Below are 112,390 nucleotides of genomic sequence, written 5' to 3'. Positions count from 1 at the left end.
CAGCAGGGTGCTGGAGCTCACGCCCCAGACCCTCAGCAGTCAGGTGGCCGCTCTGGAAGAGGAGGTCGGCGGGCTGCTGTTTCGGCGAGAGGGGCGAGGCCTGCGCCTGACCGATCTGGGGCTGCGGGTTCAGTCCCATGCCGATGAGATATTTACCGCGGCAGAGGCGCTGGAACAGGCGCTGCAGGTGCCCCATGAATCACGACCGCTGCGTCTTGCCGTGGGGATTTCCGCCTCCATCCATAAATTGATCGCGTGGCGACTGCTGGAGCCGGCGCTGGGGTTGCAGCGCGAGCTGAATCTGGCCTGTGAAACCGGTCGTACCGAGTATCTTCTGGCTGATCTGCGGCGGCGGGATCTGGATGTCATTCTTACTGACAACCCTCCGCTGTTGGCGCCGGATTCCGGGTTCAGTCTGCATGATCTGGGGTGCTCCCCCATGATGCTGTTTGCGGCGCCCGAACTGGCAAGCAGGCTGCGGCATGGCTTTCCGCAAAGCCTGCAGGGACAGCCTTTCCTGGTCAATGCGGTTGACGCACCCTACGTCAGTGAGCTGATGCAGTGGTTCAATGATCAAAACATACGGGTTTCAGTTCGGGCTCAGGTCGATGACAGTGCTCTGATCAAGGTCTTTGGTCATCACGGCATGGGGGTGTTTGCAGCCCCAGCGGTGATCAAGGATGAGGTGTGCCGACAGTATGAGGTGGAGTCGCTGGCTGAAATCAACAGCGTGCAGGATCGTCTGTTTGCCATCACACGGGGCAGTCGCATTTTTCATCCGGCCGTTGAAGCGATCTGCGCCGGTGGTGTGAAAGTTCATCAGATAAAAGCTGATGAAAGAGACGAATAAATCTGCTTTTTTCTTGTTCAAAGCTTGGCCAATATGAGTGCGTAAGCAATCAGAAGAGGGCCACGGCCATGAAAGCAATTCACAAATACCGTCTGGATGCGTCCGATTCATTGACCACACTGCGCCTGCGTGAAGGTTTCCGTATTGTACGCTTCGAGTATCTGGTGGCTGAAAAAGGCTTGTTCCTCTGGGCCGAGGAGCCACTGAGAGCCGATATTCCTTATGTGGATGCGAGCTTCAAGGTTGCCATGACCGGCAGGCCAGTCGCGATGCATTATGAATACATGGATACAGCGCTGGATCCCTTCGGGCCTGAAGCCTATCACCTGTTCCGGGTGGAAGAGAGTGCAGCGCCTCAGTCACCCCATACTCCGCCGCATCTGCGCAACGTAGCGGCCTGACCCGGCTGCCCATTGACTCCCCCCTGGGCCGGATGGCAGTAGCTATCCGGCCTTTTTTCGTTCAGTATGTTTTCAGACACGCTCAACCGGACAGGAGTCAGGCATGGGTTACAAAGACAACGATGTAAGGTTAATGGATTTTCTTAACCAGCTGATCAAGTGGTCTGTTCGGCTGTTGGCCATTTTGATGGTTTTCGTGATCATCATGGGCGTTGTTGACGTGGGCTGGACGCTGTATGAAAAACTGCTGGCCGCTCCCAAATATATCCTCACCATCTCCGACATGCTGGCCACCTTTGGTGCCTTCATGGCGGTATTGATCGCCATCGAAATCTTCATCAATATCACGATCTATCTGCGTGACAATGTTATCCATGTCAAAATCGTCATTGCGACCGCATTGATGGCCATTGCCCGAAAGGTGATTATTCTGGATCTTGAGACCACCCCGGCAGAATACCTGTGGGGCATGGCCCTGATCGTCGTTGCCATGAGTGTGGCCTATTGGGTTGTGCAGCGATATGGCAGTGAAGAAGGCGGGCACTGAGTCACTGTGCTGCGGCCTGTTGAAGGAACAGATGTGGAAAAGACCATACTTGTCACCGGTTGTTCAACCGGTATTGGACGCCACTGTGCGTTGCGCCTGAAAGAAACGGGCTGGCGGGTGCTGGCGACGGTGCGCAAGCCTGAAGACGTACGGACTCTTCAGGCACAGGGGCTGGAAAGCTTTGTGCTGGATCTGGACTCATCCGAATCCGTACAAGCCGGTTTTGAGCAGGCCATGTCACTCACCGGCGGCCGTCTGGATGCGCTGTTCAATAACGGGGCCTACGGTCAACCCGGTGCGGTTGAAGACCTGAGCCGTGACGTGTTGCGGGCCCAGTTTGAAACCAACCTGTTTGGCTGGATCGAACTGACAAACCTTGTCATTCCCGTCATGCGTCGGCAGCAGAGGGGGCGAATCGTGATGAATTCGTCGGTTCTGGGGCTGGTCGCGATGAAGTACCGTGGCGCCTATAATGCCTCCAAATTTGCCCTTGAAGGGATCACCGATACCTACCGTCAGGAGCTTCACGGCAGTGGTATTTGTGTGTCATTGATTGAGCCTGGCCCGATCACCAGTGCCTTTCGTCAAAACGCGCTGATAGCCTTCACGCGTAACATTGATGCCACACACAGTGTGCATGCTGAAACCTACAGTGGTGTGCTGAGCCGGCTGGAGGCGGGTGAAGAGGAGGGCTCGGCCTTTACTCTTCCGCCGGAAGCCGTGTTCAAGGCGCTGCAGTCCGCACTGACTGCCCGATGCCCCAGGGCACGCTACTACGTAACCTTTCCGACCTACCTGCTGGGGTACCTCCGGCGATTGTTACCGGCCCGTTGGCTGGATGCCGTGCTGCGCCGTGCAGCCGAGAAGGAAAACGGTACATGAAGAGTACCCGATCAAGGATTCCCAAAGCGTCCTGTCGTCATTACACTCTGCCCCCCTGATCATAACTACGGACATTGCGTGTCATGCTGTATCGCATTTCATCCGCCTATTATCGTACCCAAACGGCCAGACATCTGCTCTGGATGGTGGGTCTGGTTGCAGCGGTGTTGGCCAGTATCTATTACCTGTTTCAGGCCACGGCAGTTGCAGATTTCATACTGCCGGTACTGGGTATAGCGGCCTGCTCGGCCTACTTCATCAAGCTGTTTCAGCATGTACGGCAGGGGCGCTCAGCCTATCCGGAAATCGAACTGGATAATCAGGCAAAAACCCTGACCCTGGTTCAGGGTGATAACCGAATTCAGGTCGATATCAGTCATATTCTCGACCTGCGCCTTAAATACCGCAGTTACCACCTCGAACAGATCCAGATGACGACTCAGGAGGGAGAGGTGCTGCGGCTGGAAGGCTATGATGAATTGGAAGACCTGGGCGCCGAGCTTGAGTTGCTGACACCCAGCCATAACGTCAAGCGTTCAAAGATCCGTATCCGCTGATTGAGATTGTGAGTTCAGCGGTAAATGGCCCGTTTTCACCAGTATCACGGTTTCCTGCTCAACCCATGGGAAATGCTCGCTTAAATGAGGGCTGCGCAGCCAGGTGCCGGCGGGATATACACCATGCTCGTCACGAAACTCGCCTGACAGCACGAGAATTTCTTCTCCGCCAAAATGACGATGCGGCTGAAAACGCTCGCTGGCGGGCCAGCGTACCAGCGCCGTATGTTCGGTTTCAAAGCTGTGCAGCGGCATCACTTCAAGTCCACCTTGTCCCGGTACCCATGGAGCTGTTCGAGTGTCGATCCGCAGCTCGGTCTGATCCTTCTGATCAAACTGGTTAAGCTTCACAAACAGGGTACATCCTTCCTTGCTGAAGGGCGCGTGTTGACTACCGGGTGGATTTCGGATGTAACTGCCGGCCGGGTAGTCCCCACTCTCGTCTGAAAACACACCCTCCAGTACCAGAATTTCTTCACCCAGCGGGTGAGGGTGGCTTGCAAACGCGGAGCCGGGCAGATACTGCACAATACTGGTGGTGTGGCCGGACTCTTTGGCTTCCCGTTCCAGGGGCTTGCGCAACACCCCCGCCGCAGGGCTGGTGATCCAATCCATGTTGGCTGTTTCAATCACAACGCGCTGACTGAAGTCCATGTTGAGCATTGTCGGTATCATCATTGTTCCTGCAGGAAGGTTTTCTGGTTGATCATAAGCCTGTGCATTGTAGTACGTTGGCTGTCGCATAACAGTTTGACCTTTAACCGGCCCGGGCGGAGGGCATCGACTTTACAGTGGCCGGGGAGTGGTGTAGTTTGCTTTATTAATTAGATTATTCGCATGTAAAAGAAATATATTCTTGAATTGCATAAAAAAGGTGATATCCATGAAAGCAGGCAAACTTACCGCATTGATACTGGGAGCCAGTCTGATGGCTCCGCTGGTGGCTCAGGCTGACGGCCATCAGGTCGAAAAGGCTCTGATTCTGGTCAACAGTGGATCATTGCAGACTCAGGGCATGGCGATGGTGTTGGGCAACGCCATGCAGGAGCAGGGGACTCAGGTTGATGTACTGCTGTGTGACAAGGCAGGGGACCTGGCCTTGAGCGAAACCGCCAATGAACCGCTCAAGCCGCGTGACGTGACCCCTGAACAGCTGCTGATGAAGCTGCAGAAAGGTGGCGCTAATGTAAACGTGTGTGCGCTGTATCTGCCCAACAGCAGTCATGACAAGACAGCCCTGCGTGAAGGTGTTGGGGTGGCGACACCGCCTGCCATTGCGAAACAGATGACGTCTGAAGAAACGCGTGTATTCAGCTTCTAAGGAGAACGGCTTTATGAAAAAACTGCTGACACCGTTGCTGCTCAGTGCAGCACTGGCGCTTCCGCTGAGCACCGCGCACGCCAATGATGACATTGGGATAACCCCTGAAGCCACCTATGAGCTGGTGCAGGAAAAGCGTGATCAGGTACTGTTCATCGATGTGCGTGATCCGGTTGAGATCATGTTCATCGGTTTTACCGATGAGGTGGATCTGAACATTCCCTACCTGATGGTGGACCGTAGCCAGTGGGATGCGCAGAAAAATCGCTTCCGCCTGTATCAGAACCCTGACTTTGCCGCTCAGGTAGAGCAGGCACTGATGCAGCGTGGTCTGGACAGGAATGCGACCGTGATCACCATGTGCCGTTCCGGCAGTGAGCGTGGCCTGCCCAGTGCCGAATTTCTGCGCGAGAATGGCTTTCCCAATGCAACCTACGTCATAAATGGCTTCCAGGGTGACAGCCTCAAGAGCGGAGACAAGACAGGGCTCCGTATCCAGAATGGCTGGCAGAACTCCGGCTTGCCCTGGGGCAGCAAGCCAAATCCCGACAAGATCTACCGTATCGACCGCTGATACACTCGCTGCGGGGCCTTTGTGTCCCGCGTTGCGCCTGTCGGCTTTTCGGCAGGCGTGCTATTCTCGCCGCCTCGTTTTTTCGCCCGAGGTGCATGTTGTTTCTGTCAGGTTACCTGTTGATCGGGATGGCATTTGCCGCTGTCCTGAACGCATTCTTTTCGTTTCTGCCCGGCTATCTTATTGGTGTTCCTGTCTGGATCTCGGCCCTGCTGCTCTGGCCGCGACTCAAGTCGGCGCAGCGCAAGCAAACCACTGTTCTGTTGCTGATCGGAGCCCCTCTGCTTCTGTTTGGTACGGTCTACGGCGGTGATCCGCAGTACCTGCTCAAGGCGCTTGAAGCTAACTATCTGGTGTTGGCCATGCTGGTCGGAGTCAGCTTTCTGCGCCTTGTCGCCATGCAGGGGGTGCACAGTGATGAGCAGCTGCCACGTGGCCGAACGGCGCTGTGGCAGACCCTTCTGGGGGCACACCTGATCGGTTCGGTGATCAATATTTCATCGGTACTGATTGTGGGTGATCGACTGTCTGCTCGTCAGCCACTGCAACCGGTTCAGGCACTGGTGTTGCTGCGCAGTTTCAGTATCTGTGCCTTCTGGTCACCGTTCTTTGCGGCCATGGGGCTGACGCTGGTGAGTGCTCCCGGGGCGGAACTGAAAACCCTGGTGCTGTTTGGGGTGCCGGTCGCGCTGGCAGGCCTGCTGTTCAGCATGTGGGAAGTGGCGCGAGCACCCGCTGTTGAGCAGGCGCGCGGCTATCCCATGCACCTGAAGGCGCTGTGGATGCCACTGGTGCTGGCCGTTCTGGTAGTTATCAGCCACGAAATCTGGCCTGCGATCAGTGTGCTGACGCTGGTGACACTGATCTCCATCCTGTTTGCCGTCAGTTGGCTGCTGTTGCGACAAGGGGGGCAGGGTAAGAGGCGCCTGGTAAACCATGTTCATGAAGGCTTGCCGGGTCTGGCCGCAGAGGTGATGCTGTTTCTGGCCGCTGCGGTGCTCGCGGCCGGTGTGGCGTCCAGTTTGAACGCGTTTGATCTGGCGCTTGCGCCGGAGCACTATGGTGCTCAGGAAGCCTGTATCACACTGTTGGTGCTCATATTGCTCGCCTTTGCCGGCATGCACCCGGTGACCAGTGTCGTACTGGTGGGCAGCATTCTCGCACCGAGCGTGAGTGACCCGAACCTGCTCGGGCTGACCATGCTGATGGGGTGGGCGCTGGGTGTGGGACTGTCCCCTCTGTCGGGAGTTCAGCTCAGTCTGCGGGCGCGTTATTCCATACCGGCGGCTCAACTGATGCGACTGAATCGAGTCTATGCTCCGGTGATGCTGCTGGTGTGCTGGGCCATGTTGTGGCTGTTCACGACACTGTAGTACCGGGTTTTGCTTCAGCTGAAGCACAGACCGTGTCAAAATGGATACATTAAATGTTTCAAACAATGATATGACTCGGGCCTGCTGCCTTTGAAGACTTTCCTGATTCATCCCAGCCATGCATCAGAACTGAGACCGGTTTTCAGCCTGCTGGTGCTGATGCTGTTGTTGATCTTCAATGCACTGTTGTTACCGGCACCGGATGCAAGTCGCGGGCTGGCCAATTATCTGCCCCTGCATATTACGCTTGAAATGCTGGCCATTGCGGTTGCAGCCATGGTGTTTGCCGTTGGCTGGAGTACCCAGAAATATAACGGCAATGGCAATGTGGCCTGGCTGGCCTGCATGTTTCTGGCGGTGGCGATACTCGACTTCAGTCATACGCTGTCCTATCCAGGGATGCCGGATTTTGTGACCCCGGGTGACCCGGAAAAGGCGATCAATTTCTGGCTTGCGGCCAGATCTTTTGCAGCAGTGGGGCTACTCGGGGCGGCTGTCATGCGCTGGCAATCCCCCCTGTATCAGCACCGTCGGGCCCTTCTGGCCGCTGTTCTGCTGCTGGTCGCGCTTCTGCATTACCTGTTTCTGTTTCAGCCTGAACGACTGCCGCGCACCTTTGTGGCGCCGGATGGGCTGACGGCTTTCAAGATCGGCTTCGAGTACCTGCTGATCGCCACCTATCTGCTGGCTGCACTGCTGTTTCTGTTGAAACTCTCCAAACCACGCCAGTTCAACGCTACCAGTCTGTTTGCGGTAGCGGCACTGATGGCGATGAGCGAGTTTTTCTTTACGCTCTATGCCAACGTCACCGATAGCTTCAACCTGCTGGGTCATGTCTACAAGATTCTGGCCTATGGCTTCCTGTATCGAGCACTTTTTGTTGAAACCGTTGAGTTGCCCTGGCGTAAGCTGAGTGAATCCGAGCGGCAGTTGAATGCGACCATGGATGCGTTGCCGGATTTGCTGTTTGAGCTTGATGAGGCGGGTAATTACCTTGATGTGCATGCCAGTGAGTCCAATAAGCTGGTGGCACCGGCGACGGATCTGCTGCACAGGAACATCCGTGATGTGATGTCGGCCGAGGCCGTTGACGCCTGTTTGAGTGCCATGCGTGAGGCGCGTGAAAAGGGGATTTCCAGAGGCCAGCGCATCATGCTGGAGGTGCCTCAGGGGCGACGTTACTTTGAGCTGTCGGTTTCCTGCCGTCAGGCTCAGGCAGGTGAACCTCTACGCTATCTGGTGTTGTCGCGAGACGAGACTGAAACAGTGCTGCAACAGTTGGCACTTGAGCATGAGGCCAGACTGAATGAAGGGCTGCTGACCCTGTCGCGGGAAGCTTCGCTGCGGGACGAAAACGGTTTTTTACAGTACGGGGCCGAGCGCGCAGAGTATTTGACCCTGAGTCAAAGGGCCTGCATCTATCTTGTCAACGCCGATCAACAACGAGTTGAGCGGGTTGGCTGCATCCCGAATCAGGCGGAGCCTCTGCCTCAAGTGTTGCTTGATCTGGTGATCAGCCGTCAGCAGCCACTCATGTTGAATGATGCGGCGGCAGCCAAAGGGGTCATGGACGGTACCGAAACCTGCACGCGCATGATCAGCCTGCCGGTGGTCGAGTCGGGGCGAGTGCGCATGCTGGTCAATGTGGGCAACAAGGAAACCGAATACAGCGAGCGTGACCTGAACACGTTGCAGATACTGGCTGATTCGCTCTGGCAGCTGGTGCGGCGGCAGCGCCAGGACCGTGCCATTGAGACCCTGTCTTCTGCACTTGCCCAGAGTCCCAACTCGGTTGTTATCACTGATTTGAATGGCGATATCGAATACGTCAATGAAGCTTTTGTACGCTCCAGCGGTTATCAGCCCGAGGATGTGATCGGCCATAATCCCAGCTTGATCAAGTCAGGGAAAACGCCCGATGAGGTGTACTCCCGCATGTGGGCACAGTTGAAGCGAGGACAGACATGGCAGGGGGAGTTGATCAACCGGCGCAAGGATGGCACCGAGTATTACGAGCGGGTGCTCATCTACCCCGTGCGTGATGCCGAGGGGCACGTGGTGAACTATATCTCTCACAAGGAGGATATCAGTACCCAAAAGGCAGCTGATGCACGCATCATGCAGCTGTCCAATTACGACCAGCTTACCCAGCTGCCTAACCGAACACTGTTGGAAGAGCGCTTCAACCATGCGCTGGATATCGTGCGCCGCCACCATGAGCCGCTGACGTTGATCTGGCTTGATCTGGATAATTTCAAGGCGGTCAATGATGTGATGGGTCATGCGGCCGGGGATCAACTGCTGCGCGAGGTGGCCGACCGTATCCGGGCACGGCTGCAGGATCAGGACACTCTGTCGCGCCAGTCCGGTGACAGCTTTATCATCGTGCTGCCCAGTGCCGGTCAGGACAGTGCAGCCCTCAAGGCAGCTGAGCTGCTGCAGGCACTGGAGCCTGTCATGCAGCTGAATGATCAGGAGCTGAGTGTGGGGGCTTCATTGGGCTTGGCGCTCTACCCCAACGATGGTGAAACGCTGGACGCCTTGCTGATGTGTGCCGAAGCGGCCATGTATCAGGTAAAACAGCAGGGGCGCAATAACTTCCGCTTCTATGCACCGGAAATGCAGGCCCATACCAGCCGCTCACTGGCACTGAGCAATGCACTCAAACATTCGTTGCCCAGAGGCGAGCTGCACCTGGTGTATCAGCCGCAGTACAGCTTTCAGCGCAAGGCGATGGTAGCGGCGGAGGTGCTGTTACGCTGGGACAGTCCTGAATGGGGCAGTGTATCGCCGGCGGAGTTTATCCCCATGGCTGAGCGCAGTGGCCTGATCATCCCGGTGGGTGAATGGGTGGTAAGGGAGGCCGCCAGTCAGCTGGCAAAATGGCAGCAGCAGGGGCTGGCAGGCCTGACGCTGGCGATCAATCTGTCGGCGGTACAGTTTAATCAGCCGGATCTGGTTCGCAGACTGTCTGAAATTGTGAGGGAAGAGGGTATACAGCCCGGTGCAATTGAGCTTGAGCTGACCGAAGCCGCTGCCCTGCAGGACCCGGAGGCTGCCAGTGGAACCATGCAGCAACTGCGTCAGGCGGGTTTTCACCTGTCAATTGACGACTTTGGCACCGGCTATTCATCAATGAGCTACCTTAAGCGCTTTTCGGTCGACAAGCTCAAGATTGATCAATCCTTCGTGAGGGAGCTGGAGCAGAGCCATGACGATCTGGCCATTGTCACCGCGATCAGCCAAATGGCGCACAGTCTCGGGATGATCACCATTGCCGAAGGGGTGGAAACCCGTACACAGGCAAAACTGCTCAAACAGCAAGGGTGTGACGAAATTCAGGGGTACCTTTACAGCCGCCCCTTGAGTGCAGAACAGTTTCTTGAGTTTGCCCACCGGCCGGATAAAGGGTTCTAAAGTACAGCTTTCAGCTGATGTTCTCTTTGCTAGTCTCGAAACCGCAATGGTCCAGACAGGAAGGGATATGAAGCAGAGAAACATCTCCGCTGTTTCAAGACGCACGCTGCTGGCGGGTCTGATGTTGAGCCCGCTGCTGCTGGGCGGGTGTCAGCATATGCTGCCAGGTCGCCCTTCCGAGGGCCGAGTGGTGATCATCGGTGGCGGTTTTGGTGGTGCCACGGCGGCGCGTTTGCTCAGGCAGCAGGCACCGCAGCTGGATGTCACTCTGGTTGAACGTGCCAACCGTTTTTATACCTGTCCCTTTTCCAATCTTGTACTGGCCGGCCTGCTGCCGCTGCAGGCCATTGCACAGGATTATGCCACCTTGATACGGGCCGGGGTGCGGCATCAGCGCCAGCAGGCGCTGGATATTGATCCGATTCGTAAACAGGTCATTCTGGCCGATGGGACCCGAATTGAATATGACCGCCTGATTGTCTCGCCCGGTATTGATCTGCGCTGGGATGCGATAGAGGGTTACGATGCAGCAGCCGCCGAGCAGGTGCCCCATGCCTGGAAGGCGGGGCCGCAAACGCTGCTGTTGCGGCGTCAGCTCGAAGCGATGCCGGATGGTGGCAGCGTCATCATTTCGGTGCCGGCCAACCCCTACCGTTGTCCGCCGGGTCCTTATGAACGTGCCAGCCTGATCGCGCACTATCTCAGCCGCCACAAACCCCGCTCAAAGGTGTTGATACTGGACAGCAAGGACCGCTTCTCCAAGCAGGCCCTGTTCACGTCGGCGTGGAAAGACCTCTATGGTGACCGGGTCGAATGGATCGGGTTGTCCGATGACGGTAAAGTGGTGCGGGTAGACCCGACGCGACGGGAGGTGGAAACCGATTTTTCCAGCCGTCATCGCGCCGCTGTGCTCAATGTGATTCCACCGCAGCAAGCCGGTCGCATTGCGGTAACGGCCGGACTGACCGATGCCAGTGGCTGGGTACCGGTTGATCCGCATACATTTGAGTCCCGCCATGCCGCGGGTGTCCATGTGATTGGGGATGCCTGTATTGCGGCCCCCATGCCCAAGTCCGGCTTTGCTGCCGGCATGCAGGCACGCGCGGCAGTGGCGGCCATCATCGGCGAGCTGACAGGGCAGGACGTTGCCGCGCCGCAACTGTCCAATATCTGTTACAGCTTGATAAAGCCGGAATACGCCATCTCGGTGGCGGGTCAGTATGAAGCGAATCAGGGGGCTCTGGTGCTCAGACCCGGTACCGATCATCTGAGCCCACTGGAAGCTTCCCCTCGGTTGCGTCAGTCAGAAGCTCGCTCGGCCGAGAGCTGGTATCGTGCGGCAACGGCTGAAATCTGGGGGCACTGACCGGATGCGCAGCTGGATACTGTTGATTGTGCTGTTTGCCAACCTGGCCACGGGAAGTGAGTCGGTCCCACCGCATGGGCTCAGGGTGCAGTTGCCCGCCGTCATTGAGGATGGTGCTCAGGTGCCGTTGCGGATCGCATTTGATGAGCGGCTTGACCCCGGTGAATACCTGAAAACGATACAGGTACAGGCACCCCTTAACCCTGAGCCGGATGTGATCAGTTTTGAATTCCTGCAGGCTGTAACCCCGATCAGGCTGGCGACCCGGATACGGTTGAGCGAGTCACAGCCGGTCACCATCCGTGCGCAGAGCAGTACAGGGCGGCAGTGGCAGACAGAGGTCCAGGTCCGGGTTGCGCTGAGTGGCTGTCTGACGGGGCCGGCCCCGTCAGACAAGGGAATGACGATGCACACCCCCCGTGTTGCCATACCGGGCGCAGGCCAAGCGGGGGAGGTCAGGGCTCAGGTTCGCCACCCGATGGAGAACGGTTTCCGCAACGGGGTGCGTAATCATGCAATCGCACCGAACAGAGTGCAGACGCTGAGCATTTCCCGAGCCTCATCACCGCTGGTGATGGTGCAATTCCACGCCGGAACGGCCGCCAATCCCTATGTCAGTATCTGGTTGAACAATAGTCATGATCTGACGTTCAGCTGGCAGGATCTGCAGGGGCGGGAATTGCACCGCTGATCACCATAAAAACCCTTTCTTTTCTGTGTGTTAGCCTAAGGCCCGATTGTGGCTCCGTTGAGCGCTCCCTAGAATCCACGCCTTTTGGATTGACTGCGAGTGCCTATGACTGACGAAAATCGTGCCAGCTATAGTGTCCGGCGCAAGCCCCGGGCAGATTTTGCCACCCGTGCCGATTACCTGGAACATGAACTTCAGGTGATGGCGCCCAAACGCTGGCGCCCCAACCTTCCGTTTCGCGACTATCGCTTCGAGTTCGAGGACTGGGTGCCGGCCATGGCGGCGACGATCGGCAAGATCGTTATGGTTGCTGCCATTGTTGCCGCATTTGCCGCTCCGCTTGGGTTGTCCAGTGAGTTTGTCATTGAGAATGTTCGGTTTGAGATGCTGATCGCCGCCGTGCTGTTTGTGGTGCTGATCTCAGGCTTTCTCAATCCGACCAGTAACCTGGCCGGTACTCACGGCCCCCTGATTCCCCTTATTCCACTGATTGTGGCCTCCGGTGGTCATCCCATGGCACTCGGGATCATGGTGGGGGTGTTGGGGTTCATTCTGGGGATTACCAAAGGCGGCAGTCTGCTTGCCAAGCTGACCAGCAATGGTGTCTGTGGTGGGTTGCTGCTCTACCTGGGTTTCATCGGCATCACGGCCCAGATCGGCAAACTGTTCAGCTGGGCCGAGAGTTTCGATATGGCCCATATCGCTTTTGTCGTGGTGATCTGCACCATCATCATGTATGCGTGGCTGGAGCATATTCAGATGCGCTGGCTGGCCATTCCACTGGGGTCAGGGCTCGCGGCCCTGCTGGCGTTTGCACTTGGGGCGCCCTTCGAGTTCACCACCGAGCCCGGCATTCCCAACCTGAATCCGGCCTACTGGTGGGGTGAAGACACCGGCTGGCAGCTGGGCTTGCCAGGTATTGAGCATTTCATAGCGGTGGCCCCCTTTGCTGTATTGGCCGTGGCGATGTGGTCGCCGGACTTTCTGGGGCACCGTGTGTTCCAGCAGCTCAACTATCCGCCCCGGACAGAAAAAGTGCTGATGAACATCGATGACACCATGGTTTCGGCCTCGGCGCGTCAGGCGGTTGGCAGCGTTCTGGGTGGTGGCAACATTGCCTCATCCTGGGGGACCTATATCGTACCGGCCGCCATCGCCAAACGTCCAATCGCCGGTGGTGCCATTCTGACCGGTTTGCTCTGTGTGGTGGCCGCCCTCTGGGGTTACCCGATGGACCTGGCCATCTGGCCACCGGTGCTGAGTGTGGCGCTGATGGTCGGTGTGTTTCTGCCGCTGCTGGAAGCCGGCATGCAGATGACCCGCGAAGGCAAGACCACCCAGTCTGCGGCGGTGGTCATCTTTTCCTCTGCACTGGTCAACCCGGTGTTTGGCTGGTCCCTGACGGTGCTGCTGGACAATCTTGGCCTGATCGGTTGCAAGGATCGTGGCCGCAGCCTGGGCCATACCGGACGCTGGATCATTCCGGGCATCACGTTTGCGATCTTGTGTACGGTGATGGCCGGTATCGGCATGTTTCCGGGCCTTCCGGCCCTGCTTGAAACCTTCCGCGTACTGGATTGATCCAAGGGGCTGCGCGGCCTTCCTTGTTCTGTGTTAGGCTGAACCTAACCGCTTGATTCGTGGTCAGTTCAGACATTGATGCTAACAAGCAGGAGGCCCCATGTCCCGACTCCCGACGCTAGTACTGCGGTGGCTACTGTTGTCGCTGGTCTGGTGGTCATTGACCGATGGTGATGCGTCCGGCCTTGTGTTCGGTGCCGCTGCTGGTCTGCTGGTCGCCTGGATCTCGCTGGTGCTGTTTCCCCCGTCGCTTCATGTCATCCGTTTGCGGGCACTGCCCGGGTTTGTGCTGTTTTTCCTGAGCCGTTCACTGCTTGCTGCAATCGATGTCTCTCGACGTCTGCTTTCACCCTCTCTGCCGGTGACCCCCGGCTATCTGCGTGCCGAGCTGTCCCTTCCCGAGGGGGTTCCGCGCTGGCTGCTGGCCAATACCCTGTCACTGTTGCCGGGCACCCTGAGCGTCACCCTGCAGGGTGACGAAATTGAACTGCACTGCCTGGACCTCACTCAGCCCGTCAGGCAGGATTTTGAGTACACGCAAGTCCGGGTTGCAGCACTGTTTGGGGTTACGCCAGACCAGCGGGAGGTGGGCGGATGACACTGGTATTGCACCTTGTGGCCCTTTTTTTGCTGCTGACGCTGATGCTGGGTTTTGTCCGCATCTGGCGCGGACCAACGGCAGCCGACCGTATGCTGGCCTCGCAGCTTTTTGGCACCACCGGTGTTGCACTGCTGTTGGTGCTGGCCGAGGCACAGCAGATGCCGTCCCTGAGGGATGTGGCGCTGATCCTGGCGGTATTGGCCGTGTTCTCGGTTGCCGCTTTTGTGACGCGTGTTGTGCGGATCGAAAGTACCCGATCGGATCGACATGCCGTCAAGGGGAATGGAGATGATTGAGTGGCTGTTGCCTGTCGTGCAGGTGCTGCTGTTGGTCAGCGGCTGTATTTTCTTTGCTTTGGGAACGCTGGGGCTGTTTCGGTTCAACGATACCCTGTGCCGTATTCATGCCTTGACCAAGATCGACAACCTGGGACTGGGATTGATCACTCTGGCTCTGCTGACAATGGCGCCATCATTGGCCAGTGGTTTGAAAATCCTGCTGATCTGGTGGGTTGCGCTTGCGGCCAGTGCGACCTCTGCTCACCTGGTGGCACGGGCCGTGCGCATGCATGAACGCCCGCTGCAGCAACGGGAGCGGTGTGATGATTGAATGGCTGCTGGACCTGCTGCTGGCGTTGGCACTGGTATTGACCGCCGCCGCGGCACTGCTGTCGCGTGACCTGTTCCGGGCAGTGGTCGTGTTTATCGCCTTTGGTCTGTTGATGGCAGTTTGCTGGGTACGACTGCAGGCACCGGATCTTGCACTGGCTGAAGCGGCCATCGGTGCCGGTCTCACCGGCGTACTGCTGCTGGATGCGGTGAGCCATTTCCGGCGTGGCAATGGCCATGGTACGGACAGCCCGTCCGAGGAGGAAACTTGATGCGCTCACCCACTGCACGTGTGTCGATCCTGTTGCTGGTCATTATGCTGACGGCACTGCTGGGTCAGTCTGTCTGGCAATTGGCAGAGTTTGAAACCGGTTCCGAGCTGCCACGGTTGCTGAGGAGTAACCTCTCTGCCAGCGGGGTGGAGCATCCGGTGACAGCCGTACTGCTGAATTTTCGCAGCTACGATACCCTGCTGGAAATTGCAGTGCTGGTGATAGCGGCAATGGTCGGCACTTCCATGGCGCGTACCCGGTCGCTGGAAGATCCGGAATTGCGCACGGCGGATACGCTGCTCAGAGCACTGCTGCGCTGGCTGGTACCGCTGATGCTGTTACTGGCCGCCTACCTGCTTTGGGCCGGAGCGGACCGACCGGGCGGGGCATTTCAGGCGGGTGCGATGCTGGCGGCAACCGGGGTGCTGATGCGACTGACTGGCATGCCGCTCGATTTTTTGCGTCCGGGGCTATTGCTTCGGATCGGGCTGGTACTTGGTTTTGCTCTTTTTCTGTTGGTGGGGCTGGCCAGCGCCATCGCGGGTGAGGCATTTCTGGCCTACCCGCCGGGCCTCAGCAAGGCACTGATTCTGTCAATTGAAGCCGTATTGACACTGTCGATCGGCATGATTCTGCTGGCACTGTTCGTCTCGGCTCCGGCGAATAACGCCAGTGAGCCGGAGGAGGGCGAGCAATGAGTACGCCCTTGCTGTACGCCCTGACAGGTGTCCTGCTTTGGGGGATCGGCCTGCTGGGATTGGTCTGTCTGCGTCACCTGTTGCGCAAGCTGTTGGCACTGAACCTGATCGGCTCAGCCACCTTTCTGATTCTGGTGGGGTTGGCACAGCATCATAACGGGCCTGACCCTGTGCCTCAGGCCTTGGTGCTGACCGGTATTGTCGTGTCGATAGCGGCCACAGCGCTTGGGGTGGTGCTGATACGGCGCTATTTTCATCTGACCGGTTGCACTGAGCTGGGTGTTTCAGGGGGGCAGGAGCCTGCGACAGGCGACGTTAAAGACTCGGTGGAGGACACTACTCCATGAGTAACTGGCTGATGGCAGGGCTGCTGTTTACACCGCTGGCACTGGCAACCGCTTCGCTGCTGCTGGATTTCAGGCAGGGGCGTGCTCTGGCCTGGCTGGGTATGGTGTTACAGCTGCTGGTGTCGATCGGGCTCTGGAGTCTGGTGAAGCAGGAGGGAGGCTTCTACTACAGCCTGGCCGGCTGGGAGGCCCCCCTCGGGATTGAACTGCGCGTGGATGGACTGGCTGTGACCTTCCTGCTGTTGACCACGCTGGTGGCCAGTGGCTGCGGTATTCATGCCGGTCTCTATCTGAATCCTGACAAGCCCTGGCAGCGCTATTTCTGGCCGCTGTACTGGTTTCTGTGGGCCGGTCTGAATACGGTTTGGATCGGCGGTGACCTGTTCAACCTCTATGTCGGGCTGGAATTGATCAGTCTGGCAGCGGTTGGACTGGTAGCATTGGGTGGGCAAGCACAGGCGCTGCGAGCAGCACTGCGCTATTTGCTGGCGGCATTGCTGGGTTCCATGGCCTATTTGCTGGGTGTAGCACTGGTATATGGCCAGTTCGGTACGCTTTCGCTGGCCGAAGTGGCGCAGCAGGTCAGACTAATGGATCAGGCCGAGCTGATGCGGCCCGCTCTGGTGCTGATGCTGGTGGGGCTGGCACTCAAGACGGCGCTGTTCCCCCTGCACGGCTGGTTGCCACCGGCGCACGGCATTGCCAAATCGCCAGTCAGTGCGCTGTTATCAGCGCTGGTAGTCAAAGCATCATTCTATATTGCAGCACGGATCTGGCTGGAAGCGGGCGGGGCTGTCGCTACCCAGTGGATGGCTCAACTGCTCGGGGCGCTGGGGGCCGCGGCGGTTGTCTGGGGGAGTTGGCTCGCCTGGCGTCAGCCGCGGTTGAAACAGGTAGTGGCCTATTCATCGGTTGCCCAGATCGGCTATCTGTTCCTGCTGTTTCCTCTGACGTTCGGGGTTGATGCATCCACATCGCTGCAGGCACAGCAGGGCATTACCTTGCAGGTTATCAGTCATGCTCTGGCCAAGTCGGCCATGTTTCTGGCGGCAGGTAACCTGATTCTGGCGGTGGGCAGCAATCGTGTGGATGCGCTGGCAGGTGTCAGCCACTTTCTGCCGTTTTCGCTGTTTTCATTTGGTCTGGCGGGCGTTTCCCTGATGGGACTGCCGCCTTCGGGCGGCTTTGCGGCCAAATGGATGCTGCTGCAGGCCAGCATGGCTTCTGGTCAGTGGTGGTGGATATTGGTGCTGGTAGTGGGAGGGCTACTGTCGGCGGCCTATGTATTTCGCATCTATCGCGCATCGTTTCTGGAGCGGGATGAAAAGGATCACTTCTACCACCCTGATCGCCGCCTTGAAGTGGTTGCGATGCTGCTGGCCGTGGCCTCCCTGGGGCTGGGCCTGGCGGGCAGTCAGGTGTTGTCGGTGATGGCGCTGCCGTTTGAGGAGGTGCAATGACCCAACAGGTTCTGATCCCGATACTAGCGCTGCTCAGTTCCATGCTGGCAGCGGTGATCATCTTTGCCCTGCCGGAGCAACGCCACCGTCTGCGTACCGGTATCAACCTGCTGGCCGCCCTGATCAAGGTGCTGCTGGTAGGGGTGATGACCTGGGGGGTGATTCACCAGCTGGAGTATGGTTTCAGTTATGAAATCCTGCCCGGCGTCAGCTTCGAGCTGCAGGCCGATGCGCTTGCAATGATGTTTGCAGGTCTGTCAGCGGTCCTCTGGCTGCTGACTACCATTTATGCGGTGGGCTACCTCGAAAATTCGCCGAACCGCAGCCGTTTTTTCGGGTTCTTCAGCTTGTGTGTCGCCAGTACCATGGGGATTGCACTGGCGGGCAACCTTTTCACTTTTTTCCTGTTTTACGAAATGCTGACGCTGTCCACTTACCCGCTGGTAGTCCACCGTGGGACGGAGAAAGCGTTACAGGCAGGACGCAATTACATCATCTACACCCTCAGTGGTGGCGCCGCGTTGCTGCTGGGCATGATCTGGCTGCAGGGGCTGGCAGGTGATCTCTCGTTTCAGGAAACCGGTCAGCTGGGTAATGTTGATGCAGAACTTCACCTGCAGCTGACCCTGATTTTCATGCTGCTGGTGGCGGGGCTTGGCGTAAAAACGGCACTTTTCCCGTTACACGGCTGGCTGCCACAGGCGATGGTGGCACCGGCGCCGGTCAGTGCTTTGCTGCATGCGGTAGCGGTTGTGAAAGCCGGGGCGTTTGGCATCGTACGAGTAGTCTACGATCTCTACGGTATTGAGTTTGCTCAGCTGCTTGGAGTGCTTCAACCGCTGGGCTGGCTGGCAGCGTTCACGATTGTTTACGGCTCGGTAAAAGCGCTGTCACAGACCGATCTGAAGAAGCGGCTGGCCTTTTCCACCATCAGTCAGGTGTCCTACATCGTGCTGGGCACTGCGGTGTTCGGCCCGGTAGGAACGGTGGGTGGACTGGTCCATCTGCTGCATCAGGGCATCATGAAGATCACACTGTTTTTCTGTGCCGGTAACTATGCCGAAACACTTGGCATCCACAAGGTGCATGAGCTGAATGGAACCGGAAGGCGCATGCCGCTGACCTCGACCGCTTTCACACTGGCCGCTCTGGGCATGATCGGCGTGCCCCCATTGGCGGGCTTTGTCACCAAATGGACGTTGGGAACAGGTGCTCTCAATGTGCAAATGGAATGGATCATCGCAGTGTTACTGCTCAGCAGTCTGCTTAATGCCGCCTACTTTTTGCCGGTGATCCACCGCCTCTGGTTTCAGCCGGAATATGACTGGTCAGAGCAGCGACGCTGGGGCCGTCTGGAAACGCACGCCTGGCTGCTTTGGCCACCCTTGATCACGGCGAGTCTGACGCTCCTGGCGGGTCTGTTTGCAGCGCTGCCGTTCAGTCCATTGAGCTGGGCCGAACTGATTGCCGTGCGGGAGTACCTGCCATGACCTTCTGGATTCTGAGTGCTGTTGTATTGCCGCTGTGCGCGTTGCTGTTGGTACCGAGCCGAGCAACACAGCCACTGCTGTGGCGCTTGCTTCCCTTGTTGCCACTGCCTGCGCTGGGGCTGGCACTGATGGGGCCCGGAAATTGGCAACTGGAACTGCCCGGGCTGCTGCTGGGGGCCCGCTGGCAACTTGATGAGCTGCGCCAGCCATTTCTTTTATTGACGGCATTACTGTGGAGCTTTGCGGGACTGTTTGCATCCGGCTATATAACGGCGCGGCGAACCAGTTTTGCCCTGTACTGGGGGCTGACCCTCAGCGGTAACCTGGGGTTGGTACTGGCAGGGGATCTGGTCAGTTTCTATACCTTTTTTGCGCTGATGACTTTTGCCGGCTATGGGCTGGTTGTACATGAGCGCAAGCCTGATGCCTTCAGGGCAGGACGGCTATACCTGATCATGGCGGTGTTCGGTGAGATGGCGCTGCTGGCAGGGTTGATTCTGGCGGCCGGTGCCGCTGACAGCCTGCTGCTGGCCGACCTGCCCGGCGCGATCGCGGCATCAGCCGATGCTGTGCTGATCATGGTGCTGCTGTTGTGTGGCTTTGGTGTAAAGGCCGGGCTTCCACTGTTACACATGTGGCTGCCACTGGCTCACCCCGTTGCGCCGACGCCGGCCAGTGCCGTGCTCAGCGGTGCCATGATCAAGGCGGGCTTGCTGGGATGGCTGCTGACCCTGCCGCTGGGGCTGGCGAGCTATGAGCTTCCGGGTACCGTACTGGCACTGACCGGTGTAGTGGCATCGCTCGGTGCTGCCCTGATCGGTGTCTGTCAGCAGCAGGCCAAAGCGGTTCTGGCCTATTCAAGCATCAGCCAGATGGGGTTGATGACGCTGATGCTGGGTATTGCGCTGGCTGAGCCCGAGCGTGCCCATTGGTTGCTGCCGCTGATCGGCCTGTACGCACTGCATCATGGCCTGGCCAAAGGGGCGATGTTTCTGTCGGTGGGCATATCATCGCCATGTGGTTCTGTACCGCGAGGGCTGTATTGGCTGCTGCTGGCACTGCCGGGGCTGTCACTGGCGGGTTTGCCCTTTACCAGTGGAGCCCATGCCAAGCTGGCCATGAAGCAGGCGCTGGCACCAGAAGGGTTGTCCCTGTGGCTGGCGCCCTGGCTGAGTACCTTGCTCAGTGCCGGCGCCGTTGCAACAATGGTGCTGGTGTTGAGGTTCCTCTGGCTGCAATGGCAGCACACAAACAAGGATGGAACTGATCCGCGCAGGGCAGTGGGCTGGCTGCTGACGCTGGTGACCAGCCTGGTACTGTTCCCCTGGCTTGCCCCCGGTCTGCCGCCGGCAATCGAGTCAGCGCCGGTCGACCAATTCAATGCATTGCCCGCACTGTTATGGCCGATGCTGTTGGCTGTTCTGTTGGCAGGAGGCGTGCTGAAAGCTGGCACGAAGGCGCCAGTACTGCCACCGGGCGATCTGGTGGTGATACTGGAGGCGTGGGTGCAGAAATTGCCCACCCACCCGGGCAGGGCTCGAAGTCGCTCCTATACTGAAAACAAAAGCCGCCTGCCGAGGGGAGTAGCGGGTATTGGGTCCAGATTGCAGCAACATGAACCGTGGCTGCAAACACAGATAGCCTGGTTGTTTGTGTTAATCCTGACGGGGCTCATGCTGGGATGAAAGATCGTCTCGATGGATGTCGCAACTGTCGCATTTTATTCGATTGTCTATAAAATAGGTTCCATTGCCATGATGGCTAATAATTGCTGGCGGCAACACCATCCACACCGCCGTGCGAGGTAACCCCGTTTATGACAGAACAGGATCTGCATACTTTGCCCTCTGAATTTGACCGTAAAACCATTTTGATAGTGGATGATGCGCCGGAAAATCTTATGCTGCTTGGTGAATTGCTGCAGGCGGAATACCGGGTCCGCGCCGCCAATTCGGGTGCACGTGCACTGCAGGTCTTGGCCAGTGATCCTCGCCCCGATCTGGTATTACTGGATGTGATGATGCCGGAGATGGATGGTTATGAAGTCATTCGGCGGTTGAAACAACAGGAGCAAACCCGCGATATTCCGGTGATATTCATTACGGCCATGACAGCCGCCGCTGACGAAGAGCGAGGCCTTGCTCTGGGAGCGTTGGATTACATCACCAAACCGTTCAGCCCTGCAATCGTACAGGCACGGGTTCGGGCTCAGCTGGAGCTTAAAACTGCACGTGACCGGCTGGCCGACCAGAACCAGTGGCTTGAACATGAAGTTGAGCGGCGTGTGGCGGAGAATCAGCGTATCCGTGATCTGAGTGTTAAGGCTCTGGCCTGCCTGGCTGAAGTACGAGACAAGGAGACCGGGCTGCATATTGCACGTACCCAGTCCTACGTTGAAATTCTGGCGTTTGAGCTTCGCCATCATCCGCGCTTTGCCGCGGCGCTCGCCGATGGCCGACTGGAGGAGATTATCCGAGCAGCCCCCCTGCATGACATCGGCAAGATTGGCATTCCTGATGCCATTCTGCTTAAGCCCGCCTCTCTGACTGACGAAGAGTTTGAGGTGATGAAAACCCACTCCGCCATAGGAGGGGCCGCGATTAAAAGTGCTATCGAACAGGTATTGTTGGCTGCTGGCGAAGAGGATACGGATGGTGCCTTCAGTTTTCTCAATGTGGCCAGCGAAATTGCCTACTATCACCATGAAAAGTGGGATGGCACCGGCTACCCGGTGGGGCTCGAAGGTGATGCAATACCGGTATCGGCCCGCCTGATGGCGCTGGCGGATGTGTTTGACGCGCTTAGTTGCAGTCGTGTGTACAAGAAACCCTACAGCCTGGATGAAACCGTAAGGATCATACTGGAAGGGCGCGGAACCCACTTTGACCCGGATGTGGTTGATGCCTTCACGGCTTGTCGTGAGCAGTTTATCGCCGTAGCGAAAGACATGGCTGACAATGAAGCCAGATGGATTGAATAGAGCTCTCGTTCAGCACCAATAGAGGAGTGTGGTGATGGCATCTGCAGGGAAGTGGCGACTATTGCTGCTGTTCTTTTCTCCCGCTGTATTGATTGCACTGTTGATTGGCATGATCAACCTTGGCGCTTTCTATCAGCTTCAGGCTGCCTATCATGAAGATGATAAAAGTCGCATTCAGCAATTACAGGAAGCTTCTACGCTTACCGACTTCAACCAGCGGCTGGCACAGGTTCAGTTGCAAATGGAACAACTTCTCGCCAGACATGCCACCACCGCGCTTAGTCGTTCAGAACTGGAGCAGGTGGGCCGAGAGATCGGTGTCAGGCTGACAGCACTGGACTGGGAATTCGGCAACCGTTTTACCAGCAGCGGTGTTACCTCAGAAATTTATCAGGCACTGGATGCGGCCGAGGCTCATCGGCAGGTGATGCTGCAGGCGGTGGAAACGGCGACTACTGACCCTCAGCAGGCAAAAGTCTACATTGAAGCAGCAACGGCCAAGCAGCAGCTTCTCAGTCAGGCCAGCAACACCATTGTTGAAAGGGTGGTCAATGAGCTGCTCACTACCTGGCAACGACATAACCGGGAGTTTGAAACCCATACCCGCAACACTATCCTCATGGGCGCTTTCACCGTTGCAGTGCTGTTAGTGCTGTGGCTGTTCCTGATCGGCTGGCTCAGTCGTAATCTGTTGCAGCTGACCGGAGCCCTGCAGCAGCTGGCACAGCCTGATCCTCAATCGGAGCCGGAGCGGCTGACGGCCGTTGAGAAAATTGCTTCGAGCCCCGCAAACCTGATGCATGGCATGGCCAATTCAGTGCTGGCTTTTCGGGATACAGTCAAGGCGCGTCAGGAGGCAGAGCATGAGCTGCGCAAGCTGTCACTGGTGGTGGAGCAGAATCCCAACGCAGTACTGATAACTGATCTGGGCTGTCGTATCGAGTATGTCAACGATGCCTTTGTCGAGATGACAGGCTATGAGCGAGACTGGGTGATTGGCCGCAATCCACGGCTGCTGCGCTCAGGCAAGACACCCCATTCCACGTATCAGTCAATGTGGCAGCAACTGCTCAAAGGCCAGAACTGGCAGGGTGAATTCATTAACCGACGACGTGACGGCAGGGAGCTGATTGAGCGCGCGATCATCATGCCACTGCATCAGCCATCCGGTGAGATTACTCACTATGTCGCCATCAAGCATGACATTACCAAACACAAGCAGATGCAGGAGGAGCTGGACCGCTACCACAGTCATCTGGAACAGCTGGTGTCGGAACGCACTCGCGAGCTGCAACGCGCCAAGGTTGCGGCAGAAGTGGCCAATCGCAGCAAAAGCGAGTTTCTGGCCAATATCAGTCATGAATTGCTGACACCGATGAATACCATTATTGGCTTGACGCACCTTGTCAGTCGCTCCACTGAAGTGCCCCAGCAGCTGGAAAAACTGGAAAAAGTGGACAGTACCGCGCGGCACCTGCTGAGCATGATCAATAATTTGCTGGATCTTTCTCGAGTGGAAACGGGGCAGCTGGAATTGGAGCGGCAAGACTTTGATCTCGAAGAGCTGGTTCAACGGGTGATGAGTCGAATACAGCCACAGGCCGATGACGCAGGACTGGGCATGATGGCCGATATTGGTCAGGTTCCTCACAACCTGCATGGAAACAGTATCCGGCTGGAGCAGGTGCTGTTTAACCTGGTGGCCAACGCGGTCAAGTTCACCGAGCAGGGGGAGGTCAGGATTAGCGTTGAAACGGTGGCTCGGGATGCGGAAAAACTGAGAGTGCGATTCAAGGTGATCGATACCGGAATCGGTATCGATAATGTACAGAAGGGGCGTCTGTTTCAGGCCTTCGAGCAGGTGGATAGCTCCACTACGCGGCGTTACGGTGGCAGCGGGCTCGGGCTGGCGGTCAGTAAACGTATGGTGCAGTTGATGGAAGGGGATATCGGAGTGGAAAGTCAGCCTGGGGAAGGCAGTACCTTCTGGTTCGAGCTGCCAATGAGCTTGGCGAAACCGGTAGCTGCACGGCCTGAGGACAATCACTGATGACACTGCGGTTGCGGAATAAATGGCTCGGCCTTGCAGTGCTTGTAACGATGGCATTTGTTCTCATTACTCTCTCGGCCACCAACCGTGCCTCTGATCTTCCACCGCTCAAGGTGGTGGTGATGGCCGACTTTCCACCCCTGATCTATACCGGCAGCGGAGGCGTGATTCGCGGCATGATTCCGGAGCGCTGGGCACTTTGGCAGCAGAAAACCGGCCGTCGAGTAGAGGTGACCGGGATGGAGTGGTCAGATGCGTTGGCAGAATTCAGAGCCGGTCGGTTCGATGTTATTGATGCGATTACACTGACCCCGGAACGGGAACAGGAACTCCTGTTTTCAGCCCCCTGGATCACACTGGACGTCATGCTGTATTACCACGAAAGCATGCGTGGTATCAGCGACCTTGAGTCTGCACGCGGCTTTATGGTTGGTGCGGTCAAGGGCGATGCCTGTGTCGATTTCCTGCAGCGACAGGGAATCGATAATCTGGCTCTTTTCCCGGATTATCCGGAGTTGGTTGGTGCCGCTGTTCGGGGCGGTGTCAGCGTCTTTTGCGGGCATCAGCTACTGATAAACTATTATCTGGGCCTGCGTGGTCAGGCTGACCGCTATCGTCATACGGCCCCCCTGTATTCAGCGCCCGGTCACTGGGCCGTGTTGAAACACAGGCCTGCCCTGCTTGAAGAGGTGGAGCAGGGTTTTGGTTTGATCAGTGCAGCAGAAGACAAGGCATTGCATGACAAGTGGCTGGGCAAGCCGCTGTTTGAACCTGCCACACCGGCCTGGGTCGGCTGGCTGCTGTACAGCGCACTCGGACTGTTTTTGCTGCTGGTGATTGTTCTCGTGTGGCTGCGGATGCTACGCCGCCTGGTGGGGCAGCGTACGCATGCACTGGCTGAAAGTGAAGAACGCTTTCGGATGTTGTTCGAGAATACGCGGCAGCCGATTGCCCTGATCGAGAACGGTTACTTTATAGCAGCCAACCGAGCTACCCTGGATATGCTGAAAATGCAGCGCTTTGCCGAGCTTGAAGGGCAGACACCGCTGGATATTTCGCCGGAAATACAGCCCGGTGGCGAGCGCTCAGCCGTGGCGATTCTGTCGCTGTTGGGCAAGGCGGCAGCTGAGGGCAGTGTGCGTGCCGAGTGGCAGCATACCAAGGCCGATGGCGAGCAGTTTATCGCCGAGGTCATGCTTACAACCATACGGCGTGATGAGCGCGAAATACTGCATGTGGTGTGGAATGATGTTACCGCTCGCAAACAGGCCGAGCATGAACTGCAACAGTACCGTACCCATCTTGAAGAACTGGTGGATGCGCGTACGCAGGAATTGAGCCGCTTGGCGCAAGAGTTGCGCGATGCCAGCAGCGAACAGCAGGCTCTGTTTGATGCAGCCATGGCCGGCATCGTATTTGTACGTGACCGAAAGGTCCTCAGTTGCAACCGCTACCTTGAGCAGATGTTCGGCTATGAGCCTGGCGAGCTGCTTGGGCAAACGACCCGTGCCTGGTACCCGGATGAGTACACCTTTTTTGAAGTGGGCGAGCATGTAATCGAGGCCCATGCCCAACAGGGGTTCTTCAGTGAAGAGCGCCAGCTGGTCCGAAAGGATGGCAGCCGGTTCTGGGCCCGGATGCAGGCTCAGGCAATTGACCCCAATGATCTGGGCAAAGGGGTTGCTGGCATGGTCATTGACATCACCGCCGAGCGTGAGGCGATGTCGCAGATGGAGCATGCCCGGGCGCTGGCTGAAGAAGCCGCTCGGACCAAGGCGGATTTTCTGGCCAACATGAGCCATGAAATCAGAACCCCCATGAATGCGATCATGGGGATGACTCATCTGGTGTTGCAGACCGAGCTGAATGAACGCCAGCGTGACTACCTGCAGAAAATCCAGCGCTCAAGCAAACATCTGCTTGGCATTATCAATGACGTACTGGACTTCTCCAAGATGGAGGCGGGCAAGCTGTCGCTGGAGCAGGTCGAATTCAGCCTTCAAGCCCTGTTGGGCGAGCTGTCTGACTCTCTGCTGGCCAAAACAGAGGAGAAAGGCCTGAAGCTCAAGGTACAGGTTGACGAAAGCCTGCCTGATCGACTGCTTGGAGACCCTCTTAGACTGCAACAGATACTGCTGAATTTCGGCAATAATGCAGTCAAGTTTACCGAGCGTGGTGAAATATCGATCAGGGTTGTGCCTGTTGAAAACAGCAGTGGCAGGCTGTGCCTCAAGTTCAGCGTTGAGGATACCGGCATAGGACTGAGTCAGACACAACAGCTCAAGCTGTTTCGCAGTTTTGAACAGGCGGACGGCTCGACGACACGCAAGTATGGCGGCAGTGGTCTTGGGCTCGCCATCTCACGTCGTCTCGCCGAGATGATGGGTGGCAAGGTGGGTGTTGTCAGCCATGAGGGTGTTGGTTCTACCTTCTGGTTCGTGGTTGAGCTTGAGGCCGCCTCGGTACAGCCCGAAATTAAAGCCTCAGGACGTGCCGAAACGCGTAAAACCAGAGCTGATGCTCGGCATCATGTGCGTGAACTAAAGCAGCAATTAGAGGGCGCAAGGGTCTTGCTGGTGGAAGATAACGATCTGAATCAGGAAGTTGCCGTGGCGCTGCTGGAGCAGGTTGGCATAAAGGTGGATATTGCCGCAAATGGAGCAGAAGCACTGGAGGCTCTGGCACGGAAAGAGTACGACCTGATTTTAATGGATATGCAGATGCCGGTGATGGATGGTCTCACCGCAACTCGCAGGCTACGTAAGCAGGAGCAGTTCAGGGAGTTACCGATTCTGGCCATGACAGCCAGTGTATTGCCGGGAGACCGTGCGGCCTGTATGGAGGCCGGAATGAACGACTATCTGTCCAAGCCGATTGAGCCCGATCAACTGTGGCGTTGCCTGCAACGCTGGATCACCTCGGCTGATCAGAACAGCGGCATCAACAGGGTGCCAGATGACACAGTGCAGGTAGATGAAACAGTGTTGCCGGATATTGACGGCCTGGATACGGTGACCGGACTTACGCTGGCTCTGGATGACATGGATTTGTATCGTCGCCTGCTGCAAAGCTTTGTCAATGGGCACCGGGGCTTTAATGATCAACTCGGAACGGCCCTGCAGCAGGATGAAGCGGAACAGGCGATACGTCTGGTACACACCCTCAAGGGCAGTGCCGGTCAAGTGGGGGCCTCTACATTGGCGGCGCTGGCGCAGGACTATGAACAGCAGCTCAGGCAGGCGTACGAATCAAAAACCGCGCTGCCGGGCTTGAATCCGGCTCTGGCGGATGGTCTGCAGGTGTTGCTGGACCAGCTGACGGAGTTCTTTACCCCTGCCATTGCAAAACAGGCCGCAGCGGTAACATCTGACGGTGCATGGTCGGAATCCGACACCGCACTGTTCCTGCAGTTGAATACACTGCTGTCGACCGATGATTTCAGAGCGGGTCGTCTACTGGCAGATGAAGCTGACTGTTTTCGCCGACTGCTGGGCAAATATTATCCTGGGGTCGTAAAAGCGGCAGAAAGCTTTGATTTCGCGCGGGCGGCAGCATTGATGCAGGTGGCTGCCGGGAGTAAGTGATTTGCTTGCGCTCAAGTGTCACAAGTGTCATATTTATGGCATCTGTCAAAGCATGCTGTTACGTGTCGTGACACCGCGCAGCGAGGTTGAAAATGAAAACACTCACCACTGGTGATATTGCAAAAATGTGTGACGTTAATCTGCGAACCGTGATTCGCTGGATTGACCGTGGAGCATTGAAAGGATTCAAACTCCCCGGACGTGGCAACAACCGTGTCAGGGTTGAGGATTTTGTCTCATTCCTGCAGGAACACGACATGCCGCTTCCGGCGGAACTGGCCGGTGAAAACAATCGACGTGTTTTGATCATTGATGATGAAGCCGCAGTGGCCCGTTCCATCGCCCGAATCCTCAGATCTGCAGGTTACGAGACTGAGGCCGCGATGGATGGCTTTCAGGGAGGCAGCATGCTGGTCAAGTTTCAGCCGGCGCTGGTGACACTGGATCTGCGTATGCCGGGCATCAGTGGCTATGATGTACTTAAATTCATTCGTTCAACGCCTGAAACCGCTCATATTAAGGTGGTGGTGCTGTCGGCACTGGACCAGCAGGCGCTGCAGCGTGCACTGGACGAAGGTGCGGATGCGGTGCTGTCCAAACCCTTTGATAATCAGGCACTGACTGATGTGGTTGAACGCCTGCTGCCGGTTGCCACCACCGAACTGGCTTGAGTTTCAACTGCCTCTACAGGGAGAGGGGTCGCGCATGAATGCACCCGTGATCGTATTTGTCGACAACAGCTCAAGTGTGCTGAATGCCCTCAAGCGGATGCTGCGTTTAAGTCATCGTGACTGGGAGATGCATTTTTTCAGTGATCCCGTTCAGGCACTGGAGCAGTTGGCTGATCTGTTACCTTGGGTTATCGTCGCCGATCGCTGTTTGCAGGAGATGGACGGCATCGACTTCCTGCAACAGGCAGCGGCTGTTTCACCTCAGTCGGTCCGTGTGTTGTTCAGCGGCGATGCTAAGGTTGAGAGTGCGCTCAAGGCAACGGCTGCGGCTCATATGGTGATGCGAAAGCCCTTTGAGCGAGAGGTAATCGATGACCTGCTGACGCGCGCGCGGGTACTGCATCAGTTGCCCCTGAGCGAAGAGGCACGGGCGAGTCTTGGGTTGCTCGATGACATGCCGGTATTACCCGGTATCTACCAGCAAATTACCCAGGCGCTTGAAAAAGACGAACCTGATGTGGCTGAAGTGGCGGGACTGATCCGGCATGACCAGGTGTTGCTCAGCCGTGTTTTGCAGCTGGTCAACTCACCCTTTTTCGGTTTCACAACCCGCACCCATGACGTCGATGTGGCAGTCATGCGTCTGGGGCTGCAGACCATCCACAACCTGGTGCTGATTATTGAACTCTACCAGCCGGGTCAGGGCTCAAACGGTGATACCGGCAGTCGACTGATGCGCGAAGCTCTTTTGCTGGCCGAGCAGGTTGGTGTTCTGTGTGATGGCAGAGGTGTCAGCAAGGCTGGGCGCAATCTGGCGGTTATCAGTGCACTGCTTCATAACATTGGTCAACTTGTACATGTTGGTGGCGCGCGCGAGTACCCGCTTGTGGGCGCCTATCTGCTGGAGCTGTGGGGGTTTGAATCGGAGGTGATTGAAGCGGTTCAGCACCAGCTGGATGATGACTTGCCCGATGACTGTGATGTGGCGGTGGAGTTGCTGAATACAGCGCTCAAAATGCAACATGGTCACTCGGCAGTCTCACAGGAAGACGATGCCTGATGAGCAGCTCTGAACGGCAGCGTGATCAAAACGTATTTCGGGTACTCTGGAGTACCTACATCCGCAATGCTCTTATTCCGATCATCTTCATCGAACTGGCACTGATCGCCGCCTATCTCGCTACTAACTACATTATCCGTGAAGAAAACATCGCGACGATGCAGCGCAGTGCACAGGAGTCATTGCTGGAGACCGCCAAAATCGAGTCGGATGTGATCAGCAGCCAGCTGAACGGTGTTGCTGAAATGGCTGATCTGTTCGCGGCCCTGATCGGTCAGGCTTACGATATTCCACACGATGCCTCTGAAGAGGAGAAGTCTCGCTATACCCTCAGTGACAACGGTGTCTGGCATACACGGGCCGATACGCAAGGTGCGGCCATGTTCTACTCCTCCATTACTCAGGTGGGCGAGGCTGAAAAGCGCAAGGCCTGGCAGCTGGTACAGATCGATCCATTGATGAAGCAGCTTGTTAAAAGCAGCTCGCTGGTCACTCAGGCCTACATGAATACACACGATTCCATGAACCGCATCTACCCGCCGTTCGACGTGCTGGAGCAGTATCCGTTTGATCTCGATGTGCGTGACTACAACTTCTACTACGAAGCCGACGCCGAGCATAACCCCGAGCGCAAGGTGGCGTGGACCGATGTTTACATCGATCCCGCCGGACAGGGCTGGATGGCATCGGCCATTGCACCGGTCTATCGTCGCAATACCGATTTTCTTGAAGGCGTTGCCGGGCTCGATATCCGTGTTTCAGAAATCATCCGTCAGGTATTGGCGTTAAACCTGCCGTGGGACAGCTATGCCCTGCTGGTGGACAGCAGCGGCACCATTCTGGCGATGCCTGAGGCGGCTGAGCATGACTGGCAGCTGCAGGAGCTGACCGAACATGACTACGCCACGGCGATCAAACAGGACACCTTCAAGCCTGAAGCCTTTAACCTGTTCAAGCGACAAGACAGCCAGCTGCTGGCCGAGGGGATCAACGGTGCCAATGATGGCGTGGTCGCACTGGATCTGGCGGGGGAGCCCAAGCTGGCGGCCTGGTCACTGATCCCGGGTGCCGACTGGCATCTGCTGGTCGTGGCCGATCAGGCTCGGCTGTATGCCGAGGCCAACGCACTCAAGGCAAGGGTTGATCAGATCGCCATCGGCATGATTGTGGGTCTGCTCGCCTTCTATCTGCTCTTCATGCTGTACCTGTACCGCAAATCCCTGCAGGTCAGCCTGCGGCTGTCACAGCCGATGCGAGGCCTGAGGCGGATGATTCGTGCCATAGGGGATGGCCGTTACCGGCCTGAACCGGTTGCCACTGATATTACCGAACTGAGTTCGGTATCGGATGGTCTGCTTGAAATGGGCAAAACCCTTGAACAAAGTCGGTCGGAGCTGGACGAAGCGAACCGCCGGCTGGCTCGACTGAACCAGGTGCTGGAGGCCAGAGTCGAAGAGCGTACGCGCGAGTTGCGGAAAACCAATGTGGACCTGCAACATGAGCGTGAAGAACTGAATCGACTGATCACTGAGCTCAAGACGACTCAGGCGCAGCTGGTCCAGTCCGAAAAAATGGCATCAGTCGGTGTGCTGGCGACCGGAGTGGCTCACGAGATCAACAACCCACTGGCGTTTGTCAGTGCCAATGTCACCATTTTGAATGACTATGTGCCATCGCTCATGCGTTTGTATGAACGGGCTGCAGAGTTGGTATCAGAGCCCGATACCCGACACCTGAATGATGTTGAACAGCAGGAACATTACGCTGAGATAACGGACAGTATCAGCGACCTGCTGGCGGATTCCATCGAAGGTGTGCGGCGTATTCGACACATCACTGAAAGCCTGCTGGAATTCTCGCACTCAGGTGACACCGCCTGGCAGGATTGTGACCTGAACCACTGTATTGAAACCACATTGGTCATTTGTCGCCACGAATACAAATACAAGGCGCAGATTGAAACGGATCTGGACACCGAGCTGCCGCTGATTCAGGCGGTGCCGGCCCAGCTGAATCAGGTGATTATGGCGCTGATCGTAAATGCGGCTCAGGCGATCCAGAACGAAGGTGTGATTCGCATCACAACCCGTCAGTCCGATGGTGATGTCATTCTGGAAGTCTGCGATACCGGCTCGGGCATCACGCCGGAAAACCTGAGCCATATCTTTGAACCCTTCTTTACCACCAAGCAGCCGGGTGAAGGCACCGGACTTGGGCTGGCAGTTGCCTACGGCATCATCAACGCCCATCAAGGGCGGATAGAGGTTGAGAGTACGCCGGGTGAGGGCAGTTGCTTCAGTGTGGTGTTACCACTTCGGGACTGATACCGATTGAAATGGCATCCGAGAGTCTTTCAAGCCCGCACCCCTTCTGCAGATAACCATTGGCACCGCCGGCGAGACACTCGGCAACCACATGGTCTCGATCACGCCCGGTCATGATCAGAATGGGCGTATTGGGCAACCGGGCGCGGATGCGCGCTACACATTCAACACCAGCACCGTCAGGAAGATTCAGGTCCAGCATTACCAGATTCGGCTCAAATCCGTGCGCCATGAGCTGAATGCTGTCTTCAAGGGTTGGGGCCAGGCAGGTCTCAACCTGATCACCCAGCAGTTGCTGCAGCTGTAATTGAGCCAGCTGCGCACAGTCGCTGTCATCATCAATAATTAAAATTCTGTTCATGGCCTTATGCAAATAAAAGGCAGCGTATAGAACCAAGTCATGGTTTTACCCGTACACCAGTAAGCACATTTAACCTGGTTCCTCCGAGCCTGCGATGTATCAGGTCTTCCCAGGAGTAAATAATGTTCAACAGCACATCACGAATCGCTCAGAAGTCGCTGCAGCAAACCACCATAGCGGTCATTACCATTGATGACCAGAATCGGGTTATTTTTTACAACGATGCAGCCGAGCAACTCTGGGGGCACCCGCGTAACAGCGTTATCGGTCAGAATGTAAAAATGCTGGTGCCGCGGCAACATCAGAACAACCACGACCGCTATGTGAATCGTCACCGCAACGAGGGAGATGACCGCATCGTCGGCTCGGCCGTTGAGCTGGAGATTGAGCGCAAGGATGGCACCAATACCTGGATCAATATTACCCTCTCTCAGGTCAGTGTTGGCAAGCGCAAGTTCTACACGGCCTTTGCCCGCGACTGCTCACGTGAGCGGGAAGAGCGCTCGGCCACCGAACAGGTACTGGCGCAGGCCAATGATGCGGTTGTGACCATCAACGACAAGAACGAGATCATCTTCTGCAATCAGGCGGCCATCGACCTCTGGGGATATGCCCGTGATGAACTGCTGGGGCAGAACGTGCGCATGCTGGTCAGCCCGGAGCATCGCGGTAACCATGACAGCTATGTCAATCGCAATCGAGAGACCGGTGTTAACCGCATTATTGGCAAGCCGATCGAGCTGCCGGTGCACTGCAAGGATGGCCGTCAGAAGTGGGGACTTTTCACTCTGGCGCGAGTTGTTACGGGTGGCCGTGTACTGTTTACCGCGTTTGTGAAGGATGTGACCGATGATGTTAAACGGCGCGATGAGATCGCCATGTTGTCGCTGGTCGCCAATGAAACCAGTAACGCTGTTGTGATTACGGATGCCAAAGGCGGAATCGAATACGTCAACCGTGGCTTTACCCGTATGACTGGCTATGAGCTGGAGCAGGTCAGGGGACGCGTGCCGGGCAGTTTCCTGCAGGGGCCTGATACCAATCCTGAAACGGTTGCTCACATTCGTGACAGGCTTTCTCATGCAGAGCCCTTTTACGAAGAGATTCTGAACTACGACAGCCGTGGCAAGCCTTACTGGATTGCGATGTCGATCAACCCGGTGATGGGTGAGAACGGACGCATCAGCAAGTTCGTGTCGGTTCAGGCTGATATCACCAAAACCAAGCAGGAGGCCAAGGACTCGATGGAACGCCTGGCATTGATGGACGAAGCGCTGATGGTGGTTGAGTGGAGTCCGGACGGTAAACCGGTTCACTTCAATGAGCTGTTTTGCCAGCGTGCCGGTGGTCGTGAGGATGCCATGCGTGCCTGTAACAGCATCTGGTCACAGATTGGCAACCGGCGTCAGCAGCAAACCGACGCCGGCCAGATCAAGATGATCGTCGGTTTTGACGATCACCAGGGCGTAGCCCGCTCGTTTGATGCTCGCCTCTGTGAACTGAAGGATTTTGAAGGTCGGGTGACTCGCTATGTCATGTTCGGGGTCGACATTACGGACCGTCAGGCCGCGGTTAAAGAGACCAATCAGGCGATGGAGGAGCTGCTGTCTGTCGGTGAAGAGATCGGCAACATCATCGGCAGTATTTCCGGTGTGGCTGACCAGACCAACCTGCTGGCACTGAATGCGGCCATCGAAGCGGCACGGGCGGGTGAAGCCGGCAGAGGCTTTGCCGTGGTGGCATCCGAGGTGCGCAACCTGGCCGGGCGTTCATCCGAGGCGGCTGATCAGGTAGGCAAGCTGGTCGCGGCTACCCGTGACCGGATTGATCAGCTCGCCAGCTCCCTGGACAAGATTGCTGACTAACCTCAGGGAGGGAAACGAGTGTTTTAAATACTCTTTATTCCTTCATGAAAGCTCATTAAGCTGTCATTCAACTAAGACAAGTTTAAGGCTACCTTGATGTCAGGCTCCCAGCGAAAACCAAACACAATTGCACTGGTCGGAATCGGTGCGTCCGCTGGCGGTCTGGAGTCACTCACACGTCTGGTGTCCGAGATGTCGCCGAAGGCGCATCTGAGCTTTGTTATTCTGCAACACCTGTCTCCGTCTCATCGCAGCATGATGGCGGAAATTCTGGGGCGTGAGACCACGCTTGAAGTGATCGACCTTGAAGATGCCACCGAGCCGCAGGCCGGTGTTGTCTATGTGGTACCCTCCAGCTACAACGCCAGCATACTCAACGGCCGCTTGCACCTTCATCCAGCCGAGCCTGAGAGGGTGCCCAAACCCTCGATCAATGAATTCTTCATCTCTCTGGCGGCTGAAAAGGGGGAATCGGCCGTTGGCATCGTACTATCGGGTACCGGCTCTGATGGCACTGCCGGACTGAGGGCCATTCAGGCAGCCGGCGGTATTACCATTGCTCAAACACCGGACTCGGCGAAATATCCGGGCATGCCTGAGTCAGCCATTGAAGCCGGTGTTGCCGATTTCGTCATGACCCCGGAGCAGATCGCGGAGCGTCTTCCCCGGCTGGTGCCGGAGCGCAGTGAAGAACCCGTGGCCGAATCAGCCGTCAGTCAGTTACTGACACTGCTGAAGCAGCGCTGTCAGGTTGATTTTTCCGGCTATAAGGCGGGTACCCTGGCACGGCGCATCCGCAGAAGAGTGGTGGCAACAGGCCATCAGGAGACCCGCGAGTATCTGCAGTGGGTGGAGGCTCATCCGGAGGAGCTGGAGCTGCTCTCCCGCGATATTCTGATTTCGGTGACCTCCTTCTTTCGCGACAAGGAAGCCTTTGCTGCCCTGAAGGAGAAGATCGGGGCGATCTGTGATGCGCGGCAGAATGACGAGGAGATCCGTGTCTGGGTGGCCGGTTGCGCCAGCGGGGAAGAGGCTTACTCCATCGCCATCGTGTTTGCACAGGTGCTGGGTGAGCGGGTGATATCTCAGCCGCTGCAGATTTTTGCGACCGATATTGACGAAGATGCGCTGAACACGGCAAGGCGTGGCCTTTATCCGGCCGCTGCTCTGGCATCGCTCTCGCCTGAGGTGCTGCAGACGTTCTTTCGCCCGGCGCACAAGCATTATGAGGTCAGTAAACGACTGCGCGACATGATTGTGTTTGCCCGCCATAACCTGGTGGATGACCCGCCCTTCTTGCGCCTCGACCTGATTACGTGCCGCAATGTACTGATTTATTTCGATAATTCGCTGCAGTCACGGGTGCTGCAGCGCTTTCACTTTGCCTTGCGTGACCCCGGTTTCCTGTTTTTGGGCCGGTCAGAAAGCGTGGCGCAGGCAGAGCAGCTGTTCAGTCCGGAAAACCGTCGTGAGCGCTTGTTTCGCAAGCAGGGAGCCAGTATTCCCATGCCGGTGCTGGCAACTCGACCAAAGGTGCAACCACCGCCCGGACGTCAGCGCAATGACCACCTGCAACTGCTTTTGGATGCTTTAACCCGCCACCTTAACGCCACGCTTGCACTATGCGACAGTCATGGACGTATTCTGCACACCGCAGGTGATGTCGAGCTGTTTTTCCGGTTCCCCTCCGGCAGTACTGAAACCACCATTTCCGATGTTGTAGTCGAGCCTTTTCGAGGTGAGGTGATGGCGCTGTTGCATCGCTTCGGCAAAAACCGACAGCTGCAGCAGGGAAGACCACGCGCCTTTGCTGAGCGCCAATGCCAGGTCAGTGTGATTGCCGTAACACCGCACCAGGAAAGTGCCTGTGTGGTGATGATCAGTGATGTACTCATTGGGCGGCAGCCAGAGGTTCTGAAAAATGTTTCCGAACTGTTGCCCCAGGCCGAAATGGCTGAGGAGCTGAGCGCCACGCGAGAGCACCTGCAGGCGCTGATTGAAGAGCTGGCGACAGCCAACGAGGAGATGCAGTCGCTCAATGAAGAGGCGCAAGCCTCGAATGAAGAACTGCAGGCGACCAACGAGGAGCTCGAGGCCGCCAATGAAGAGCTTCAGGCGACCAATGAAGAACTGGTCAGCCTGAATGAAGAGATGAACGTCAAAACCAGCGAGCTGAGTCAGCTCAACAGTGAGTACACGCATCTGTACGACTCACTGGACTTCCCCATTCTGGTGTTTGACAACGATGGCTGTCTGCGACGCTTTAATGCCCCGGCAGGGCGGCGTTTCAACCTGCGTCCCACCGCTGTCATGCAGCATATCGACCGCATCCGCCTGCCCGAATTTCTGCAGCCGGTCCGAGAGCTGATGCAGTATGTCATCAGCCATGGTGACCGTGAAGAAAAGCTGCTGACTGCAGAAGGGCGGTCGTTGCAGCTCACGGTTACGCCGGGGCTGGATACACAGGACCGAATCCAGTCGCTGGTCGTAACGCTGGTGGATATTACCGAGATTGCCAAAACGCAGTCGGCACTCAAGGAGTCTCAGGCTCAGCTGAACACCCTGATGGAAAACAGCACCGTGCTGATGGCGATGAAAGACCTGTCAGGACGGTATCAGTTTGCCAATCGGCGCTTCCTTGAAGCCTTTGCACTTGATCCCGACGGTTATCAGGGCAAGAGCGATTTCGAACTGTTTCCGGAGCTGTTTGCCGGCAGTGTCTGGACCTGTGACCTGGAAACGATGCGCAGCGGGAAAATCGCCGAAGCGGAGCATATCTGGGAGTTTGGTGGGCGCAGGCGGGTATTCCGCACGGTGCATCAGGTGTTGCGCAACAGTGCGGGGCACCCCGGCGTCATCATCACCGAGTCCGAGGACGTAACGGCTCGCCAGCATGCCGAAAACCAGTTGCGCATAGCGGCCCGGGTATTCGAGCAGTCTGGTGAGGCCATTGTCGTGACGGACGAGAGTGGCATGATTCAATCGCTGAACGAGGCGTTTACCCGCATAACCGGCTACGAGCCTGAAGATGCCCTCGGGCGGTCGGTGGGTCGACTGCTGAAGTCAGGACGCCACAGCAAGGACTTCTACGAGCAGATGTGGTCAAACCTCAACCGGCAAGGTTATTGGCAGGGCGAGATCTGGAACCAGCGCAAGAACGGGCAGGTTTTTCCTGAATGGCTCACCATTAACCGGGTGTCCAACGAGGCCGGTGAAACCGAATACTTCGTTGCGGTTTTTTCGGATATTACCAATCTCAAGGACTCGCAGCGCAAGGTCGAATTCCTCGCGACCCACGATACGCTGACCAACCTGCCAAATCGAAACCTGTTTCAGGACCGGCTTGAATACTCGATCGCTCAGTCCCGCCGGCACCAGAGCAGCCTCGCGCTGCTGTTCCTTGATCTGGACAACTTCAAGGCGGTCAACGATACCCTGGGGCATCATGCCGGGGACGAACTGCTGATCGAGGCGGCGGATCGTCTGCGGGCGGTCATTCGTGATGTGGATACCGTTGCTCGACTGGGTGGTGATGAGTTCACCGTCATTCTGACCGAATGCAGCGTGGAAGATGCCGAGTTTATTGCCATCCGTATTCTCAACGAAATGAGCCGCAGTTTCATGGTGCAGGAGCGCAAGGTGTTTGTGTCGGCCAGTATTGGCGCGGCGTTTTATCCGGAGGATGCTGAAGACAGCGCAGGCTTGCTCAAGGCCGCGGATACTGCCATGTACCGGGCCAAGGAAAGTGGTCGAAATCGCCTGCAGCTGTTCAAGCCTGAGCACCGTGTCCACCTGCTGCAGCAGGCTGCAATCGAGAGCGCTCTGCATGAAGCGCTGCTGCATGAAGAGCTGTATCTGGTCTATCAACCCAAATTTGATGCCCGAGAGCCAGCGCGCGTGGTGGGGGCTGAGGCCCTGCTGCGCTGGGAAGACAAAACCCTGGGGCCGGTCAGTCCGGCGGACTTCATCCCTGTGGCCGAAAAAAGCGGCTTGATACTGGAAGTGGGACGGCTGGTTGAGCGTCTGCTGGTACGTCAGTTGGCGCAGTGGCGGCTGGATGGTATCGCCTGCCCACCGGTGGCGATGAATGTCAGTGCACAAAGTTTTCGTGAGCAGGATTTTGCCAAGCGGCTGCATTTCCTGCTGGAGAGCAGCGGTCTGAGCACGCGTGACATTCAGGTAGAAATTACCGAAAGCTCTCTGATCACCTCCGGCACGGAAGAAACTTCTGATCTCTACCACCTCAGAGAGCAGGGTATAGAGCTGTCGATTGATGACTTCGGCACCGGCTATTCGTCATTGAGCTATCTGAAACGTCTGCCCCTGGCTGAACTGAAAATTGACAAGAGCTTCGTGGATGGGCTCGGTACAGACGAAAACGATGAAGCAATCGCCAGAGCCATTCTGGGTATGGCCAAGGCACTTGGGCTCAGGACTGTCGCCGAAGGGGTTGAAACTGAGCAGCAGCTGGCGTGGCTGCAGCGTGAGGGGTGCAACTACATTCAGGGCTACCTGCTGTCCAGGCCGTTACTGCCAGAAGCGTTTATCGAAGTGTTGCTGAAGTCTGAAACGGCAGCCGATGAGAGGGAGGTGTGAACCATGGAGCAAAGCAACCGAGGTTTTCTGGCTGATTGTGAAAAAGAGCAGTTGCACGCCAGTGGTGCCATACAGTGCTCCGGTGCGTTGCTGGTGTTGAATGCGGCCCTGGAACCAACCCACTGGTCAGCCAACTTCAAACACCTGACGGGGATGGCGCCGGCGGATATGCAAAGGCTGTTGCAGCGGGAAAAACAGATCCCCGCCATCAGGAGCCTGTCTGAAACACCCGGCAGCCGACTGTATGTTGAGGCGGCTATTGAACCTGAAGCGGGGCTGTTGGATCTGGTGATCAGCCGTGGTGAAGATCACCGGGTCATGCTTGAGTTCCTGCCGGCAGACACATCGCGGTTCACACCCGCCTGGATAACCCCTCCCGAAATGAAATCCATTGTCGATACGGAGCAGCTGCAGCAGCTGCGCAGGGATTTGACCGCCTGGGTGGCCGAGGTAACCGGTTTTGAGCGGGTGATGTACTACCAGTTTCTTGAAGGTGGTGATGGCGAGGTGGTCGCGGAAACCTGTGATGAACGTTGTCACGGCAGCTACCTTGGACTGCGTTTTCCCGCCAGTGATATCCCGCAAATAGCCCGCAGCATTTATCTTCAAAACCCATGGCGTGTGATCTCGGACGCAGCAGCCGAATCCGTACCGCTGCAGGGTGAGGGCCGTACAAACCTGACCTGGTGTGATCTGCGCAGTGTGTCGCCGGTCCATGCGGTCTACATGCAGAATATGGGCGACAGGGCGTCCTTCTCCCTGCCCGTCACCACGGGGCAGGAGCTGGAGGCGTTGATCGCCTGTCACAGCTCTTTGCCCGGAGCCCTGCCCCTCGCACGGCTGAAAGCCGTTCATGAAGCGGTGCGCAGCTACAACATGCTGCTGCGTGATTTCAGGTCACGTACCCGTGTGCGCCTCGTGGATGAGATTACGCGGACAATCCGGCGTGAGCTGGAGCATCAGGCCGGCGATGCCGAAGCATGGCAGTATCTGAGCCATTGGCTGTTGCGCGAGTTTGAAGCCGACGCGCTGGTGTGGTGCCAGAATGGTCAGGTTACAGCCGCAGGCGTGGCCGTTGAACAGGAGCTGATCAGGCAGCTCGATGAGTGGTTCAGCAGGCACTGCCAGGAGCTGGTATTCATCGAAGATCACTTGAGGAACACGCTTTCTGCCGATGTGTTGACCTCGATTGCCGGGGCTGCAGGTTTGAGGTTTCGACGTAAGGGAGAGACTGCCGCTTCCCGGCTTTACCTGCTGCGATCAGAGCAGGTGGAAGATGTTTCATGGGGAGGCAATCCAGACAAGCCAGTGGAGCACCATGACGGTGTACTGGGCATAGCGCCGCGGCGCTCGTTTGCCAAATGGGTGGAAAAAAGGCTGGGATACAGTCGTGCCTGGGGTGGTACGACCCGCCTGAAACTGTTGCGTCTGAGAGATGAACTGCAGCGATTTGAAGGCGCGCTGCCCTGTGATGCTGCAATCGAAACAGATGCCGAATGAAGATCAGGCAGACGCCGCTACACACATTTTTTTAAGGTTTTCGAGCTTTTCCAGGAACTGAAAGGAGGTGTGTTCAGCCAACGGGGTATCATGAGTTATTCGGGTCTCAAGCCATGACTCACACGCCTGTGCTGCATTGTGGAGGTCATGACACTGATAACAGGCAGCAGCGCCTGAAAGCTTATGTAGCTCGCGGTGCAGCAGTTCCATGTTGTGTGCCTGAAAGGCATCGCCGTGATCGATACAGGAAGCCGTCAGCTCATTGATGCGTTCCAGCCGGTTGGGTAGTCCACTTAGAAAGGCTTGCTGCAGCTGTGCAAAATTGTCGAGCATCAATCTCTCCGGAATTGCCATAGGCTGCTCGTTGTATCCAATATGCCCCTGGTGCTAGTGTGGTAAAGAGATGAAACAACACATAACGTACAGTAGTCGAACAATGCTCAGGGTTGCAATCGTAGAAGATGATATGGATCAGGCCCGCCTGTTTGCACTTTGGCTGAGCCGGCAGGGCTATGACGTTACGTTATTTGTCACCGGTGATCTGCTGATCGAAGCCCGTATTCTAGGACGCCAGCATTTTGACCTGGTATTGATGGACTGGATGCTGCCTGGCCGAAACGGCCTTGAAACCATGCATGCGATCACCAACAGCAGTGATATTCCCGTAATTTTTCTGACAGGTAAAAAACGGGATCAGGATCTTGCCCAGGCGCTGAATGCTGGTGCCGATGACTTTATCACCAAACCCGTGAGTGAAACGGTGCTTCTGGCACGGGTGCAGGCCGTACTGCGCCGCTACGATAAGGCACTTAACCCTGTTTCCAGCCTGATTATCAGCACATTTGATAACGTGCTGTGTTTTGGTGAGCAGAAGCAGAACCTGACCGGCAGCGAGGCCAAGCTCATGCAACTGTTTATTCAGAATGAAGGGACGCTGCTTAACCGGGAAGATCTTGCCGATAGCCTTTGGGGTGATGCCTCCAGAGCGGACGATGGCAGGGCGCTGGACCTTATTATCAGCCGGTTGCGAAAAAAACTGCAGGCGCTGGAACCAACGCCTGCCAGAATATCCAGCCGTTACGGTCAGGGCTATGTGTTTGAGAAAGTGGCTGAATGACGTACGCGCAGGATTCAGCCGGCCGGTCTTCCAACTCTTATGCTTCACAAGGTTTCAACCCGTACCCGCAGTGGGCGCTGCTGATTGGCGGGCTGCTGCTGATCGGGTTGATTCTGCTGTTCCATTTTTACACCACCCATACCCGCATCTGGGCCAATGAGCAACAACGCCTGAGCGATCAGGCCGAAGCCATGCGGCACAATATCGAGTATCAGCTCACCGCTGTTCATAACGTATTGATGGATATGCGCGAGAATTTGGCACCCCAGGTTTTGAGCGTTAAGTCAGGTATCGGGGTGCAACATGTTTCGACTCAGAACCTGGTGGCCAAGCTGAGCATCATGCCGGGTGTCAGAACCCTGGGCATTGTCGACCGTGATGGAGTGATGGTTGCCAGCAGCCGAGCAGCCATTATTGGCGAAAATTACAGTGATCGCGACTATTACCAGGCGCCTCGTGCCCATCAAGGCGTGGATGTGATCTAGTGGGGTAATTGTCCCTGGAAGGGTAAGCGGGATATTCCGATTAATTATGGGAGATTATGGGCCGCAGGCTAGAGGCAACGGGGGCTTTGGAGGGTCTGAGGATTTTCAGTGACATGTTAGCGAGTGGATCGATTTAGCGCAACGCTAACGCCAGTGATCAGATGTAGCGCGTTTATTGGCATAATATAAGCGTAAAGTGCGCCCCACCAATTGAAATGCGATTCTTGGGCATCCTGCCCGTTAGACGTCCTTCCCGATCCAAACAACCCGCCCAATCACTTCCAGGTCGTCCGCCTCGCTCGGTTCGACGAGCTGCTCCTTATACTCTTTGTTATCGCTGAGCAGCAGGATGCCTTTGTTCCAGAGCGTCTGCACACGTTTCACAATCAGGTGATGATCCGTACGAATCACATAGATAGAGCCGTCTGTCAGTTCACGCTGGCTGGTGTCGATCATCAGCGTGTTGTTATCGCTGATCGTCGGCTCCATGGAGTCGCCCTTGGCAAATACCAGAACCAGGTCCTTTTCGTTTAGGCCCCGGAACCGCAGCCACTTGCGGCGGAATGCCAGCTTCCTGGATGGTTTCTCATTCCCTGGTAAATAACCCACACCCGCCGCCACTTGGATGCTGTAGCCAGGGATCAAGGCAAACTCTTGGCTCAGTTCATATGCATCACCATCAGAACTAAGGCGCTCGATAAGTGACGCGACGAAGTCCTGATCCTCAGGCATTGCAAAGGCTACAGTGCGTATCAACTCTTGGTCGAATGAATTCAGCCCATTACTATTTGCAGCCCTTTGTGCAACTAATCCCGCGTTCCTGACCCGCTCCCCAACCTCCTGGAAGCGCGCTTCATTACGTTCTGCAGCTTCATTGTCACCTGTGCGTTCCAGATAGATGTCTTCTCGCTGCTTCTCTGTATCACTCAGGGCATTCAAACGCATGGTGCCTTGACCATCAGCAACCCACGCCAAACTAACGCCCACAGGTCGACACAGATTAGAGATCACTACGAAGCCTGGTTGGCTCTCTCCGCGCATGTAGCGTGAAAGCATGTCTGTTGAAACCCCTGCAGCCTCTGCTGCAGATTTTCTTGATCCGTACAGGTTCACCACTGTCTTGATGCGGGTTGCAAGTTCTTCCTGAGAACTTGCAACAGAGTTTACTCTTTCATTCATATCTCTAACCGCGCAAATAGTCTTTTTAGAACAACGGCTTAAAGAGCATATGCGGCAAATGGCCGATAATATGAACTTTAAACTAGAACAAACTCTTGAAATGTGAAGAATATCTGAGCTATATTGCTCTCACGGATGGCGCAGATATGCACCTCAGAAAGACTTCACATATCAGGAGCAAAAAAATGAGCAACAACAATGCTGCCCATAAGAAGCATGACTGGCACCCGGCTGACATCCGGGCTGCCATCATCAAAAAAGGCACAACTATGGCTGAGCTTGCCCGCCACCATGGTTATGCCAGCGCTACACCCTTCTCTAATGCGATGAAGACATCTTATCCAAAGATCGAGCGCATTATTGCAGATTTTCTCGGTTTGCGCCCAGAGGATATCTGGCCCTCGCGCTATGAGAAGAAGAAGGTGGACTTCAGAACTCCTCCTGTCAAACGGACCCGCGCTGCCTGACTTCATATCGTGCCTCCTTTTTTATTTCAGCCTAGAGCTGAGGTGAAGAAACAAACAGAGGCAGAGACAGTATTTGTTTGGAAGAAGGTATGAATGTTATGGCACAGAACCGTAGGCGAAATTGGAAACAGTTGCAGGCAACCAGCATGACTCATGCGATGGAGCTGTGTGTCCATCATGCCCAGCATGTGCTGAATCGCTCAGTAGAGCAGCTCGCCGAACTGATGGGAGAGGCCAGCCACAACACCTTGTACAAGTGGTTGGCGACCGGACGCATGCCTGCAGTTCAGATTCGTGCGTTTGAGCATGCATGTGGAATCAACTACGTAACGCGTTATTTGGCCCACAGTGACGAACACCTGCTGGTGAGAATGCCACTGGGGCGAAAGCCGGAGCACCGTGAACTCAATGAGCTGAACGTCGCTGCGAATACAGCCATCAATGAGCTGTTTAAGTTCTATGAAGGCGAGGTGGAAGCTGGACAGACCATTTCAGCCCTGACGGCTTTGATTGAAGACCTCGCACATCAGCGCGGTAACGTTGAAAAATTCCGTCAGCCGGAGCTTCTGGGAGGTGATGCATGAAGATGTACTTCACCCTCAGAGGGCTTGCTGTAGCCAAGCTGCCTGGCTTGCCAACAACAGTTCAGGGCTTGAGCAAGTTGGCCAAGCGTGAGAACTGGGAAGCTCAACAGCGGATGGGGCAGGGCGGCGGCTATGAATACCACATCAGCAACCTGCCCTATGAAGCGCGCAAGGCGTTAGAGGCTCAGATTGCAGGCGAGATGTTAACGCGTATCTGCGAGTCGCCACGCCAGCTGGCACCTGTGACCGCAACGCTATCGAACGTACCGATGACGCACCGCCAGCGTGCTGCTGCTGATGCCCGCGCCACCATCATCAACGCCATCAATGAGATGTGCAGCCAAGGTGTTACCCAAACGGCCGCGCTCACGACTCTTTTGACACAGGCCGAAACCGGCCAGCTGCAGGCGTTGAACCCAGTGCTGGACAAAGCCCTGCAGATGGCAAAGGACAGCCGTGGCCGCAGCAACGGCACACCATACCCCAGCGTTCGCAGCCTTAAGCGCTACCTGGGCAAGGATGTGAAAGAGCTGGCGCCCAAGAAGCGGGAAAAGGACATGGCACCACCGCCCTGGGCCAATGACTTCCTGATGTGCTGGCAACGGCCTGAAAAGCCGTCGGTACAGCATGCCTATCGTGAGTTCCTATCGAAATGGGATAGCGAAGAGGACGCACCCAGCATTCATGCAGTGCGCCGTTTCATCGGCAAGATGGGGCGGGTTGCCCAACAGCACGGTCGTATGGGTGCCCGAGAGCTGAAGAACGTCATGCCCTTTGTCCGCCGTGACTTCAGTCAGCTACTGCCGGGGGACATTTACAGCGCAGACGGTCACACCTTCGATGCCGAGGTGCAGCACCCCCTGCATGGCCGTCCTTTCCGGCCAGAGGTCACCACCTGGATCGATATCGCAACCCGCAAGGCTGTGGGCGTATCGGTCGCGCTGGCCGAGAGCGGCATAGCGGTACTGGATGCCTTGATCGACTCCTGCGGCAAAGCGGTACCGGCGGTGATCTATGTCGATAACGGCTCCGGTTACTGCAACGCCATGCTGAAGGATGAAGCAGTCGGCGTGATGGCACGTCTGGGTAGCACCATGACCCACTCGCTGCCCTACAACTCGCAGGCTCGCGGTGCGATTGAACGCATCCACCAGACGTTGTGGGTCGACGGCGCCAAGAGTCTGGCCGGTTACATGGGAGCCGACATGGACCGGGAAGCCCGCCACCAGCAGTTCAAACTGAGTCGCCAAGCCATGAAAGGTGGTCGTCAGACCCTGATGCCTTGGGAAGACTTCATGGACTGGGTACACGCTCGCATGGACTGGTACAACGACCGGCCCCATTCCAGCCTGCCGAAGCTGACGGATGCCAGCGGCAAACGCCGTCATGCCTCACCGAACGAAGTGTGGCAGCAGCACCTGGATAACGGGTGGGTACCGATGACACTGACCGGCGATGAAGCGGCTCAGATCTTCCGCCCGCGCGTGATCCGCAAGGCGCTGCGTGGCGAGATTCGAGTGTTCAACAACATCTATTTCAGCCAAGAGCTGACCGAGTGGCACGGCGAAGACGTGGCTGTGGCCTACGACCTCAACAACGCCGAACACATCTGGGTATTCGATCTGGAACATGACCGCCTGATCTGCCGTGCCGAGTGGAACGCCAACCGCACCGATTACATGCCGATGAGCGTTATCGAGCAGGCCCGAGAGAAACGCTACGAAGGCCGACTGCAACGTATCGAGAGCAAACGACAGGAGATCGAAGAGGAGCGCCGTGGCCGTCCGCTGCTGGAGCATGACGAGAGCATCAGCCTGGGCGCTTTGGGCAGCATAAACGGAGAGCTGATCCAGCATCAGCTGAAGAAGCGTGCCCAGCCAGAGCTTGTCAGTGCTGAGCCCTTGAGCCGATTTGAAGCCATGAGCCCAACAGAGCGATATGCCCTTCACTCTGCTTATGCACAGGGTAAACGGGAGATCCCCGCAGGTGATCAGCGCTGGTTCAAAACCTACGCCAAAACGGCTGAATACCGCTCATTTAAACGTCGAGAAGAAGAACTTGAGGAGTGGGGACCAGCGGCTGCAATCCGCTGACCCCCGATATCACGAGGAGTGACTGAGAAATGATGAATGACAACACCCAACCCGTCAACGGCGTTGCCGACACCGCAAACCTTGGTTTGTGTGATATCGCCCTGGAGCGGGCACTGGATCGCACCGGTAGCCTGCCTGGCATGGTCTGCATGTTTGGCCCCAGCGGCTTTGGCAAGTCGGTGGCTGCTACCCATGTGGCCTGCCGCCGCCGGGCCTACTACGTCCAGGCCAAGAGTGTGTGGACCAAGAAGCACACGCTGACGGCCATCCTGCATGAAATGGGGATGCAGCCGGCGAAGACCATCCCGGAGATGCTGGACCAAGCAGCGGCTGAGCTGGCCGTTAGCGGTCGCCCCCTGATCGTCGATGAGATGGACCACCTGGTGGAAAAGAACCTGGTCGAGTTGATCCGTGACCTCTACGAGACCAGCCAGGCCGCGATCCTGCTGATTGGCGAGGAACAGCTGCCCAACAAACTGAAAAAGTGGGAGCGCTTCCACGGTCGCATATTGAGCTGGGTACCGGCGCAACCGGTCACGCTGGAGGATGCGCGCAAACTATCCCCCTTGTACGCCCCTGAAATGGAACTGGCGGATGACCTGTTGCAGCACCTGGTGGAGATCTCGGGCGGAAGTGTTCGCCGAGTAGCCGTCAATTTGGAATTGATCCATGACACGGCAGGTCAGGCCGGAGTCGACTACTTCGATCGACACTCCTGGGGACGTCGTGAGCTGTATACCGGTGAAGCGCCGAAGCGGAGGCTCGCATGACAGCAGCGCAGCAGAAAACACACCGAAAGCCTGTGCAAATGGAGCTCGTAGGCGGCAAACCTGCCCGTCAACGAGTTTGGGAACAGATCCGGCTGCACCGTGAGCGGTTCCAGATCTACACCATTGCGCGACGAGCCGAAGCGGAGGATGAAACCGTGAAGACTTACCTCCAGTGCCTTGAGAAAGGCGGCTATGTGGTCAAGTTGACCGCCGAGAAGTTCGAATTTGCTGATTATCAGCTGGTCCGTGACACCGGCATAGAGGCGCCAAGGCTGACCCGCGATGGGCAACCTGTCACCCAAGGTATGGGGCAAGAGTCCATGTGGCGCTGCCTGCGCATGTTAGGAGCGATGGATGCTCGACAGCTGGCTATGCACGCATCCAGCTCTGGCTTTGAAGTCAAAGAGACTACCGCCCGCCGTTACGTTAAAGCACTGAAGCGAGCTGGTTACCTGCAAGTGGTACAGCCCTGTAACCGCCACCGGGGCAAGTTGGAAGTTATTCAACTCATTCCCCACATGAACAGCGGCCCACGCCCACCCCAGATCCAACGGGTGGGGGTGGTGTACGACCCCAACTGGAACAAAGTCATGCACGCTGATGAACCGGAGGAAATGCTGTGAATACCGTCGATATCAGCGCCTGGGGCGATAACCCGCCCGAGTTTATCCGAGTGCTGGCCAACCTGGTGAAAGAATCAGGCAGTAATGCTGCTGCAGCGCGTCGCCTGGGGATTAACCGGGCGAGCGTCAGCACCTTGTTGGCCAACAAGTACCCGGCCAGCACCGACAAAATGGCGCAGGCCATTATGGCCTGGTCCTCGCTGGTTGAGTGTCCGGTGTTGGGTGCCATTACCGGCGATCAGTGCCAAACAGAGCGCAACAAACCTTTTGTCGGCAGCAATCAGATGCGGATTCGTCTGTTTCGCGCCTGCCGCAGCTGCCCCCGTAACCCTGAATGTGGGAAGTCCCGTCATGGATAAGAACCTGCAAAACCAAACCGTTAGCGAGCACATGGCCAAAGCCAGCCTTGCCATGCGCACCCTGCAGGCACTGGGCCTGACCGTTTTGAACATCAGCGGGATCGGCGAACGCCCCCGCATCCAGATTATCCCCGGAGCAGGCTGCAACCAGCTGCATCCGGGCTACCGCCGCCGGCTGGTCAACGATGGCCGCCGCTATACCGAACGCGTGGCAGACGTATCCGGCTGCCTGGTGACATGGGAGGAACGCACGTGAGTTACCACATCATCAATCTGGCCCAGACCCGCATGCAACAGCAGCTGGTGTTTTGGGGCGTAGGCAGCGAGCCGGACACCACCGACCCGCGCCGGGCCCTGATCGTGAACGAGGAGTACCTCAACCGCAACCTGGAACGCTACGACAACGGCCGCACCACCCGCGCCATATTAACCCGCGTTGTTGAGAACCATACCGGCGACTGGCGCGAGCTGGTTGGCTGGCCGGTACCGGAACACGAATTGGAACAGACAGGAGATGCCGCATGAACCATGCCGTACAGCAACACATTCCCGAGGGTTGCATGAAGGATAGTAAGGGCCGTTGGGTGCCAGTTGAGACCATCAGCGATATCGATATGGTGCGCCATGAACTGGTGAATGAAATCGCCCGCAAAGCGCAGGAACTGCAGCAGGCCATGCGTGACTTCAAGATGAACACCCTGGGCGATGTGGAAGCCTTTATCGACCTGTCTGCCGAGAAGTATGGCGTCCAGATCGGGGGCAAGAAGGGCAACGTTACTCTGGTCAGCTTTGATGGCCGCTACAAGCTGCAGCGTGCCATTCAAGAAAGCATCAGCTTTGACGAGCGCCTGCAGGCCGCCAAGGCCCTGATCGATCAGTGCATTCACCGTTGGGCCCAGGGCAGTGCCGCTGAAATCCGTGCGCTGGTGGAACATGCCTTTCAGGTCGACAAGGAAGGCAACATCAGCACCGGCCGTGTGCTGGGTCTGCGCCGCCTGTCGATCGACGATGAGCAATGGAATCAGGCCATGACCGCCATTGCCGACAGCATCCAGATTACCGGCAGCCAGACCTACATCCGCCTGTATGAGCGTGTGGGTCAGTCTGACCAGTGGCGCGCTATCCCACTGGATCTGGCCAAGCTCTGAGGTGCCGCCATGAAAATGACCACGACTGAACAGTTAGCCCGGCAGGTGTCGTTCTTGGCCCAACTGACAGAGCAACAGGCCAACTCGGCCATTCAAGCCATGGGCAGCAGCATCCTGGTTGAAATACGCCAGGGGCGTGCTGTCGAGCTGCAAGGCTTCGGCCTGTTCGACATGGCACCGCGTAAGGATGGCAGCAACGGCATCCGGTTTCGTCAACACAACAACGTGCGGGAGGCACTGAACCCATGAACATTCAACTGCCAGTGACTGAAAGCGAAGTCCATGAACTGCTTGCCTGGAGTGAAGAGCATGTGGACGGCGGCACCACCGACCACGAAAGCGGTACCTACGAAGAAGGTGTTTGCGACGCCATCCGCTGGATGATGGGCCTGATTCACTCACGACCAGACGAGGTGTGATATGGCAATTACAAAAGAACAGTGGAGCGCAATCGAACAGGAGATGAAGGGCTCCATGGGGCGGGTAGTGCTGAAACTTGAAGGCCGACAGCTCAGCCTGGAAAAGCGCTTAATTACTGAGAACCAGCTCGCCATCTTGGTGTATATCGATGGCACGATCAATCCTGGTTGGGGCTGGGAAGGCAGCGATCATTTTGAGCCGTTTGTTAAGCGTGTGTGGCGTCAGAGCACCAGGTCTGTGTACAAGCCCAGCGAGCAGGCACGCATCATCAAAAACTTGGGTAAGCGCTTGGTGAAGAAGACCTTTCCAGACATGGACAAAAAGCTGCATTTCTGGATGCCCTACTTCAAGACGTCTGCATCCATGCGCCGAGTCCTGCAGAAAAACAAGGAGATAGAGCTGGTCAGTATCGGCTACGTAGCTGAAACAGCATAAGCGAAACCTGCTGGGCCTATCGGCTTCAGCAGGTCTACCGGGCGTGGTTGCCCGGTACTGATGAGCAGCCAACAAGGAGAAACCTAATGCGCAAATCTGACCAGGTAGACGCCATGACCCAGGCTATGAAAATCGAATACGACCGAGCTGTCAGCAAAGCCGATGTAAACGCCTTTCTGGATGCCTTTGCACAGGTGTGCCGCAAGAGCTTGGCCGAGAATGGCGAATTCATCTTCCACGGCGTGGGCAAGTTCAGTGTGAGCGATCGCAAGGCCCGTGAAGGCCGCAACCCCGCAACGGGGGAGCCTATGACAATTGCTGCCCACAAGGGCCTGCGATTCTCAGCATCCAAGGTACTGAAAGACAGCCTGAACCCTAAGCAGTAAGCGAAACCTGTCCGTTCACACGGGCAGGTCTACCCAGCGTGGTGGCTGGGTACTGATGAGCAGCCATAAACCGGAGACACCATGAAAAAGCACGATAACCGCAAAGCCGCTCTGGCCCAGATCCACATCGCCAAAAAGCAGCTGGGTCTGGACGATGATCTCTACCGCCAGATGCTGGTCGATGTGACCGGCAAGCGCAGCTGTTCAGATATGGCGATCGGTGAGCTTTACCAGGTTATCCATGCACTGGAAAAGGCGGGCTTCAAGCGCCGTGGTAAACATTCTTGTCAGATTGGTAAACATTCTGCTCGTTTTGGTAAAGATGATGCGGCAAGTGGTAAGCCTGAAGGGGCGCAGTCCTCTACTCGAAACAGCTACTACAGCCCCAAATCACAGGGCCAGATTATCGACGTCATGCGCGCCATCTGGATCGAAATGCACAAGGCCGGCATCGTGCGCGATGGCTCCGAGCTGGCTCTGACCCACTGGGCCAAGCGAGCCAGCTCCCGCCGTAATGGCGGCATCGGCGTCGACTCTCTGGAATGGCTGGAGCGTGATCACAAACTGGCCGGCCAGGTGCTGGAAGATCTCAAGCAATGGAACAAGCGCATCCAGCGCGAGTGGCGGGCTGAAGACTTTGCGCTGATTCGATCCCTGCAGGAAGGCCGCAATGTAGCTGATCTGGTCCGCCAGCTGTTGGCGGAGCACCGCATCATGTGGTGGCCCGAATTTGAAGAGCGGCTACAGATCGAGAACCACGCAGACTACTGCACCAACCGTGAGGAGCTGAACCGTGGCGACTGAACAACAGCAAGATCTGCTGGGCGATGACAGCTACAGCGAAGAACTGCTGGACCACCTCGAAAGCGTACCGGCTGAGGTGCGCGAGAAGTGGCCCAAGGATCTGGCTGCGCTGTGTGATATCTACGACAGCGAGCTGAAGCGGCTGGGCATTACTGACGAAGACGCTCACCGGATAGCCCTGTCGCTGCTGCTGGCACAGGCCAACTATGGTGGCGGTCGTATGTACTACATGCCCAAAGGTGATCGGTTGAAGCAAGCCGTTAGAGACCGTCAGATCTACCGTGAGTTTAACGGTCGCAACCATGATGAACTGGGCAAACGCTACGGACTGACAGTGCAACGTATTTACGAAATCGTGAAGCGGCAGGGGGAGATTGAACGTGCACGGGTACAACCGAGCTTGTTTTGCTAGGATCAAGAGTCAATGGACCTTAATCGATCACAATGAGGTGTAAGCGATGAGTAAAAAACTATGCGCCGAATGTGGGGCTGCTAACTCCCCGATGGCAACTCGATGTTCTGGATGCGGGGCACTGCTTGTGAATAAAGTCCAAGCTGCCAAGTCTGCTACAGATGAGAGTGTGCAGAAAAACAGCCCGGAAAATATTCCTCAGTCACAGATGGTTATCAATGGCGCACTGAAATTTACTTTTGTTTTTGGTGCCATTTTGCTGGCATATCTGGCTTACAAAGGCGCACCTACTTGGCTCTGGATTGGAGCGATTTTCGGCATTCTCGCAGGGGGCGGCGCAATAATCAGTCAATCTATGCAGGATGAAGCGAACCGGAAAATTGTGGATGGAGACAAATAACCCGCGCAATTGTATAAAACAGTTTAATCCCAGCCCCCAACCCATCCCCGGCATTCTGTAGGCACAACACCCAAGCCACAGAATCCGGGGATTTTTTATGTCCACACTTCGCGCACCACGCCTTACCTCATTTGCCGTCATCACCCTGATCCTCACAGCTGCGATCGCCTTGCTGGCACCGCACCTGGTGAGTGTCACCCTCTACAAGCTGTCGCTGGTCACACTGGCCGCCGTGCTGGGGTACTGGATTGATCGAACGGTATACCACTACCTGCGCCCGCATGAGTTGCTGCAGCAGTCAGATCTGGCTCGGCATCAAGGCGATCGAGTCACAGCCGATGACTGTTCCGCTAATGCCTCAGTCGCCACTATCCGCCGCGCCATTATCATGGCCGCCGTCATCATTGCGATCTCGCTGGGAGCCTGAGATGGGACGCGTCCTGATCCTGCGCTTGTCGCTGATGATGGTGGGGCTTTGGGCTGCAGCGGTGCACGCCACACCACTGCCTCATGCCGCCAGCCAATACCGCCAGGAACTCACCCGGCAGGCGCGTCAGGTGTGGGGGCTGGATGCACCACTGGCGGTGATGGCCGCACAGGTACATCAGGAAAGCTACTGGAACCCCCGCGCCATCAGCCCGGTGGGGGCGCAAGGACTGGCGCAGTTCATGCCTGCCACCGCCGAGTGGATGCCGGATATCGACCGCAGCCTCAGCAACCCACAGCCGTTTAACCCGCGTTGGGCCTTTCGCGCACTGGCGCGTTATGACCACTGGCTGCACAGCCGCCTGAGCGCCCACACCGACTGCGACCGCTGGGCCATGACACTGGCCGCCTATAACGGCGGGTTGGGCTGGGTGCTGCGCGACAAGACACTGGCGGCAGAGAACGGCCACAGCCGTTGGCTCTGGTGGGGGCATACCGAGCGCTTCAATGCCGGCCGTTCCGCAGCCAACTTCCGCGAGAACCGCCACTACCCCCAACGCATCCTGCTGGAGCTGGCCCCGCGTTACGCCGCTGCTGGCTGGGGAGAGGAAGTGTGCCGTGAACTTTAACTTGCCTACAGCGGCTGCCTGGTACCTGACGGCAGCCGTGGTTTCAGCGGGTGTTGGTTACTGGTCTGGCTGGCAGCGCGGCCAGGCATGGGAAGAGGCGATCTGCACCCAAGCCGCCGCCGAACTGCTTGCCGATCAGGAACAGCAGCTGCGCACCGAGTACGAACGCCAGCTGGCGGAAGCTGATGACGCTGTGCGCAGCCTGCGTGCCGAGAAGGCCAGCATTACCCAGCGTGCCTCTGAACTTGAGCAGGAGATCGACCGTGTTACCTCACACTACCGTGAACAGCCCCAAGCGCCTGCGCAGCCTCTGCCTGATTGCCGTTTCACTCATGGCTTTGTCGGGCTGTACAACGCCGCCATCACCCCAACCGTGCAAGTGCCCCGATCTGATCCTGCCACCGGAACTGATGGAAAAGCCGGCACCACCGGCACTGCTGACCCCCTTGGGCTCAGCCCGATCCGACAGCCCGACATCCTCCACCACATCACCGGATACGGCGCCCGCTGTCAGGCCATAGAAGCTCAGCTCAGCAGCCTGATTGATTACCTGCAGGCGACACAAGGAACGCGACATGACTGATATCTACGACCGCGCCCAGGCGCGTGAGCTGCAAAACCAGCAGGAGGCCGAAGCCCGCTACCGGGCGGGCCTGCGCCCCGAGCCAGAGCAACAGGTGGTGGCGGGGGTGGTGATCTGCATCGACTGCGACGAGCCGGTACAGCCTGCGCGTCTGAAGGCCAAGCCTAACGCCGCCCGCTGTATCAGTTGCCAGCAGATCCACGAGCGCAGGGGGCGGCATGGCTGATTACGACGCAATGAAGTTCTGGCTCGACGTGATCCAGTGGATCTTCACCATCGGCGTGATGATCTTCGTCTGGATCGACCGCGGCCGCAGCGACAACCGCAACCTGATCAAGCAGATGGCCGACCGTCAGGAGATGCTGGAACGCCGTTTGATCACCGCAGAAGAACACCTGCGCCACAGCCCGACCCACGACGATATTGCCCAGCTGCGCAGCCAGTTCGCCGGGCTGGACAGCAAGCTCGACCGCGTTACCAACACCGTGGACCGGGTTCACGATTACCTGATGAACAACAAGGGGGCCTGAGATGGCATTCGCACAATTTGAACAGGAAGACCGCCGCCTGGTGATCCTGCGCCTGCTGGCCGAGGACTCCGACTACCGCGCCAACTCCTCCATCCTGCAGCGCGGCATTGAACTCTACGGACACAACGTCAGCCGTGACCGCCTGCATACCGACCTTGTCTGGCTGGCCGAACAGGATCTGGTGAAAGTGGAGGAAATGAACTCCGTGCTGGTGGTAACCCTGACCCAACGCGGGCTGGATGTGGCCAACGGCCGTGCCCAAGTACCCGGCGTGAAACGACCGGGGCCGGGGGCTTGATATGGCACTTAAACCCTTAACGGCCGCCCAGAAGAAAGTGATCGCTGCGTTTGCCCGCTGGTTTGTATACGGCGACATAGAGGCAAACATTGAGGGGATGAAGGGCTTTCAGAAATACATGCGGAAGAAAGACCCCGAAAGCGCCCAAGCAGACCGCGAATTCCAGAAGGCTGTTCAGCGTATTCGTGAGGAGTACATGCAATCGATGGAGAAAGAAGATGGCGCGTAAATCCTCAATAGACCTGCTACCCGCCGAGATCCGCGACGCCCTGCATGAGCTGCTGCGTGATCCGACCGTTAACCAGCTGGAAGCCACCCAGAAGGTCAACGCCTTGCTGGAAGCGGAAGCGCACGAGATCCGCCTGAGCAAAAGCGCAGTCAACCGCTATAGCCAGCGCATGGACGCCATCGGCGAGAAGATGCGCCAGTCGCGCCAGATCGCTGATATGTGGATCGGCAAACTGGGCAACCAGCCCCAGGGGCAGGTGGGCAAGCTGCTCAACGAATTCACCCGCACCATGGCATTTGAAACCGCTCTGCAGATGTCGGAAGACGCCGAACCGCCGCACCCGAAGCTGCTGAAGGAGCTGTCCCTGGCGATCAAGCACCTGGAAGAGGCAGCCAGCACCAACGAGAAACGCGAACGCGAGATCCGTCGCCAGATGGCCGAAGAGGCCGCCACCGCCGTGGACGAAGCCGCCAAACAGCAGGGCCTGACCGCCGACAGCGTGGCGCAGATCAAGGCACAGATACTGGGGATTGCGTGATGACTTACTTTTATCACGCTGTTGGCGCAGGTCTGATGTGGTGTGTGTTGACCAGTACCTTTGCAGGCCATTACCCGTTCGCGGTTGCGGCCTTGTTTAATGCCGTATGGTGCGCTTGGGAAATGAGAGGGGCGTGATGGCTACCTACCAGGTCGAGAAAATCAATAATGGTCTCATCGTTACAACAGATGATGGCAAAACCTACTACCCGACATTTGATGTGATGATGGATGCTTTTACGCGGGAGCTGAAAGAGCGGTACGAAGAGACCAAGCGCCATGAGTGGGATGGACACTTCAGTGTAACGGTTGATGCTGAGGGGCTGGTATGAACCTCCAACAATCCGCCATCGCTGAAGCCGTAGCCGCAGGCCTTGCTGACATCCAGCAGTTCAGCGCCGATGAAGTGCTGCTGGGCTACCAAAAGCGCTGGATCGCCGACGACTCCCCGCTCAAAATCGGTCAAAAAAGCCGTCGAACAGGGCTTACTTGGGCGGAAGCGGCCGATGCTTGCCTCTGTGCCAGTACCACTAAAAGGGATGGCGGCACCAACCACTTCTATGTGGGCAGCAACAAGGAGATGGCGCGGGAGTTCATCGAAGCCGTGGCTATGTGGGCCAAGGCTTTCGACCGTGCCGCAGGCGAGATCCAGGAAGAAGTGCTGGAGGATGACGACAAGGACATATTAACTTTTGTTGTCTATTTCGCTTCCGGCTTCAAGGTGCAGGCACTCAGCTCCAACCCCAGCAACCTGCGTGGTATGCAGGGCAACGTCACCATCGACGAAGCCGCCTTCCAAGACCGCTTGGCCGAAGTGCTCAAGGCCGCACTGGCCCTTACCATGTGGGGCGCCAAGGTGCGCCTGATCAGCACCCATAACGGCATCGACAACCTGTTTAACCAGCTAATTCAGGACAGCCTTGCGGGCCGCAAGCGTTATAGCGTCCACACCATAACGCTGGATGATGCCTGTGCCGAAGGCCTGTACCGCCGCATATGCCAAATAACCCGCAAGGAGTGGACGCAAGCCGCTGAGGACGAGTGGAAAGCGGGCCTGCTGAAAGACACCGCCACCGAAGAGGACGCGCTGGAGGAGTACTACTGCGTACCCAAGCAGGGCGGCGGGGCGTACCTGTCCCGAGCGTTGATTGAGGCACGTATGGTGGATGTCCCTGTCATCCGATTTGAAGGCAGTGCTGCTTTCAACGCCTGGCCGGAGCATCTGCGTGCAGCCGAGATGAACGACTGGTGCCATCGTGAGTTGCTGCCGTTGCTGGAGCTGTTGGACCCGACCCTGGAGCACTGCTTCGGTGAAGACTTTGGGCGTACCGCCGACCTCACCGTTATCACACCGATGGCTATCACCCAGCAGCTCAGGCGAGTCGTTCCCTTCTTGGTCGAACTGCGCAATGTACCGTTCAAGCAGCAGGAGCAGGTGCTCTTCTACGTGGTGGATCGCTTACCGCGTCTCAGTGCCGGCAAGCTGGATGCCCGAGGCAATGGCCAATATCTGGCCGAGCAGGCGGTGGACAGGTATGGCGCAGGCCGGATCGAAGCGGTGATGCTTTCCCAGAGCTGGTATCTGGAGAATATGCCCCGCTTCAAAGCGGCGTTTGAAGATGACGGTATCGCTATCCCCCGAGACAAGGATGTGGCCTCAGATCTGGGTGCCCTGCAGGTGATCAAGGGCGTTCCCAAATTACCTGATACCAAAACCGGCAACAGCAAGGACCGCCATGGCGATGCCGCTATCGCGCTCTGTTTGGCACATGCCGCCAGCCTTTCCGATACCACCGTGATCGACTTTATTCCTGTACCCCGTGGCGGCACTGCCCGCATCGACGATGACGACGACTACTCAACTGACTTTGGAGGTGGTGCATGGTAAATGTCCGCACTCTGGTGCGCCGCCTGTTCCGCGCCGACACCCAAGCCCTGGACGAACAGCAAACCGATGATGACGGTGCTGGGCGTGGTGCCATTGGCCAATTAAAGCGCGAATTTGCTGACCATCCCAGCAAGGGGCTGACCCCCGCCAAGTTGTACGAGATCCTCGAAGCGGCTGAACAGGGTGACATCAAGGCCCAGCACGAGCTGTTCGATGACATGGAAGAGAAAGACGCCCAGATCGGTGCCGACTTGGGCAAGCGTCGTCAGCTGGCTGCCGAGCGTGAATGGCAGATTGTCCCGCCAGACAACGCGACCTCAGAAGAGCGCAAGGCGACAGACCATGCCATTGAAGTGTTCAGTGGGCTGGAGGTGGAAGACCTGATCCTTGATTTGGGCGAAGGCATCGGCCATGGCTGGAGCAACCTGTCACTGCCCTGGTCCCGTGATGGGTCTCTGCGCTACATCGAGCAGCCCGAATTGTGCCCGCACAGTTGGTTCCGCTTGCACCCTGATGACCAAAACCAGCTCACCCTGCGCGATCACAGTGCGACAGGTACCGAGCTGTGGCCACTGGGCTGGGTGCAACACCGGCATCGTGCCAAGGGTGGTTATGTGGCCCGCATGGGCCTGCACCGTATGCTGGTTTGGCCCTACCTGTTCCAGAACTATGCCTTGGGTGATCTGGCCCAGCTGCTGGAGATATACGGTCTGCCCGCCCGGGTGGGTAAGTTCCCTAAGAATGCCTCTCCCAAAGAGAAAGCCACGCTGCTGCGTGCCGTGGTCAGCATGGGCAAGGATGCGGCCGGCATCATTCCCGATGGTATGAGTATCGAATTCATGGAGGCTGCGGGTAAGGGCGCCAGTGCCGATATCTACAAAATCATGATGGACTGGTGTGAGCGTGCCAAGGCCAAGGCGATCCTGGGAGGCACCCTCACCAGCGGTACCGGCGAGGGCACTAACACCAACGCCTTGGGTAACGTACATGAGCGCGGCCAGCTCAGCCTGATCCGCTCGGATGCGCGTCAGTACGCCAGCACTATTCGCCGCGACATCCTCTGGCCGATGGCCGCCATGAACTTCGGTATCGAGAAGGTGCAACGTGCGCCCCGGTTCTATTTGGATACCGGTGAGACAGAAGACCTGAAGTACCTGTCGGAGACTTTGCCCACCTTCGTGGATATGGGGGCCCGAATCCCCGCTTGGTGGTTCCACGAAAAGAGCGGCATCCCCAAAGCGGGCAAAGATGAAGAGGTGTTGCGTCCCAAGACGGCACCGGCACCAGTTGGCGTTACACGGCAACCAGCGATGCCTGTAGCTGCACTTGCAGCCCCAACAGATTCTACTGTCGATGTAGTCAACCAGTACGTTGACCAGCTGCAGCAGGCAACTGAGCAGCCGATGACGGATATGATTGATCAGATCCGCTACCTGGTCGATACGGCCGATAGTCTTGATGCCATTCAGCAGGGCCTGCTGGCGCTGGATCTGAACGCTGATCAGCTGGCCTCTGCGATGACAGAAGCCCTGCAAGCCGCCGCTTTAGCGGGCCGATATGAGCTGCTGCAGGAGGCCGAGTAAATGGCCCGCTATGGTAGCCTCCCGTTCAAGGAGGCCATCGACTACTTCAACCAGAAGGCCCCTCTACCTACGACCGGCTGGCGAGATGTCTATGGGGCCCAGCATGATCATGCCTTCATGGTGGCCGGTGCCAATAAAGTCGCTATCGTGGAAGGCTTTTCCAGCGCACTGCAGGCAGCGATCGCCAACGGTGAAACCCTGGCCGACTTCCGCAAACGCTTTGACGAGATCGTTACCAAGCATGGCTGGGACTATAAGGGTAGCCGTGGTTGGCGCAGTCGTCTGATATACGAAACCAATATCCGCCAGGCTTATAACGCCGGGCGTGAAGCGCAGATGGCTGACCCTCAGTTCCAGGAGCGCTTTCCCTATATGGAGTATCGTCACTCCGGTGCCGAGAACTACCGACCACAACACAAGGCTTGGGACCGCATGGTGCTGCTGGCCAATGACCCTTGGTGGAAAGTGCATAGTCCCAGCAATGGCTATGGCTGCAAGTGCAAGAAATTCCCACGTTCTCGCCGCTGGATGCAGCGTAACGGTCGTACAGAGCCAGATGTCGCGCCGCCGGATGAATACCGCGATTTTATCGATGAGCGCACAGGTGAGGTCAAACAGATCCCAGTGGGTATTGATCCGGGTTTTGAGCACCGTCCCGGCCAAAGCTGGTTGCGTAGCCTGACTCATCGACAACAGACCGGGCAAACGCCTCAGGTTGAACCTATTCCGATAGGCCCGGTGGCCAAGCCCGACCTGCCAGCGCCAACACCCGTCAATGCTACGGCTGTGCTGGAAGATGGATTGCCGGATGAACAGTATGTTCAAGCCTTCCTAGATGAGTTCGGAGGCGAGCAGGTATTTAAGGATGTAACTGGCGAGCCGATCGCGATCAACGACTATCTGTTTCGTGATGCCGATGGCAGCTTCAAGGTGAGCAAGGACAAGATCCGTCACCGCTATATGCGATTGCTGGCCCGGGGCTTGATTCAACCAGACGAAGTTTGGGCGCTGCTGGAACCAGACTTCAAAACCCTGGGTAAGTACCGCGTTAAACGGCGTTATATCAAACGCTGGGTGCTGGACGAAAACGGTCAGGAGGTGCATGGCTATAGTGCATTTGAATATGGGCAAGGCACTTGGACTGGCAGCACTGTATTCACGCCACACCGCAAGCGGGGTAAAGAACGCATCCCAGAGAAAATCAAATACCTGGAAGACCAACGAGAAGGCGTGCTGTTGTATCGAAGGGGAGAAGGGTAAGTGGTGTGCAGCACAGTCGCTCCGCCACCTGCACCACCGACCAGGTCATTGGATAGCCCTCGGAGGCCTTCCCCGGTCTGGTTACACACCACCATCTAACTATAGGGCATTAGCATGGCCGGAGCCAATATCCAGATTGACTACGAAGACGAACAGGTCCTGGACGTACTGGGGCGGCTGATCGATGTCACCGAAAATACCGAGCCGGTGATGATGGAAATTGCCGAATACCTGCATGAGCGAACCCGCGACCACTTCGACAGCGAAACTGCCCCCGATGGTACGCCCTGGGCACCATTGGCCGAGAGTACAAAAAAACGCAAGGCCGCTCAGGGTGTTCCGGTCGATAAGATCCTGCATGGCCAAAGCCTGCACCTGCGCGACACCATCTTTCCGTTCTGGTCCAAAAATGAAGCCGGTGTCAGTACAGGCCCAGGCACAGAGGCTTACGCTGCTGCGCAACAGTTCGGCACCGAAGGTTTGAACATTCAGGTTCCGGCACATCAGAGGCTCATGACGCAGGTGTTTGGCAACGAGCTGCCATTCCCTATATGGGTCAACGTTGGAACCTATAGTTTTCAGGGGACATTGGTAGCCAGACCGTATTTTGGGTTTGGTGTGGAGGACAAGACGGAGATTCTGGATATTTTGGAGGATGAAATCCTTGGGGTGCGATAAGTCGCTAAGGACGTCTACAAGGCGAATTAATTTCTCTCGCCGAACTCTGCCTTGCTGAGCTGTTCGCTGGTTCTAACGTGCTTCTAACGCCAAGCAGGGCACAGTTGTGGAGGTCGGCAGCTTTAAGGGTATTGACGCCATGCTTGCTGTGCCAACAGTATGGGATTTCCAATCGCACAATAGGGAGCATGTTATGCGACTCGTACCCGAGCCAATAGGCTATGACAATATCAATGGTTTTGAAGGAACTGATCTTTTTCAACGCGAAGGCTTTGGTATCGCGTTAGCAAACCTTGTAACTCTAACAGATGGGCCGTTGGTAGTTTCGCTGGAGGCCCCGTGGGGTGAGGGGAAGACAACGTTTATTCACCAGTGGCGGCACCACGTGGAGAAAAAGAAAGGGGTTCGCTGCATTTATTTTGATGCTTTTCGATCAGACTTTCACTCTGATGCTTTCATGACACTGGCTACCGAGCTGTACAGATTTGCTGCGGAAGTGCTGCCTGATGACCACTCCGATGTTGAAGAATTCAAAGAAGGTGCGATAAAGCTCTTCAAAATTCTTTCAAAGTCCGTGGTGAAGACTGCTTTACAGTTGGTACCAATGGGGGAATTGGCAAATGAAACTGCGAGTACTCTTGTCGGCGAAGTTAAGAATCAGCTGAGCGAAGCCGTGGATGGCTTGTATGATGAAGCCTTTGCTGAGCAAGCTAAGCTGGATGATGTGTTGGTTCAGTTCCAGGATGTATTGTCTGCAGTAGTTGAAAATATTTATGAAAAAGGTGACCACCAAGAGGAGGCTTCAGAAAAGCCGTTGGTTTTTATAATTGATGAGCTTGACCGGTGCAGGCCTGACTTCGCGTTACAGTTGTTGGAAAAGATTAAGCATGTTTTTTCAGTGCCAAAGGTTGCGTTTGTGCTTGTAAACAACCCAGAGCAACTGCAAGAGTCTGTCAGGGCGACATATGGCAATGGAATTGATGCTAATAGATATCTCCATAAGTTCTATACCCTTTCGATGATGTTGCCTATCAATAAAAAGTATTCATATGATCAACCCAGTGATATAGAAAAGTATGTGAAACACCTATTTAATGGCTTAGGTGAAACTGTTCCGAATAGACATGAATATATGGAAGCAGTGTCGGCAATTTGCACGCATAAGAAGCAAGGTTTGCGCGAAGTTGAAAGGATTGTTGGATACGTCATCGCATATCAGCTTATGAAGCCTGAATCAGGACGAAAGGTGGAAAATATCGCCATGATTCAGTCTTTTGTATGTTGTGTGAAAGTGCTAGATCCAGAGTTGTTTATGAAAATGCTGAATGGGCTTGCGACGCTTGAAGATGTACAGAAATTTTTTAACACATCAAATCTACCCGGTGATGCGTCTATCATTGATTTCCTGTACGGACTGATTTCATGGCTGTACACCGACCAACCTGATGATCTAACAGCTTCAGAAAGAGAAGTGTATGACAGCTATGATCGGTCGATGTGGAGTCAGTTGACAAGCATGAATCGTGATAGGTCTATTTTTCGATCCAGAGTTATTACCCCATTGGGGTATTTGCAGTAGCAAGAGGTAATGCCTCATTGCATAAAACCCTTTAATCCCAAGCCCTCCTGACATGCCGCCATCATGGCGGCATGACTACTTCAAACCCCACACAGATTGCAGCACTCTCAAGCCACCCCGGCGCGGTTCATGTCGCAGCCTGTGCGCTGCGAGTTGCCTTGACCGATGATCTCACCCGACTGATTCCGGCTGGGCGCTTTGAGGCACCCAGGGGTGCGCTGTCTGGTGCAGGGCCTTGGTTCCTTTCCGAGTCCAATGCACGCGCCATTATGGCCGGAGCATCTGCACGCAGTACTGATATCGTCATTGACTATGAGCACCAGACCCTGCTGGCAGAGCAGAACGGCAAGCCCGCCCCTGCATCAGGCTGGATAGACCCACGTAGTCTTGAGTGGCGCGATGATGGTTTGTATGGCCGCGTGCGCTGGACCGCCGCTGCCAAAAAGTCCATTACGCCGGGGCCGGATGGAGAGCCCCCGGAATATCTCTACCTGTCCCCCGTTTTTCCCTATGACGCAGAGACCGGCGAAGTGCTGGACCTGCTGCATGTCGCACTGACGAACACCCCCGCCATTGATACCGCTGTAGCCACTCTGGCAGCGGCGCGTATGGCGGCTGCCCGTTCCGCAACCACAACCGCTAAGCCTGAGGATACCGACGTGAAGCGAGAAGACTTGATTCAGATGCTGGGCCTTGAGCCCGTTACCACCGATAAGCAGATCGAACAGGCCCTGGCTGCGCTGAAAGCCGGTGCCGCTCAGACAAATAAGCTGCGCGAAACCCTGCAGCTGGCTGATGACGCCGATCCGGTGGCCGCTGTTGCCGCACTCAAGGCCGGTACCAAGCCGGACATGAGTCAGTACGTACCCCGCGCCGTGTTCGATGAAACCAACCAGCAGCTGGCAGCCCTGAAGGCCGGCAGCGAGACCGCCGAGCTGGACACCTTGATCGAGACCGGTCTGCAGGATGGTCGGATCGCAGGCAAAGCTACCGCCGATTGGCTGCGCACCCAGGGACTTGCGGCCTGCCGGGCGCACATGAAGGACGCCCCGGCGCTGCCAGCCTTCCAGGAGCAACAGAAGGGCCGCGTGGACACCGAAAAGGACAAGGGGCAGGGCAAGGATGGTCTTTCCGCTGAAGAGCTGGCGGTCTGCAAGTCCATGGGCCTGACACCGGAAGCCTATCGCAAGGCCAACCCGGTCGAATAACCGCCGAGTAACCGTCAGGCATCGCCTGTTTCTAACGTCAAATCAGGAGCGCAGATATGACCGCTGCTACCCAGAACCGTAACACCCCGAGCCGCTTAGGTGTTTGCCGCGCACTCGCGGTGGCTGCATCCACCATGTGCTACGCCGGCACCATCGCTGTGATGAACGCTAGCGGTTATGTCGAACCTGCCAGCACAGCCACCGGTCTGGTCGCCTTGGGCGTCTTTACCAGTCAGGTGGACAACGCCGCCGGTGCCAACGGTGACCAGGTCGCTGAGTTTGAGCGCGGCTACTTCCGCTTCGCCAACTCTGCAGGCGCCGATGAAATCACTGCAACCGATATCGGTTCCCTTTGCTACCTGGTTGATGACCAGACCGTGGCCCTGACCGATGGCACATCCACCCGCTCAATCGCCGGCATCATCGACGATGTTGATGATCTGGGCGTCTGGGTGCTGATCGATCCGACCAGTGGCGCGAACCTCTAAACGCGTCTTAACCGATTAACGCTACAGGAGCGACCAACATGGATATGACACCCGCCAACCTGCAGGCCCTCTTCAAGGCCTATAACACCAACTTCCAGCAGGGTTTCAACTCGCTGGGTGAACAAGGTGCGCTGTACGAAATGTTCTGTACCGTTGTGCCATCGACTACTGCCGTTGAAGTCTACCCCTGGCTCAAATCCCTGCCGCGCATGCGTGAGTGGCTCGGTGATCGTGTCATCAACTCCCTGGAAGGTGCTGACTTCAGCATCAAGAACCGCAAGTTCGAGCTGACCGAAGGCATCGAGCGCGACGCCATTGAAGACGACACCTATGGCCTGTATGGCCCGGTCTTCGATGAGTTCGGTCGTCTCAGCCGTGAGCACCCGAACGAGTTGGCGGTCGAAGCGCTGGAGAAAAACCCCATGTGCTTCGATGGGCAACCGTTCTTTGATGCCGACCATCCGGTACTGGATAAGAAAGGCGAAGTGATCTCGGTAACCAACGACATGGGCGGCACTGGCCCGGCCTGGTACGTCATGGATCTGAGCCGCGCCATCAAGCCGATGGTGTTCCAGCGCCGCCGTGACTACACATTCCGCGCTATCACGAACCTGAACGACAGCGAAGTGTTCATGAAGGACAAGTTCCTGTTCGGTACCGATGCGCGTGTCAACGCTGGCTCCGGCCTCTGGATGCTGGCTGTTCGCTCCAAGCAGGCGCTGACACCCGAGAACTACAAAGCTGCTCGTGAGGCCCTGCAGGCCATGAAAGGCGATTACGAACGTCCGCTGGCGGTGCGCCACACCCACACCATGGTGCCAAGTACGTTGGAAGGGGCTGCCCTCAAGATCCTGAAAAACCAGCTGGCCAGTGGTGGCGAAAGTAACGAGTGGATGGACACCTCCAAGCTGATCATGAACCCCTGGTTGGCAACTGCCTGATAAAAGCCGGTAGCGCTGCTGCCCAATGAGTAGGAGCGGGTTGTCTCTACAGCCCGCTACCTGACAAAGCGAGAGGATATATGAAATGCCGATTCGTATTAGTTCTGCAATCAATGGTTTCCGACGCGCTGGCGTTGCTCACCCGAGTAAGCCGACCGTGTATCCAGACGGCTTTTTCTCTGACGACCAGATCAAACAGCTCAAGGCGGAACCACGCCTGGCGGTTGAGTTTGGCGACTTTGAAACAGCCGATCCGGCAGGTGCGGGTATTGATCAGGAAGGGGCCCTGGAGCCGGAGTATGTTTCTAGCGATGTAGAACCTGGTGAAGGCGAAAACTTGCTACAGCCTTTGCTGGACATCATTGCCAAATTGGACCCGAACGATCCGGGGTTGTGGAACCAGGACCGCAGTCCCAAGGCTGCTAACTTCCCGAAAGGTACCTCTGCTGAGGATCGTGCCAATGCTTGGGAAATGTTCTTGGCACAGGCAGGCGAGGCCTAACTCATGCCTTACATCACCCTAACTGACCTGACCCAGCGCTTTGGCGAGGACGAGATCCTGTCGCTGACCGATACCGGTAGCGGTGAGATTGGCACCGAGCTGATTGATCGTTCGATCGAAGACGCCTGCGGTGAGATCAATGGCTACGTTGCAGCGGGTGGCTACGCCGTGCCGCTGACCCCGGTGCCCAGCATTATCAAGGCATATGCCTGCGATATTGCCCGCTACCGGCTGTACGACGAATCCGCCCTGGAGCAAGTCAGCAAGCGTTACGACGATGCGATCAAGTTCCTGCGTGCGGTAGCCAAGGGTGATGTATTACTGGGCATCAGTACGACCAGCCCCGGTACAGCTGAGACCGCCGGCAGTGTGCAGTTCATCACTGGTGGGCGGGCAATGCCAGGGGGAGGCTTCTAATGCTGACGCTCACCGATGACTATCTGGCCGCCGAGCGCGAGTTGATTCAACTGCTTGAGCAGGTGGAAGGAATCCGCAAGGCATACAGCAGCACCGATCTTGCCGAGATGAAAGAGCGCAGCCAGATCACCCCGGCGGTGCATGTGATCTACCGGGGCGACCGGATACCGCTGCAGGCCCAAGGCGGAGCCGTTGGCCACGTTACCCAAAACTGGGCAGTGGTGCTGGCCATCAACCTACGCCAAAAGGAACAGGCTGGGGTGCTGCTGGCCCGTCTGGTCAAAACCCTATCAGGTGTTGTGACACCGTTAGGACCCCTCAATCGCGTTAACGCGCCACAGCCCAGCTTTCGGCCCGGCTTTGGCTACTACCCACTGGCATTTGAAATCAAATTCCGAACCCAAGGAGCACGATAATGAGCGGATTACTGCTTGCCGGCGATGTATACATCGATCGTTTGACTGATACCGGCGTATCCACCGGGCTGATTGGCCCGATCAACGTTACTCGGTTGGCCCTGAACAGCCCCTCTGAAAAGGTGCAGCGTCCCTCCAAGCGAAAAGCCACCTATGGCCAGACCCTGGACTCCGTGACGCTTCCGCAGCCGACCACTATCTCCCTGGCGTTTGATGATCAGCCGGCTGATCTGCTGGCGCTGGCCATGCTGGGTGATACCGAAGCAATCAATCAAGGCGGTGGCGATGTAACGCTGTCCGATATTTCTCTGCCGGCCGGTAACAAGTGGCTGAAACTGCCCCACGGCAACCTCGCTGAGGCAGGGCTGGAGCTGTATGAAAGCGATGGCACCACCCTGGTATCGCCGGCTGCCTACGAGGTTAACTATGCCTTGGGGATGATTCGCACCACGCCGGGCGGTGCGAAAGAGTCCGATACCGCATCAGAGGCAAAGATCTCGTACACCTACAACGCCATCAACGGCACCCGTATCAACGCCGGCACCCGTTCCAAGATTGATATGAAGATCTACCTGGATGGCAAAAACCTCGCAACGGGCAAGCCCTGCAAACTGGAAGTGCCAAAGGGATCGGTTGCACCGACCGAAGCTGTGGATCTGTTCTCCAGCGAGTTCGTCAGCACCACGCTGGAAGGCGATGTGATCCTGATGGATGGTGAAAAGGCGCCGTATTACTTCGACGAAGAAGACGCCTGAACCTGACCTGATCCACCCGGAGGGCACCCGCCCTCCGCTGCCGTTTAACCTCCATTAATCCACGCCGGGTGCCGCCATGAGTGCCAAAGACCTTGCCCTTAACCTCCTCATCAAAGCCAAGGACACGGCCAGTGGTGTGGTGCGCACCTTCAAAAAGGAAGTGGAAGACTCCGGCCGGGCAGCGGAAGAGCTGGACCAGTCGCTGGAACAGACCAACCGAGGCATCGAATCCACCGGTAAAGAGTTCAGCAAAACCGGCGAAGAGGCGCGTGACTTCCGCGCCAAGGTCGATGAAGCCCGCACCTCCACCGAGCGCCTCACCGGCGACACCCGTGGCAGCAAGTTCTGGCAGCGCTGGAGCAAAGGTAGTAAGGGTGCTAGCCGCGACACCCAGAAGTTTAAGCAAGACCTCAATGAGATCCCCGCTGCTGCCCGTAACGCCGAAGGCGGCATCGGTAGCCTGACCAAAAAGCTGATCGCCCTGGGCGGGACTTACCTCGGTATCAACGCGATCAAGAACGCCATCATGGGGCTGATCAACACCGGCAGCCGTTTTGAGGATATGTCGGTCCAGATCAACACCCTGATGGGCTCCATCGAAGAGGGTGAAAAGGCCATTGCCTGGATCAAGGAGTTTGCCAAAACCACCCCCACCGACATTGAAGGCGTTACCCGAGGCTTTATCCGCCTGAAGGCCTTCGGCATCGACCCGATGAACGGCAGCTACCAGGCGATCATCGACCAGACCAGCAAGTTGGGTTTCAGCCAGGAAAAGATGGAAGGGATCATCCTCGCGCTTGGACAGGCCTGGACCAAACAGAAGCTGCAAGGCGAAGAAGCACTGCAGCTGATCGAGCGTGGCGTGCCGGTGTGGGATCTGCTGGCTGAAGCTACCGGCCGCGCTGCCGTTGAGCTGCAGGACATGGCCAGCAATGGCGAACTGGGGCGCAAAGAGATCGAACTGCTGATGAAGGCCATGGGTGAACAGTCCAAGGGCGCAGCCGCTGAAGCAATGAAAACTTGGACCGGCCTGGTCAGTAACCTCAAGGATATGTGGCTCAACTTCGTCAACGACATCAGCGAGTCTGGCTTCCTTGATTACATGAAAGAGCAGCTGCAGGCAGTGCTTGATCAAATCAAGAAATTGGCGGAAGACGGCACGCTTAAACGTTGGGCGAAAGAGATCTCTGACGGTCTGATCAAGGTGGCCAACGGCTTCAAATCCGTTATCCAGTTCACAATCGAGTGGGGCACTCAGCTGGGGTATCTGGTAGCCGCATTGGCTGTAGGTAAGCTGGTTAGTTTCAGCAAGGCTGTATGGGATGTTGCCAAGGCAACAAAGGCTGCAGCGTTTGGTACTGCCGCCATGACCACTGCCACCAGCGGCATGGGCACCGCCGCTGCTGCTGCCGGTAAGGGCTGGGGCTGGTTGGCCGGTGCCGCCAAAGGACTCAAGGCAGTTGCTGGTTGGGTCGTAGCAGGTGGCCGACTGCTCACCGGTGTCGGGCTGCTGGCGGCCGCCGTCAAACTGGTTGCCGATCGCTGGCATGAGTCCGAGCAGGCCGCCAACAAGGCCCACGCGGCCATGCAGCAGCGCTCTATTGATGCGGTTAATGAGCAACACAAGCAGTTGGAGTTCATGAACACCCAGCTCAAAACTGAGGAAGAGCTGGGCCGCATCAGCCGCCAGGGCTATGAAGCCTACCTGCAGCGCCTGCAGGGCGCTCAGGCCTACTGGCAGGCTCGCGTGGCGGAAGAGCAGGCCGAGATCGAGCAGGGTCGGCAGCGTCAGCTGCAGATGGAAGAGGCCAAGGCCCAGCTGGAAACCTACATCGAAGCAGAAACCCGCCTCAAACAACAAATCACCGATGTTAACGCCCTCAAGTCGCAGGAGCTGAGCCTGGGCGTGGCCGGTGCCCAGCAGCACACCCAGCAGACTGAGACCAAAATTGCCGAGCTTGGTGAAATCGGTGCCTTGCAGCAGCAGCTGAATGAGCAGCGCAAAGAGCAACTGACAGCAGAGCAGGATGCCTTCAAGGCGCTGGGCCTCAATATGGAAGAGGTTACCGGCCAGATCACTGAGCAGGGCCAGGCTGCAGTCAGTGCTTTTGAAACCATCGTGGAGAGTGGGAAGTACTCCAGCGAACAGATTCAGGAAGCTTTCAATGCGGCTCTCGGCAAGGCCCGTACCAAGGCGGATGTGGAAGCACTTATCGAGGTGCTGGATAAAGCGGGCAAGTCGGGGGATCTGGCAGGCAAGCTGCTCAGGTCATCAATGGAGGATGCACGGCAAAAGCTGAAACAACTTGAAAGTAACGCCAAAGGCGCCGCTGACAAGGTTGGTGATGTAGGCAAGGAGGCGAAGGGTGCCAAAAGCGATCTGGATGAGCTGGGCGAAGCCATGGAAGACAGTGCCAAAAAAGGCAAGGGCGGCATGGAGTCGCTGGCGAAAGAGATCAGGGAGCTGATTCAGGTCGTTAGAGACTTGGCCAAAGAATTCAGAGAGGCCGGGCAGGAGGCGGATGAACTGCGAAAAAAGACTGAGGCCGCTAAAAAAGCGGCCAAAGACAGCTCCACTGAGGATGATAGTGAGGGCAAAGGCCGCAGACCTGTTTCTCCCGCCGAGAGCGTTGCCCATCGACTTGGCAGGGAGGATGAGGATCTGGAGCGAGCAGTGTGGGCCGTGATCAATCAAGGAAAAATGAAGGATGTGATCGGCACCATGATGAATCCGAACGAGTACGCCCAGCTGCTTGAGAAAAGGGCCAGAAGCTATCTGGCAAAGCAACGCGCTGAACAGGACATGCGAGAAACAGATCGCACCGCAGAGGATGTTCTTAGAGAGATTGCAAATGCGAGGAGGCTGCACTGATGGGCATTACATTGAACGGCATCACCCTGCCAAGCCACCTCCTTTGGCTCGACGAATTCGACTGGCTCCCGATCGCCCACTCATCCGAACGCAGCTTGACCGGCAAGATGCTGATCGAAGAAGCCTCGCTGATCAAGGGCCGCCCCATCACGCTGGAAAGCGACTGGGCCACCCGTGCTGTCATCGAGCAACTTTATGCATTGGCCAGCCAGCCCAACCAAACCCACACCCTGGACATCGATGGCCGCGTTTTCACCGTCATGTTCCGCCATGGAGAGCAGCCGATCAGCGCAGTGCCAATTAAGCCGTTAGCCGATCCCGGCCCTAACGATTACTACCTGTTAACCCTCCGTTTAATCGAGGTTTGATCCATGACCATCCTCAGCACCGATATCAAACTCATGGCCTCCGAGCGCCTGACCGACAACGAAGACGGCGGCGGCCAGATGAGCGCCGTCGAGATCCAGGACGGCGTGGTCAACAACCTGTTCCCGGACATTTCGCGCCTCGACCGCACCTACGGCCGCGTAAACCTGCGCAAGCTCTACCTGGCCGTGCGTACCGCCAACCAGGACATCTACTACGGCAGCCACGCCATCGTCACCGACCCGCCCGATGATCCCCGCGTCAGCACCCTGATCTTCAGCACCGGCAGCTACACCGACGAGCGTATTCAGGCGCGTGATCGTATTGAAAGCTACGTAGTGAGAGGGATCGACACCCAATACACCGTTTATGGTGACCAGATAGAAGGGCAGCGCACGGTCAAACTGTATGCAAACCTTGATGCACCTTTACCTGATATCGGTGAGGTTTATCTACTCAGTGAAGAGGATGCTGTCAGTGCGCCGATCGGCGAAACACAGTATGTGCGTGTGACAGACGTAACCCATGAAATCAACAGCTTTGAAGACGAAAAAGGGATCTACTACAAACGCGTCATTGAGCTTCAAATCTCAGACCCGCTTCGTCGCCGGTTCCCGGGTGGCAGCACGCCTCACCGTGTCCATACTCAAAACCAGTCACCGACCCGGTTCAGAAACACGGTAACGGCGGATGCAGCGAATTATTACGGCATCGTGCCACTGCAAGAACCCATCCAGCCCGGTGATTACAACGTGAGGTGCAGCACTATTTTTGGCCAGCTGGTGCCCAGTGCGACGGCTGAAAGCGCTGTGGCAGATGCACAGGCTGGCTCAGACCGGCCCAATATAGTCAGAGCTGGCAGTTCTTACACAGTGCAGATAGCAGTGAGCGAAGGCGTCAGCCGTACCTTTGGGCATCCGGTGCTGCCCGGTAGCGTGCAGGTCAATAGCTATGTCGATGACCGAGCGGGTGTACTGCGTGATGGCACTGGAGCCCAGCGCGGTAGCATTGACTATGCCAGTGGCACCATCTCCGGCCTGACAGGCTTGAGCGGTACGGTGTCATTTACGGCAACACCGGCTGCAGCCTTGTATGACGCCGCAAATACCGACCGCGAATCAATCAAATTGAGTAATCGCGGCTACAACTATATTCGCACCCTGAGGCCGCTACCGCAGCCAGGCTCGCTGGCAGTTGATTACATGTCGCAAGGCAACTGGTACCGGATGCAGGATAACGGCAAAGGGGAACTTTCAGATAACCAGGGTGGCGCCGGTACGATTGACTACACCACTGGCACAGTGGTGGTAACGCTGGGCGCTCTGCCTGATGTCGATAGCCAGGTGATTTATACATGGGCAACGCCAGTAACGTATGAGCGGCTCAGTAATCTATCGTTGGATATTAAGGAGCCATCAGCTCGAAAGGTGTTGGCTGCGCAAACCGAAGACCGTGTGCTGGTGCCGGGCACAGTAACGTTCACATGGGATAGTGGAAACAAGACAGCCAGTGATAACGGTAACGGGCTGATCACGGGTGACGCCACTGGCGAGGTGATCTACAGCACCCGAGAAGTGCGAATCGTACCCAATGTGGCGCCGCCGCCCAACAATGTAATCCAGTGCAGTTACAGCACGGCCGAAAAGCAGGCCGCGATCTACAACATGCCAACCCGTGACACTGAAGGAAAGGTGACGGTTGTGTTGGCCAGCAACCTGCAACCCGGCACCGTCAGGTTGGCATGGAATACCGACCTGACCATTCCACCCGACATTATCAGGGTTATACCGGCCAACGTTGACCCGATTTTGATCGCACGGGACAGCAAAGGGGATGGCAAACTCTATCTCGATAGCGGTGACCAGATCGGTACCGTGAACTACAGCACCGGCAGCGTGACCTTCACACCTGATACCGTTGTCCCATATCCGACACGGGTTTACACCCAGCAAGGTGAAGACGGCATCCCGGTTTTCACCGGCATACAGTATGTTAGTGCACCCCAGATCGCTCCGCCCGACTTTGACCTGGCTGCCAGCTTTGCACAGGTTGACCCCGGCAGTAGTGCTACTGACGACATGCCGCTATCGGGGTTTGAGATTGATCTGACACCTTACACCTTGAATACGTTGGTGCCGGGTTCGGTGGTGCTGTCTCTGCTGGGTCGTACCTATGTGGATCGTGATGGTCTTTTGTACAGCAACATTGATTACACGACAGGTAGTGGCTTGCAAAGTGGCAGCATTGATTACCTGACAGGCAAAGTCACCCTGACCGATTGGAATGCCGGTGCCAGTACATCACTGGTGCTGCGATCGGCCCTTACGCGCTACGGTAAAGTATTCACCAATAACGTCTACTTTCGGACTCCAGGCGCACCGATCCGGGTCGGTAGCTTGTACTTCAGGGCCAACCTGCCGGATGGCACGCTGATCAGCGGTATATCCAATGAACAAGGTGTTATCGACACCCCAGAAATGCAGGGCGACATTAACTACGTCACAGGCGTTATCAATATCGACTTCGGTGCGTGGGTTCAAGAATCGACGCTGACAGCAGAGGAGCGGGAGCAAAGCTGGTACAGCGCAGCCAATATTCAGGCCGATGGCACTATCTGGGTGCCGGCACAGGTCGATCCAGACAGCATGAAGTTCAATGCGGTCGTACTGAGCCAGATGCCCCTCAGCGCGAACATTCTGGGCCTTGACCCGGTGCGTCTGCCTGTCGACGGCCGCGTCCCCATCATCCGCTCCGGCGATGTAGTGGTGGTGCACAGCACCCAGACCGACACCCTGCCGAACCCGGTCAGCGCCGGTCAGACCATCACCCTCAGCCGGGACCAGCTCGCCAGCGTGGTCCTTGAGGACAGCGAGGGCACCAAACTGGATGCCGCGCTCTACACCACCAATCGCGAAACCGGCACCGTCACACTGGCCGATCCGTTGGACCTGAGTGCCTACACCCAGCCGCTGCAGGCGAAGCACCGCGTCGAGGACATGGCGCTGGTGAATGAGGCGCAGATCAACGGCCAGATCAGCCTTGTGGGCGGCATCAGCCGCGCTTACGACCCGGCCGATACATGGGTATCCAGCGCCCTGATCTTCGGCGACCTGGGCAGCCGCGTACACCACCAGTTTTCGCAGGCGACATGGACCGGCGAGTGGGCTGACGAGCGGGTGGGTGACAACACAACCGCCCAGTACAACGATTTGCTGTACCCGATTCAGGTGGACAACAAAAACAGCATTCGCGAACGCTGGGCGCTGATCTTCACCAGCTCGACCAGCTTCAACATCGTCGGCGAGGTGTCGGGCGTGATCGGTACCGGTAACACCAGCGCCGACTGCACCCCGATCAACCCCACCACCGGGGAGCCGTACTTTATCGTGCTGGCTGCCGGCTGGGGTAGCGGCTGGGCTACCAACAACGTGCTGCGATTCAACACCGATGCGGCTCATGCGCCGATCTGGGTAGCACGCACCACCGTCAGCGGCGCGGCCACGCACAATGACGACTCATTCAAGATTGAAGCCAGGGGGGATGCAGACTGATGATTCTGGTTAATGGAAGAGAGCAGGGGCTGATTGCGGCTAGCGCCAAATATATGATTGGCGTTAAATCTGACGGGACTGCAGCCGGGCAAGGGTACAATAGCAGTGGGCAGCTTAACACAGAGTCATTTTCCGAGCTGGTCAGTATAGCGGCAACTGGGAATACATCATTTGGCCTACGAGCCGATGGAAGTGTCGTCGGAGCGGGGTCCGACAGCTACTCAATGCTTACGGAAGCAACCTCGTGGGGCGGGGTCGTTCAACTTTCAGGCTCTATCCGAGATAACGAAATTGCAGGCTTGCTGACTAACGGGACTGTAGTCATGGCTGGATGGAATTACTACGGCCAAGAGGATGCCCTAGCATGGGTAGGTATCACCCAGATAGGAATGGGAACAAGAAGTATTGTGGGGATTAAGGCCGATGGTACCGTAGTAGCCGCAGGCTCAACCGCCTACAACCAACTAGAGGTCGGTACTTGGACTGATATTATTCAGGTTGCATCCGGCAGCGACTTCAACGTCGGCCTGAAGGCCGATGGTACCGTCATAGCTACAGGGACCAACGGCTACGGTCAATGCAATGTAGGAGCCTGGACCGATATTATCCAAATTGCGGCTGGCGAGTCACATACGCTTGGGCTGAAGGCCGATGGTACCGTGGTTGCAACCGGCCGAAACAATTTAAACCAATTAGCCGTCAGCGGTTGGCACAGCGTCATCGAGGTCGCGTGTGGCCAGTATTTCAGCATAGGACTAAAAGCCGACGGAACACTGGTTGGCGCTGGAGAAAACAACTACGGGCAGTCCGATGAGGGTACCATTTCAGGACTTTCCATGGGCCAATACTACCCCATCACTGGCATCACCAGCCTCGATGGCACCCCCACCCCCATGACCGTCCGCGCCTACGAAGAAACCACTGGCCGCTTCCAACTCGAAACCCAATCCGACGCCAATGGCCAGTACACACTGCACCTGCCGCGCTGGTACAACGGCTACATCATGTCGATCCCGCCAGCCGGGCATCGCCCGATGGCGCATGGGCCGATCACCCCACCACCCGAAGATACTCAGGTATAAGGAGCTGACCCATGCACCAGCCAAGCGATGCACTGCTGGCAGCTCGATCTGCCGCCACCCTTAACCTGATCGATGCCGACGCCAACCCAGGCGGTTTGCAGATCTGGAGCGGGGGAGAGCCAGACCTGGGCCGCGACATTTACCCGATACCCGCCCACGCCACCGGCACCGCCTACAGCGAAGGCGACTACGTGACCGCAGGACTCCACTACTACCGCGCCGAGAACAGCGGCACCAGTGCTGGTGCCACGCCGACTTGGCCGACCGATGGCGGCACCGTCACCGACAACGACATAACCTGGCAGGACATGGGTGAAATCCCCGCGCTGCTGGGCATCTTGTCATTCACCCAGCCCGCCGGAACCATCAGTGGCCACACCCTCAGCCTGACCATCGCCGGGACACCTACCGCGAGCCAGAGCGGCACCGCCACATGGGCGCGGATCGTCAACGGGGCCGATGGACTGGTGTACCAGGGCGACTGCGGCACGGTAGGCAGCGGTGCGTTTGTTGAGATGGGCACGTTGAATGTCGTGGAAGGCGGGGAGCTGCGCGCGGAAACCCTGAACATCTGGGGATAACCGATGCAGACCTACTACACGCCGGATCATACTGCCCTCGATCTGAGCGCCGAGGGCAGCTACACCCCACCGGGAGCCGACAGCGCCGCGTTTGATCTGCCGTACCGGACGCCGCTGCCCAACGCCCTGAACCTGGACAACCCAAGCGGTTACGAAACACCCCCGGCGTACATTGTCGCCTTCCCGGCTGATTACCAGACCCCAGCCCATGACCAGCTCCACCTGGACTGCCCGGCCGGGTACGCGGTACCAGCCGCTGACGCCTGCAATTTCGGCTTCCCGGTACTGCCGCCTGAGTTCATCGGCCTGAGCATCAACGCCATAGCCCCGGCCAGCACCACCCAGATCCACCTGAGCGTCCTCAACCCCGGCACCACGCTGAGCATCAATGCAGTCGGGCCAGCGGCCAGCCTGCACCTGCAGATTAACCCTGCCGCACCAGTAACCCACCTGAGCATCAACGCGCAGGCGCCGACCAGTCAAAGCCAGATCCGCATTGATGCCGAGGTGCCGGTTTACCCGGTCAGTATCAACGCCACCGGTCAAGCCGCCACCGTCAGCATCCGCGTAGAGTGGGGTCAGCGCGTCCCCGGCGCCTCCCTGACTACCGAGGGCGGGGGCTTCGGCACCCGCATGGGCTGGAATGACGCACCGAGCAAGCCGCAACAGTTCCACGGCCAATGGCAGAACGCAGAGCGCGTGAACCAGACCACCGACAGTGCATGGGAGGACGCCCAGTACCGTGACAGCCAGTCAGCCCTGCCGCACAACCAGATGCAGCAGCGTGACGGCACCGACCAACTGCCGTGGGGCACATTCGACAGTGCCGACAGGGATAACCAGCAACCCTACACCCAACCACCAGTGCTTGATCAGCAGCAGGTGAAGCCCTGGGGCGACTTTGAACGCACCCCGGCCGCCGAGCCACAACACCCGTACATCTACCCGCCCGCGAAGGATAGGGGGCAGCAGCAGCCGTGGTTCAGCACCGAGCTGTTTCAGCCGCGTACTTGGTGGGTACCAGCGCCACCGAAGGAATGGCCGCCGCTACAGCCGGGAACGTACACCCAAGCAGCCGCAGACGCCGATCTGGACTGCCCCAGTGGATACAGCCAGCCGCAGCCGAGCAGCTACCTGAAATGGACCAGCCGTGGCCAGTGGCAGCGCTGGCACTACCGGAATCTGAATTTTGGTGACCTGACTGAAGAAGATATCGCCGCGCCTGTACCTTGGCCGCCAAAACCTGTTGAAGCCAACCGGCCAAGTGACAGCAGCTGGGCAGCTCCGGTCGACCAGATGCAGCACAACGATCTTGAAACCAAACACCCCTGGGGGGCAGGGAGCTGGAGCCGCCCGACGCCAGACTATGGATGGGATGGAGGCTGGGACAACGAACAGCCCGAACCCGCCGAGCGGCCCCAACAGCCAATCATACACGAGGTCTACCTGTTTATGCCGAACATCACCCTGTACCGGCTGCCTGACGGCACCGAATTTGAGGCCACCCAGTGCGTCTGGAGCACCGACCGCGATAGCTGGGGCTGGCGCTTCACAGCCAACCTGAAGCGCGACGCTGATCTGGCGATCATCAAGCCCACCAGCAACGGGCCGGTCGAGATCGGCTGCGAGGTCAACGGCCACAGCTTCACCGCTCTGGTCGAAAGCTACGGCCGTACCCGCCAGCACGGCAACACCCGCTACACCATCACCGGCCGCAGCCGCACCGCCTGGCTATCAGACCCCTACGCACCCCAGCGCAGCAAAGCCCTGACCAGCGCATACAGCGCTGCCGCACTGGCCGAACAGGAACTGGCCAACACCGGATTCAGCCTGCAGTGGAACGCCCAGGACTGGCTGATCCCCGCAGGCAGTTACAGCTATGACCAGCTCGACCCCATCGCCGCAATCAAGCGACTGGCCGAAGCCGCCGGGTACATGCTGCAGAGCCACCCAGAGCTGAAGCAGCTGATCGTCAGCCCGCGTTACCGCGTCGACCCGCACAAGTGGACCGAGCCGACCACCGCGCTGGACGCCATCCTGCCCGCTGACCTGATCACCCAAGACGGCTCCACATTCAGGACAGCCCCGGCCTACAACCGCGCCATCGTCACCGGAGGACCAGCCGGCGGCGTGATCGTCACCATCACCCGGGACGGCACCGCAGGCGACATCCTCGCCCCGATGGCAACCGACGACCTGATCACCCATAGCGACGCCGGATACCAGCGAGGCCGCAGCCTGATCGCGGAAGGCGGCACCTGGGAGGAGATGAACATCACCACCATGCTGACCCAAGCCGGACAAGCCCCAGGCCTGCTGCTGCCCGGCCATCTGGTAGAGATCCAAGACACCGACGACACCTACCCGGTCGTAATCGACGGCACCAGCATCACCGCCACCAGCAGCGACACCGAGATCAAAGTACGGCAGCAGCTCACAGCAGAACGGAGGATCACCTGATGGCGAACATCTGGAAGCAGTTTGAAAACCTGCTGGAGCGGGATGCAACGCTGGTGGCCGAGGTGATCAGCATCAACCCCAGCAACGTGACCGTGGAGCTGCTGAGCGGGGATAGGGTAAACGTGCGTGATGGGGGAGTCGGTGTCGCGGCGGGGGAAATGGTGTTTATCAGAGGCGGGGAGGTGTTGCAGAAGACCCAGGCACTGCCGAGGCATGATTTGATTCTGTATTGAAAAAAGCGGCCCGAAGGCCGCTTGGAGTTAAGCGACTACTTGGAATTATGGCGGGCTACCAGCAGAGCTACCAGGATACCGCTCATTTCAGTTACAGATGAACTGTTCAGCGTGATCGATAGCAGCTGGAGGATATAGTTTGCTACATCTGCCATATTCCCTCCTTCAACTATTGGTTGAAGTTTCAGGGATGCGGGGCGATACTCAAAATTGTACAATTTGGGTTATAGCCCAACTGGCGCGCCATGGTTGTGCCGACCATGGCGCGCTGCCTCCCTACCTACGGCACGGGTAAGATGTGCCGATCAGCCAAGTCTATTGTCACGACCTTTGCCGATGCATAGATCTTCCTGTGGGATCACGTCGAAAACAAGTCGATTTTCTTTTCCGCAAACATTTTACGAAAAAGACCAAGCCGTTTTGCTGGTATAGGTATAAATGAAACTGTGAAAGCAGGTGTAGAGCGTTAGAGGTACATTTTACTGAGCTGTCTCTAACGTCGGGAAGTGATCATGCAGTCTGGTGCAGCTGTAGAAAGGTATGACGCTGCGATTTCATTATGTTGCAACCCTCTCCCTAGCAAGGGAACTGACGGGGCTGCAATAGGCTGGTTAATCAGGAGCTACTACTTATTGCAAGTCCCTGACCGATCCTTGGATTGACACTGGTTACATAGCTCACCAGATGTCGGCTTTGTGGTTCGAGAGTCCGCTGGGTTTGATGGGTAGTTACTACAATTGGTACACCAGTGCCATGTATCACTACCGGCTGCCCTTACGTACTTTGCCATCACTATTCTCCTTCCTAGATAGTTCCGTTTAGATTGGCAAATACCAAGGTAGGACATCATTAGTGGTTGTGCCAAATTATGCGCGAATCATTGCCAAAAAAAACGCGCGGCTACAGTGGACACTATGTATGTTGGCACCCCCTTCAGTGTACGAACGGGTACCGCATGGACACTCAGCCTGAGCCATGCGGTACTGGATTCCAGCGGGGAGTTTGAAGGAGCTGTATTCGCGGCGCTGGATGAAAGCTTCTTTTCGGCAATGCTGTCATCAATGAATTACGCACCGGACATGTGGACCGGTATCGCTCATGGAAGAGGGCGCCAGTTCATGATTACACCGGCACATGAGGGGTTGGCGGGCATTGACCTTGCCAAGCCGGGCTCTTTCTTTACGCGCCACATGGAAAGCGGTAATGATGCCAATATCATGACGGGTCAGGTATTGGCGACCGGTGACAAACGGATCATGGCATTGCAGACGATCAACCCACCAGCCTTGAAACTGGACTGGCCATTGGTGCTGGGGACCGGTCGCAGGCTGGATGCCGTTTTTGCCCTCTGGAGCCGTGATCTCCGGCTGGTACTGCTGTTTTACGCGCTGACCGTATTGGCGTCTGTTGCACTCCTGTATCTGTATCAGCGCCGCATTCGTGCCCAGGTGGCATTGAATAATGCACTCAGCTCATCACTTGTCACCGAGCGCCGGCGTCTTGCCGGTATTCTTGAAGCCACCAATGTTGGGACATGGGAGTGGCACGTCAAAACCGGGCAAGTTGTGTTCAATGACCGCTGGGCGGGAATTGCCGGGTATTCACTGGATGAATTGCAACCGGTCAGTATTGAAACCTGGCACAGCCTGGCACATCCCGATGACCTGGCCAAATCGGACAAGATGCTGCAACAGCATTTCAGCGGGGAGCTGGACTACTACGATTGCGAAGCGCGGATACGACACAAGTCCGGTGAGTGGGTCTGGGTTCTGGGTCGCGGTTGTGTGATGCAGCGGGATGCCGATGGCAGCCCGGTTATCATGATGGGGACACATATCGATATCACGGACAAAAAGAATGCGGAGCTGCGACTGCAGGCATCGCTTGAATCGCTGGCGCGTTACAACCAGGAACTGGAACAGTTTGCCAGTGTGGTATCACATGACTTGAGACAGCCCATCAGGACGGTCAGTGGTTATCTGGAGTTACTGCGCGCTCATCTGGGAGATCGGTTGACCGAAGACGCGGAGAAAATGGTGGTCGCTGCTGAGCGCGGCACGCAAAGACTGGATCAGATGTTATGTGGTTTGCTTGAGTACGCCCGTACAGGTCTGGATGATGGACCCAAAGCACCAATCCATCTCCTGGATGTGATTACGGATGTACGTGAGTTGCTCAACAGTGAGTTTGAGCACTCACACGCCAGAATCATCTGCCCGCCAGAGATGGGTTCAGTAACGATCAAGGCGTGCAGGGATGACTTGCTGCGCCTGTTCATGAATCTGATCAGCAACGCCATAAAATACAGGCGGCCTGACACTGACCCAGTGATTGAGCTGGCTGTAAGCCCTGTTGATGGCGGTTGGTGTTTTACGGTAATCGACAACGGTGTGGGCTTCGATCCCGCACAGGCGGGGCGTCTGTTCAACATGTTTCAGCGGCTGCATTCTCGGGCTGACTATCCCGGCAGCGGTATAGGGCTTGCGCTGTGCAAAAAAATTGTTGAACGCTATCGTGGCGAGATTCACATCACTTCTTCCGGCCCAGGGACGGGGGCCCGGGTCAGTTTCACTTTATACGAATAAATCTATTAAAATCAATATGTTGATGGTGTTACAGTTTTGATACATTTTAGATGTATCTAATACTCCTGCGGCGTACACTGATTGTATGAGAAATGTCTAAATTCTCGATAAGCAGGTGATGCCACTCTATGAAAAAGAACTTGCCCGTTACGCAGGTAGAAGAAACCTTCCCCGCGTCTGCGAATATACTTTCCACCACCAACCTCAAAGGTGCCATTACCTATGTAAACCCTGATTTTGTAAAAATCAGCGGTTTCACCCGCGACGAGCTGGTGGGGCAAAATCACAACATGGTGCGTCACCCGGACATGCCTCCGGCGGCTTTTGCTGAACTGTGGAGCACGGTCAAGTCCGGTGAATCCTGGATGGGTATGGTGAAAAACCGTTGCAAGAACGGCAACCACTACTGGGTTGATGCTTACGTCACGCCGATTGAGAAAAACGGTGAGGTTAAGGAGTATCAGTCGGTCAGGCGCAAACCCTCCCGGGAGCATGTCCGTCGAGCGGAACAGATCTACCCGCAGTTGATGGAGGGCAAGACGCCACGGGCCCTCAAGAATACGCTCTCGTTAAGCAGTAAAAACCTGCTTTGGCTGACCTTGCCCGTGGCAAGCATCCTGCTCTCATTTCTTCTGGTCTCCGAGCCGGGCCTGCTACAGGCACTGATTGCGTGCAGTGGTGTACTGCTTGCCGCCTTTGGCCAGGCGTTGACATTGCAGCCGTTGAAACAGGCTGTCGCAAAGGCCCGCAATGTTATCAATAACCCGGTTGCTCGATTCATCTACACCGGACGTCGTGATGATGTGGGGCAGTTAATGCTCGCACTCAAGGCGCTGGAATCCGAAACGGCAGGGCTGATCGGACGTATTGCTGATTCAGCCGACGACATGATGACCAGCACCGGAACCTTGGGTGAGGCAGTTAGCAGATCGCAGCAGGGCGTGCAGCGTCAGTTCTCGGAAACAGACCAGGTTGCGGCGGCCGTCAATGAAATGTCGGCCAGCATTCAGGAAGTGGCAGACAACGCCCACAGCACCTCAACCGCCGCCAATGAAGGTCGCAACCAGGTTGAGCAGGGGCGCGCTGTGGTGACGGACATGGTCAGGATGATTGGTTCGCTCAGGGATGAAATTACCCGTGCCGCTGAAGTGATCAGCCAGGTTCAGAGCAGCAGCAACCAGATCTCGACTGTACTGAATGTGATCAATGATATTGCGGAGCAGACCAACCTGTTGGCGCTGAATGCTGCCATAGAGGCTGCGCGAGCCGGTGATGCTGGCCGTGGTTTCGCCGTTGTTGCCGATGAGGTGCGCTCACTCGCCAGTCGCACCAGCAACTCCACAGACGAAATTCGCAACATGATCAAGCTGCTGCAGAATAATTCACGGATGGCGGTTGAAGCCATGGAAGTGGGTCAGCGGCAGACCGGAGAGTGTGTTGACCAGGGCAACGCGACGGTCAGCTCGCTGGAAGTTATCTGGCAGTCGATCAGTCAGATCAATGACATGAGTATGCAGATCGCCGCTGCAGTCGAGCAGCAAAGCGCTGTGGCTGATGAGATAAACCGCAGTGTTGTCACCATTCGTGACATGTCCGAAAGCAATCTTGAGGCTACCGGTCAAAGTGGCTCGGCCAGTGATCACGTCTTGCAGGTAGCGACCGGGTTCAGGGATCTGGCGAAACAGTTCTGGGCAAAACAGAACCACTGATAGTGTAGGTTCAAGATGAAAAGGCGCAGCTTGACAAGCAGTATGGCGCTGTTGTTCGCGGGCACAGTCATGTTGCCCGCCTGTACGTTTGGAGGGCGGTTGAAGGTGGGGGTACACCCCTGGATCGGCTATGAAACTCTCTACATTGCGGAAAACTTTGGTTGGCTGGCCGACTCGGTTGAGCTGATTAAACAGAAGAACGCCAGCAGCAGCCTGGCGGCATTGAGTAATGGTGAGCTGGATGCAGCGGCCCTGACACTGGATGAAGTGCTTTCAGCACGGGAGCAGGGGGTACCACTCAAGGTGGTAATGGTGTTCAACCACTCAGTGGGTGCCGATGCGGTCTTGGCCCGTGCCGGCATCCGACAGTTGTCAGAACTGAAGGGCAAGCGCATCGCCGTTGAAAAAACGGCTGTAGGTGCACTGATGCTGGCCAAACTGTTACAGGCTTCAGGTCTGCAGGAGCATGAAATATCGGTACTGGACATTCCGCCTGACAGTCAGCTGGAGGCCTGGCAGCAAGGCATGATTGATGCTGCCATAACCTACGAGCCGCTTGCCTCACGTCTTGAGCGGCAGGGGGGAGAAAGGGTTTTTGACAGCCGTGCATTGCCCAACACCATTTTTGATGTGCTGGCGGTGCTGCCCGACCGTAAAACCGATCTTGTCCGAAGCACCATTCAGGCACATATGCGTGGGCTTGAGCACATCCGTGTCAACCGTCAGGACGCCTTGCATCGGATCGCGACCTGGCGCGGACTCTCTGTTGATGAAGTTTCGCGCTCTCTGGGCAGTGTGCATCTGCCGGACCTGCAGTCCAACCACTCCTATCTGGTTCAGAACGGTGAGCTGGTTGCAGCCGCGGAGCAGTTGGTTGGCGTAATGATGCAGGCGGGGTTGTTGCGGGCTGCCCCGGAGCTGGAAGGATTACTGGATGTCCGCTACCTGCCAAATGGACATGGATACTAAAGGGAATCTGTGAAGTTGATAGCTCGATTGGGTCACGTGCTGTGCCTGTGTTTAGGAATGTTGATCTCCTGTCAGCTGTTTGCGGCTGAAGTGTTGACGCTGGGGGTGCTGGCTTATCGCCCGAAACCAGTGATGGAGGCGCGTTACAAGGCATTGGCAGAGTACCTGTCAGACCAACTGGAAGGGCAAAGGGTCAAGCTGCTGGCGCTTGAGCAGGATGAGTTGGCAACGGCGATATACAGCCGTCAGGTTGACTTTGTAATGACGAATCCCAGCCATTATCTGTTATTGCGCAGTCGCAACAGCCTCACGGGAGCCCTGGCCACTGTTGTCAGTGTGGAATCGGGTCAGGCCACCAGCAGCCTGGGGGGTGTCATTTTCACCAGGTCTGATAATCCAAGCATCCATACGCTGTCAGATCTTGCCGGTAAGCAGGTGGCTGTAGCGGGAATGCACTACCTTGGCGGCTATCAAACGCAGGTGCTTGAGCTGCTGGAGGCGGGGATTGAACGTCGCGAGCTGGACTGGGTGTTTGTTGGCAGTCAGGACAGGGTGATACTGAGAGTGATGTCGGGTGAGTCTGACGCCGGCTTTGTCAGAACCGGAATACTGGAACGGATGATATCCGAAGGGATGGTGTTTCCGGAGCACCTGCGAATCATCAACTCACAGACGCTGGCCGGGTTTCCGTATCGTCTTTCGACGCGACTATACCCGGAGTGGCCCTTTATTGCGCTGCCTCACGTTGAACAGACCACAATCCGTAGAGTAGCCGCCGCCTTGCTGGCGCTAGACCAGGATCATCCTGCAGCAACCAGTGCCGGGATTGCCGGGTTTGCACCGTCCAGTGATTATCAGGTCATAGAGTTGTTGGCCCGCAGGCTCAGGGTTTCACCTTATGATCAGGCGCCCGACTTTAATATCGTTGATGTCTGGAACAGGTTTCGGCAACCGGTTATGTGGGGTGTGGTATCGGCCTCTACGGTGCTGGTGTTGCTCTTCATGCTGTGGCAAAGAGAGCGGCATCTCTCACGCATGTCGGCCTTGCTGCAAAGCAGTGAAGAGAAGTACCGTGACCTGATCCACACCGTGGGCAGTATTATTTTGCGCTGCAATAACAAGGGTGAGCTGGTTTTCATCAATGAATATGGCTTGACGTTTTTTGGCTACCGGGAAGATGAACTCCTTGGGCGGCCACTGGCTGAAACCCTTGTGCCGACAGAGGATGAGGCAGGGGATGATCTGACCGACTGGTTTGAGAAAGTACTGGCCGACCCTCTTGAACACAATTACAGCATCAACCAGAACGTGCACAAGGATGGCAGCCTTGTCTGGGTCGCCTGGTCCAACAAACCAATTCTGGATAGCGCAGGAAAGCAGGAGGGGCTGTTGTGCGTGGGTACCGATTTTACCAAACGCAAACAGCTGGAGGACCAGCAAACCCTGTCGTCAGCGGTGTTCAACCATGCTCGAGAAGCCATTCTCATTACAGATCCTGCCGGTGTCATCATCGACTGTAATCAGGCGTTCTGCCGCATTACCGGCTATTCAGTTGATGAGGCCAGGGGCAATACACCGGCAATGCTGAACTCCGGTCGGCATGATCAGAACTTCTATCATCTGATGTGGCAGAGCCTGAAAGTGCACGGCTACTGGGCAGGCGAAATCTGGAATCGACGCAAAACCGGCGACGTATATGCTGAAATGATCACGATCAGTGCGGTGAAAGATGCCAGAAACAGGACGCAATACTATGTGGCCCTGTTTTCGGACATTACCGAAATGAAAGAGCAGCAACAGAAGCTGGAGTTTATCGCGCACTATGATTCCCTGACTGGTCTGCCGAATCGAACATTGCTGGCTGACCGCCTGGGTCTGGCCATGAAGCAGGCGCAGCGGCGCAAACAGATAATTGCGGTCGCTTTTCTTGATCTTGACGGCTTTAAGGCGGTTAACGACACCTACGGCCATGATGCCGGTGATGCGCTGCTCAAGGGGCTGGCTTCAAGGATGAAAGAGGTGCTGCGCAGCTGCGATACACTGGCGCGTTTTGGTGGCGACGAATTCGTCGTGATTTTGTCTGATCTGGATGAGGCCAACAGTGCCGGTGAAGTGATCAGGCGACTGCTGCATGCTGCCAGTCAGTCAGTGTTCTATCAGGACTCTGAACTGAATGTGTCCGCCAGCCTTGGCGTGACCTATTACCCTCAGTCACAAGGCGTAGAGGCCGACCAGCTGTTGCGGCAGGCCGATCAGGCGATGTATCTGGCAAAACTGTCTGGCAAAAACCGATACTTCACGTTTGATCCCAACGAAATTGTAAGCCCTGCAAGCGTCAAGGCGGGAGAAGCTATATGAATAAGGTGCCCACCACTGTTGAGAAGCCTCCTTTTGATGAGCTGGTTGAGCTGGCAAGGTCTGATCCGGATGCGTTTGAGGCACTGCGCCGCAAGCTGGTCGAGTCCCATATTGCGCGCTCTCCGGTAGACCAAAAGCTTAAACTTCAGCGAATGCAGTTCAGAATTAACGGTGTTCTCAAGCGCTCCAGCAATCCGGTACATGCCTGTATTCTGCTGCAGAATATGCTGGCTGAGAACACAGGCCGCATGTCCGATGCATTGATCGGTTTGCAGGATGGCGTGGGTGGCTGGGTGTCGGCTGTAGTGGATGATATGGAAAAGGTTGAGGGCGTGCCGGTCGCTCCTCGCTTGAGACTGGTCCACTCCGATCAGCGTGACCAGCCAGAACCACCGTTAACCATTCCCCCTGCGTCACGATAACGGCGGGGGCGTCTGAGGGTTATACTTTACGCTTCTGTTCATACATTGCCCTGTCAGCGACCTGCAGCAGCTCCGAGGCGGTGATGCCATCTTCCGGGAAGCGTGCAGTACCGATGCTGGCGCTGATTTGAACCGTTGCCTTTCCCAGTTCAAACGGCTCATTCAGCTTTGCCATCAACTTGGCGGAAACCGTCTGCACATCTTCCGCCTCAACGGTCTCTGGCAACAGCACCACGAATTCGTCACCCCCGATGCGTGCCAGTGTATCTGCACTGCGCAGCAGCGGCAGCAGGCGTGCTGCAATTGCCTGCAGCAAATGATCCCCGGTTTCGTGTCCCCATTTGTCATTCACCGGCTTGAAACCGTCAAGGTCAAAGTAGAGCAGTGAAAGGTGCTGCTGATAGCGCTCGGCGCGGGCAATGTTCTGCTCCAAACGCTCAAGCAGCAGGTTGCGGTTGGGCAGGTTGGTGAGTGGGTCGTGGTGTGCCATATGGCGAAAGCGTGCTTCAGCCTCTCTGCGCAGGGTAATGTCGGATATGAAGCTCAGCGTTGCGGCTTTTCCATACCAATTGATGCGAGCGCCACTGACCTCTACCGGCAGTCGAATACCATCACGGCGCAACAGTTCAATCTCGTAGTGCTGCTCAACCGGCTGGCCTTCAAGTCGGCGCCGATAGTTGCCGTGGGTCTGGTCCCGGTCTTCGGGGGCTATCAGGATGATAAATGAGTCCAGCGCCCTCAGCTCTTCAAGGCTATAGCCGGTCAGCTCGGCAAAGCGTGGATTCGCATAGACGACACGCCCCTCCTGAATGACGGCGATGCCTTCATGGGCGGTTTCAATCAGAGAGCGAAAGAAGAATTCACTTTCGCGAAGCAATGCCTCGGCAGCTGTTTTATCTTCAATATTGCGCTCCAGTTGATGCTTCAGGTGCAGCAATTTCTGCCCGATGCGACGCTGGCGCCACCAGAGGGCGCCGAGCAGGCCAATGATGGCGATGGCGGCCGCCAAGACCTGGATTATCAGTCCGTAATCGTAGCGGTTAACCTCAATGGCAATATGCTGATTGATAATGGCGTCGACTTCGGCATCGGTCAGGGTGGCCACGGCGGCATCCAGCTGGCTGCGCAGTTCTGGTCGATGCTTGAGTATCCCGATTCGCAGACGGTTTTCATACTCGGGAACTTCACCGGCAATACGCAGGTTAAACCAGCCCTCTTCTCGAATTGTCCAGGCTGCAACGGTAAGGGAGCGGAGGGTCAGCTCGGCCTGCTGTTTGTCGACAAGGTCGAACGCCTCGATTTCAGAGGCAACCGGGATGATCTGCAACTGCGGGAAATCGCGTTGGATCCGCTCGGCAACGGACGTTCCGGTGGGCAGAGCGATACGGCTGCCGGCCAGAGAGCTGAGGTTGCGCACATATGGGTGATCAGCGCGGGCAATGATTACATTGGGATCAACGAAATAGGGGCGGGTGAAAATCAGCCACTGGTCACGTTCGTCCGTCTGGTTGAGCAGACTGAGTGCGTCACACTCACCGGCCCGTGCCTTTGCCAGGCTTTCATCCCAGTGACGAACAGGCACGACTTCATACTCAAGTTCAGCGCGCTCAAAAATCAGTTGCAGCAGATCAGCCGCTATACCCTGGTAGTCGCCTTTGCTGTTCAGGATTTCATAGGGGGGCCAGTCAGGGTCAACGCAAAGCCGTACCGGCTGTACTGCTTGATCAGGTGCATCTGCAGCGCTTGTGTCTGATGGCAAGACAAGCATCGAAGCAAGAGTGCAGCACAGCAGCAGACGGTACCTGAACATATTGGATGATGACTCCAGAGCTATGTGCGAGGGCAGAACCGGTGGTCCTGCCCGCCATGATACTGAAAAGTGTCAGTCCATTAACGACAGTATATATACAGTCACTGTGAAGTGCTGTTCAGAGACGCTTTTGCAGCTCCCTCAACAGGCTACGCAACCCTTCTTCAAGCACCGGGTGATAGTAGGGCATTGTCAGCAGGTCGTTGACGCTGAGCTTGCGCTGCATGCACCAGGCCAGCAGGTGAGCCAGATGCTCCGCGTCAGGCCCGAGAATCTCGGCCCCGAGCAGGGTTCCGCTGCCGGTTTCAGCCCATACCTTCATCAGGCCTCTGTCTCTGCCCAGTACCTTGGCGCGGGCCTGATCAGCGAAGTCATACGCGGCTTCTGCAAAGTGGCCAGAAAACTGCTCGTGGATATCGGCAGGGCGCATGCCGATCGTCGCAATCTGCGGATCGGAAAACACAACGGCCAACGGAACCGTGCGATCTCCCGGCTGCACATCAGGCAGCAGGGCGGCATTACGGCCTGCAATGCCACCTTCATCCGCAGCCTCATGCAGCAGGGGCAGATGGTTGTTGGCATCACCGGCGATGAAAATATGTTCGACCGAGCACTGCAGCGTTTGCGGATCGAAAACAGGCACGCCACGGTCATCCAGTAACAGATGAGTCTGATCGAGCCCAAGCTGATCCACGTTGGGCCGTCGCCCGGTCGCCGCAAGCAGGTAGTCATAGTGCTCGGTCAGAGGCTTTTCATCGGTATGTATGAAAGTGACCTCGACAGCCCTCTCCGTTTCACGGATCTCCTTTACCTGGGCATCGGGGTCAAGCGGGAATTCGGCGCTGAAACATTCAACAGCCGTCTGGCGAATGTCGTCATCCGCAATGGGTCCCACCGCACCACCAACGCCGAACATGCGCACCCGTACCCCGAGGCGGTGCAGGGCCTGCCCCAACTCAAGACCAATTACGCCGGGGCCGAACACGGCAACGGACTCCGGCAGGGTGTCCAGCTCAAACAGCTCATCATTGAGCAACAGCCGCTTGCCGGCTTGCTGCAGAAATCCGGGTACGGCAGGGCGTGAGCCGGTGGCGATCACGACTCTGGCGGCTTCAATGAGTTGTCCGTCAGCCGTTTCCAGCAGGTGGTCAGAGATGAAACGCACGGATTGATGCAGCATGTCCTGATCCGGAATCGACTCCATTCCCTGCAGTACCTTGCCGACAAAGCGATCGCGCATCTGCCGCACGCGCTGCATCACTTTTTGACCGTCCACCTCAATTTGCCCGGCGCTCACGCCAAACATCGGGGCATGTTGCATATGCCAGGCGGTATCGGCCGCCGCGATCAGCAGCTTGCTGGGCATGCAGCCGACACGGGCACAGGTGGTGCCCAGCGGGCCGGGATCAATCAACAGTACTGAATCCGTATGCTTTCGAGCTGCCCGGTAAGCGGTAAGGCCGGCTGTACCGGCACCAATAACGGCAACTGTTACCTTGCGCATGTTAACTCCTTGTCGATTGCGAACGGGTGATGAGAGGTTCATGGTCGTAAATCCAGCCTTGGCCGGGTGCGGTCATCTCCGCGCAACGCACAGAACTCCTGCTTGTGACCATTACTGTAGTTGACCTGTACGTTGAAGCCCATGACGGGGACGATCGGGCCAAAGCTAACCGGATCACGTCTTGATATCTGTCATCTTCCAGTCCAGCTCGGCTATCAAGGAAATGTTTGATGGCTTCATCAGGCTCGGTCTGGGTTGTAACCTGTGCCACTATCGCCTTGCACGCCAGACGCTGGGCCAGACCACGGCCCATGCCGCCGGTCAGCAGTAGATCAACCCTATCCGGCGGATGAGGTGCATTGCTGTCGCTGTCATTACCGAAAAGACTCTTCCTTGCTCAACTCGAGCAGGGTCTTGTCGGTAATGACACCGTCTTCGACGGTGTAGATCCAGAACCGCCGGCAGCGTGCCATCCGGCCTGCCGAAGCTGGCCGGATGGCACCGATGGGTATCAGAGCTGTAGGGGGGGGATTACGGCTGCTTGGTAGTACGCAGGTAAGGCAGTTTCACGTCGATTTCACCGAATTTGGCTTTGGCTTCTTCGTCGTTCAGCGACAGGGCCACAATCACGTCTTGACCGCTGACCCAGTTGGCCGGCGTAGCGATCGGCACCTGGTAGGTCGCCTGGAGCGCATCCAATGCACGCAGGACTTCGGCAAAGTTGCGACCGACGGACATCGGATAGGTCATGGACAGCTGCAGCTTCTTGTCCGGGCTGAAGATGAATACCACACGCACGCTGGCAGAGTCGGCTGCGGTACGGCCATCCGGCAGGTAGGCATCCGCCGGCAGCATGTCCAACGCCTTGGAAACGGCCAGATCGTCATCGGCAATGATCGGAAACTTGGCCGGGGCGCCGCAGAATGTCTCGATGTCGGCTTTCCATTCAACGTGCTCGTCCACGCCGTCTACGGACAGACCGATCACCTTGGTGCCGCGCTTTTCCCACTCGGCAGCCAGCTGAGCCACTGCACCGAATTCGGTGGTGCAGACCGGCGTGAAGTCTTTCGGGTGGCTGAACAGGATTGCCCAGCTGTCGCCGATGAAATCGTGCAGTTTGAAATCACCCAGATCGGTTTTCAGATCAAGGTTGGGTACGGTGTCATTAATGCGAAGTGCCATGTTTTATTTCTCCAGTTGTCATCTAATTTGCGCTAATGCGCTGTCACTGAAAACACAATATTATAAGCTTATAACTAAATGAAATTTAGCATGGCAATGGGGACAATAGTAAAAGTTTATTGCATTGTCCCTATTGCGCACTGAGGCTAAACCTCAGTCAAACGGCTGCGGTTTGGGTGTTTCATCTACTGATGGCGGCAGAATCGGCATCAGGAACTGCGGCTGATCGCCGGTCAGGGTCTTCATGAAGGCCACGATCTTGGCATTTTCTTCATCGGTGAATTTGCGGCCCAGCTGCAGACGACCCATGATGTCGGTGGCTTCGGTCAGAGTGGCCGCTTCACCGTCATGGAAGTACGGGTAGGTCAGCTCCACGTTACGCAGCGTCGGCACCTTGAAGGTGAAGCGGTCTGCGTCCTTGCCGGTGACGGCGGCACGGCCTTCAGCGGGGTTGTTGGTCTGGTAGGGCTCGACCAGACCCATCTTCTGGAAGGAGTTGCCACCTGCCGCCACGCCGTTGTGACAGGCAACACAGCCACTGGTCTTGAACAGCTGATAGCCTTCCTCTTCGAACGGGGTGATGGCATTTTTATCACCCAGCAGCCACTGGTCGAAACGGGAATTTGGCGTTACCAGGGTGTTCTCGAATTCGGCGATGGCATCGGTGATCTTGTCGATGTTCACCTCTTCATCACCGAACACCAGGCGGAATTCACGCACATAGCCCGGAATATTGCGGATCACATCCACCGCCAGTACGTGGGTAAAGCCCATCTCGGCCGGGTTTTCTATCGGGCCGCCGGCCTGTTCCTTCAGGTCAGCTGCACGGCCATCCCAGAACTGCGCCACGTTGAGGCTGGAGTTCAGCACGGTGGGCGAGTTGATCGGGCCCTGGGCCCAGCCGTGACCGATGGAGGTCTTGAGGTTGTCGGTTCCGCCCATGCTCAGGTTGTGGCAGGAGTTGCAGGAGATGAAACCTGACTTGGACAGGCGCGGATCGAAGTAGAGCTTTTTGCCCAGTTCGGCCAGTGCCAGATTAACGTTCTTGACCGGCTCGATCGGCTGTATCGGTTCGTTGGCCTGTACACCGGCAGACGCCGTTGCAACGGCCGCGGCAAGCAGAGTCGCCTTGAGAGTGAGTCTAAGTGCCATGCAGTACTCCTTGTGTACCCATCTTGTTGATTTTTTTGTAAGTCTGGGGATCATTTTGAGGACAGACACAGTGCCTGTTCATTGACAGGGAACAGACGCAATGTGGCTGTGCGAGAGGTTGGCCTGACTGAATGCCGGGCCGCAAAATCCGTTTCATATAAGACTGGGTCTATGGAAATAACTGTTTTTCAGCATAGCCCTTGGAGCGTGAAGGTTCCATTAAATTAGCTGTTTTTTATTTAATGGATCAGGGCTGTATTAAAATATCGGGTTTATTATCCGCAGCGCTATTCATGTATAATTCGCGCTCAATTTTTAACCAGTCAGTAGTAGCAGCGAACCATGCAGACCGATAGCCTCGACAAGCAGAAGAAAACCCGCCTCAATAAGCTGCAGAAGCGGCTGCGCCGCGAGATGGGGCAGGCGATCGAAGCCTTCAACATGATTGAAGATGGTGACAAGGTGATGGTCTGCCTGTCAGGTGGCAAGGACTCCTTTGCCATGCTGGATATCCTGATGAACCTGCAGAAAAGCGCGCCGATTCGGTTCGAGCTGGTGGCGGTCAATCTTGATCAGAAACAGCCTGGCTTCCCGGAAGAGATACTGCCCGCCTACCTGGAGTCACTGGGTGTACCGTTTCATATTGTCGAGCGCGATACCTACTCCATCGTCAAATCGGTGGTGCCGGAAGGCAAGACCACCTGTGGTCTTTGCTCGCGCTTGCGCCGCGGCACGCTGTATGGCTTTGCTGACGAGATCGGGGCCAACAAGATTGCGCTGGGGCACCATCGTGATGACATTCTGGAAACCTTTTTCCTCAACATGTTCTTCGGCGGCAAGCTGAAGTCGATGCCTCCCAAACTGGTATCGGATGACGGCAAGAACATGGTGATTCGCCCGCTGGCCTATGCTCGCGAGAAGGATATTCTGGAATACGCCGAGTTGCGTGAATTCCCGATCATTCCGTGCAACCTGTGTGGCTCGCAGGAGAACCTGCAGCGTCAGGTGATCAAGGAGATGCTGCAGAGCTGGGATAAAGCCCATCCTGGCAGGATTGAGACCATGTTTCGCGCCCTGTGCAATGTGGTGCCATCCCATCTGGCCGACCCGCAGCTGTTTGATTTCAAGAGTCTGCAGCAGGGCTTTCCGCACGGTATTGGCCCGGCGATGCAGGCCATGGCGGGGCCGCTGGGTGAGGACGATGAAGCTGCAGCCGGTGGATCGGGTGTACAGATGATGGAGAGGATCGATATTCTGTCGGTCTGACAATCGGCTTGACCTGCTGCTCCCTTTTGACCGATATTCGGGTAAACCCGAATAACAACAAAAAGGGAGTAACCGCATGACCCATTCATTACTGCAGCGTCAGGACCACGAAGGCGTGGCCACCTTGATGCTTTCCCGTCCCGACGCCTACAACAGCCTTTCCATGGAGTTGATGCAGGCATTGCATGCCGAGCTTGATGCCATCGCGGATGATCAAACCATTCGCTGTGTGGTGATCAAGGGTTCCGGCAAGGGCTTCTGTGCCGGCCATGATCTCAAGCAGATGCTGGGTGAGGGCGAAGAAGACTACTATCGCTGCACCTTTAACACCTGTGCTCGGCTGATGCAGCGCATCGTCAGTCTGCCTGTACCGGTCATTGCCCAGATTCACGGCGTGGCCACGGCCGCAGGCTGTCAGCTGGTCGCCACGGCGGATCTGGCTGTGGCGGCCGATAATGCCCGTTTTGCCACACCTGGCGTTAATATCGGCCTGTTCTGCTCCACCCCGATGGTGGCGCTGAGCCGTGCCGTGCAGCCCAAGCATGCGATGGAGCTGCTGCTGACCGGTGAGCTGATCAGTGCGCAACGCGCCTATGAGATCGGTCTGGTTAACCGTCTGGCACCGGAAGCGGAGCTGGACCGGGCGGTTGCTGAGCTGGCCGGCAAGATTGCGTCCAAATCACGCCGCACGCTGCAGATTGGCAAGCAGGCATTCCAGCGCCAGCGTGAGTTGCCGTTGGCCGATGCCTATGCCGCCTGCAGTGAGGTGATGGTGGAAAACATGCTGACGGAAGATGCGCAGGAGGGCATTGATGCGTTCATCAACAAGCGCAAACCGGAATGGACGCACCGCTGAGCGGGCGATAAAAAGGCGCCTGTGCGGGGCGCCTTTGGGGAGAGATGATCATTTCGGCAGCGAACTCAATCGCTGTCGATGTCCTCGGCCTCAAGCCACATCACGTTGATGATGCCGAATGCGCAGGCCAGGAGTACACCGAGAATCCAGGCGAAATACCACATGGTTGTATCTCCTTCTTAGTAGGATGAGTAATCGTTGTCCTGAATGTATTCCACCGAAATCTTGGCCCACAGGGAGCGATAGCACCACAGGGTGTAGCCCAGAATGGTCGGTACAAAGATGATGGCGGCAATGGTCATCACGTTCAGGGTCAGGTGGCTGGATGCTGCATCCCACAGGGTCAGGCTGGAGTTCGGGCTCAGGCTGGACGGCATCACGAACGGGAACATGGAAACACCTGCTGTCGCGATGATGCCGGCCAGTGCCAGTGCGCTGAACAGGAATGACCAACCGGTGTGACCGCGTCCCGCCATCAGGAACACACCAATCAGACCGATAAAACCGGTGATGGGTGCCAGCATGGTCATCGGGTAAATACTGTAGTTGCTCAACCATGCGCCGGCCGCGACCTCCACTTCCTTGGCCAGCGGGTTGGGCAGTGCGTCCAGTGCTGGTTGGCTGATGATGCGATAACCATCGATGCCCATGCTGAGCCAGATGCCGGCCAGCGCAAAGGCTACCAGTGTGACCACAGCCAGCAGCTGGGCATAACGCTGAGCACGCAGCTCTACCTCGCCGTGGCTGCGCAGCTGTACCCAGACGGCACCGTGCATCGAAAGCATGGCGAGGCTCACAACACCGCAGAGCAGGCCGAAGGGGTTGAGCAACCCGAACAGGTTGCCGGCGTAGCTTGGTCGTAAAAACTCGTCATGCTGAAAGGGCACACCCAGCAACAGATTGCCAAAGGCCACACCGAATACCAGTGAGGGCACCACGCCGCCGGCAATCAGCCCCATATCCCAGGCCTTGCGCCATTTGGTATTGGTCAGCTTGGAGCGGTAGTCAAAACCGACCGGGCGGAAAAACAGGGCAAACAGCACCAGCAGCATCGCCCAGTAGAAGCCCGAGAAAGCGGCGGCGTACACGGCGGGCCAGGCCGCGAACAGTGCGCCACCGGCGGTGACAAACCAGACCTGGTTACCTTCCCAATGCGGGCCGACGGTGTTGATCACCACGCGACGTTCGTCATCGGTCTTGCCCAGGAATGGCAGCAGGGCACAGGCCCCCATATCGAAGCCGTCGGTAATGGCGAAGCCGACCAGCAACACGCCAACCAGCACCCACCAGATCAGTTTCAGTGTTTCATAATCGAATAGCATCGTATCTCTCCTCTCGCCTGATCAGGCCTTTGCCGGCTCGGAAGCGGATTGCTCATCCTGCTCGTGGTGGTAGCGGCCGGTTTGCAGACTGCTGGGGCCGATGCGCGAGAATCTGACCATCAGGTAGATCTCGACAATCGCCAGCAGGGTGTACAGCACGATAAAGGCTGCCAGGCTGCCCAGCAGGTCGGCTCTGGTCAGCACCGATGGTGCAACGAAGGTGGGAAGAATCTCACCGATCGCCCATGGCTGACGGCCATACTCGGCCACAAACCAGCCCATCTCGTTGGCAATCCACGGAGCCGGGATGGAGAACAGCGCGGCCTTCAGTAACCAGCGTTTGGTAAAGGCGGTACGCTTGGCTGTGAAGTAGAATGCCAGGGCAAATACCAGCAACATCCAGAAGCCACTCGCCACCATGATGCGGAAGGCCCAGAACATGGGGCCCACGCTCGGGATGGTATCTCTCGCAGCAGCCTGAATCTGCTCTTCGGTGGCATCGACTACGTTTTGAGTGTATTTCTTCAGCAGCAGGCCGTAGCCCAGGTCTACCTTCACGCGATCAAACTCGGCCTCAAGCTCATCGGTCACTTCACCGTTGCGCAGTTTCTGCAGTACCTCGTAAGCGTAGATACCCCGGCGGATACGAGCTTCATGCTCAACAATCAAATCACGGATGCCGGTGACCTCTTCATCAAGTGAGCGAGTCGCAATAATGCCCATCACATAGGGGATCTTGACGGCGTAGTCGGTTTCCATGGTTTCGTTATTCGGCATGCCGAACAGGGTGAAGGCTGCAGGCGCTTCTTCGGTGTGCCATTCGGCTTCAATCGCGGCGAGCTTGGTTTTCTGCACGTCACCCAGCTCATAACCGGACTCGTCACCCAGCAGAATAACCGAGAGAATGGAGGCCAGGCCGAACGCGGATGCGATCGCAAAGGAGCGGCGCGCAAAAGCAAGGTCGCGCCCTTTAAGCAGGTAGTAGGCACTGATGCCCAGTACAAACATGGCCGCCGTCACATAACCAGCCGAAACGGTATGGACAAATTTCACCTGCGCCACCGGGTTGAGGAACACCTCGGCGAAGCTGGTCATCTCCATGCGCATGGTTTCATAGTTGAACTCGGAACCGACCGGGTTCTGCATCCAGCCGTTGGCCACCAGAATCCACAGCGCCGACAGGTTGGAGCCCAGCGCCACCAGCCAGGTCACCATCAGGTGCTTGACCTTGGACAGACGCTCCCAGCCGAAGAAGAACAGACCCACGAAGGTGGACTCAAGGAAGAACGCCATCAGGCCTTCAATGGCAAGTGGTGCACCAAATACATCGCCCACGTAATGCGAGTAATAGGCCCAGTTGGTGCCAAACTCGAACTCCATGGTCAGACCGGTAGTGACCCCGAGCGCAAAGTTGATACCAAACAGCTTGCCCCAGAATTTGGTCATATCCTTGTAGATCTGCTTGCCGGTCATGACGTAGACCGACTCCATGATGGCAAGCATGAATGACAGCCCCAGCGTCAGCGGGACGAATAGGTAGTGATACAGCGCCGTGATGGCGAACTGTAGCCGGGAAAGATCAACGATGTCCTCAGTGATCATTACCAGTCTCCTGTTTCAGGTTAAAACCGGGTGTGTAAAGCGTCTTCCAGCAATAATGCAGATTCTGTGCCATATATTTCTTTTTGTTTTTGATGAATAGCATTTTTGCATAAGCCAGCCGTGACGAAGCTTAGCTTAAATTCATGCCGGGATTTTTACGCTCAATTCAGTGTTCTCGGAAGTGACAAAATGTCGCGGTGCGTCAATAATGTCAGTATCTATAAGGCTGGGCTGCCATATATGGCGGCAGAGTTGAAGGTGAACGTTGGAGGTAGTCGATGCAACAAACAGGGCCGTTTGATCCCGCAACCATGCTGGAAGCAATACCTGAGCCGGCAGCGCTGCTGTCGACAGAATACCGGATTATGGCAACCAACCAGCCTTACCGTGCGCTTTATGCCGGTGAGCAGGAGGTGATCGGCCGTACCTGCTATGAGGTTTCTCACGGCTACTCAGTACCCTGTGATCAGGCGGGGGAGTCCTGCCCACTGAAAGAGTGCCGTCACAGCGGTCAGCGTCAGCGTGTACTGCATCTGCATAACACGCCGTACGGTGATGAGCATGTGGATGTGGAGATGATGCCGCTGACCGATGCACGCGGACGTCTGACCGGATTTCTGGAAGTGATGCATCAAGTACGCGAAGCACGGGCACAGGTCAGCGATCAGGAAGGGCTCGTGGGAAGGGCGCCGGCGTTTACTCGCATGCTGTCGCTGATCCATCGCGCGGCACCCAGTGAAATTACCGTGCTGCTGCTGGGTGAATCCGGTACCGGCAAGGAGCTGGTTGCGCGTGCGTTACATGAGAGCAGTCCGCGCGCGCGGGCGCCGTTCGTAACGGTGGAGTGTTCCGGCCTGAGCGAAGGGCTGTTCGAGAGCGAGCTGTTCGGTCATGAGCGTGGGGCGTTTACCGGTGCGGTCAGTCGCAAGAAGGGGCTGGTTGAGGCTGCACGAGGCGGCACCCTGTTTCTGGATGAGATTGGCGAAATTCCGCTCAGCTTGCAGGTAAAGCTGCTGCGCCTGATCGAAACCGGCAGTTTTCGGCCCGTGGGCAGCGTTGAACCACAGCATGCCGATTTCCGACTGGTCTGTGCGACCCACCGTAACCTGCGTCAGCGGGTGAAGGAGGGACTGTTCCGTCAGGATCTTTACTATCGAATTTCAGCGTTTCCGGTGCCCCTGCCGGCGCTGCATGAACGCATAGAGGATCTGCCATTGTTGACGGCCTCATTGCTGCAGCGCCTGCCGGGCGGTATCGGGGTGACACTGGCTGGGCAAACGCTCGATTTGTTGCAGCAATATGCCTTCCCGGGGAATATCCGTGAACTGCGCAACATTCTGGAGCGCGGAATTTTGCTGGCCGATGATGGTGTCATACAACCGGAGCACCTGCCACGGGAGTGTATTGAGGCACAGCCGCTACCGCAGCAGACAGCCGGGGCAGGGCTGGATGCGTTGCCGTTGATGCCACTGGATCAGCTCGAAAACCGTTACCTGGAGCAGGTCAGCGCCCGTTTCAGCGGTGAACGGCGCGAACTGGCGCGGCGGTTGGGGGTCAGTGAGCGTACACTGTATCGCAAGCTGCAGCGTCTGCAACCGGACCAGGAAGCGAAGCCGAGGAGTGCTGATGCCGGCAGCGAGATGGGATAAGATACCCACACATCTTTTGTCGACCCGAGGCCTAACGTGCGCATCATCAAATTCAGCCCCCTGTTGTTGAGTGCCCTGCTGCTGGGGTGCAACGCCACCAATCAGACGCAGCCCGAGAGTGCCTCCGCTGAAGAGGCGCAAGCACCGCAGACAGATGACAACCAGGCGGCAGAGCCTTCTGCCGATCAGCCGGCCCGTGACGACCGTTCGCGGCCAGTCCAGCAGACGCCGGCAGCGCCGGCACTCTCGGAACAGTCCCGGTTTGATCAGCTTGGCGGGCGTTTGACGCTGATTCAGGAGCAGTTGTTGCAGCTGCGTTCAGATAACCAGCGCCTGCAGGAGCAAAATCAGATGGTGCTTAACCGTCTGCAGTTGCTAAGCAGTGCCGCTGTCGCGACCGAAAACGGTGCGGAAGCTGAAGCATCGAGGACTGCTGCCGAGGGTGGCGGTGAGCAGCTGGATATGGCGATCGGACAGCTGATGCAGGTGCTGAACTCGCTCGACAATACCGGCTCTTCGGGCGGCGAGTATGCGCTCAGCACGACTTATACGCGCAGTGGTGACTGGATTCTGCTGCGTTATCACCGCCTGAACGGTTCAACCTGGCTGGCGGACAGTGGTGAGTGGCGCCCGTTGCAGGAGCAGCAAACGCCATCGCGGGGTGACTATGATGTGCTGCTGCATCGAGCGGATCAGGACCGCAAGGGCTATGTAGGGGTCAGGATCGATCGCAACACAGGTCGCAGCTGGTGGCTGAATGATACCCGCTGGCAGGAGTACATCCGTGACTGAACCGGATTACCAGCCGCTGATTCGGCTGTTCAACCGTCTTTTTCTGCTCAGCTATAATACTGAACTGGTGGCGGGAAGCGATGAGCCGATCTACCTGCCGGCCGATCAGGCCCATCCGCATCATCGGATTATCTTTGCGCATGGCTTTTATGCCAGTGCGTTGCACGAGATTGCACACTGGTGTGTGGCGGGTCCCGAGCGCCGTCTGCTGGAAGATTTCGGTTACTGGTACAAGCCGGATGGCCGCACCGCCGATGAGCAGGCCGAGTTCGAGCGTGTCGAAGTGCGTCCTCAGGCCTACGAATGGATATTCAACAGAGCCGCCGGTCGCAAGTTTCACTTCAGTGCCGATAATCTCAGTGCCGGTATTGGTGCCAGCGATGGCTTCAGGCGCTCGGTACTGGCTGAGGTGCAGATGATACTGCAGCAGGGGTTGCCGCCGCGGGTCAGAATGCTGGTGGAAGGGCTGCAGCAGGAATATGGCACCGAGCCGCTTCAGCCGGAGCAGTTCTGCCTCGAACATGACGAGTGTGAATATGCGTAACCTGACAATTCAGGCAACCGACTGGGTCAGTTGCCTGCCGGATGAGTCATGTGAACTGCCAGATCAGGAACGGTTATTGACGCTGGAATGTGCTCGTTCTGACCAGTTTCACTACCAGCGCCTGGCGCTGAGCCGTGGAGCTGAAGTGTTCTGGTATCTTTATGCCTGGAATGAAGACGCCAGCTGGGTACTGGGCGTGTTCGATACCGCTGGGCAGGCAGACTTTTTTCTAGCTTTGCATACCGACAATCCGCTGAATGTGCCGGCATTGGAGCTGCCCCGGTCAGGCCTGCCCGTAACCGTGGAAGACGGGAAGCTGGTCTATGCGGATTATGCCGGCGTTTATCGGGTGGGGTTCAAATCGTATCGGGTGGAGCCGGACAGCCTGGAACCTGAACTGCGCAGCATGCACTACGTAGAAGGTTACAACAGTCAGTTTCTGGGTGTGGCAAGCGAGAAGGAAGCCTGTCTGGCAATTTACAGCCATTTTGATGCACGCTTGCGAGGCTGCAAGATGTGCTGAACCGGAGCCTGTTGGCCCCGGTCTGACCTGAGCTCAGTGACCGCCGTGTGTGTGCTGTTGCATCTGCATGCCGGCCGGCATCGCCATCTGTACCGGAAGGTCAATCTGTTGCTGGCTACCGTCGGCGAACTCAAGGCTGAGGTCGATCTGACTGCCTTCCTGCAACGGTTGCTTCAAGCCGATCAACATCACATGCAGGCCGCCCGGCTGCAGTACAGTGGTGTCTCCCGCTGGCAATTCGATCTGTTCGATTCTGCGCATGCGCATGACACCTTCGTCATTGGTGTGCGTGTGCAATTCAACCACGTCTGCCACGGATGACTTGGCCGCGACCAGCGCGGTTGTCTCTCCCTTGTTGACCAGTTGCATAAATGCGGCGCTGTTGGGCTGGCCCGGTGGTGTGGCGCGCGCAAAGGGCTGTTCAACGCTGATCTCGGCAGCACAGGCCATGGAGATACTCAGGCAGAGGGTGGTCAGTAAAATCGACAATCGGGTCATGGGGTTATCCTTGTTCGGCCAGAAGTTGTTTAAGGTGCAGCGTCAGTTCATCCGGGGTGCTGTTGTGCAGCAGTGTATGCACCAGCTGCCCTTCGCGATTGATCAGATAAAGCCTTGATGAGTGATCCACGGCATAACCCAGCGCGGAATCACGCATCTCCACGCGCCGATAGAAGGCGCCATACTGTTTGACCACCCTGTCGATTTCATCCTTGCTGCCGGTAACCCCGATCAGTCGCGGTGAGAAGAAAGCACTGTACTGTGCCAGTTTCTCGGGTGTGTCCCGCTCCGGGTCAACGCTTATGAAGATGCCCTGCACCTGCTCGCGCTGAGTGTCATCCAGATTGCGAAGTGCCTGGGTCAGCACGGCCAGTGCAGTGGGACACACATCCGGGCAGGATGCATAGCCGATATATACAACCGCAACCTGCCCCCTGAAGTCGGACAGGGATATCGGCCCAGTGGCCGAGGTCAGGGTGAAATCGCCACCAAGACGAGTGTCACCCTGTGCAATGCGGGTCTCGACCGGCTGTGGCCGCAACACAAATGCCAGCGTCAGGCCTGCCAGCAGGAAAGCGGTCAGCAACAGCAGTATCTTGAGTGTTTTCAGTTGTGTATTCATCGGGCATTGAACTCGAATCGGGCCTGTTTCTGCCCGGTGGCCGTTTCAAGCATCAGCAGAAGGTACCAGCGCATCTCGCCGGTGGTACAGATGGCAAGCTCGCTGCGTCCGCGCCATAGGTTGCTTTCGCCGGGTTCGGCTGTGAGGCTGAAACGGTTCTGTCCCATATACATGTCTACCCCCTGCAACTCGGCATCAATCCGGACAATCTCCATGTCACCTTGGCCCTGCACCTGCAGGAACAGCTCGAACGGCAGCAGTGACCGCAGCGGTCTCGGCGTGGCTTCCAGCTGCATCAAAACCCCGTCCAGCTCGAACTTGCACGGCCCTTGCTGCAGGTCACAATCCACCGTTTGGGCATGTGCGGCACCGCTGAGACTTTGCTGGATCAGGCGTGCACCCAGCCAGAAGCTGGCCAGCAGGCCGATCATCAACAGGGCCATCAGCAGTGGCTTCAGCCAGTCCATGGCGGTATCGGTGCGCGTATTCATTCGGGCTCCAGTTTAGGTGAGCAGGTGGTCGCCGGGAAGGTGACAAATTGTCGCACCTGATGCCCCGAGAGGTCGAGACAATCTGGTCAGATGGCGCAGGATTGGTTATCGTGTCAGGCCCGACAGACCTTGTAACAATCAGAGCAGGAAAGCCCCCAAATGAGTGCCAGCAGCACAGAACAAAAAAAAGCACCGGCCGTAAACCCGCAACACCTGTATACCCTTATGGACCAGCTGCCGGAACTGATTCTGGTACTGGGTCTGGATGGCTCCTGCAGCTGGTGTAATCTTGCTTTTGCCCGCCTGACCGGTAAATCCCGCGAGGAGTTGCTGGGCAAGGCCTATCCGTTGCCGGTGTTGCGTGAACTGATGGTGACGGATGAGCGCAAGGATCTGGAGCGCTGGCTGGAGGTGCCTGATTCCAGCCCGCGTCTGATTCGATTCGAAGTCAGCGCCGGGATCGGCGACGATGAGGCGGTCGATTCGGTCCTGATTACCGGGCGCGACATGACACCACTGTACCGCCTTCAGCATCCGTTGGCACCGCTGAGTGAAGACAATCTGCCGCCGGTGGCAGACATGAAAGTGAGGGCGCGTCTGGAGCATTCTCTGCAGCGCGCCCAGCGGGCTCAGGAGTATGTTGTGTTTCTGTCGCTGCAGCTCAGCGGACAGCAGCCGGAGCAGGGGCAGGAGCGCTATAACAGCAGTCTGAAACGGATGTCGCAGGTGTTGCAGGAACAGATCCGCAAGGGCGATACGCTGGCGCGGCTGGACTCAGGTGCCTGGCTGGTGGTGCTGGAGCAGATCGACTGTCCGGAAGCGATTGAGCGGGTGATCAACAAGCTGGCGGCGGCGTTGGAGCAGATGCAACAGGCGGACCTGCCGGGGCTGTGCATCAATATTGGTGTGGCGGTCAGTCCCGATGATGGTCTTACCGCAGACGAGCTGATCGACCGGTCAGAACAGGCGCTGCACCGGTCGATCATGCTTGAAGAGCGGGTCTATTACTTCTGAAGGGGCGTTACAGCCCCAGTTTCTGCGCCACGTAATCCGCGTCTTTATCACCACGGCCCGACAGATTGACCAGAATGCACTGCTCCGGGCTCAGCTCCGGGGCCTTGCGCATGGCCCAGGCAACGGCATGTGAGCTTTCAAGTGCCGGAATGATCCCCTCCACACGGGACAGGGTCATGAAGGCATCCAGGCATTCGTCATCGGTAGCGGTCTCATACTGTACTCGGCCAAGGTCCTTCAGGTAACTGTGCTGCGGTCCGACCCCCGGGTAGTCCAGGCCTGAGGCGATGGAGTGCACCGGCATAGGCGTGCCATCTTCCTGCTCCAGCACATAGCAGCGCATGCCATGAATTTCACTGGGCTTGCCCAGAGTCATGGTGGCGGAGTGTTTGTCGGTATCCAGGCCAAAGCCGGCCGGTTCTACACCGACCAGGTTGACGTTTTCGTCTTCCAGGAAGGCCGTAAACATGCCGATGGCGTTGGAACCGCCGCCGACGCACGCCGTGACAAAATCCGGCAAACGGCCTTCACGCTGCTGGAACTGCTCACGCGCTTCCTTGCCGATGATGCTCTGGAAGTCGCGCACCATTTTCGGGAAGGGGTGAGGGCCTACCACTGAGCCGATGGCATAAATGAAGTTGTCGGGATCCTTCAGATATTCCTCGAAGGCGCTGTCGACAGCATCTTTCAAGGTGGCTGTGCCGCGCGTCACCGGGATCAGTGTACAGCCAAGAATTTTCATCTTGACCACGTTGGGGTGTTCCTTTTCGATATCCACCTGACCCATGTGAATTTCGCAGGGAATACCCACCAGTGCGCAGGCGGTTGCCAGGGCTACGCCGTGCTGGCCGGCGCCGGTCTCGGCAATTACCTTGGTCTTGCCCATGTACTTGGCCAGCAGGGCTTCACCCAGGCAGTGATTGATCTTGTGAGCACCGGTGTGGTTGAGGTCTTCGCGCTTGAGGAAAATACGAGCCCCACCCAGTTTCTCGCTCAGGCGGCGGGCATAGAATACGGGGCTTGGACGTCCGACATAATCGGTGAACAGATCAGCCAGCTCCTGCTGAAACTCGGGCTGGTGGCGGATCTCTTCGTAGGCCTGGTCAATCTCGTCCATCACCTGCTTCAGCTCGGGCGGAATCAGCTGGCCACCGTATTCACCGAAGTAGCCGTTGGCGTCTGGCATCTGGGAAAACTCGAATCTGCTCATACTCTCTCCATGCACTGAGGCATCTGGCTGCCATCAATCAGTCATATTGGTGCGGTCAGAGACTATAAAACGCAGGCGTGAGGGTGCCAAGGCTGAAGTGATAAAAACTCAACTGAAATCAAAGCCCAGCTGCTCTTCATGGGCGGCTGTGCGGCGATAGCCTCGCTGGCGCTGTTCGCGGCTGATCTGGCGCAGCAACTGCAGCGCTGCCTGATAGGAAGGGGTCAGGGTCTGGTGATAGCACTCCGGCGTCAACCGGTTGCCCTCGCATTGGGTCACGACCCAGTCGCCAGCCAGATCGCGGTAGATCCGGACAACAAGAAAATCATGATTTTTCTGCCAGCGCACAACCAAGGAAGCGTTACCGTTCAATGACCCGAAGGGGGGATAGTCTTATAATGGGGCGCGTGATTGAGCCTGATTCACCGCCATTTGTAAAGCCCCCGGCCTGATAAGGATAGGAACTTGAATACAGCTGAACTGACAATCGTGGCCGATGAGAACATGCCTGCGCTGGAACCTCTGTTTGGCGATTTGGGTCGTCTTGTGCGCCGCTCCGGTCGTGAGCTGTGCCGTGCTGATCTGGCAACTGCGGACATACTGCTGGTGCGCTCTGTGACGCAGGTGAATGAGGCACTCTTGGCCGATACGCCGGTGCGCTTTGTGGGCACGGCCACCATCGGCACGGATCATGTTGATCTGCCCTGGCTGGCGCGGCAGGGTATCGGCTTCAGCAGTGCACCGGGCTCCAACGCTGACTCGGTGGTGGAATATGTGCTCAGCAGCCTGCTGCATCTGGCCGGTGAGCGTGGATTCGATCTGTTTGGCAAGGTGGTAGGCATCATCGGGGTGGGCAATGTGGGGCGTCGTTTGCAGCAGCGACTGGAAGTCATGGGGCTTCAGGTGTTGCTGTGTGACCCGCCAAGGGCCGAGCAGGAAGGTGAAGCGGGCTTTGTCGATCTTGCCACACTGTTGCAACAGGCCGATATCGTCTCTCTGCATACACCGCTGGTCCGTTCCGGCCCCTGGCCAAGCCTGCATCTGTTGAACGCTGAAACACTGGCATTGCTGAAACCGGATGCGATTGTGCTCAATACCGGTCGTGGGCCGGTGATCGATAACCGAGCGTTGCTGGCGTTCAAGCGGCAGCGGCCTGATGTGACGCTGGTACTGGATGTGTGGGAGCATGAGCCCAAGGTCGACCCCGGGCTGGCGGCGCTTTGTGTCATCGCGACCCCGCATATTGCTGGCTATGCGCTGGATGGAAAGATCCGCGGCAGCTGGATGCTCTATCGTGCGCTGTGTGAGCATCTTGGCCGGGCAGCGACAATCGAGCTGGAACAGGTATTGCCCGCCGCCGAGGTGGAATCGCTGGCGCTGTCACCGGATGCCGATCTGCTGACGCCGGTGCGGCTGGTGTATGATCCCTTTCGGGATGATCGTGCCCTGCGTGCTACGCTGTCCCTGTCACCTGAGCAGCAAGGGAAAGCCTTCGATCAGCTGCGGCGCATGTATCCTGAACGCCGAGAATTCGCTACCCTGCGCGTTTCTGCCGATGGGGCACTTGAGCGTCAGCTGGAGGCGCTCGGCTTCGCCACCGATCACCGCTCGGGACAATTGCAACAGACAACGGGTAACGCATGACCGATATGTCCGCCTTCTTGCCAGGCAAAACGCTGAAAACGCTGGCCGAACTGAATCCGGTGATCGGGGAAAAGGTACGCCTGGAGGTGCGCTCACCTCGCCAGCGCTTTGCGGTTCAACTGATTGGGCTGAAGGAAAATCAGAGCCTGCTGGTGACGAGTCCGAAGCCGTCCGGCTCAGGGCTGGTGCATGCCGGAACGCGTTTTACCGCTCGGCTGATGAGCGGCAACTATCTGTGTACCTTCGAAACTCGGCTGCTGCATGTCCAGTCACAGCCATTTCACTACTGGCATCTGGCCTACCCGCAGCAGGTTGAATTGAGAAAGGTGCGCCAGCATAGCCGTGTACCGATGAATCTGGCGGTCAGGATTGAAGCGGATGAGTTTGCGCTGCCCGGTTCAAGCCCGGCCATTACGGCCTGCTGTCGTGACCTCAGCCTGTCGGGTGCACGTATTGATGCTGCCCGCGTTCTCGGTCAGCCCGGTGACTCGCTCTATGTTACCGCACGCGTCAGTGTGGCCGGTATGGATCACATGCTGTTGCTGCCGGCGCGCATCTGTAACCAGTATCAGTCTGCCGCTGGTCTGCTCAATGCCTTCAGTCATGGTGTTGAGTTCATCGACCTGGAAGAGGAAACACGTCTGATTCTGGCGGGTTTTATTTACCAGCAGCAGTTGCTGGATACCGGCTACCTGGAGGAGATGGAAGCATGAGCTTCAGGTTGGGGCTGATCATTAATCCGTTGGCCGGTTTGGGCGGCAGTGTGGCGCTGAAGGGGAGTGATGATGTTGCTGCGCGCGCGCTTGAACTGGGAGCGGTCCCGCGTGCCATTGAGCGTACGCGTATCGCGCTGATGGCCGTCCAGGGCATGGAGATCGAAATACTGACCTGGGAAGGTGATATGGGGGCTGATCTGGCGCGTGAGCTAGGCTTCGTCACTCGGGTTATCGGTACGCCACAGACCGATCCCAGCACCGCTGATGATACTTTGGCTGCGGCGCGAGCGCTGAAGCAGTCCGGTGCTGATCTTATCCTGTTTGCAGGTGGCGATGGGACCGCGCGCAATATCTGCGAAGCGGTGGAAGATACGATCCCGGTACTGGGTGTACCGGCCGGGGTCAAGATTCACTCCGGTGTCTACGCGATAACGCCTGCCGCCGCAGGTGAGCTTTTGGCCATGCTGGTGCGTGGCGAGCTGGTGAGTCTGGGAGGGCAGGAGGTACGCGACCTGGATGAGGATGCGTTTCGTGCCGGGCGGGTGCAGGCGCGTTTTTTTGGTGAGATGAATGTGCCGATCGAGCATCGCTATCTGCAGCATGTCAAAAACGGCGGTGGTCAGGAAGATGAACAGCTGGTGCTGGATGATATAGCCGCCGGCTTTATCGAGCAGATGGAAGCGGACGTAAATTATCTGATCGGTTCCGGCACCACTGTGGCGGCCATCATGGATGCGCTGGGGCTTGAGAATACCCTGCTCGGTGTCGATCTTGTGCGTAACGGCGAACTGCTTGCATCGGACTGCAGTGCCCGGGAGCTGGAACGGTTGACCGCAGATCAGCCCGTTCAGATCGTCATTACCCTGATAGGAGGGCAGGGGCATATCATCGGCCGTGGCAATCAGCAGCTGAGCCCAGAGTTGCTCAGGCGTGCCAGTCTCTATGTGGTGGCGACCAAAACCAAGCTGAATGCACTTGATGGACGGCCACTGATCGTCGACAGTGGCGACCCTGAGCTGGATGCCTCGCTGGCAGGGCTGGTTCAGGTGCATACAGGCTACCGCGATGCCGTACTTTACCCCGTTGCCGAACCGGCAAATCAGTAATCACACGGACAACCTTCTCTGAAGCTGAAAAGGCGCCTGTCGAGGCGCCTTTTCGTTTTTGTGTCTAGCGGCCGAACTGCTTCAGGTGTGCAATTCGGTCATCCAGCGGTGGGTGGCTGGCGAACAGGGCCATGAACCCCTGCTTCATGTGGCTGCTGATGCCAAAGGCGGTCAGCTGACCTTCCAGCTGATCGGGCATGCCGTACTCGGCCTTCAGGCGCTGCAGTGCACCGATCATGGCATGGGGGCTCGCCAGTTGGGCGCCTGCTTCATCGGCACGGTACTCGCGGCGGCGAGAGAACCAGGCCACGATGGTGGAAGCAATGATGCCGAAGATGATCTCGAATACGAAGGTGGTGATGTAGAAGCCGATCCCAACCCCGCCGCCCTGTTCACCACGGCGCAGGAAGGAATCCACGGCATAGCCAACAATGCGGGCAAAGAACATCACAAATGTGTTCACGACGCCCTGTATCAGCGCCAGTGTTACCATGTCGCCGTTGGCCACATGCCCAATTTCGTGGGCCAGCACCGCACGGATCTCTTCGGGGCGAAAGCGCTGCATCAGGCCGGCACTGACCGCAACCAGCGCGTCATTTTTGTTCCAGCCGGTCGCAAAGGCGTTGGCCTGCTGTGCGGGGAAGATGCCGACATCCGGCATTTTGATGCCCGCTTTCTGTGACAGCTCTGCAACGGTATCCAGCAGCCAGCGCTCCTGTTCGGTGCGAGGCTGTTCGATCAGCTGGGTGCGGGTCGACATCTTGGCCATCATTTTGGACAGCAGCAGCGAAATGATGGAGCCTGCAAAACCGAACACGGCACAGAAAATCAGCAGTGAGGTCAGGTTAAGGCCCGTACCGCTGAGGTAGTGGTCAACCCCGAGCAGGTTCAGCGTGACGCTGGCAACCAGAATGACAGCCAGGTTGGTGGCCAGAAAGAGTGCAATTCTCATCATGGTGGTTAAAGGTTCCTGAAGTTGGGTTTGCCCATTAGATGGGGGTACTGTGCGTTAGTTTCAATCAGCGCGCTGTGTTGGACAATAAAATTATGCTTCCGCTCCGGCCTCCGAATTGCCACATAAATTGGTATCATGGGCGGCCGTTCAGAGTTTAAGCAGTTGGGAGTAACGCGTGATCTGTATCGACCTTGAAGCCAGTGGTCTTGCCTCGGACTCCTATCCGATCGAGATTGCCTGGGCCTGTGCCGAAACAGGTCGCAGTGACAGCTTTCTGATCAACCCCGAGTCTGTACCGGGCTGGACCTATTGGGATGAATTTGCAGAAGAGCTGCACGGCATTGAACCAGAACTGCTGCTGCAGGAAGGGATCGGGGCCGATGAGGCCTGTCAGCGTCTGAATCAGGCGCTTGAGGGTGAGCAGGTGGTCAGTGATGCGTTTGATTATGATGGTTTCTGGCTGCGTCGGCTGTATCGAGCCACTGGCATGCAGCCAGCTTTTCGGCTGGTAGGACTTGATGCCGTACTCAGTGGCGAGCAGCGCATCCAGTATCAGTTTATCGCCCGTACCCAGTTTCGCAGGCATCGGGCGATGCGAGATGTGGAGGATCTGATCAGCGCCATTCGCACGGTGCTGCATGAATCCCCCTAGCGCTCACGCGTTGGCGACTTGCTGGTCGATCACGCCGCGCAGCTCTTCGTAGGTGTCCACGTTCTCGGGCGAGAAATACAGCTTGTAGTACTGTCGCTCCACCAGTCGACCCTTGTTTCCGTTGATGGTTTCCTTATAGGTCGCGTACAGGTAGGTCATCTGCAGGTGGATGACCCGCGTCTGCAATGGAAGCTCGATATCGTGACCTTCCAGATCCTGACGTACCTTGCGATCTTTGATGGTATAGAAGGATGCTTCCGCAACCTGGCTCAGGTTGAGCAGGAAGTTGGATGTGACCGGAACCAGACGGCCTTTCTCAAGACCGTTGTGTTCCATCTGGATACCGCAGTTTTTCTTGATCTTGATAAACATGATGACTCTCTGTCATGGGTGTTGGACTGTCTTGAGTATATGTCATTCAGGTGACATTTTGCTGACAACCCGAGCGGGTTGTCAGCGGTCGCATCACTGCTCGTAGGTGCGCAGGAAACTGGCGATGCGTTCGATGGCATCGGTGAGCAGGTCTTTTGAGGGCAGGAATACCAACCTGAAATGTTGGGTGTCAGGGTAGTTGAAGCCGCTGCCCTGTACGATCAGCACCTTCTGCTGCTGCAGCAGATCAAGTGCAAATTTCTCGTCATTGCGAATCGGGTAACGCGTCGGGTCCAGTTTCGGGAACAGGTACATGGCGCCCTTGGGCTTGACGCAGGAGACACCGGGAATGTCGTTCAACATCTCCCAGGCCAGAGTGCGTTGCTCGTAGAGGCGCCCGCCAGGCACGATCAGTTCATTGATGCTCTGGTAGCCGCCCAGTGCTGTCTGGATGGCGTGCTGCGAAGGCACGTTGGCACACAGGCGCATGTTGGACAGCATCTCAAATCCTTCGATCAGATCACGGGCACGGTGTTTCGGGCCGCTGATGATCATCCAGCCGGACCGGAACCCGGCTGCGCGGTAGGTTTTGGACAGGCCGTTGAAGGTGATGCACAGCACGTCATCAGCCAGTGAGGCCAGTGAGGTGTGTTGCTCGCCATCGTAGAGGATCTTGTCGTAGATCTCGTCGGCAAACACGATCAGCTTGTGCTCGCGGGCCAGCTCCAGAATCTCCAGCAGCAGTGATTCCGGATAGAGTGCTCCGGTGGGGTTGTTCGGGTTGATGACGACAATGCCACGGGTGTTGGGGGTGATCTTGCTGCGAATGTCGTCGATGTCCGGGTACCAGTCCTGCTGCTCATCACAGATGTAATGTACCGGGTTGCCGCCGGCCAGACTCACCGCCGCTGTCCAGAGCGGGTAGTCCGGTGCCGGAATCAGCATTTCGTCGTTATCGTTGAGCAGCCCCTGCATTGACATGACGATCAGCTCGGATACGCCGTTGCCGATGTAGATGTCGTCAATGCCCACATTGCGGATGTTCTTGCGCTGACACTCCTGCATGACCGCCTTGCGCGCCGAAAACAGGCCCTTGGAGTCGCAATAACCCTGTGAGGCGGGCAGGTTCAGGATGACGTCCTGCACGATCTCTTCCGGTGCCTCAAACCCCCAGGGGGCCGGGTTGCCGATATTAAGCTTGAGGATGCGGTGACCTTCCTCTTCGAGGCGCTTGGCCTCCTGCAGGACGGGGCCGCGAATATCGTAGCAGACGTTGATCAGCTTGTTCGATTTGCGAATGACAGACATCTTCTCGTTCCTGAGCTCCAGGCGCGACGGGCGGGCGTATGCATCTGGCCGAGCGTGGCACTGACTGGACAGCAAAATTAAAGTGACCAATCATACGCGCTCGGCACTGGTCGTGACAATGGCGGCCCGGTCCCGCTTGAGCAACAAACTGATCTGTTTTCAGACCTGATTTCAACAGGAGAGGATACCCATGAAAAGCTGGCCGGAACTGTGTGAACAGGCGCTTAATCTGCATCCAGAGCGCAGACTCGATGAGATGCTTGGGTCACTGCCTTCAGATTCGGCAGTGCTGGCTGCACTGAGTGATGACAGGGTGTTTTCCGTAATGACCCGGCGCATCTTTCGCGCCGGCCTCAAGCATTCTCTGGTTGATGCCAAATGGCCGGCGTTTGAGCAGGCCTTTTTCGGCTTTAACCCGGAAGCCGTGCAGGAAATGAGTGATGAGGCGCTGGAGCAGCTGATGCATAACCCTCAGCTGATCCGTCATTTTGGCAAGATCAAGGCGACCCGCGCCAATGCAGTGCTGATGACCGATCTGGCGCGTGAATATGGCAGTGTCGCGGGCATGATCGCCCAGTGGCCGGAAGACAATATCGTCGGCCTGTGGCAGTTGTTCAAAAAGCGTGGCAAGCAGCTGGGCGGCAATTCGGGTGCCTACTTTCTACGCATGCTCGGCAAAGATACCTTTATCCTGACCGATGATGTGGTGGTCGCGTTGAAGGCGCAGGGTGTGGTCAGCAAGCGGCCTGCCGCACAGCGTGATCTTGAGCAGGTGCAGGAGGCTTTCAATCGGCTGCGAGAGCAGTCGGGTCGTCCCCTGTGCCAAATCAGCCGCTTGCTGGCATGCAGTATTGGTTGATCAGCTGTCGATATCGGGCAGTTTCAACGGTGTCAGACGATCAAGAAAATCGGCCAGGCAATCCGAGATCCGTTCCAGTGGCGCCTTGCCGGCTCGCTCCAGCCATATGCTGCCGTCCGTGTTATCGACGCTGAAGAAACGGTCGGTATCCGGCTCCAGAGTGGCAAAAAACAGGGTAAGGGGGCGTTTCTGCTTCTGTTTGCTCAGAGCATGGCCAATCAGGTTTCCACGCAAGCGTTCGAAGTCTTCCCGGTTCCAGATCTGGAGCAGGCTGACTTCTCGCCCGTCGGGCAGCTGGGCCGGAATATGATCCGACCAGTAGCGGCTGTAGAAGGTGATAACGGATGGGTGTACCGGTTGCTCAAAGGCGTTGCTCAGTCCCTCGAACAGCTCTGTGCCATCAGTATTCAGCACGGGGCGCCAGAGTACCTGTACGCCAGTCGCGGCCTCTTGCTGGTAACAGGGGCTGGGCCAGTCGGGGTCGTACGGGGTGAGCGGCCAGCTGTCGGGCTGGTGCAGATTGGTCAGGCGTTGCATGAAGGCGTCCAACGCCTTTGCAGTGTGGTTGTCGGCAACTGAAGTCATGGCTATGCTTTCGATTGGTTTCTGATTCGGCCACACTCTGTCTTATACATGGCAACGCTGCAAGCGGCCCGGCCCCCTGTTGAATCGCCATGCAGATGGGCGGGTGGAAAATAAAAAAATCTCCGATAAACGATTGACAACGCAGGCCAACTCCTTAAAATGCGCACCTCATTCACGGGGTGTGTCTAGACACGCCGAGATGTGAATGAAAGCGAGTGGAGCGGTAGTTCAGTTGGTTAGAATACCTGCCTGTCACGCAGGGGGTCGCGGGTTCGAGTCCCGTCCGTTCCGCCAACACTGAGAGAAGAAAGG

The 112,390-nt window shown here is 57.0% G+C and carries 114 protein-coding genes, 1 tRNA gene and 2 other RNA genes (1 of these 117 cut by a window edge); 97 read left to right on the top strand and 20 right to left on the bottom strand.

The window, feature by feature from the left end; translation table 11 throughout:
- The 5 genes from ABIE60_RS08530 to ABIE60_RS08510 form a co-directional block, all read left to right on the top strand.
- On the top strand, nt 1-850 hold the 3' portion of the coding sequence (locus tag ABIE60_RS08530; protein ID WP_354469019.1) for a LysR family transcriptional regulator. It extends 74 nt beyond the left edge of the window; the window shows 850 of its 924 coding nt (coding positions 75-924); the start codon falls outside the window, past its left edge; its stop codon occupies nt 848-850.
- Between the two features lie 68 nt (nt 851-918).
- On the top strand, nt 919-1,251 hold the full coding sequence (locus ABIE60_RS08525; RefSeq protein WP_354469018.1) for a DUF7352 domain-containing protein: 333 nt from the start codon (nt 919-921) through the stop codon (nt 1,249-1,251).
- A gap of 103 nt (nt 1,252-1,354) precedes the next feature.
- Complete coding sequence (locus ABIE60_RS08520) at nt 1,355-1,798, top strand: phosphate-starvation-inducible PsiE family protein (RefSeq protein WP_354469017.1); 444 nt, start codon at nt 1,355-1,357, stop codon at nt 1,796-1,798.
- A gap of 33 nt (nt 1,799-1,831) precedes the next feature.
- Nucleotides 1,832-2,680: an SDR family oxidoreductase gene (locus ABIE60_RS08515; RefSeq protein ID WP_354469016.1), complete on the top strand. Its 849-nt coding sequence runs from the start codon at nt 1,832-1,834 to the stop codon at nt 2,678-2,680.
- Between the two features lie 83 nt (nt 2,681-2,763).
- Nucleotides 2,764-3,237, top strand: coding sequence for a hypothetical protein (locus ABIE60_RS08510; protein ID WP_354469014.1), 474 nt, complete (start codon nt 2,764-2,766; stop codon nt 3,235-3,237).
- On the opposite strand, the gene ABIE60_RS08505 is transcribed toward ABIE60_RS08510, so the two are convergent.
- Nucleotides 3,217-3,900 carry a cupin domain-containing protein gene (locus tag ABIE60_RS08505; protein ID WP_502914946.1) on the bottom strand — a complete coding sequence of 228 codons (684 nt, stop codon included), beginning with the start codon at nt 3,898-3,900 and terminating at the stop codon, nt 3,217-3,219. The two genes, ABIE60_RS08510 and ABIE60_RS08505, sit on opposite strands and share 21 nt — an antisense overlap.
- Nucleotides 3,901-4,120: 220 nt before the next feature.
- Between ABIE60_RS08505 and ABIE60_RS08500 the strand changes: the two genes are divergently transcribed.
- The 22 genes from ABIE60_RS08500 (at nt 4,121) to ABIE60_RS08395 (ending at nt 31,705) form a co-directional block, all read left to right on the top strand.
- Complete coding sequence (locus ABIE60_RS08500; RefSeq protein WP_354469012.1) at nt 4,121-4,558, top strand: DsrE family protein; 438 nt, start codon at nt 4,121-4,123, stop codon at nt 4,556-4,558.
- A 13-nt stretch (nt 4,559-4,571) separates the two neighbouring features.
- Complete coding sequence (locus ABIE60_RS08495) at nt 4,572-5,132, top strand: rhodanese-like domain-containing protein (RefSeq protein ID WP_354469011.1); 561 nt, start codon at nt 4,572-4,574, stop codon at nt 5,130-5,132.
- 95 nt (nt 5,133-5,227) lie between these two features.
- Nucleotides 5,228-6,505 (top strand): hypothetical protein, encoded by a 1,278-nt coding sequence (locus ABIE60_RS08490; protein ID WP_354469010.1) that lies wholly within the window; start codon nt 5,228-5,230, stop codon nt 6,503-6,505.
- A 90-nt stretch (nt 6,506-6,595) separates the two neighbouring features.
- A complete protein-coding gene (locus tag ABIE60_RS08485) occupies nt 6,596-9,922 on the top strand; it encodes a bifunctional diguanylate cyclase/phosphodiesterase (RefSeq protein ID WP_354469009.1) in 3,327 nt (1,108 codons plus the stop codon).
- A 67-nt stretch (nt 9,923-9,989) separates the two neighbouring features.
- A complete protein-coding gene (locus ABIE60_RS08480; protein WP_354469007.1) occupies nt 9,990-11,288 on the top strand; it encodes an FCSD flavin-binding domain-containing protein in 1,299 nt (432 codons plus the stop codon).
- Nucleotides 11,289-11,292: 4 nt separating this feature from the next.
- The gene (locus tag ABIE60_RS08475) at nt 11,293-11,979 is read left to right on the top strand and encodes a thiosulfate oxidation carrier protein SoxY (protein WP_354469006.1); all 687 of its coding nucleotides are present in this window, start codon (nt 11,293-11,295) and stop codon (nt 11,977-11,979) included.
- Between the two features lie 105 nt (nt 11,980-12,084).
- Nucleotides 12,085-13,560 (top strand): DUF3360 family protein, encoded by a 1,476-nt coding sequence (locus ABIE60_RS08470; protein WP_354469005.1) that lies wholly within the window; start codon nt 12,085-12,087, stop codon nt 13,558-13,560.
- 100 nt (nt 13,561-13,660) lie between these two features.
- Nucleotides 13,661-14,158 carry a Na+/H+ antiporter subunit E gene (locus tag ABIE60_RS08465; protein ID WP_354469004.1) on the top strand — a complete coding sequence of 166 codons (498 nt, stop codon included), beginning with the start codon at nt 13,661-13,663 and terminating at the stop codon, nt 14,156-14,158.
- The gene (locus ABIE60_RS08460; RefSeq protein ID WP_354469003.1) at nt 14,155-14,457 is read left to right on the top strand and encodes an MrpF/PhaF family protein; all 303 of its coding nucleotides are present in this window, start codon (nt 14,155-14,157) and stop codon (nt 14,455-14,457) included. The genes ABIE60_RS08465 and ABIE60_RS08460 overlap by 4 nt, the downstream gene beginning before the upstream one ends.
- Nucleotides 14,450-14,770 carry a cation:proton antiporter gene (locus ABIE60_RS08455; protein ID WP_354469002.1) on the top strand — a complete coding sequence of 107 codons (321 nt, stop codon included), beginning with the start codon at nt 14,450-14,452 and terminating at the stop codon, nt 14,768-14,770. Before ABIE60_RS08460 ends, ABIE60_RS08455 begins: the two co-directional genes overlap by 8 nt.
- Nucleotides 14,763-15,041 (top strand): Na(+)/H(+) antiporter subunit B, encoded by a 279-nt coding sequence (locus ABIE60_RS08450; protein ID WP_354469001.1) that lies wholly within the window; start codon nt 14,763-14,765, stop codon nt 15,039-15,041. The genes ABIE60_RS08455 and ABIE60_RS08450 overlap by 8 nt, the downstream gene beginning before the upstream one ends.
- Nucleotides 15,041-15,739 carry an MnhB domain-containing protein gene (locus ABIE60_RS08445; RefSeq protein WP_354468999.1) on the top strand — a complete coding sequence of 233 codons (699 nt, stop codon included), beginning with the start codon at nt 15,041-15,043 and terminating at the stop codon, nt 15,737-15,739. The genes ABIE60_RS08450 and ABIE60_RS08445 overlap by 1 nt, the downstream gene beginning before the upstream one ends.
- Entirely contained in the window at nt 15,736-16,086 is a 351-nt protein-coding gene (locus ABIE60_RS08440) for an NADH-quinone oxidoreductase subunit K (RefSeq protein ID WP_354468998.1), read from the top strand. The genes ABIE60_RS08445 and ABIE60_RS08440 overlap by 4 nt, the downstream gene beginning before the upstream one ends.
- A complete protein-coding gene (locus ABIE60_RS08435; protein ID WP_354468997.1) occupies nt 16,083-17,546 on the top strand; it encodes a complex I subunit 5 family protein in 1,464 nt (487 codons plus the stop codon). Before ABIE60_RS08440 ends, ABIE60_RS08435 begins: the two co-directional genes overlap by 4 nt.
- On the top strand, nt 17,543-19,036 hold the full coding sequence (locus ABIE60_RS08430; RefSeq protein WP_354468996.1) for a complex I subunit 5 family protein: 1,494 nt from the start codon (nt 17,543-17,545) through the stop codon (nt 19,034-19,036). Before ABIE60_RS08435 ends, ABIE60_RS08430 begins: the two co-directional genes overlap by 4 nt.
- Nucleotides 19,033-20,721: a complex I subunit 5 family protein gene (locus tag ABIE60_RS08425; RefSeq protein WP_354468995.1), complete on the top strand. Its 1,689-nt coding sequence runs from the start codon at nt 19,033-19,035 to the stop codon at nt 20,719-20,721. Before ABIE60_RS08430 ends, ABIE60_RS08425 begins: the two co-directional genes overlap by 4 nt.
- Nucleotides 20,722-20,852: 131 nt before the next feature.
- Nucleotides 20,853-22,016, top strand: coding sequence for a response regulator (locus tag ABIE60_RS08420; RefSeq protein WP_354468994.1), 1,164 nt, complete (start codon nt 20,853-20,855; stop codon nt 22,014-22,016).
- A 34-nt stretch (nt 22,017-22,050) separates the two neighbouring features.
- On the top strand, nt 22,051-24,066 hold the full coding sequence (locus ABIE60_RS08415; protein WP_354468993.1) for a PAS domain-containing hybrid sensor histidine kinase/response regulator: 2,016 nt from the start codon (nt 22,051-22,053) through the stop codon (nt 24,064-24,066).
- A gap of 50 nt (nt 24,067-24,116) precedes the next feature.
- The gene (locus ABIE60_RS08410; RefSeq protein ID WP_354468992.1) at nt 24,117-27,650 is read left to right on the top strand and encodes a response regulator; all 3,534 of its coding nucleotides are present in this window, start codon (nt 24,117-24,119) and stop codon (nt 27,648-27,650) included.
- Nucleotides 27,651-27,742: 92 nt separating this feature from the next.
- Nucleotides 27,743-28,321: a response regulator gene (locus ABIE60_RS08405; RefSeq protein ID WP_354468991.1), complete on the top strand. Its 579-nt coding sequence runs from the start codon at nt 27,743-27,745 to the stop codon at nt 28,319-28,321.
- Between the two features lie 34 nt (nt 28,322-28,355).
- Nucleotides 28,356-29,381 carry an HDOD domain-containing protein gene (locus tag ABIE60_RS08400; protein WP_354468990.1) on the top strand — a complete coding sequence of 342 codons (1,026 nt, stop codon included), beginning with the start codon at nt 28,356-28,358 and terminating at the stop codon, nt 29,379-29,381.
- Nucleotides 29,381-31,705 (top strand): sensor histidine kinase, encoded by a 2,325-nt coding sequence (locus ABIE60_RS08395; protein ID WP_354468989.1) that lies wholly within the window; start codon nt 29,381-29,383, stop codon nt 31,703-31,705. Before ABIE60_RS08400 ends, ABIE60_RS08395 begins: the two co-directional genes overlap by 1 nt.
- On the opposite strand, the gene ABIE60_RS08390 is transcribed toward ABIE60_RS08395, so the two are convergent.
- A complete protein-coding gene (locus ABIE60_RS08390) occupies nt 31,677-32,066 on the bottom strand; it encodes a response regulator (RefSeq protein WP_354468988.1) in 390 nt (129 codons plus the stop codon). The genes ABIE60_RS08395 and ABIE60_RS08390 overlap by 29 nt on opposite strands.
- A 122-nt stretch (nt 32,067-32,188) precedes the next feature.
- On the opposite strand from ABIE60_RS08390, the gene ABIE60_RS08385 reads away from it, so the two are divergent.
- The 3 genes from ABIE60_RS08385 to ABIE60_RS08375 all read left to right on the top strand — a co-directional run bounded on the left by ABIE60_RS08385 (nt 32,189) and on the right by ABIE60_RS08375 (nt 40,027).
- Nucleotides 32,189-33,931 (top strand): PAS domain S-box protein, encoded by a 1,743-nt coding sequence (locus ABIE60_RS08385; RefSeq protein WP_354468987.1) that lies wholly within the window; start codon nt 32,189-32,191, stop codon nt 33,929-33,931.
- Nucleotides 33,932-34,027: 96 nt separating this feature from the next.
- Nucleotides 34,028-38,527: an EAL domain-containing protein gene (locus tag ABIE60_RS08380; protein WP_354468986.1), complete on the top strand. Its 4,500-nt coding sequence runs from the start codon at nt 34,028-34,030 to the stop codon at nt 38,525-38,527.
- A gap of 3 nt (nt 38,528-38,530) precedes the next feature.
- The gene (locus tag ABIE60_RS08375) at nt 38,531-40,027 is read left to right on the top strand and encodes a GAF domain-containing protein (RefSeq protein ID WP_354468984.1); all 1,497 of its coding nucleotides are present in this window, start codon (nt 38,531-38,533) and stop codon (nt 40,025-40,027) included.
- Nucleotides 40,028-40,030: 3 nt separating this feature from the next.
- Here the strand turns inward: ABIE60_RS08375 and ABIE60_RS08370 are convergent, their stop codons facing one another.
- Nucleotides 40,031-40,360 (bottom strand): Hpt domain-containing protein, encoded by a 330-nt coding sequence (locus ABIE60_RS08370; RefSeq protein ID WP_354468983.1) that lies wholly within the window; start codon nt 40,358-40,360, stop codon nt 40,031-40,033.
- Between the two features lie 103 nt (nt 40,361-40,463).
- Between ABIE60_RS08370 and ABIE60_RS08365 the strand changes: the two genes are divergently transcribed.
- Together ABIE60_RS08365 and ABIE60_RS08360 are read left to right on the top strand one after the other, a co-directional pair.
- Nucleotides 40,464-41,144, top strand: a complete 681-nt coding sequence (locus tag ABIE60_RS08365) for a response regulator transcription factor (protein WP_354468982.1) — start codon at nt 40,464-40,466, stop codon at nt 41,142-41,144.
- Entirely contained in the window at nt 41,141-41,629 is a 489-nt protein-coding gene (locus ABIE60_RS08360) for a PDC sensor domain-containing protein (RefSeq protein ID WP_354468981.1), read from the top strand. The genes ABIE60_RS08365 and ABIE60_RS08360 overlap by 4 nt, the downstream gene beginning before the upstream one ends.
- 240 nt (nt 41,630-41,869) lie before the next feature.
- Here ABIE60_RS08360 and ABIE60_RS08355 read toward each other — a convergent pair whose 3' ends face one another.
- The gene (locus tag ABIE60_RS08355) at nt 41,870-42,808 is read right to left on the bottom strand and encodes an XRE family transcriptional regulator (protein WP_354468980.1); all 939 of its coding nucleotides are present in this window, start codon (nt 42,806-42,808) and stop codon (nt 41,870-41,872) included.
- A 185-nt stretch (nt 42,809-42,993) separates the two neighbouring features.
- Between ABIE60_RS08355 and ABIE60_RS08350 the strand changes: the two genes are divergently transcribed.
- The 51 genes from ABIE60_RS08350 (at nt 42,994) to ABIE60_RS08100 (ending at nt 85,844) form a co-directional block, all read left to right on the top strand.
- Nucleotides 42,994-43,275, top strand: a complete 282-nt coding sequence (locus ABIE60_RS08350) for a helix-turn-helix domain-containing protein (protein ID WP_354468978.1) — start codon at nt 42,994-42,996, stop codon at nt 43,273-43,275.
- A gap of 146 nt (nt 43,276-43,421) precedes the next feature.
- On the top strand, nt 43,422-43,859 hold the full coding sequence (locus tag ABIE60_RS08345; protein ID WP_354468977.1) for a hypothetical protein: 438 nt from the start codon (nt 43,422-43,424) through the stop codon (nt 43,857-43,859).
- The gene (locus ABIE60_RS08340; protein ID WP_354468976.1) at nt 43,856-45,952 is read left to right on the top strand and encodes a DNA-binding protein; all 2,097 of its coding nucleotides are present in this window, start codon (nt 43,856-43,858) and stop codon (nt 45,950-45,952) included. The genes ABIE60_RS08345 and ABIE60_RS08340 overlap by 4 nt, the downstream gene beginning before the upstream one ends.
- Before the next feature lie 29 nt (nt 45,953-45,981).
- Nucleotides 45,982-46,722, top strand: coding sequence for an AAA family ATPase (locus tag ABIE60_RS08335; RefSeq protein WP_354468975.1), 741 nt, complete (start codon nt 45,982-45,984; stop codon nt 46,720-46,722).
- Nucleotides 46,719-47,345, top strand: a complete 627-nt coding sequence (locus tag ABIE60_RS08330) for an OTU domain-containing protein (RefSeq protein ID WP_354468974.1) — start codon at nt 46,719-46,721, stop codon at nt 47,343-47,345. Before ABIE60_RS08335 ends, ABIE60_RS08330 begins: the two co-directional genes overlap by 4 nt.
- The gene (locus tag ABIE60_RS08325; RefSeq protein WP_354468973.1) at nt 47,342-47,704 is read left to right on the top strand and encodes a hypothetical protein; all 363 of its coding nucleotides are present in this window, start codon (nt 47,342-47,344) and stop codon (nt 47,702-47,704) included. The genes ABIE60_RS08330 and ABIE60_RS08325 overlap by 4 nt, the downstream gene beginning before the upstream one ends.
- Nucleotides 47,697-47,960 carry a hypothetical protein gene (locus ABIE60_RS08320; protein WP_354468972.1) on the top strand — a complete coding sequence of 88 codons (264 nt, stop codon included), beginning with the start codon at nt 47,697-47,699 and terminating at the stop codon, nt 47,958-47,960. The genes ABIE60_RS08325 and ABIE60_RS08320 overlap by 8 nt, the downstream gene beginning before the upstream one ends.
- Entirely contained in the window at nt 47,957-48,229 is a 273-nt protein-coding gene (locus ABIE60_RS08315; RefSeq protein WP_354468971.1) for a hypothetical protein, read from the top strand. The genes ABIE60_RS08320 and ABIE60_RS08315 overlap by 4 nt, the downstream gene beginning before the upstream one ends.
- Nucleotides 48,226-48,852 carry a DUF3164 family protein gene (locus tag ABIE60_RS08310; protein ID WP_354468970.1) on the top strand — a complete coding sequence of 209 codons (627 nt, stop codon included), beginning with the start codon at nt 48,226-48,228 and terminating at the stop codon, nt 48,850-48,852. Before ABIE60_RS08315 ends, ABIE60_RS08310 begins: the two co-directional genes overlap by 4 nt.
- A 9-nt stretch (nt 48,853-48,861) precedes the next feature.
- A complete protein-coding gene (locus ABIE60_RS08305; RefSeq protein ID WP_354468969.1) occupies nt 48,862-49,101 on the top strand; it encodes an HU family DNA-binding protein in 240 nt (79 codons plus the stop codon).
- Nucleotides 49,098-49,271 carry a hypothetical protein gene (locus ABIE60_RS08300; RefSeq protein ID WP_354468968.1) on the top strand — a complete coding sequence of 58 codons (174 nt, stop codon included), beginning with the start codon at nt 49,098-49,100 and terminating at the stop codon, nt 49,269-49,271. The genes ABIE60_RS08305 and ABIE60_RS08300 overlap by 4 nt, the downstream gene beginning before the upstream one ends.
- Nucleotide 49,272: 1 nt before the next feature.
- Nucleotides 49,273-49,707 carry a hypothetical protein gene (locus ABIE60_RS08295; protein WP_354468967.1) on the top strand — a complete coding sequence of 145 codons (435 nt, stop codon included), beginning with the start codon at nt 49,273-49,275 and terminating at the stop codon, nt 49,705-49,707.
- An RNA gene (locus ABIE60_RS08290) (hammerhead ribozyme type II) lies at nt 49,706-49,781 on the top strand. The genes ABIE60_RS08295 and ABIE60_RS08290 overlap by 2 nt, the downstream gene beginning before the upstream one ends.
- Nucleotides 49,782-49,793: 12 nt before the next feature.
- A complete protein-coding gene (locus ABIE60_RS08285; protein ID WP_354468966.1) occupies nt 49,794-50,093 on the top strand; it encodes an HU family DNA-binding protein in 300 nt (99 codons plus the stop codon).
- Nucleotides 50,092-50,162: hammerhead ribozyme type II (locus tag ABIE60_RS08280), an RNA gene on the top strand. The genes ABIE60_RS08285 and ABIE60_RS08280 overlap by 2 nt, the downstream gene beginning before the upstream one ends.
- A gap of 12 nt (nt 50,163-50,174) precedes the next feature.
- Nucleotides 50,175-50,897, top strand: a complete 723-nt coding sequence (locus ABIE60_RS08275) for a gp16 family protein (protein WP_354468965.1) — start codon at nt 50,175-50,177, stop codon at nt 50,895-50,897.
- A complete protein-coding gene (locus ABIE60_RS08270; protein ID WP_354468964.1) occupies nt 50,887-51,309 on the top strand; it encodes a Mor transcription activator family protein in 423 nt (140 codons plus the stop codon). Before ABIE60_RS08275 ends, ABIE60_RS08270 begins: the two co-directional genes overlap by 11 nt.
- Nucleotides 51,310-51,355: 46 nt before the next feature.
- A complete protein-coding gene (locus ABIE60_RS08265; protein WP_354468963.1) occupies nt 51,356-51,709 on the top strand; it encodes a hypothetical protein in 354 nt (117 codons plus the stop codon).
- 97 nt (nt 51,710-51,806) lie between these two features.
- Nucleotides 51,807-52,136, top strand: coding sequence for a putative holin (locus ABIE60_RS08260; RefSeq protein ID WP_354468962.1), 330 nt, complete (start codon nt 51,807-51,809; stop codon nt 52,134-52,136).
- 1 nt (nt 52,137) lies between these two features.
- On the top strand, nt 52,138-52,764 hold the full coding sequence (locus ABIE60_RS08255) for a transglycosylase SLT domain-containing protein (protein ID WP_354468961.1): 627 nt from the start codon (nt 52,138-52,140) through the stop codon (nt 52,762-52,764).
- The gene (locus ABIE60_RS08250; RefSeq protein WP_354468960.1) at nt 52,754-53,347 is read left to right on the top strand and encodes a hypothetical protein; all 594 of its coding nucleotides are present in this window, start codon (nt 52,754-52,756) and stop codon (nt 53,345-53,347) included. The genes ABIE60_RS08255 and ABIE60_RS08250 overlap by 11 nt, the downstream gene beginning before the upstream one ends.
- Nucleotides 53,340-53,573, top strand: a complete 234-nt coding sequence (locus ABIE60_RS08245; RefSeq protein ID WP_354468959.1) for a TraR/DksA C4-type zinc finger protein — start codon at nt 53,340-53,342, stop codon at nt 53,571-53,573. Before ABIE60_RS08250 ends, ABIE60_RS08245 begins: the two co-directional genes overlap by 8 nt.
- The gene (locus tag ABIE60_RS08240; protein WP_354468958.1) at nt 53,566-53,877 is read left to right on the top strand and encodes a DUF2730 family protein; all 312 of its coding nucleotides are present in this window, start codon (nt 53,566-53,568) and stop codon (nt 53,875-53,877) included. Before ABIE60_RS08245 ends, ABIE60_RS08240 begins: the two co-directional genes overlap by 8 nt.
- Before the next feature lies 1 nt (nt 53,878).
- Nucleotides 53,879-54,175 carry a VpaChn25_0724 family phage protein gene (locus ABIE60_RS08235; protein ID WP_354468957.1) on the top strand — a complete coding sequence of 99 codons (297 nt, stop codon included), beginning with the start codon at nt 53,879-53,881 and terminating at the stop codon, nt 54,173-54,175.
- A 1-nt stretch (nt 54,176) separates the two neighbouring features.
- The gene (locus tag ABIE60_RS08230; RefSeq protein ID WP_354468956.1) at nt 54,177-54,404 is read left to right on the top strand and encodes a hypothetical protein; all 228 of its coding nucleotides are present in this window, start codon (nt 54,177-54,179) and stop codon (nt 54,402-54,404) included.
- Nucleotides 54,394-54,942, top strand: coding sequence for a DUF3486 family protein (locus ABIE60_RS08225; protein WP_354468955.1), 549 nt, complete (start codon nt 54,394-54,396; stop codon nt 54,940-54,942). The genes ABIE60_RS08230 and ABIE60_RS08225 overlap by 11 nt, the downstream gene beginning before the upstream one ends.
- A 136-nt stretch (nt 54,943-55,078) precedes the next feature.
- Nucleotides 55,079-55,273 carry a hypothetical protein gene (locus ABIE60_RS08220; RefSeq protein ID WP_354468954.1) on the top strand — a complete coding sequence of 65 codons (195 nt, stop codon included), beginning with the start codon at nt 55,079-55,081 and terminating at the stop codon, nt 55,271-55,273.
- Entirely contained in the window at nt 55,270-56,829 is a 1,560-nt protein-coding gene (locus ABIE60_RS08215; protein ID WP_354468953.1) for a hypothetical protein, read from the top strand. Before ABIE60_RS08220 ends, ABIE60_RS08215 begins: the two co-directional genes overlap by 4 nt.
- On the top strand, nt 56,823-58,412 hold the full coding sequence (locus tag ABIE60_RS08210; protein ID WP_354468952.1) for a DUF935 domain-containing protein: 1,590 nt from the start codon (nt 56,823-56,825) through the stop codon (nt 58,410-58,412). The genes ABIE60_RS08215 and ABIE60_RS08210 overlap by 7 nt, the downstream gene beginning before the upstream one ends.
- Complete coding sequence (locus tag ABIE60_RS08205) at nt 58,413-59,672, top strand: PBECR2 nuclease fold domain-containing protein (RefSeq protein ID WP_354468951.1); 1,260 nt, start codon at nt 58,413-58,415, stop codon at nt 59,670-59,672. It begins immediately after the preceding gene.
- 114 nt (nt 59,673-59,786) lie between these two features.
- Nucleotides 59,787-60,350, top strand: a complete 564-nt coding sequence (locus tag ABIE60_RS08200; RefSeq protein WP_354468950.1) for a phage virion morphogenesis protein — start codon at nt 59,787-59,789, stop codon at nt 60,348-60,350.
- A gap of 193 nt (nt 60,351-60,543) precedes the next feature.
- Nucleotides 60,544-61,929: a KAP family P-loop NTPase fold protein gene (locus tag ABIE60_RS08195; RefSeq protein WP_354468949.1), complete on the top strand. Its 1,386-nt coding sequence runs from the start codon at nt 60,544-60,546 to the stop codon at nt 61,927-61,929.
- Between the two features lie 71 nt (nt 61,930-62,000).
- Entirely contained in the window at nt 62,001-63,137 is a 1,137-nt protein-coding gene (locus ABIE60_RS08190) for a phage protease (protein ID WP_354468948.1), read from the top strand.
- A 56-nt stretch (nt 63,138-63,193) separates the two neighbouring features.
- A complete protein-coding gene (locus ABIE60_RS08185) occupies nt 63,194-63,625 on the top strand; it encodes a hypothetical protein (RefSeq protein ID WP_354468947.1) in 432 nt (143 codons plus the stop codon).
- Between the two features lie 38 nt (nt 63,626-63,663).
- Nucleotides 63,664-64,566: a Mu-like prophage major head subunit gpT family protein gene (locus tag ABIE60_RS08180; RefSeq protein WP_354468946.1), complete on the top strand. Its 903-nt coding sequence runs from the start codon at nt 63,664-63,666 to the stop codon at nt 64,564-64,566.
- 85 nt (nt 64,567-64,651) lie between these two features.
- Nucleotides 64,652-65,068, top strand: a complete 417-nt coding sequence (locus ABIE60_RS08175) for an HI1506-related protein (protein WP_354468945.1) — start codon at nt 64,652-64,654, stop codon at nt 65,066-65,068.
- A gap of 3 nt (nt 65,069-65,071) precedes the next feature.
- A complete protein-coding gene (locus ABIE60_RS08170; protein WP_354468944.1) occupies nt 65,072-65,485 on the top strand; it encodes a gp436 family protein in 414 nt (137 codons plus the stop codon).
- Entirely contained in the window at nt 65,485-65,901 is a 417-nt protein-coding gene (locus ABIE60_RS08165; RefSeq protein WP_354468943.1) for a phage tail terminator protein, read from the top strand. The genes ABIE60_RS08170 and ABIE60_RS08165 overlap by 1 nt, the downstream gene beginning before the upstream one ends.
- The gene (locus ABIE60_RS08160; RefSeq protein WP_354468942.1) at nt 65,901-66,656 is read left to right on the top strand and encodes a phage tail tube protein; all 756 of its coding nucleotides are present in this window, start codon (nt 65,901-65,903) and stop codon (nt 66,654-66,656) included. The genes ABIE60_RS08165 and ABIE60_RS08160 overlap by 1 nt, the downstream gene beginning before the upstream one ends.
- Before the next feature lie 76 nt (nt 66,657-66,732).
- A complete protein-coding gene (locus ABIE60_RS08155; RefSeq protein ID WP_354468941.1) occupies nt 66,733-69,528 on the top strand; it encodes a tape measure protein in 2,796 nt (931 codons plus the stop codon).
- Nucleotides 69,528-69,896 carry a hypothetical protein gene (locus tag ABIE60_RS08150; RefSeq protein ID WP_354468940.1) on the top strand — a complete coding sequence of 123 codons (369 nt, stop codon included), beginning with the start codon at nt 69,528-69,530 and terminating at the stop codon, nt 69,894-69,896. The genes ABIE60_RS08155 and ABIE60_RS08150 overlap by 1 nt, the downstream gene beginning before the upstream one ends.
- 3 nt (nt 69,897-69,899) lie before the next feature.
- Nucleotides 69,900-73,445: a hypothetical protein gene (locus ABIE60_RS08145; protein ID WP_354468939.1), complete on the top strand. Its 3,546-nt coding sequence runs from the start codon at nt 69,900-69,902 to the stop codon at nt 73,443-73,445.
- Nucleotides 73,445-74,527, top strand: coding sequence for an RCC1 domain-containing protein (locus ABIE60_RS08140; RefSeq protein WP_354468938.1), 1,083 nt, complete (start codon nt 73,445-73,447; stop codon nt 74,525-74,527). Before ABIE60_RS08145 ends, ABIE60_RS08140 begins: the two co-directional genes overlap by 1 nt.
- An 11-nt stretch (nt 74,528-74,538) precedes the next feature.
- Nucleotides 74,539-75,108, top strand: a complete 570-nt coding sequence (locus ABIE60_RS08135; protein WP_354468937.1) for a hypothetical protein — start codon at nt 74,539-74,541, stop codon at nt 75,106-75,108.
- Between the two features lie 3 nt (nt 75,109-75,111).
- Nucleotides 75,112-77,568, top strand: a complete 2,457-nt coding sequence (locus ABIE60_RS08130; protein WP_354468936.1) for a chromosomal replication initiator protein DnaA — start codon at nt 75,112-75,114, stop codon at nt 77,566-77,568.
- Complete coding sequence (locus ABIE60_RS08125; RefSeq protein ID WP_354468935.1) at nt 77,568-77,801, top strand: hypothetical protein; 234 nt, start codon at nt 77,568-77,570, stop codon at nt 77,799-77,801. Before ABIE60_RS08130 ends, ABIE60_RS08125 begins: the two co-directional genes overlap by 1 nt.
- A 914-nt stretch (nt 77,802-78,715) precedes the next feature.
- On the top strand, nt 78,716-80,386 hold the full coding sequence (locus ABIE60_RS08120; protein WP_354468934.1) for an ATP-binding protein: 1,671 nt from the start codon (nt 78,716-78,718) through the stop codon (nt 80,384-80,386).
- Nucleotides 80,387-80,514: 128 nt separating this feature from the next.
- The gene (locus ABIE60_RS08115) at nt 80,515-82,095 is read left to right on the top strand and encodes a methyl-accepting chemotaxis protein (RefSeq protein ID WP_354468933.1); all 1,581 of its coding nucleotides are present in this window, start codon (nt 80,515-80,517) and stop codon (nt 82,093-82,095) included.
- Between the two features lie 42 nt (nt 82,096-82,137).
- Nucleotides 82,138-83,064: an ABC transporter substrate-binding protein gene (locus tag ABIE60_RS08110; RefSeq protein WP_354468932.1), complete on the top strand. Its 927-nt coding sequence runs from the start codon at nt 82,138-82,140 to the stop codon at nt 83,062-83,064.
- Nucleotides 83,065-83,121: 57 nt separating this feature from the next.
- Nucleotides 83,122-85,422, top strand: a complete 2,301-nt coding sequence (locus ABIE60_RS08105; protein WP_354468931.1) for a diguanylate cyclase domain-containing protein — start codon at nt 83,122-83,124, stop codon at nt 85,420-85,422.
- A complete protein-coding gene (locus ABIE60_RS08100; RefSeq protein WP_354468930.1) occupies nt 85,419-85,844 on the top strand; it encodes a DUF3135 domain-containing protein in 426 nt (141 codons plus the stop codon). The genes ABIE60_RS08105 and ABIE60_RS08100 overlap by 4 nt, the downstream gene beginning before the upstream one ends.
- A gap of 19 nt (nt 85,845-85,863) precedes the next feature.
- Here the strand turns inward: ABIE60_RS08100 and ABIE60_RS08095 are convergent, their stop codons facing one another.
- Together ABIE60_RS08095 and ABIE60_RS08090 are read right to left on the bottom strand one after the other, a co-directional pair.
- Nucleotides 85,864-87,654 carry a diguanylate cyclase domain-containing protein gene (locus ABIE60_RS08095; protein ID WP_354468929.1) on the bottom strand — a complete coding sequence of 597 codons (1,791 nt, stop codon included), beginning with the start codon at nt 87,652-87,654 and terminating at the stop codon, nt 85,864-85,866.
- Nucleotides 87,655-87,772: 118 nt separating this feature from the next.
- Nucleotides 87,773-89,158, bottom strand: coding sequence for a dihydrolipoyl dehydrogenase (locus ABIE60_RS08090; RefSeq protein WP_354468928.1), 1,386 nt, complete (start codon nt 89,156-89,158; stop codon nt 87,773-87,775).
- Nucleotides 89,159-89,339: 181 nt separating this feature from the next.
- Here ABIE60_RS08090 and ABIE60_RS08085 point away from each other — a divergent pair, with 181 nt between their 5' ends.
- Nucleotides 89,340-89,489: a hypothetical protein gene (locus ABIE60_RS08085; RefSeq protein ID WP_354468927.1), complete on the top strand. Its 150-nt coding sequence runs from the start codon at nt 89,340-89,342 to the stop codon at nt 89,487-89,489.
- Between the two features lie 200 nt (nt 89,490-89,689).
- Here the strand turns inward: ABIE60_RS08085 and ABIE60_RS08080 are convergent, their stop codons facing one another.
- Nucleotides 89,690-90,340 carry a peroxiredoxin gene (locus ABIE60_RS08080; protein WP_354468926.1) on the bottom strand — a complete coding sequence of 217 codons (651 nt, stop codon included), beginning with the start codon at nt 90,338-90,340 and terminating at the stop codon, nt 89,690-89,692.
- Between the two features lie 153 nt (nt 90,341-90,493).
- Nucleotides 90,494-91,492, bottom strand: a complete 999-nt coding sequence (locus ABIE60_RS08075) for a cytochrome-c peroxidase (protein WP_354468925.1) — start codon at nt 91,490-91,492, stop codon at nt 90,494-90,496.
- 342 nt (nt 91,493-91,834) lie between these two features.
- Here ABIE60_RS08075 and ttcA point away from each other — a divergent pair, with 342 nt between their 5' ends.
- Nucleotides 91,835-92,758 carry a tRNA 2-thiocytidine(32) synthetase TtcA gene (gene ttcA / locus ABIE60_RS08070; protein WP_354468924.1) on the top strand — a complete coding sequence of 308 codons (924 nt, stop codon included), beginning with the start codon at nt 91,835-91,837 and terminating at the stop codon, nt 92,756-92,758.
- A gap of 76 nt (nt 92,759-92,834) precedes the next feature.
- Complete coding sequence (locus ABIE60_RS08065) at nt 92,835-93,614, top strand: enoyl-CoA hydratase (RefSeq protein WP_354468923.1); 780 nt, start codon at nt 92,835-92,837, stop codon at nt 93,612-93,614.
- A 65-nt stretch (nt 93,615-93,679) separates the two neighbouring features.
- Here the strand turns inward: ABIE60_RS08065 and cydX are convergent, their stop codons facing one another.
- From cydX to ABIE60_RS08050, 3 genes are read right to left on the bottom strand one after another with little or no spacing between them, the layout of a single operon-like run.
- Nucleotides 93,680-93,778, bottom strand: coding sequence for a cytochrome bd-I oxidase subunit CydX (gene cydX / locus ABIE60_RS08060; protein WP_354468922.1), 99 nt, complete (start codon nt 93,776-93,778; stop codon nt 93,680-93,682).
- Nucleotides 93,779-93,793: 15 nt separating this feature from the next.
- Nucleotides 93,794-94,936: a cytochrome d ubiquinol oxidase subunit II gene (gene cydB, locus ABIE60_RS08055; RefSeq protein WP_354468921.1), complete on the bottom strand. Its 1,143-nt coding sequence runs from the start codon at nt 94,934-94,936 to the stop codon at nt 93,794-93,796.
- Between the two features lie 21 nt (nt 94,937-94,957).
- A complete protein-coding gene (locus ABIE60_RS08050) occupies nt 94,958-96,538 on the bottom strand; it encodes a cytochrome ubiquinol oxidase subunit I (protein WP_354468920.1) in 1,581 nt (526 codons plus the stop codon).
- A gap of 278 nt (nt 96,539-96,816) precedes the next feature.
- Here ABIE60_RS08050 and ABIE60_RS08045 point away from each other — a divergent pair, with 278 nt between their 5' ends.
- Genes ABIE60_RS08045 through ABIE60_RS08030 form a run of 4 tightly spaced genes read left to right on the top strand, consistent with a single transcriptional unit; the run spans nt 96,817 to nt 100,046 of the window.
- The gene (locus ABIE60_RS08045; RefSeq protein WP_354468919.1) at nt 96,817-98,187 is read left to right on the top strand and encodes a sigma-54 interaction domain-containing protein; all 1,371 of its coding nucleotides are present in this window, start codon (nt 96,817-96,819) and stop codon (nt 98,185-98,187) included.
- 36 nt (nt 98,188-98,223) lie between these two features.
- On the top strand, nt 98,224-98,979 hold the full coding sequence (locus ABIE60_RS08040; RefSeq protein ID WP_354468918.1) for a hypothetical protein: 756 nt from the start codon (nt 98,224-98,226) through the stop codon (nt 98,977-98,979).
- Nucleotides 98,972-99,523, top strand: coding sequence for an elongation factor P hydroxylase (locus ABIE60_RS08035; RefSeq protein WP_354468917.1), 552 nt, complete (start codon nt 98,972-98,974; stop codon nt 99,521-99,523). The genes ABIE60_RS08040 and ABIE60_RS08035 overlap by 8 nt, the downstream gene beginning before the upstream one ends.
- Nucleotides 99,516-100,046, top strand: a complete 531-nt coding sequence (locus ABIE60_RS08030) for a hypothetical protein (RefSeq protein WP_354468916.1) — start codon at nt 99,516-99,518, stop codon at nt 100,044-100,046. Before ABIE60_RS08035 ends, ABIE60_RS08030 begins: the two co-directional genes overlap by 8 nt.
- Before the next feature lie 33 nt (nt 100,047-100,079).
- Here the strand turns inward: ABIE60_RS08030 and ABIE60_RS08025 are convergent, their stop codons facing one another.
- Genes ABIE60_RS08025 through ABIE60_RS08015 form a run of 3 tightly spaced genes read right to left on the bottom strand, consistent with a single transcriptional unit; the run spans nt 100,080 to nt 101,657 of the window.
- Entirely contained in the window at nt 100,080-100,544 is a 465-nt protein-coding gene (locus ABIE60_RS08025) for a copper chaperone PCu(A)C (protein WP_354468915.1), read from the bottom strand.
- A gap of 4 nt (nt 100,545-100,548) precedes the next feature.
- Nucleotides 100,549-101,166, bottom strand: coding sequence for an SCO family protein (locus tag ABIE60_RS08020; RefSeq protein ID WP_354468914.1), 618 nt, complete (start codon nt 101,164-101,166; stop codon nt 100,549-100,551).
- A complete protein-coding gene (locus ABIE60_RS08015; protein WP_354468913.1) occupies nt 101,163-101,657 on the bottom strand; it encodes a hypothetical protein in 495 nt (164 codons plus the stop codon). Before ABIE60_RS08015 ends, ABIE60_RS08020 begins: the two co-directional genes overlap by 4 nt.
- A 159-nt stretch (nt 101,658-101,816) precedes the next feature.
- Here ABIE60_RS08015 and ABIE60_RS08010 point away from each other — a divergent pair, with 159 nt between their 5' ends.
- Nucleotides 101,817-102,671 carry a diguanylate cyclase domain-containing protein gene (locus ABIE60_RS08010; protein WP_354468912.1) on the top strand — a complete coding sequence of 285 codons (855 nt, stop codon included), beginning with the start codon at nt 101,817-101,819 and terminating at the stop codon, nt 102,669-102,671.
- Between the two features lie 7 nt (nt 102,672-102,678).
- Here ABIE60_RS08010 and trpB read toward each other — a convergent pair whose 3' ends face one another.
- Complete coding sequence (gene trpB / locus ABIE60_RS08005; protein ID WP_354468911.1) at nt 102,679-103,881, bottom strand: tryptophan synthase subunit beta; 1,203 nt, start codon at nt 103,879-103,881, stop codon at nt 102,679-102,681.
- 108 nt (nt 103,882-103,989) lie between these two features.
- Nucleotides 103,990-104,229, bottom strand: coding sequence for a hypothetical protein (locus ABIE60_RS08000; protein ID WP_242529976.1), 240 nt, complete (start codon nt 104,227-104,229; stop codon nt 103,990-103,992).
- 117 nt (nt 104,230-104,346) lie between these two features.
- On the opposite strand from ABIE60_RS08000, the gene pdxB reads away from it, so the two are divergent.
- From pdxB to ABIE60_RS07985, 3 genes are read left to right on the top strand one after another with little or no spacing between them, the layout of a single operon-like run.
- Nucleotides 104,347-105,525: a 4-phosphoerythronate dehydrogenase PdxB gene (gene pdxB / locus ABIE60_RS07995; protein WP_354468910.1), complete on the top strand. Its 1,179-nt coding sequence runs from the start codon at nt 104,347-104,349 to the stop codon at nt 105,523-105,525.
- A complete protein-coding gene (locus ABIE60_RS07990) occupies nt 105,522-106,238 on the top strand; it encodes a flagellar brake protein (protein WP_354468909.1) in 717 nt (238 codons plus the stop codon). Before pdxB ends, ABIE60_RS07990 begins: the two co-directional genes overlap by 4 nt.
- Nucleotides 106,235-107,347, top strand: a complete 1,113-nt coding sequence (locus tag ABIE60_RS07985; protein ID WP_354468908.1) for an ATP-NAD kinase family protein — start codon at nt 106,235-106,237, stop codon at nt 107,345-107,347. The genes ABIE60_RS07990 and ABIE60_RS07985 overlap by 4 nt, the downstream gene beginning before the upstream one ends.
- A gap of 64 nt (nt 107,348-107,411) precedes the next feature.
- Here the strand turns inward: ABIE60_RS07985 and htpX are convergent, their stop codons facing one another.
- Nucleotides 107,412-108,302 carry a protease HtpX gene (gene htpX / locus ABIE60_RS07980; protein WP_354468907.1) on the bottom strand — a complete coding sequence of 297 codons (891 nt, stop codon included), beginning with the start codon at nt 108,300-108,302 and terminating at the stop codon, nt 107,412-107,414.
- Nucleotides 108,303-108,477: 175 nt separating this feature from the next.
- Here htpX and ABIE60_RS07975 point away from each other — a divergent pair, with 175 nt between their 5' ends.
- Nucleotides 108,478-108,954 (top strand): 3'-5' exonuclease family protein, encoded by a 477-nt coding sequence (locus ABIE60_RS07975; RefSeq protein WP_354468906.1) that lies wholly within the window; start codon nt 108,478-108,480, stop codon nt 108,952-108,954.
- 3 nt (nt 108,955-108,957) lie between these two features.
- Here the strand turns inward: ABIE60_RS07975 and ABIE60_RS07970 are convergent, their stop codons facing one another.
- On the bottom strand, nt 108,958-109,326 hold the full coding sequence (locus tag ABIE60_RS07970; RefSeq protein WP_354468905.1) for a hypothetical protein: 369 nt from the start codon (nt 109,324-109,326) through the stop codon (nt 108,958-108,960).
- A 93-nt stretch (nt 109,327-109,419) separates the two neighbouring features.
- The gene (locus ABIE60_RS07965; RefSeq protein WP_354468904.1) at nt 109,420-110,634 is read right to left on the bottom strand and encodes a pyridoxal phosphate-dependent aminotransferase; all 1,215 of its coding nucleotides are present in this window, start codon (nt 110,632-110,634) and stop codon (nt 109,420-109,422) included.
- A gap of 190 nt (nt 110,635-110,824) precedes the next feature.
- Here ABIE60_RS07965 and ABIE60_RS07960 point away from each other — a divergent pair, with 190 nt between their 5' ends.
- Complete coding sequence (locus ABIE60_RS07960; protein WP_354468903.1) at nt 110,825-111,493, top strand: DNA-3-methyladenine glycosylase I; 669 nt, start codon at nt 110,825-110,827, stop codon at nt 111,491-111,493.
- Here ABIE60_RS07960 and ABIE60_RS07955 read toward each other — a convergent pair whose 3' ends face one another.
- The gene (locus ABIE60_RS07955) at nt 111,494-112,078 is read right to left on the bottom strand and encodes a SecY-interacting protein Syd (protein ID WP_354468902.1); all 585 of its coding nucleotides are present in this window, start codon (nt 112,076-112,078) and stop codon (nt 111,494-111,496) included.
- Between the two features lie 217 nt (nt 112,079-112,295).
- Here ABIE60_RS07955 and ABIE60_RS07950 point away from each other — a divergent pair.
- A tRNA-Asp gene (locus ABIE60_RS07950) sits at nt 112,296-112,372 on the top strand.
- The last annotated feature ends 18 nt before the right edge of the window (nt 112,373-112,390 follow it).

Source organism: Marinobacterium sp. MBR-109, assembly GCF_040547565.1.
Classification (GTDB): Bacteria; Pseudomonadota; Gammaproteobacteria; order Pseudomonadales; family Balneatricaceae; genus Marinobacterium.
This window is presented reverse-complemented; position numbering and strand designations above follow the sequence as displayed.

What these genes read in the sequence shown, in the direction of transcription:
- ABIE60_RS08130 (WP_354468936.1), top strand. Translation starts at nt 75,112, where the DNA reads ATGCAGACCTACTACACGCCGGATCATACTGCCCTCGATCTGAGCGCC.
- ABIE60_RS08045 (WP_354468919.1), top strand. Translation starts at nt 96,817, where the DNA reads ATGCAACAAACAGGGCCGTTTGATCCCGCAACCATGCTGGAAGCAATA.
- ABIE60_RS08220 (WP_354468954.1), top strand. Translation starts at nt 55,079, where the DNA reads ATGGCTACCTACCAGGTCGAGAAAATCAATAATGGTCTCATCGTTACA.
- ABIE60_RS08510 (WP_354469014.1), top strand. Translation starts at nt 2,764, where the DNA reads ATGCTGTATCGCATTTCATCCGCCTATTATCGTACCCAAACGGCCAGA.
- ABIE60_RS08105 (WP_354468931.1), top strand. Translation starts at nt 83,122, where the DNA reads ATGTTGATCTCCTGTCAGCTGTTTGCGGCTGAAGTGTTGACGCTGGGG.
- ABIE60_RS08205 (WP_354468951.1), top strand. Translation starts at nt 58,413, where the DNA reads ATGGCCCGCTATGGTAGCCTCCCGTTCAAGGAGGCCATCGACTACTTC.
- ABIE60_RS08520 (WP_354469017.1), top strand. Translation starts at nt 1,355, where the DNA reads ATGGGTTACAAAGACAACGATGTAAGGTTAATGGATTTTCTTAACCAG.
- ABIE60_RS08490 (WP_354469010.1), top strand. Translation starts at nt 5,228, where the DNA reads ATGTTGTTTCTGTCAGGTTACCTGTTGATCGGGATGGCATTTGCCGCT.
- ABIE60_RS08300 (WP_354468968.1), top strand. Translation starts at nt 49,098, where the DNA reads ATGAACATTCAACTGCCAGTGACTGAAAGCGAAGTCCATGAACTGCTT.
- ABIE60_RS08140 (WP_354468938.1), top strand. Translation starts at nt 73,445, where the DNA reads ATGATTCTGGTTAATGGAAGAGAGCAGGGGCTGATTGCGGCTAGCGCC.
- ABIE60_RS08010 (WP_354468912.1), top strand. Translation starts at nt 101,817, where the DNA reads ATGAGTGCCAGCAGCACAGAACAAAAAAAAGCACCGGCCGTAAACCCG.
- ABIE60_RS08110 (WP_354468932.1), top strand. Translation starts at nt 82,138, where the DNA reads ATGGCGCTGTTGTTCGCGGGCACAGTCATGTTGCCCGCCTGTACGTTT.
- ABIE60_RS08190 (WP_354468948.1), top strand. Translation starts at nt 62,001, where the DNA reads ATGACTACTTCAAACCCCACACAGATTGCAGCACTCTCAAGCCACCCC.
- ABIE60_RS08240 (WP_354468958.1), top strand. Translation starts at nt 53,566, where the DNA reads ATGGCTGATTACGACGCAATGAAGTTCTGGCTCGACGTGATCCAGTGG.
- ABIE60_RS08015 (WP_354468913.1), bottom strand. Translation starts at nt 101,657, where the DNA reads ATGAATACGCGCACCGATACCGCCATGGACTGGCTGAAGCCACTGCTG.
- ABIE60_RS08340 (WP_354468976.1), top strand. Translation starts at nt 43,856, where the DNA reads ATGAAGATGTACTTCACCCTCAGAGGGCTTGCTGTAGCCAAGCTGCCT.
- ABIE60_RS08400 (WP_354468990.1), top strand. Translation starts at nt 28,356, where the DNA reads ATGAATGCACCCGTGATCGTATTTGTCGACAACAGCTCAAGTGTGCTG.
- ABIE60_RS08210 (WP_354468952.1), top strand. Translation starts at nt 56,823, where the DNA reads ATGGTAAATGTCCGCACTCTGGTGCGCCGCCTGTTCCGCGCCGACACC.
- ABIE60_RS08385 (WP_354468987.1), top strand. Translation starts at nt 32,189, where the DNA reads ATGTTCAACAGCACATCACGAATCGCTCAGAAGTCGCTGCAGCAAACC.
- ABIE60_RS08475 (WP_354469006.1), top strand. Translation starts at nt 11,293, where the DNA reads ATGCGCAGCTGGATACTGTTGATTGTGCTGTTTGCCAACCTGGCCACG.
- ABIE60_RS07965 (WP_354468904.1), bottom strand. Translation starts at nt 110,634, where the DNA reads ATGTCTGTCATTCGCAAATCGAACAAGCTGATCAACGTCTGCTACGAT.
- ABIE60_RS08310 (WP_354468970.1), top strand. Translation starts at nt 48,226, where the DNA reads ATGAACCATGCCGTACAGCAACACATTCCCGAGGGTTGCATGAAGGAT.
- ABIE60_RS08295 (WP_354468967.1), top strand. Translation starts at nt 49,273, where the DNA reads ATGGCAATTACAAAAGAACAGTGGAGCGCAATCGAACAGGAGATGAAG.
- ABIE60_RS08450 (WP_354469001.1), top strand. Translation starts at nt 14,763, where the DNA reads ATGATTGAATGGCTGCTGGACCTGCTGCTGGCGTTGGCACTGGTATTG.
- trpB (WP_354468911.1), bottom strand. Translation starts at nt 103,881, where the DNA reads ATGAGCAGATTCGAGTTTTCCCAGATGCCAGACGCCAACGGCTACTTC.
- ABIE60_RS08090 (WP_354468928.1), bottom strand. Translation starts at nt 89,158, where the DNA reads ATGCGCAAGGTAACAGTTGCCGTTATTGGTGCCGGTACAGCCGGCCTT.
- ABIE60_RS08305 (WP_354468969.1), top strand. Translation starts at nt 48,862, where the DNA reads ATGAAAATGACCACGACTGAACAGTTAGCCCGGCAGGTGTCGTTCTTG.
- ABIE60_RS08235 (WP_354468957.1), top strand. Translation starts at nt 53,879, where the DNA reads ATGGCATTCGCACAATTTGAACAGGAAGACCGCCGCCTGGTGATCCTG.
- ABIE60_RS08525 (WP_354469018.1), top strand. Translation starts at nt 919, where the DNA reads ATGAAAGCAATTCACAAATACCGTCTGGATGCGTCCGATTCATTGACC.
- ABIE60_RS08260 (WP_354468962.1), top strand. Translation starts at nt 51,807, where the DNA reads ATGTCCACACTTCGCGCACCACGCCTTACCTCATTTGCCGTCATCACC.
- cydX (WP_354468922.1), bottom strand. Translation starts at nt 93,778, where the DNA reads ATGTGGTATTTCGCCTGGATTCTCGGTGTACTCCTGGCCTGCGCATTC.
- ABIE60_RS08410 (WP_354468992.1), top strand. Translation starts at nt 24,117, where the DNA reads ATGGCATTTGTTCTCATTACTCTCTCGGCCACCAACCGTGCCTCTGAT.
- ABIE60_RS08115 (WP_354468933.1), top strand. Translation starts at nt 80,515, where the DNA reads ATGAAAAAGAACTTGCCCGTTACGCAGGTAGAAGAAACCTTCCCCGCG.
- ABIE60_RS08265 (WP_354468963.1), top strand. Translation starts at nt 51,356, where the DNA reads ATGAGTAAAAAACTATGCGCCGAATGTGGGGCTGCTAACTCCCCGATG.
- ABIE60_RS08230 (WP_354468956.1), top strand. Translation starts at nt 54,177, where the DNA reads ATGGCACTTAAACCCTTAACGGCCGCCCAGAAGAAAGTGATCGCTGCG.
- ABIE60_RS08350 (WP_354468978.1), top strand. Translation starts at nt 42,994, where the DNA reads ATGAGCAACAACAATGCTGCCCATAAGAAGCATGACTGGCACCCGGCT.
- ABIE60_RS08370 (WP_354468983.1), bottom strand. Translation starts at nt 40,360, where the DNA reads ATGCTCGACAATTTTGCACAGCTGCAGCAAGCCTTTCTAAGTGGACTA.
- ABIE60_RS08150 (WP_354468940.1), top strand. Translation starts at nt 69,528, where the DNA reads ATGGGCATTACATTGAACGGCATCACCCTGCCAAGCCACCTCCTTTGG.
- ABIE60_RS08175 (WP_354468945.1), top strand. Translation starts at nt 64,652, where the DNA reads ATGCCGATTCGTATTAGTTCTGCAATCAATGGTTTCCGACGCGCTGGC.
- ABIE60_RS08420 (WP_354468994.1), top strand. Translation starts at nt 20,853, where the DNA reads ATGACAGAACAGGATCTGCATACTTTGCCCTCTGAATTTGACCGTAAA.
- ABIE60_RS08320 (WP_354468972.1), top strand. Translation starts at nt 47,697, where the DNA reads ATGGATAAGAACCTGCAAAACCAAACCGTTAGCGAGCACATGGCCAAA.
- ABIE60_RS08020 (WP_354468914.1), bottom strand. Translation starts at nt 101,166, where the DNA reads ATGAATACACAACTGAAAACACTCAAGATACTGCTGTTGCTGACCGCT.
- ABIE60_RS08135 (WP_354468937.1), top strand. Translation starts at nt 74,539, where the DNA reads ATGCACCAGCCAAGCGATGCACTGCTGGCAGCTCGATCTGCCGCCACC.
- ABIE60_RS08405 (WP_354468991.1), top strand. Translation starts at nt 27,743, where the DNA reads ATGAAAACACTCACCACTGGTGATATTGCAAAAATGTGTGACGTTAAT.
- ABIE60_RS08225 (WP_354468955.1), top strand. Translation starts at nt 54,394, where the DNA reads ATGGCGCGTAAATCCTCAATAGACCTGCTACCCGCCGAGATCCGCGAC.
- ABIE60_RS08505 (WP_502914946.1), bottom strand. Translation starts at nt 3,900, where the DNA reads ATGCTCAACATGGACTTCAGTCAGCGCGTTGTGATTGAAACAGCCAAC.
- ABIE60_RS08185 (WP_354468947.1), top strand. Translation starts at nt 63,194, where the DNA reads ATGACCGCTGCTACCCAGAACCGTAACACCCCGAGCCGCTTAGGTGTT.
- ABIE60_RS08200 (WP_354468950.1), top strand. Translation starts at nt 59,787, where the DNA reads ATGGCCGGAGCCAATATCCAGATTGACTACGAAGACGAACAGGTCCTG.
- ABIE60_RS08285 (WP_354468966.1), top strand. Translation starts at nt 49,794, where the DNA reads ATGCGCAAATCTGACCAGGTAGACGCCATGACCCAGGCTATGAAAATC.
- ABIE60_RS08455 (WP_354469002.1), top strand. Translation starts at nt 14,450, where the DNA reads ATGATTGAGTGGCTGTTGCCTGTCGTGCAGGTGCTGCTGTTGGTCAGC.
- ttcA (WP_354468924.1), top strand. Translation starts at nt 91,835, where the DNA reads ATGCAGACCGATAGCCTCGACAAGCAGAAGAAAACCCGCCTCAATAAG.
- cydB (WP_354468921.1), bottom strand. Translation starts at nt 94,936, where the DNA reads ATGCTATTCGATTATGAAACACTGAAACTGATCTGGTGGGTGCTGGTT.
- ABIE60_RS08330 (WP_354468974.1), top strand. Translation starts at nt 46,719, where the DNA reads ATGACAGCAGCGCAGCAGAAAACACACCGAAAGCCTGTGCAAATGGAG.
- ABIE60_RS08075 (WP_354468925.1), bottom strand. Translation starts at nt 91,492, where the DNA reads ATGGCACTTAGACTCACTCTCAAGGCGACTCTGCTTGCCGCGGCCGTT.
- ABIE60_RS08395 (WP_354468989.1), top strand. Translation starts at nt 29,381, where the DNA reads ATGAGCAGCTCTGAACGGCAGCGTGATCAAAACGTATTTCGGGTACTC.
- ABIE60_RS08025 (WP_354468915.1), bottom strand. Translation starts at nt 100,544, where the DNA reads ATGACCCGATTGTCGATTTTACTGACCACCCTCTGCCTGAGTATCTCC.
- ABIE60_RS08335 (WP_354468975.1), top strand. Translation starts at nt 45,982, where the DNA reads ATGATGAATGACAACACCCAACCCGTCAACGGCGTTGCCGACACCGCA.
- ABIE60_RS08365 (WP_354468982.1), top strand. Translation starts at nt 40,464, where the DNA reads ATGCTCAGGGTTGCAATCGTAGAAGATGATATGGATCAGGCCCGCCTG.
- ABIE60_RS08030 (WP_354468916.1), top strand. Translation starts at nt 99,516, where the DNA reads ATGCGTAACCTGACAATTCAGGCAACCGACTGGGTCAGTTGCCTGCCG.
- ABIE60_RS08120 (WP_354468934.1), top strand. Translation starts at nt 78,716, where the DNA reads ATGTATGTTGGCACCCCCTTCAGTGTACGAACGGGTACCGCATGGACA.
- ABIE60_RS08255 (WP_354468961.1), top strand. Translation starts at nt 52,138, where the DNA reads ATGGGACGCGTCCTGATCCTGCGCTTGTCGCTGATGATGGTGGGGCTT.
- ABIE60_RS08125 (WP_354468935.1), top strand. Translation starts at nt 77,568, where the DNA reads ATGGCGAACATCTGGAAGCAGTTTGAAAACCTGCTGGAGCGGGATGCA.
- ABIE60_RS08440 (WP_354468998.1), top strand. Translation starts at nt 15,736, where the DNA reads ATGAGTACGCCCTTGCTGTACGCCCTGACAGGTGTCCTGCTTTGGGGG.
- ABIE60_RS08465 (WP_354469004.1), top strand. Translation starts at nt 13,661, where the DNA reads ATGTCCCGACTCCCGACGCTAGTACTGCGGTGGCTACTGTTGTCGCTG.
- ABIE60_RS08430 (WP_354468996.1), top strand. Translation starts at nt 17,543, where the DNA reads ATGACCCAACAGGTTCTGATCCCGATACTAGCGCTGCTCAGTTCCATG.
- ABIE60_RS08425 (WP_354468995.1), top strand. Translation starts at nt 19,033, where the DNA reads ATGACCTTCTGGATTCTGAGTGCTGTTGTATTGCCGCTGTGCGCGTTG.
- ABIE60_RS08480 (WP_354469007.1), top strand. Translation starts at nt 9,990, where the DNA reads ATGAAGCAGAGAAACATCTCCGCTGTTTCAAGACGCACGCTGCTGGCG.
- ABIE60_RS08165 (WP_354468943.1), top strand. Translation starts at nt 65,485, where the DNA reads ATGCTGACGCTCACCGATGACTATCTGGCCGCCGAGCGCGAGTTGATT.
- ABIE60_RS08215 (WP_354468953.1), top strand. Translation starts at nt 55,270, where the DNA reads ATGAACCTCCAACAATCCGCCATCGCTGAAGCCGTAGCCGCAGGCCTT.
- ABIE60_RS08390 (WP_354468988.1), bottom strand. Translation starts at nt 32,066, where the DNA reads ATGAACAGAATTTTAATTATTGATGATGACAGCGACTGTGCGCAGCTG.
- ABIE60_RS08080 (WP_354468926.1), bottom strand. Translation starts at nt 90,340, where the DNA reads ATGGCACTTCGCATTAATGACACCGTACCCAACCTTGATCTGAAAACC.
- ABIE60_RS08470 (WP_354469005.1), top strand. Translation starts at nt 12,085, where the DNA reads ATGACTGACGAAAATCGTGCCAGCTATAGTGTCCGGCGCAAGCCCCGG.
- ABIE60_RS08375 (WP_354468984.1), top strand. Translation starts at nt 38,531, where the DNA reads ATGGAGCAAAGCAACCGAGGTTTTCTGGCTGATTGTGAAAAAGAGCAG.
- ABIE60_RS07990 (WP_354468909.1), top strand. Translation starts at nt 105,522, where the DNA reads ATGACCGATATGTCCGCCTTCTTGCCAGGCAAAACGCTGAAAACGCTG.
- ABIE60_RS08360 (WP_354468981.1), top strand. Translation starts at nt 41,141, where the DNA reads ATGACGTACGCGCAGGATTCAGCCGGCCGGTCTTCCAACTCTTATGCT.
- ABIE60_RS08380 (WP_354468986.1), top strand. Translation starts at nt 34,028, where the DNA reads ATGTCAGGCTCCCAGCGAAAACCAAACACAATTGCACTGGTCGGAATC.
- htpX (WP_354468907.1), bottom strand. Translation starts at nt 108,302, where the DNA reads ATGATGAGAATTGCACTCTTTCTGGCCACCAACCTGGCTGTCATTCTG.
- ABIE60_RS08460 (WP_354469003.1), top strand. Translation starts at nt 14,155, where the DNA reads ATGACACTGGTATTGCACCTTGTGGCCCTTTTTTTGCTGCTGACGCTG.
- ABIE60_RS08180 (WP_354468946.1), top strand. Translation starts at nt 63,664, where the DNA reads ATGGATATGACACCCGCCAACCTGCAGGCCCTCTTCAAGGCCTATAAC.
- ABIE60_RS08245 (WP_354468959.1), top strand. Translation starts at nt 53,340, where the DNA reads ATGACTGATATCTACGACCGCGCCCAGGCGCGTGAGCTGCAAAACCAG.
- ABIE60_RS07960 (WP_354468903.1), top strand. Translation starts at nt 110,825, where the DNA reads ATGAAAAGCTGGCCGGAACTGTGTGAACAGGCGCTTAATCTGCATCCA.
- ABIE60_RS08155 (WP_354468941.1), top strand. Translation starts at nt 66,733, where the DNA reads ATGAGTGCCAAAGACCTTGCCCTTAACCTCCTCATCAAAGCCAAGGAC.
- ABIE60_RS08145 (WP_354468939.1), top strand. Translation starts at nt 69,900, where the DNA reads ATGACCATCCTCAGCACCGATATCAAACTCATGGCCTCCGAGCGCCTG.
- ABIE60_RS08345 (WP_354468977.1), top strand. Translation starts at nt 43,422, where the DNA reads ATGACTCATGCGATGGAGCTGTGTGTCCATCATGCCCAGCATGTGCTG.
- ABIE60_RS08100 (WP_354468930.1), top strand. Translation starts at nt 85,419, where the DNA reads ATGAATAAGGTGCCCACCACTGTTGAGAAGCCTCCTTTTGATGAGCTG.
- ABIE60_RS08500 (WP_354469012.1), top strand. Translation starts at nt 4,121, where the DNA reads ATGAAAGCAGGCAAACTTACCGCATTGATACTGGGAGCCAGTCTGATG.
- ABIE60_RS08355 (WP_354468980.1), bottom strand. Translation starts at nt 42,808, where the DNA reads ATGAATGAAAGAGTAAACTCTGTTGCAAGTTCTCAGGAAGAACTTGCA.
- ABIE60_RS07985 (WP_354468908.1), top strand. Translation starts at nt 106,235, where the DNA reads ATGAGCTTCAGGTTGGGGCTGATCATTAATCCGTTGGCCGGTTTGGGC.
- ABIE60_RS07955 (WP_354468902.1), bottom strand. Translation starts at nt 112,078, where the DNA reads ATGACTTCAGTTGCCGACAACCACACTGCAAAGGCGTTGGACGCCTTC.
- ABIE60_RS08065 (WP_354468923.1), top strand. Translation starts at nt 92,835, where the DNA reads ATGACCCATTCATTACTGCAGCGTCAGGACCACGAAGGCGTGGCCACC.
- ABIE60_RS08170 (WP_354468944.1), top strand. Translation starts at nt 65,072, where the DNA reads ATGCCTTACATCACCCTAACTGACCTGACCCAGCGCTTTGGCGAGGAC.
- ABIE60_RS08415 (WP_354468993.1), top strand. Translation starts at nt 22,051, where the DNA reads ATGGCATCTGCAGGGAAGTGGCGACTATTGCTGCTGTTCTTTTCTCCC.
- ABIE60_RS08095 (WP_354468929.1), bottom strand. Translation starts at nt 87,654, where the DNA reads ATGTTCAGGTACCGTCTGCTGCTGTGCTGCACTCTTGCTTCGATGCTT.
- ABIE60_RS07970 (WP_354468905.1), bottom strand. Translation starts at nt 109,326, where the DNA reads ATGTTTATCAAGATCAAGAAAAACTGCGGTATCCAGATGGAACACAAC.
- ABIE60_RS08160 (WP_354468942.1), top strand. Translation starts at nt 65,901, where the DNA reads ATGAGCGGATTACTGCTTGCCGGCGATGTATACATCGATCGTTTGACT.
- ABIE60_RS08445 (WP_354468999.1), top strand. Translation starts at nt 15,041, where the DNA reads ATGCGCTCACCCACTGCACGTGTGTCGATCCTGTTGCTGGTCATTATG.
- ABIE60_RS08495 (WP_354469011.1), top strand. Translation starts at nt 4,572, where the DNA reads ATGAAAAAACTGCTGACACCGTTGCTGCTCAGTGCAGCACTGGCGCTT.
- ABIE60_RS08195 (WP_354468949.1), top strand. Translation starts at nt 60,544, where the DNA reads ATGCGACTCGTACCCGAGCCAATAGGCTATGACAATATCAATGGTTTT.
- ABIE60_RS08275 (WP_354468965.1), top strand. Translation starts at nt 50,175, where the DNA reads ATGAAAAAGCACGATAACCGCAAAGCCGCTCTGGCCCAGATCCACATC.
- ABIE60_RS08435 (WP_354468997.1), top strand. Translation starts at nt 16,083, where the DNA reads ATGAGTAACTGGCTGATGGCAGGGCTGCTGTTTACACCGCTGGCACTG.
- ABIE60_RS08050 (WP_354468920.1), bottom strand. Translation starts at nt 96,538, where the DNA reads ATGATCACTGAGGACATCGTTGATCTTTCCCGGCTACAGTTCGCCATC.